Below are 113,635 nucleotides of genomic sequence, written 5' to 3' on the forward strand. Positions count from 1 at the left end.
CACGGCGACGTGTGGAGCTGAATGATACTAATCGGTCGAGGCTTTGATCTAGTCTAACGGTTTGAGTGAATTGATGAGTCTTCAGTTTTCAGGGAACAACCCTGAAATGGATTGACACGCCCTCGGGGCGATGTTAATATTCTTTTGTCTGGTGGCGATAGCGAAGCGGCCACACCCGTTCCCATGCCGAACACGGAAGTTAAGCGCTTCAGCGCCGAAAGTAGTTGGGGGTCTCCCCCTGTGAGGATAGGACGTTGCCAGGCCAACGCGAAGGACGATCAAGCATCCGCTTGGTCGTTCTTTTTTTCATGAAAGTGTTGACAAATGGGATATATAATGCTAATATAATAATTGTCTAGTGGCGATAGCGAAGTGGTCACACCCGTTCCCATGCCGAACACGGAAGTTAAGTACTTCAGCGCCGAAAGTAGTTGGGGGTCTCCCCCTGTGAGGATAGGACGTTGCTAGGCCAACGCGAAGGACGATCAAGCAGATGCTTGGTCGTCCTTTTTTGTCGTTTCCTTTGAAACTTTTCATCTAATCTTCTCGTATGAAGAGACAGAAGAGGGGGAGTCAAGTATGCAAATCCGTGAAGCGACAGTCTCAGACTACAAGGCGTTCACTGAGGTTTCACGAGCGAGTTTTAAACAAGAGGCAGATCGTCTCCGATTACCATATCGGGACTTAAATATTGAACCGCCGGGTTATGATGACGAGGCGATGAGCCTGTATTTGATTGAACAATTGATGTGCTATGTCATCGAACATGAAGGACAAGTCGTCGGGGGAGCCGTCGTGACGTTGACAGGGAAAGATTACGGACGGATTGACCGCATCTTTATTCATCCATACAGACAAGGTAAAGGGATTGGAAAACGGGCACTACAGTCAATCGAGAAGCTTCATCCGACTGTACGAATTTGGGAGTTGGAGACATCAGCAGCCCAACCCTACAATGTGGCATTTTATCGGGCAGTCGGTTACCAATCCGTCTTCGAATCAAGCGAAGAGGTCTGTTTCGTCAAACGAGTAAAGCAACCCGTAGATGAAGCAATCACATTGCGATATGAAGAGCGCTCGATCAAAGGTGCCCAAGCGTATGGAATGGATGCGAGTCAAATCGCCATCACGAATAGTAACGTCTCAGAACTACGGGCCAGCAATTGTAATTTCACGAGGAGCCAATTCCGCAATATTAACTTCAGAGAAACCGAGTTCGACGACTTGAACCTTTCCGGCTCACAATATCGATTCGTCACCATGTACGAGTCAGGACGGCCGACGACGTTTTTCCATACAAACCTGACGAACACGATTATGAAAAACTGTCGGCTTGATGGGGTCCAGATCGAGGATTCATCGATTGACGGCTTAACGATTGATGGGGTACACGTCAAAGACCTGTTAGAACATTATCGAAAAGAAACTGGAGGAATAAAACGTTATGAGTGATCTCTACCAAACCCAACACGACTTACAACAACAGATGGCAGAACGGGACCGACTCGCCCGGAAATTAAAAACACTCGACAAGCAAATTGCCGAACATGAAGCTGTACGAAAGCAACTTCTCAATTCGTTTACGAAAGAACAGCGCGATGTCTATGACTTGGATTCATTCTCGCTCGTCAACGCATGGCGTAAACTCAGGGGAACATTCAACGAACAAAAAACGATTGAATTAGAAGAGGCGGCCCGGGCCGAACTGAAGTTACGAGAACACGAGGCAATGGTCGATGAGTTAGGGCTTGAACGTCGTGATTTATATGAAACCTTTGAGACGTATAACGGGATTGACGCAGAGTGGGAAGCGTTCGTAAAAGAGAAAGAAGCCCACTTGAAGCAGGATCCTGAAGTTAAGGAAACACTATATCGGCTCACGAAGCAGCAAGTGGAAACGAATGAGGTGCTCATTGAGTATAAAGAAGCCATTAGTGCTGGACATACAGCGCGGACTGCCATTTCAAGAACACTTAAACATCTCGACAGTGCAAAAGGTTGGTCGACGTATGATACGTTCTTTGGAGGGGGCTTGATTGCGACAGCGATGAAACATGATGCCATCGATGCCTCGGAGCGGAAGATGCACGAACTTCAAGCCGCACTTGAGCGATTCTCGCGGGAGTTGGCTGATGTGAAAGGCGTCGTCAGCGGTTTACAGATTGAACGCGGGTCACTAATCCAGTTCGCTGACTATTTTCTCGACGACATCTTCTCGGAATGGACGATGCATGGACGAATCAACGATTCACTGGATAAAGTGAACGGGCTCGATCGTGAAATCGCTAAACTGATCGAGAAAATGACAAGAGAAGTCGAACGTTTGGAGCGACAACTCGAAGAAATAGAAGCGAAACGAAAACAGCTCATCCTTACGCGGTGAGCTGTTTAGTCATTCTGGTCGTTTCAACCAATGGCGCAACCCTTTCCCGGCATGGGGACCTGCCGTGTAACGCGGGATGACATGCAAGTGCGCGTGGGGCACGGTCTGGTTTGAAGCAATTCCGACGTTCCAACCAAGCGTATAGCCGTCAGGGCCATACGTCTCTTCGAGGAACACCTTCGCTTCGTGGAGCAGTGTGTATGTGTCATGCCATTCGAAAGGTGTGAGATCGAACGTCGTCGCTCGGTGTTGTTTCGGCACGATGACGCCTGAACCGACGAGCACGTCCTGTTCACGATCATGCATTAAAAAGTAGCATGTCTCGTTCTCGGCAACGATTCGTTGGGATGGATCAAGCTGTGGATGACAAAATGGACAAGTGGACATTGGATTGGTACACTTCCTTTCTATATGAAGTGCACCAAAAGGGGGATTCAAATGAATGATTTGATCGATTATATCGTCGACGAAGTCGGGCAAGAAAGACATACGGTCATCGGGATTTCGGGACACGGAGGTGCCGGCAAGACGACGTTCGCTGATGCTTTACGTGCGCGCCTCGGAGACGTGAACTACATCAATACCGACCCATATATCACGGACTCGATGTTACGAAAGAGTGCCATGCTCGATTACACGGTCGACGGACAGGCACATCATTATAAGATGACAGCCTGTCATCCGTCCGCGCACCATCTGTTATCTCTAGAGCGTGACGTCCGCATGGTACGTGAAGGCATCGGCTTTTATACGATCGACGTCCCGTATCTCGAACGGACTTGGATCGATCCAGCAAAACGAATCACTATTATTGAAGGGATGAGTGTCGCCTTCCTCGAACCTCACTATTTCGATGTATCGGTCTATTTGTATACGGATAGCGACACTGAGTTCGCCCGTCGTTCTGTCCGGGACATCCAAGAGCGTGGGATGGACCTGGGCTACTTGAAAGCCTCGCACGCCGAGCGTCGGTTTCAATATGAACTGTTCATGCATCCGCATCGTGAGAAGTTCCAGACGGTCGTCTCGACAAGCGATAATGTTTGGACGATTGAGCGGAGCCCACAAAAAAACCGCTCATCATGAGCGGTGGCTGCGTAACGTTTCTTGGATCCCGAGCCCGAGCCGATCTTGTTCGCGCTCGAGTTGGTCCCACGTGAGCGAGCGATGGCGCAACGTGACGTCGTTCGCAATCGACTCGAGTGTGCGCTGCTTCTCGATGTTGTCGAGCCAGTAATAGACGTCGACCCCATCCTCATCGATACGCCAGAACGATTTGACGACTTCGAACTCGTCGGCCCAGTCGCCGACCGGCTTAAACCCATACTTCTCGACGAATGGATACGGCCGTTCTTCTCCGAGCGGGTCGATGACGTTGCGGACGAACATGAGCTCGAGGCCTGCATGTTCGGTCGCCTCTAACAAGCGTTTCAAAGCGGGGAGCGGTTCGACTTCGACATTCTCGACAACATCGAACCAAACCCGTTTGCCGTCCGTGTCCCAGACGGTCGCTTCCACACTATACGGAGCGCCCGCTGTCGACGGGGCATACATCGTTAAATCAAACGTGAACGGGATATGCTCTTCAGCACCTGGTTCGAGGACGACCGATAGAGGGATTGGGACTTCTTGAAGATCGGCCTCGCGGTTGAACTCATTCCCTTCGAGCGTGATGTCTTTAAAGGTCGTCAAAAAGTTAAGCGTCAACTCCTGCAGTCGCACGACATGTGAAGTGGTGTTCGACACGCGTAACGTTCCATGGACGGTTTCGTTCGGGAGAAACGGTACGGTGTGAAAATAGACGGATGCATCCAGTTCGGAAAAGAACCATTTTTTAAAGCGATTACCCCATTTCGACATGACGGTCGCGCCCCTTTTCTCTAGTAAGTTACACTCCTTATCATGTTCCCGATTCCAATTCTCAAAAAACATTTAGAAAAAGGTTGCATTTTATAACTACTTCACTTATTATAGAGGATGTCGAAACAATTCAAACCATCGCGGGGTGGAGCAGTCTGGTAGCTCGTCGGGCTCATAACCCGAAGGTCGTCGGTTCAAATCCGGCCCCCGCAACCAATTTTTATTTAATTTCATATGTCGTCGCGGGGTGGAGCAGTCTGGTAGCTCGTCGGGCTCATAACCCGAAGGTCGTTGGTTCAAATCCAGCCCCCGCAACCAATTTTTTAAATGAGATAGCGAAACGATGACGTTTCGTGTTTTTTTTTGCGCAAAATTGAGTGTACAATGAGTACGTATCGCTAGAACCACTAAAGGAGAAACATCATGTATACATTGATTACCCATTCTGCGGCCGAAACGCAGGCGGTGGCAGAAAAACTCGCCACGCTCGTCAAAGCCGGAACGGTCATAACGTTGGACGGCGACCTCGGTGCCGGCAAGACGACGTTCACCCAAGGCTTTGGTAAAGGCCTCGGCGTCACGCGTAACGTCAACAGCCCGACGTTCACCATCATGAAACAATACCAAGGGCGCTTGCCGCTCTATCATATGGACGTCTATCGTCTCGAAGACACGGGGGACGATATCGGCCTCGAGGAATACATCAACGGTGATGGTGTCGCCATCGTCGAATGGTCGAACTTGATCGAGTCGTCACTTCCGACGGAACGGCTCGCCATCACAATCGAGCGAGTCGGGGACGAGGAACGTCAACTGACGTTCGCGCCCGTCGGCGACACGTACGATGCACTCGTGAAGGAGGTGCTCGCATGAAACAACTCATGATTGACACGTCGACGACACGTCTGTCTGTCGCCTTGAGTGAGCACGGACAGATTCAAGCCGAGGCGACGGTCATGGTCTCGAAAAATCATGCCGTCACGCTCATGCCGATGATCGAACAATTGATGAATGCGGTCAAATGGACACCGACCGAACTCGAACGCATCGTCGTGACGACAGGTCCTGGATCTTATACGGGGATTCGCATCGGTGTCACGACAGCGAAGACGCTCGCCTACACGCTTCAAATCCCGCTCGTCGGGGTCTCGGCGCTCCGTCTTATGGCGGCGGCCCCGAACACGGAGCTCCCAATCGTCTCGCTTATCGATGCCCGCCGAGGGAATGCCTATATCGGGCATTATCAACAGAACGAGGCCGTCACACCCGACCGTCACGCATCGGTCGCCGCTTGGCTTGAAGCCAATATCAGCGGACCGTTCGTCGTCGTCGGCGACGTGGAGCCGTTCCGTGACGCACTCGCGTCTTACGACTATACCGAAGCACCGGCCGCGCATAGTTACGGCCGTGCGAGCGATCTCGTCGCCTTAGGTGAGGCCACGAATGATGTCCATGCGTTTGAGCCCGAGTATCTTCGTCTCGCTGAGGCGGAAGCGAAATGGCTCGAGGGACAAAACAATGGCTGATATTAAAATCCGGCGCATGACATGGCTCGACGTCGAAGAAGTGACCAAAGTCGAGGAGGCCTCGTTCGCTATTCCGTGGACGAAAGAAGCGTTCATGAACGAGATGCTCCGCAATGACCAAGCGATCTATTTCGTCGCTGTGCATGAACGACGCGTGGTCGGCTTCGTCGGGGTTTGGCAAATCGTAGACGAGGGGCACATCACGAACATCGCCGTCTTACCGGAATATCGTGGGCAAGGCATCGGCAATCTGCTGTTGACGCAACTCGTTGAATTTGCCCGCTCGAAGTCACTCGCGGCGCTCACGCTCGAAGTGCGCGTCTCGAACATCGGCGCCCAAAAGCTGTACGAACAGTTCGGTTTCGAAAATGCCGGACGCCGGAAACGATATTATCAAGACAATAATGAAGACGCCTATATTTACTGGGCGAAGTTAGGAAGTGAAACAGATGGACACATCGCTCATCCTCGCGATTGAGTCGAGTTGTGATGAGACGTCGGTCGCGCTCGTGCGTGACGGTAAGACGCTTTTATCGAACGTCGTCTCGTCGCAGATTGAAAGTCATAAACGGTTTGGCGGGGTTGTGCCCGAGGTCGCCTCGCGCCACCACGTCGAACGGATCACCTACGTCATCGATGACGCCCTCAGTGAAGCGGGTGTGACGATGCAAGACGTCGACGCCGTCGCGGTCACGCAAGGACCAGGTCTTGTCGGGGCACTCCTCGTCGGAATCAGTGCGGCCAAAGCGCTCGCTTTCGCCCATAGCAAACCGCTCATCGGCGTGCATCATATCGCCGGACACATTTATGCGAACGAACTCGTCGAAGAGATGGAGTTCCCGCTCGTCTGTCTCGTCGTCTCGGGCGGACACACGGAGCTCGTCTATATGCCCGAACACGGTGTGTTCGAAGTCATTGGGGAGACACGTGACGATGCAGCCGGAGAAGCATATGACAAAGTCGCACGGACGCTCAGTCTTCCTTACCCAGGTGGACCTGCCATCGACCGTCTCGCAGCCGATGGGGAAGACACGTACAAGTTCCCACGGGTTCGGCTTGAAGCGGGACGTTTCGATTTCAGCTTCAGCGGGCTCAAGTCGTCGGTCATCAACGCCGTCCACAACGCTGAACAGCGCGGGGAGACGGTCATCCCTGAAAACTTGGCGGCCAGTTTCCAAGCGAGTGTCGTCGAAGTGCTCGTCGAGAAAGCGATTCGTGCCGTGAAAGAAAAAGGAGCGAAGCAATTGCTCGTCGCAGGTGGCGTCGCAGCCAACCGTGGACTCCGCGCTGCACTCAAAGAAGCGACGGACCGCGAAGGCATCCGCCTCGTCATCCCACCACTTGATCTATGCGGAGACAACGCCGGTATGATTGGAGTCGCGGCACATCACGCGTATGTGCGCGGAAAGCGCGATACACTGGCGATGAATGCGGTTCCTGGGTTATCCTTAGAAGAGAGCATGACAGTCTAGGGGGAAAATATACAGATGATGAAACGCATAATCATTGGAGGTCTCGTCGTACTGCTCGTCGTCGCGACGTTTTTGCAAGTACGGGAAATCATCCGCGCTTATAATATCGCCTATCAAGAAGAAATCGTTCCGGAAGCGACACGCGTCCGGTCGCTCACGGGAGCGGAATCGCTCGAAGGCATCGGCCGGGTCACGGGTGAGAACACGCTCGTCGAGACGTTGTACGGCTATAAGAGCCTAGACGACCAAGACATCGAAAGCGTCATCGTCGTCGACCGCAACCTCGGCGTTCAGCCGAAAGCGAGCGATGCGTATTATCAAATCGCACCGGGACGAGAAGCGACTGAAGAAGAGGCGGCGAAGTTCGAGGACATCGTCAACGAGTTTGACGAAGAGCAATTGTTCGCCCAAGTCATCTCGACGCATGAGGCAAAATATGTGACGAACGACGAAGAGGCGCTCACATTCTACAAAGTGTTCGTCCGTGACGTCGATACGAACGAGTACGTGTTTTTTATCACGGAAGACGGCATCAAGCTCGACTTCCACACGCGCGGTTTCCAACCGTTGCGTTATTTCTAAACGTAAAACAGGGAAGCTGACCTCCACAATGGAGTGCGGCTTCCCTGTTTTTATACTTCTGGATGATGTTTCTTTTGTTTATACCACATATTCACTCGGCTCACGACATAGACGATCAAGGCGAGCACCCACATGAGGAGCGTCGACTGATAGAAGTGGCCCCATACCGAGCCGGGCGTGTAAAAGCTGTGCACGGTCACATCGACCGGCCAGACGACGAGGCGGATAAAGAGCGTGCTCATGAGCAGACCGCTCAACAAGCTGATGACAATCCCGCTCCACGTCTGGATGATGAAGCCGATGACGACCGGCAGGAAATAAAACAGGAACGACGGGACGACGGTCGGTTCCCCACGAATCAGTTCGGATACGTACTCCGTCCCGGTCGGCACGATGTAGGCGAGACCAGTCAGGAAGGCGTGCATCCACTCGATTCGCATCGCACGGAATCGCATCATGAATGGAGCTCCTCCCATTCTGCATACAGCGCCGTGATCGATTCTTTCGTCGCATCGGACTCGGTCGACAGTTCCTGTGCCCGAGCGAAGTCGTTGAAGACGTCCGGTTCACACAACAGCTGCTCGATTTCCTCGAGCCGGGCCTCGTGTTGCTCAATCGTGAGCTCGATCTCCTCGATCCGTTGTTTCATCCGGCGCTCCTCGCGTTGCTGTTCCTTGTCGGCGCGCTGTTTCTTGACGATGACTTGTTTCGTCTCTTCACGAGCGAGTCGGGCCAGTTCTTCGAGTTCTTCTTTCTTCTCGACGTAGTACGAGTAATCACCGAGGTATTCGTCGATGCCGTTCGGCGTGATCTCCAAGACGCGCGTCGCGAGCCGGTCGATGAAGTAACGGTCGTGGGAGACGAACAAGATCGTGCCCGGGTAGTCGACGAGGGCGTTCTCGAGAATCATCTTCGAGTCGAGGTCCAAGTGGTTCGTCGGCTCATCCAAGATGAGCAAGTTCGGCTGCTCGAGCTTCAGTTTCGCGAGCGTCAAGCGGGCCCGCTCTCCACCCGACAGTTCATGGACGCGCTTCATCACGTCGTCACCACTGAACAGGAACTGACCAAGCAGGCTGCGGACTTCTTGTTCGCGCATGAGCGGCCAGTCGTTCCAAATCTCGTCGATGACGCGGTTGGCATCCGACAAGTTCTGTTGTTCCTGGTCGTAGTAGCCGATCTCGACGCCGGTGCCGTAGCGGATGTCACCGGTGAGCGTCGGCTGTTGTTTCGTCAACACTTTCAAGAGCGTCGATTTGCCGACTCCGTTCGGACCGACGAGGGCGACCGATTCGCCGCGTTGCAGCTGAAAGCGGAGATGCTGGGCGATCGGCTCCTCATAGCCGATGGCGAGGTCGCTGCCGCTCAACACGTCGTTCCCGCTTTGGCGTTTGATTGAGAACGAGAGGACGGCACTGCGCTCGTCACCGTCCGGCGCTTCCATCCGATCGACTTTCTCGAGACGTTTGCGGACGCTCTGGGCCCGTTTCGTCGTCGTCGCCCGGGCGATGTTGCGCTGGATGAAGTCCTGCATCTTGGCGATCTCTTCTTGTTGGGATTCGAACTGCTTCTTCTCTTGCTCATAGATCGCGGCCTTCTGCTCGAGATACTTCGTATAGTTGCCGACGAAACGACGGCTCCGGTGGCGAGAAAGCTCATAGACGACCGAGACGACGCGGTCGAGGAAGTAGCGGTCGTGGGAGACGATCAAGACGGCGCCTTTATAACCGCTCAAATACTTCTCGAGCCAGCCGAGCGTCTCGATGTCCAAATGGTTCGTCGGCTCATCCAAGATGAGCAGGTCTGGACTTTGAAGCAGCATCTTCGCCAGGGCGAGGCGGGTCCGTTGTCCACCGGAGAGCGTATCGATGCGGCGCTCGAAGTCGTCCGGATAGAAGCGCATCCCGTGAAGGACGGAGCGGATCGTCGCCTCGTATTGATAGCCGCCGCGGTCTTTGAACGTATGCTGTTCTTCATCGTAAGACGACAACAGGCGCTCATAGGCGGCCGGGTCGTTCAAGATGCGCTCAGATCCCATGTCTTGTTCCATGCGGCGCAGCGTTTTTTCCTGTTCAATTAAATCGGTGAAGACGGTGAGCATCTCGTTCCAAATCGTCTCGTTCGATTCAAGTCCTGAATCTTGGGCCAGATAGCCGATCGTCACATCTTTTGGCTTCATGATATCGCCTGAGTCATAGTTGTATTCCCCGGCGATGACTTTGAGCAGTGTCGACTTGCCGGCGCCGTTCCGGCCGACGAGGGCGACGCGTTCGCCTTCTTGGATTTCGAGTTTGACGTTCTCTAAAATCGGCTCGACGCCGAATGATTTCGATAAGTTATTGACTTGCAGTAGGATCAAGTGAAAAAACCCCTTTCTCTCTATTTAGTATACTGTATTTTTTAGTCTTTTCAGGTATATTCGTTGAGTGGTTATGTGAATTCGTTTACAATCAAGGTGTATGAAATTAGATTCGTTTGAAACGCGTCGTAAAAAGGAGGCTCTTTCCGTTGAGTCAAAACGAACCAAAGATTCCGCAAGCGACAGCCAAACGGTTGCCACTATACTATCGGTTTATCCAAAGCCTGCATTCATCAGGAAAACAGCGTGTCTCTTCTGCTGAACTGAGTGAGGCGGTCAAGGTCGATTCGGCCACGATCCGTCGCGATTTCTCGTACTTCGGTGCGCTCGGTAAAAAGGGATATGGCTATAACGTACAGTATCTGTTAGACTTTTTCCGTAAGACACTGAATCAGGACGAGATTACGAACGTCGCCTTGGTCGGGGTTGGTCATCTCGGGACAGCTTTCGTCAACTATAACTTCCTTAAAAACAATAACACACATATCGTCGTCGGGTTCGACGCAGACGAGACAAAAGTCGGCACGACGATGTCCGGTGTCCCGATTCATCACGTCGATGAGATGGAACAGATTATGAAGCAAAACAAGATTGACGTCGCGATTTTGACGGTGCCGTCTGCCTATGCACAGCCTGTCGCGGATGACTTGGTCCGCTTCGGCATCAAAGGCATCTTGAACTTTACACCGGCCAGGCTTACTGTGCCGGATACGGTCCGCGTCCATCATATCGACTTGTCGATCGAACTCCAGTCGCTCATTTACTTTATGCAACACTATCCATCTGCTGAGGGGGTCCATCAATAATGGAATTACTATTATCGTCACTCGTCGTCGGTATTCCAGGCGGAGCAAGTCTGTTTGTCATCGCGATTATCGCGCTCATCATCTTCGGGCCGAAGAAATTGCCTGAGTTCGGCCGTGCCGCCGGACAGACGCTCCGTGAGTTCAAAAATGCCACGAGTGGCATGATGAACGAGCATGACGAGAAAGACAAGAAAGAAATTGAGAAGAAAGAGCAGTAAGCGATGAGCCATCAACCTGATCAAGAACGGGCACTGTCCGACCACTTGACAGAGCTGCGGAGACGACTGATGCTGTCGGCATTTGTCGTCTTTGCCTTCTTTTTGATTGCTTTGCCGAGTGTCAAATATGTGCTCGCCTATCTCCAGGCCGACCTCGTCGAACGAGGCCTTGAATTGAACGCCTTTGGGGTCGCGGACCCGCTCATGATTTACTTGAACTTGGCGCTCGTCATCGGTCTCGTCGCGGCTGGTCCGTTTCTACTGTATCAACTGTGGGCGTTTGTCGCACCTGGTCTGCATCCGAACGAGCGGAAAGCGACGCTCGCCTATATTCCGATCATCTTTATCTTGTTCCTCGTCGGTTTGGCGTTTGCCTACTATTGGTTGTTCCCGCTCGTCCTCGATATCTCGACGGACCTCGGGCAAGACCTTGGTCTGACGCAAATCATCGGGGCGTCGAACTACTTCACGTTCTTGCTGCAACTGACCATCCCATTCGGACTGTTATTCCAGTTACCGGTCGTGACGATGTTCTTGACGCGCATCGGTGTCGTGACGCCGTACTTCCTGTCATCGATTCGGAAGTACGCCTACTTCGCCTTGTTCGTCGTCGCGGCCTTCATTACGCCGCCGGATTTGACGTCGCACCTCATGGTGTCACTGCCGCTCTTCTTCTTGTATGAGATTAGCTTGTCGATCTCACGCATCACGTACCGGGGCGTGCTCCGACGTGAGAAAGAGGCGATGGTGAAAGAACAGATGGATTTGATGAAACAAATGAATGAGAAGTAAACACCATGTCATGCGACGTGGTGTTTTTTTGATTTTAGGGCTATTCAATTTTGAAAAAACAACTTAAAATTAGGAGGGTTAAATCAAAAAATGGATTATTTTTGAAAGTTATACATTCATAAACAGAAATGAGGAGACTGATGAAGAAGTGGTTATGGAGCATGCTCGTGGTGCTCGTCATGATGGTGGCACCGGGAGTCGAAGTTCGAGCAGAAGACTATGCCAAACCGGAAATCATTCCGGCAGGAGAAGTCGTAGGAGATAGTGGGTATGTGTGGCGTTCGGGAGATCCGGAGACGCTTGTTCACATTGAGACCGGTGAGGAATATACGTTACCGATTCGCGTGTCTGCTGCTTATAATATGTATGCCATCGGAGACGGCCGATTTATGTTAAAAGGATGGCCGGAGTGGGTGATGTGGGATATACGTACGAATGAAGCGACGACATTCCCAATCGAAGCAGGAAGTGAGAATCGACTCGTGTCAACGAATGTAACAACAGGAATGATGTTATGGGCTGATGACGAAAAGTATATTATCACATCGATGTCAGGTGATATTCTCGGATCGCTCACGAAAGGCAGCGATCCGGTATACAGTCTGCTCGATGACGGGAACGTCCTCGCATTCGCCGACGGTCAAGTGACGAAGCGGACGGTGACAGGAGAAGTGCTTGAGACAATCAGTTCCTATTCAGGACAGGTGCGGTGGGCCCGTCACATGAAAGAAGCGAATCAATGGTTCGTGATCAAAAGTGATGACTCGGAGCACATGTTTATTTTCGATTTGGCGACGAAACGATGGATTGAGAAAGATGCGCCAAACGTAAGTAATCTTACGTGGAAAGACGGCACCTACTACTTCATGACGCGAGAAATGTATACGACATTCTATGTCAGTTATAACGTCAGCACGAATGAGTGGAAAGAGGCACCGATTGATGACGCTGACATTCGACAACACGGTCCGTGGTACGTGTTTGGTATGAAGAAGACGGAAGTGTACACGCCGGAGTCTTTATGGAAAGCGCCATGGCAATTGAATGTCAATGTGCCGAAAACGACGAATCGCTATGAGGTAGGTCGTCCATATGACGTCAACGGAACGGCCACGCTCGTTGATGGTACGGCCTTACCGATTCCAGCGACTGAGCTGACGGCACGTTTAGCCTATCAAGACGACCCGTTCGTTTGGGAGCAAGGGAAACTGACGTTACAGACGAATGAGTCGTATGACATGATTTTTAAGTGGAACGATTTTGAGCGCCGGTTAGACTTATGGGCATCGAACTATGTGCCACTCACACTCGACCCGCCAACCGGTGTCTTAGGTCCGATTAGCGGGAAGACGACACCGAACACGCCGGTGTTTGTCAGTGTGACGAAAAACTTGTATCAATCGAACTCATCGGATTCATTGTTGAACTATCAATCTGCGACGATCCAATCGGATGAGTCCGGGCGCTATACGTGGCAACCGGCGCGGTGGTTCACACCTGGATCGCGTGTGACTGTGAAAATCGGTAGTGGGTCAGGTGTTTACGCCGATCCGATTGAACTTCAGACGGTCAAAGAAAGTGACGATACTTCATCAAATGGTATCTCGGTTCTGACGAAAACGGTCACTTCAGGTGTCACATTGAAAACGACGCCGAACGCCGCAGTGGATGTGTTGATTCGCAGTGGGAAATACTACGAAATTTCGAATGAGCAGGCAGATGAAGACGGACTCATTTCGATTAAAGAGTTTAATACGATGCCTGTAGACATCGGAACAAAAGTCTACTTCAAATTAAAAGAGGCACCCGCTTCGGCGTTCCGGCTCACAACCGTGGAGACAAGAGTGGAACCGCCTGTCTTTTCGTGGACTCGGACACCGTTAATGTATGACAAATCCATCAACATCACATCGAGTACCGATCAGGCCTATCGCATCTATCGAAACGGTACACATGTGGCGACAACACGCGTCATGCCGTACACGTTCGAGACGCCATTAAAAGAAGGGGATGTCATTCTCGTCACACGTTCGAGCGGCGATGCGACGTATGAACTCACAAAGACGGTCCGTGCGTTCACTCCGACGCTCAGTGTGACGGACACGTTGATGACGAAGACACAAGCGACACTCTCAATCAAAAAGACGAGCACGGCGACAGTGCGCTTCTATGTAAATGACAAACTCGTCTCGGCCAAACGCCTATCGACGACACGTTACACCGTCCCCGCCAAACCGGGGGATCGCGTTCGCGTCAAAGCATCGGTCGGCTCGAAATCGCGTGACGTCTCGATTCAGTTGCCGAAAACGTCGCTGTCGACGCTCTCGATTAATGATGAGAAGTCACTCTGGGTCGGGTACGTGATCCCGAATAGCACGGTCACGTTGAAGAACGGTTCGAAAGTATTGGCTACTGCAAAGGCGAGCAGCACCGGACGTGTGACGCTCCGCTTCACGAGGCAACCGGTCAATGCGACGCTCTCGTTGACGAGCCAAAGCGGGACGTTCCGACATGCGCAGACGGTGAAGGTGACGACTGGACCGACACCGACGCTCGCGCCGACGATTCCATCGAGCGCATCGAAGACACTGAAGGCGACATCGAACGTCGCGTATGGCACATTGACGCTCACGCGGGGGTCGACGGTCCTCGCGAAGAAGACGGTGACGGCCACGTCGACAACGCTCAGTTTCACCCCACAAAAGAAAGGAACGAAATTGACACTCCGTCTCGTGACGCCAAAAGGCCGAAGCGTGACGAAGACGATTTACGTTCGTTAACAAAAAAGCCATTCGCGATGATGCGGATGGCTTTTTTTAGAGATAGGGAACGAGGGAAAGCCGTGATACGATGAAACCAATCAAACATAGGTCAGGGGGAGAAACGATGGCTTGGGAGTACTACGGGGATGAACTCATCATCATCGGCGTGTTGACGACAATTTTGTTGATTGCCGTGCTGAACTTTTTGAAATCGCGATTCAAGCGGAGACTCGTCTTCTCGTTGACGTTGCTCCTCGTGGGATACATATCGTGTATCATCGGACTCGTCTTCGTCCGCGGTTGGGACGCGCTGGGCTGGATTTTGATTGGCATTAGTCTGTATGTAATCGGTCTCCTCACCTATATCGGCGTCGTTATCTATCACTGGGTCAAAGGACGACGCACCACAAACTCATAAGTGAACCGTTCCGGTTGCGGGACGGTTTTTTTGTTGTCACACATGGAGTTCAAACTTTAGACATAATTACGTGAAAAAGTGAGCAAAAGGATTGTCAAACCTTCTTGTGAAATAGTACACTAAGTTCAGAAAGTAAATGTGATATTTATCACAAACACTAACTTGCCTAACACTCAAAGGAGAGACAACCATATGAAAATCGCAGTCATCGGATGTACACACGCAGGAACAGCAGCAGTCAAAGGATTACTCGCCAAGCACGACAATCTCGACATCACGGTGTATGAGCGCAACGACAACGTCAGCTTCCTCTCGTGTGGGATCGCCCTCCACGTCGGTGGTGTCGTCAAACGTGCGGAAGAGCTCTTCTACGCGTCACCGACCGAACTCGAAGAACTCGGCGCGACGATGCGCATGAAGCACGACGTGTTGAACATCGACACGGAAGCGAAGACGGTCCATGCGAAAAACCTCGACACGGGAGAAGACGTCTATGACACGTTCGACCGTTTGATCGTCACAACTGGTTCATGGCCGATCGTCCCGACGCTCCCTGGCATCGAGATGACTGGGATTGAGCTCTGCAAAAACTATGGCCACGCCCAACGCATCATCGAGCGGGCGAAAGATGCGACGAACATCGCCGTCATCGGTGCCGGCTATATCGGTGTCGAGCTCGTCGAAGCGTTCGAAGTGTACGGTAAACACGTCACGTTCATCGATAGTGCCGACCGCATCTTGAACAAGTACCTCGACAAGTCGTTCACGGATCAACTTGAAGCGGACATGACGTCACGTGGCATCGACCTCGAGCTCGGCCAGACGGTCGAAGCGTTCCGCGGGACAGATGGAAACGTCACGCACGTCGTGACCGATAAAGGTGAGTTCGAGGCTGACCTCGTCATCCTCTGTGTCGGCTTCCGCCCGAACACGGGACTCCTTCAAGGCCAAGTCGACATGCTCGGCAACGGCGCCATCATCGTCGACGAGTATATGCGCACGAGCAACCCGGACGTCTTCGCGGCTGGTGACAGCTGTGCCGTCTATTACAACCCGGCGCGCACACATGCCTACATCCCGCTCGCGACGAACGCCGTCCGCATGGGAACGCTCGTCGCTGAGAACTTGATTGCACCGCGTGTCCGTTATCAAGGGACGCAAGGAACGTCAGGTCTTCGCCTGTATGATTGGAATATCGCCTCGTCAGGTCTCACAGAAGAAGCGGCCGCCTTGTTCGGCCTCGACGTCGAGAGTGTCGTGATTGAAGATGCGTACCGTCCGGAGTTCATGCCGACGGCTGAACCGGTTCAGTTCAAACTCGTCTATGAAGTCGGCACGCATCGCGTCGTCGGTGGACAAGTCCTCTCAAAAGCGGACATGACGCAAGCGGTCAACACGTTGTCGCTCGCCATCCAAAACGAGATGACGGTCGAAGAGCTCGCCTATGTCGACTTCTTCTTCCAACCTCACTACAACAAGCCATGGCACTTCATCAACAGCGGGGCGCTCGCGGCGATGAAAGACAAAGTCAACGCATAAAAAAACTCGGGAGCCGCGGCTTCCGAGTTTTTTATAGATAGCGTGGAGCGTCCTTCATCGAGTTGGCGAGGATCATATAGATGAGAAAGTTCCCCGGTACGATCAGGAAGAGCAGACGAACGCCGAGCGGGGACAAGTCAAAGTATTCAGCGATGCCGCCGTAGACACCGAAGAGTGAGCGGTTCGTGGCAGATTTGCGAAGCGGACGGGACATAAGTGTAGCTCCTATCTCAGTTGTGATATGAAAATTTTACCATATAAACCTACTGGAAATGTATAGGTTCCACAGGTTTTTTTTCGTCTGAAGCCGGGGAAGGGGTAAGAGAAAGCTGATGTGTCACCTGGTCCTGTCAAAGGAGGAGCCAATATGGCCAAGAAGGAAAAACAACCGTACCATATCGTCACGTTCACGTTTCCAGAGGAGTCGATCTCGTATCAAGCATTCAGCAAGTTGAAGAAGTACCACGCCGAAGGACTCGTCGGGTTCGAACAACTCGTCGTCATCAAGCGTGAAGATAACGGGGCCTTCTCGTTCGAGGACGCCGTCCAACTGACGCCGACGAACAAGTCGACGAAAGGTGCCTTGATCGGGATGGCCGTCGGGATTCTCGGCGGACCGTTCGGGATTCTATTCGGCACGCTCACGGGAGGACTCATCGGAGGAACGAAAGATTTGAAACACGTCCAGAGCATTCAAGAGACGTTCAAGCGGACGGTCGGAAATATCGAGCCTGGACAGACCGGGGTGATGGCGATTGGGGAAGAGTTCGATCACTCGGTGCTCGATGGACTGGCGGCTGAACTTGGCGGCACGGTGACACGGACGGACGAAGAACTGTGAAGGGGAGTCGAACTATATGAAGATTGGTATTTTAGGGGCCGGAAAAGTCGGGCGGACGCTCGGACGCAAATTCGAGGACGTCGGCTATGACGTGTTGTACGGGACACGGTCAGAACGGGAAGGGACGATGTCGCTCCAAGAAGTGGCATCGAATGCGCAAATCTTGTTATTGACGACACCGTTCGCGGCGGCCGTCGATTTGATTCAATCGCTTCGGGACTTGGACGATAAGATCGTCATCGACGTGACGAATCCAATCGCCAAAGAGTTTGACGCGATCGAGCGACCGGAAGGGAAATCAGGGGCCGAGCATCTGCAGGAACTCGCACCGCACGTCCGCATCGTCAAGGCGTTCAACCAGACCGGCGTCGAGAACTTGGAGAATCCGAACATGTCGATGATGTTCATCGCCGGAGACGAGCAAGAATCGGTCCGGGCCGTCCAAGACCTTGCCTCGAAGATTGGTTTCGACGCCCATACGCTCCGTCACTTGAAGCTGGCGCGAGAGCTCGAGTCGCTCGCGTGGCTATGGATTCATTACGCGACGAAAGAACGGAAGCATCGGAACTTCGCGTTCTACTTGAAAGAGAATAGCTTCTAACAGAAAAGACGGTCACGCGTTGGCGTGACCGTCTGGTCGTTAAAAGGCAGCTTGACGCTCAGAGCGAGTCTTCAACGACTCGATTGTCTCGCGTTCGATGGCTTCGACTTCGCGCTGTTGCCAGCCTGGCATGAGGAACGCGTCGACGAGCGCCCAAATGCCGGCGACGAACAGCCCGATAAAACCAATCAATACAACCGTAAGGACGATTGAACCGACCGTGAGAGCAAGCATCGCGAGGGCGCTACCGGTTTTCTTGAAGTAGAAGCGGTGAGCACCAAATCCGCCGAGGAAAAACCAAAGCAAGTACGCGACGACGAGATTGCGTTTCTTTTTCTCGACTTCGCTGTTGACGAGGAGCATTTCCTCCGTCGATAAATCGGTACGTGAATAATTCATGATAGGATGTGCCTTCTTTCCGAGAATTGATATAATGAATGCAGACTTTATTGTACCGGGAAACGGATGAATTCCCATGATTTTCTATTTATTTTTTTTGGAAGTGAGGAATGAACCAATGGGCTTTGCGATTGTGACGTTCATCGTCGCGTTTATTCACGTCATCGCGGGAGCGGTCGTGTTACATAAATATCCACAATATAAGTCGATCGCCATCAGTGTGATCGTACTCGGTTTCTTATATGGTGTGTTGACGGTCGGGTTTATTGTGTTATGAAAAAATCACTGTGGCCCCGTGCATCACTCAAGCAAAGGGATAAACTGAAGCTCGGAATGTTCGCCATGCTCGGGTTTGTGATTGGGGATATTTGGTTTGGCGAGGTGCCGGATACGACCGTCATGATGTCTGCGCTGTTCTTTTATGCGTGGCGTCGAGACATAGCGTTTGCCCACGATGAAAAAGTCGGTCAAGCCATTGGACGTGAGGCGAATGAGCTCGCTTTACGTATCATCATCGTCACTTTGGTCATTGCTTCCTTCGTGTCGTTCTTCGTCGACACAATGAGTTATCCGCTTGAATCATTTGTATATTTTACCTTGGCGTTCGTATTCGGATTGAAAGGAATCGGACTTTGGTTTTTCATGCCGGAAACAGCGGTCGAGACCGAACTGAATTAATATGAAGAACGATGTGGCACACGCCTCATCGTTTTTTCTTATGGTTGATGTCAGTTGAAAACGTGAATAGGACAAAGAGTGCTGTTATTGTCTGCATTGGATTGGAAGGAGTCTTATTATGTGTACAGCAATCACGTACGCTCCGCACGCCCACTACTTCGGCAGAAACTTAGACTTGAACGTGTCCTATCACGAGCAAGTGACGATCACGCCCCGACACTATCCGTTCAACTTCAGACGGATGGGCGAGAATGCGAACCATTACGCGATGATCGGGATGGCGACCGTCGTGGAAGACTATCCACTCTATTACGAGGCGACGAACGAGAAAGGGCTCAGCATGGCGGGGTTGAACTTCCCGGGGAATGCCGTGTTCAAGCCGGAAGTCGACGGACAAGACAACGTCTCCCCGTTCGAGTTCATCCCGTGGATCCTCGGCCAGTGTGCGACAATCGAGGAAGTGAAAGAGCGATTGGCGACGATTCATCTGATCAATCTCAATTTCAGCGACGCGCTCCCGCTTCACCCGCTGCACTGGATGATCGCCGACAAGGATACCTCGATCGTCGTCGAGCCGATGACGGACGGGTTGCGCGTGTACGACAATCCAGTCGGCGTCTTGACGAACAATCCGTCATTCGAGTATCAGCTGTTCAATCTGAACGATTATCGGCACGTCTCGACGAAACTGCCGGCCAATACGTTCGCGCCGACATTGAACCTCGATGCCTATTGTCTCGGATTAGGCGGGCAAGGCTTGCCGGGTGATTTATCGTCGACATCACGATTCGTCCGGGCAACGTTCGCTACATTTAACTCGGTCTGCGAACCGACCGAGGTGTCCGCGGTCGGGCAATTTTTCAAGCTGTTGGATACGGTGATGCAAACACGTGGCTTGAACGAGGCCGAGGACGGGACGTATGAGTACACCATCTATTCCTCGTGCTGTAACGTCGATGATGGTATCTATTACTATCGGACGTATGACAACAACCAAATCACGGCCGTGTCACTGTTCCATGAACCGTTAGACAGTGAGCAATTGATTACGTATCCTCTACAACACCACCAACAGATTCATTACGAGAATTGAGAACAGCCCTCTTCGCGCGAAGGGGGCTGTGTGTTACAGTGTGTCGTTATAGAGAGGGGCCTCATCGTCCGTGCTGATGACTTTCAAATGACGTTCGTCTTTCACATAGACGCTCTTATAAGCGACGCGTTCACCTTCATAGAACAAGATGACGCGGTTGCCGTCGTTGTCCGTCTCGACTTTCGGTTCATACTGCGCAATCTCAATCGTCTCTTCGAGCACGCCATACTCTTCGTATGTAGACAGGTCGTCTTCGTTTGAGCAGGCGACGAGAAACAAGGAAGCGACCAGCACGAGAAATGCTTTCTTCATCGTATCTCTCCTTATTTGATAGTTAACCTATCAAATATAACGCAGATTGATATCTTTTTCAAAAATGATCCTACACAAACGGTCCCTCACATGTGAGAGGCCGTTTTGACTTAGGACGCTTTTTGATTCAAGGCCAACGTTTCTTTCATATAGATACCTGTATACACCAAGAAGCAGCCGACACAGACGACCAAACCGATATAGACGCTCATCATGAACGGGGAGAGGAGCGAGCCGATGAGAATCGTCGAGCGCGACATGAAGTCGGCACCGGCGAACGATGTCCCTGCGAACGCCGAGTAGGCACCGCGCTGATCTTCTGGCATCATGTTCGCTTTCTCCGTGTTCAGGACAGGTGAGTAGAGCAACTCACCGAACGTTGCGAGAATCATGAACCCAAGCAAGAGCGTCATCGAGTTCGCGCTCGTGATGACGGCGTAGCCAATCATGTACAGCAACAACCCGCCGAGCAACGCCTGTTTGTTGGAGAAGCGGGACGCGAGGCGTTGAATCATGAACGTCAACGCGACGACGATGAGCGTGTTCTCGATTTGGATGAGGCTGAACATCCGCACCCCGTTGATTGCCCAATCGTTGATGGACATCGGCTCGAACGAATCGGCGAGCCGGACGGCGACGTAGCTCCCCATCGAAAACTCGGCGGCGAGAATACACATCGTGCCGAAGACGACTTTGACGAACGGACGATCACGCCAAGCGATTTGATAGCTTTGAAAGATATCGACGAAGACGAGTTTCAGTCGCTGCGACGTCCACGTCCGCTTCGTATCTTCGAGGAAAATCGCATAGGCGATTGGAAGCGTCGACGACGTCACGGTCAAAATCCAAAACAGTAACAGCTGATTGCTGACGTAGAGCCAACCGCCGATGGCTGTTCCGATTGCAATCGATAAGTTGATTAACCAATAGTCGAGCGCATAGACGGCTTTCCGGTTCTCAGGCGTCGTCGCATCGATGATGATGGCACTCATGGCAGGACGTCCGAGGTTGCTCGTCACCGTGAAAATCGTATATGCAACCATGAAGACGATCATCTGGTCTATCATGAGGCAGAGCGTCATCGTGAGGAACATACCGGCCGTGATGCTCGACGTGAGGACGAGCAGCTGTTTGCGGGAGAAGCGGTCGGCGAGATAGCCGCCCAACAACCCGATGACATAGCCGAGACAGACGAGTGTGATTAAGAAGACACCGGCGATTAACTCGTTGAACGCTTTGACGAACAACAGCGCCATGAACGGCATGATGGCGAATGAGACGGAGCGATTGAAAAATGATGTGATGAGTCGAACTTTAATCGGACGAGGTATTTCTTTCCATTTCATATTGTCACCTTCCATTCTGTACCTGTATCATAAACAAGACAACAGAACTTGAAAATGGACGAATCGAGGGGATGATGTCCACTTTTGATGAGGGGGAATGGGCATGGATGCCTACTTATTTAGTTTGTGGAAGCAATGTCGGGACGGGCATTACACGATTGCGGACATGGCGGACGCCATCCATTTAAGTGCCAAACAGACGAGACGGCACTTGCTTCGCTGGCAAGAGGAAGGTTGGCTCACCTATACGAGCGGGCTCGGACGTGGCAACGTCAGCCAACTCGTCTGGTTGCGTCATGTGGAGAGCGAGTTGGCCGAACAATTATTGAAGCGGATGGAGACCGAATCGATCGAGGCCGTGACGAACCAGCTCGAGTGGGACTGGTCACCGGCGCAGGCCGGGCGCTTCATGCGTCAGCTCGAAAAGAAGTTCGGCTACGTCCAGACATCGAGTGACGCCCTCATCATTCCACGGCGGCGCAACTTTCTGACGACGCACCCGCTCGAGGCGGCCGATATTCATAGCGCGCATCTCGTCCAAAACGTGTTCAATCGACTGTTTACGATTGACGCCTCGGGACAGGTGACGGGTGAGTTGGCGCATCACTATGAGTGGCAAGGAGACACACTCGTGCTGTTTCTGCGAAAGGGAGTCCGCTTCCACGACGGCTCGCTCATGACGAGTAAAGACGTGACAAAAAGCTTGCGGGCGCTCTTCCAGTCGCCGGCTTATCGGGAGACGTATCGTTACGTGCGGCATGTCGCCTCGAATGGTCCATACCGAGTCGATGTGACGCTCGATCGTCGTCGCAACTCGTTCGTGCCACGCCTGTCGATGATTCACACGAGCATCGCTAAAGACACGATTGGGACGGGACCGTTCCTGTTGGAGCGGCATGACGCCGAGAAGACGGTGCTCGCGGCGTTCGAGAACTATTTTGGCGTCCGGTCGCTGCTCGATCGTGTTGAATTTTTACAGGTGCCTGACGGCTACGATCCGACGTACCGTATCTCATCGCGAGACTCCGAGGAGACAGGCTACATCTCGACACCGTCAGGCTTCACGCTCGTCTTCTTGAACGCTCAGCCGGGCGGGGTGTTCGAGCGGGACGAGGCGAGGCATTACATCCACCGACTCATTGCAGAGATTCGACCGGATGTCAGGTCGCTCGACAATCGAAAAATCCCGAACGACCGCGGCTTCCTCGGCGATGCGAGCGAGACGTATCAACTTCCGGATGGGCCCGTAGTGACGTTCGACCGTCCGATTCGCATCAAACAGACAGACTTCACGTCGACGGTGTCGATGTGGATTGCCGACATGTTGACGCGGCACGGGATTGCCTACGAATGGGTGCCGGTCAGTTTTAAGGACACGATTCATGACACGACGTATTTTGACCGGGTCGATATGCTCGTCCACGGCGAGATTTACGAGCGCAACACGTCGCTCGGGTTCGAACAATTTTTGACGAGTGATTACTCGCCGCCGCGTCGACTCTTGCGTCATATCGACGGGATGACGGAGCGGGTACGCCAGTATGATGAGCTGCCGTTTGAAGACTGGTTGCCGCTCCATCAGCAAATCGAGCGGGAGTTGAAAGAAGGATCATATTTCATTCCGCTCTATAACGAGGAGCGGACGATCCCGTTCCCGGTCGAGTTGAAGGATGTCTGTATCGACATCTTTGGGTATTTTGATTTTGCGAAGTTATGGATTCCATCGTAAAGAAAGAGGGAGAAAAATGAAGCTGACCCGAAACTGGTTTATCGTGTTATTGATAGGATGGCCTGTCTTGTTCGGTCTGGGGTTTTGGAACGGTGAAGTGGTGTGGATCGCTGCGACTGGATTCGGCGTCACGTTATCGGCTTACTATGAACAGCAATTGAGCAAACTCGACAAAGAAACGAATGTGACGATTCGTGCCGCCGTCAACCAGTCACTCGTGACATGGTTCGGTATGGGCCTCATGCTCATGTTTATCATCGCCGTCTTTTTCTTTGATGAGCCACGCGTGCCGTTGCTGGATACGATTTATCTCGTTCTAGGTATCGGATTGACGCTGAACGGATTGTTCATCCGAAGCGCGTATCGAGACGAGCTGAGTGATACGTCCAACGTGATTCGACACTAAAAAAGACCAAGCTGCGCGCTTGGTCTTTTCGTTATGCCGATTTATCGTTGTTCTCTTTTTTCGCTTTCCGGGCGAGCGTTAAAATCTGATACACCTTGAAGAAGTCATACGCGGCTACGGCGATGATGAAGTACGTCCAGAAGCTGAAGCCGTACTCTTGTACCGAGTAGTAGGCGAGGACGGTGAACAGAATCCCGAATGAGAGACTGAACAAAAACATAACTTTTAAGTGTCGCGGCATCAATGCCACCTCATTTCTACATTAAGAATAATACGACCATGACGAGCGCGTTGTTGAACGCGTGAATCGCGATTGGCACGATCAAGCGACGCGTCTTGGCATAAGCGACGGTGAAGGCGAAGCTCATCGCCACGTAAACGAGAATCTTGTTGTCGCCGTGGATGAGCGCGAACAAGAGCGAGCTGACCGCGAAGGCGATCCAGAACCCGAAGCGGGCACTCAAGTTGCCGAACAAGATGTGACGGAACAGAATCTCTTCCATAATCGGTCCGAGCAAGACGACTGAGAGCGTCATGACCGGGACGAGTCGGACGATGTCCGCGATTTGCTCGGTGTTCTGGGAGCCCATGACGTCACCGGAGATCCACGTCTCAATCAAGTTAGCGACGATGACGAGCCCGTACTGCATGAGGATCCCGAGTCCGATCCATTTGACCGTGTCGTTCAGATTTGATTGGATGCCTTGCTGTTTATATAGCTTCAAGTCGGGCCAAAGCAAGAAGACCGAGATGATGATCGTCAAGCTGAACCCGATGGCGAACCAGAGCCCGGTCGACGTTGGCGTGATCCATTCCGGACGCACACCGCTAATCAATACCGGAAAGAATTGAACAAACGCGTATAGCAGAATCGGGATGATATGCCGAATCCGAATGTTAGGCGCCATCGAAAAACGGGTATTTATCGATTGGTTTGAGTTTAGTGTAGCCAATTCAACACGTCCTTATTCCTAAGAGTCAACGTTCCTTTTGACCATTGTATCAAATAAGGTCTCTTGACCGCGAGTGGGAGCATTTTTTCGATGTTCCCGCTTGCATTTTCAGGCGTCTCATACTACACTAATCAATGTTAGCACTCCTTTTTGATGAGTGCTAAAACTTACGATTCAACGATACATCATTCATATTCGGAGGAGGTTTTTTCTATGTTAAAACCACTAGGCGATCGCGTCATCATCGAAGTCGTGGAGAAAGAAGAAAAGACGATCGGAGGCATCGTGCTTCCTGACACGGCGAAAGAGAAGCCGCAACAAGGACGCGTCCTCGCAGTCGGTACAGGCCGCGTCACGGACCAAGGTGAGCGGATCGCGCTCGACGTCAAAGAAAATGATTTGGTCATCTACTCGAAATACGCGGGTACCGAAGTGAAGCATGAAGGCAAAGAATACTTAATCGTTCGAGAGAGCGACATTCTCGCAATCGTAGGCTAAGACTCACCATTCTTCAAAAACTTTTCTAGGGGGAAATGAACAATGGCAAAAGAAATCAAATTCTCAGAAGACGCACGTCACGCGATGCTTCGCGGTGTCGACGCACTCGCTGACGCGGTAAAAGTCACAATCGGACCGAAAGGACGCAACGTCGTCCTCGAGAAGAAGTTCGGCTCACCGCTCATCACGAATGACGGCGTGACCATCGCGAAAGAAATCGAACTCGAAGACCACTTCGAAAACATGGGCGCGAAGCTCGTTGCCGAAGTCGCCTCGAAGACGAACGAAGTCGCAGGGGACGGTACGACGACAGCGACAGTCCTCGCTCAAGCGATGATTCGTGAAGGTTTGAAGAACGTGACAGCGGGCGCGAACCCGATGATTCTCCGTAAAGGAATCGACAAAGCGGTTCGTCGTTCACTCGAAGAGCTCAAGCTCATCTCGAAACCGATCGAGTCGAAAGAAGCGATCGCCCAAGTTGCGGCCATCTCGGCAGCGGACGAAGAAGTCGGCGAGTTGATCGCGGAAGCGATGGAACGCGTCGGAAACGACGGCGTCATCACGATCGAAGAGTCACGCGGCTTCACGACTGAACTCGACGTCGTCGAAGGGATGCAGTTCGACCGTGGTTACTTGTCACCATACATGATCTCAGACTCAGACAAGATGGAAGCGGTGCTCGACAACCCGTTCATCTTGATCACCGATAAGAAAATCTCGAACATTCAAGAAATCATCCCAGTGCTCGAGCAAGTCGTGCAACAAGGGAAACCGATCCTCATCGTTGCGGAAGACATCGAAGGCGATGCGCTCGCGACACTCGTCTTGAACAAACTCCGTGGTACGTTCAACGCGGTCGCGGTCAAGGCACCAGGCTTCGGCGATCGTCGTAAAGCGATGCTCGAAGACCTCGCGACGCTCACAGGCGGCCAAGTCATCACCGAAGACCTCGGCCTCGAGCTCAAGTCGGCATCACTCCAACAGCTCGGACGCGCATCGAAAGTCGTCGTCACGAAAGACACGACAACGATCGTCGAAGGTGCTGGAGACGAAGCCACGATCAAAGCACGCGTTCAAACGATTCGCAACCAAATCGAAGAGACATCGTCTGACTTCGACCGTGAGAAACTCCAAGAGCGTCTCGCGAAACTCGCAGGCGGCGTAGCCGTCGTCAAAGTCGGCGCAGCGACAGAGACAGAGCTGAAAGAACGTAAGCTCCGCATCGAAGACGCGCTCAACGCGACACGCGCAGCCGTCGAAGAAGGCATCGTCGCAGGTGGGGGTACAGCCTTCATCAACGTCATCCCAGCGGTTCGTGCGTTGCTTGCAGAAGTGACAGCGGATGAAGCGACAGGTGTCAAACTCGTCCTTCGTGCCCTCGAAGCACCGGTCCGTCAAATCGCGGAAAACGCGGGTGAAGAAGGTTCGGTCATCGTCGAGAAACTTAAGAACGAATCAGTCGGCATTGGCTACAACGCCGCAACTGGCGAGTACGTCGACATGATTGCACACGGTATCGTCGATCCGGCGAAAGTGACGCGCTCAGCGCTTCAAAACGCAGCATCAGTATCAGCCATGTTCCTCACAACGGAAGCGGTCATCGCAGACAAGCCAGAACCAGCAGGCGCTGGCGGCGGCATGCCTGACATGGGCGGCATGGGTGGAATGGGCGGAATGATGTAAGTCATACGCTCAATTAGAAACCATTCATCAGCGAAAGCTGGTGGGTGGTTTTTTGTATAGATTTTAAAAAAGATGGTTGTTAAAAATGGAACCTGAGTAGTGGTATTGACGTACATTTAGGTAGAGAATGGGGGTTGGTATTGTGGCACCACGTTGTACGAATTGTCACTACAAATGGAGAATAAAAGAAGTTTTAGCACTCGGTTTTTCTAGGAACGGAAAAGACTGCCCAAATTGTGGTCAAAAACAATTCATTTCTGCTGAAACTCAAAGTTTTTTGACCTTGGGATACTTAAGCCTCGTATTCGTTCCGTTTATCCTACTTTGGATTAAATTAAGTGATCACGATGAGAACGCAAGCAGATGATTAAATTCCTAGGGTTATGCTTATCCATTAGTTTAGCGTATTGGGCCATCGATTATGGGATTCACGATGAGGGGTTAGGGTTTCGTAGAAAGGTGCCGTTGTTTACTGTGCTGCCGTCATGTTTTTTATACGTAGTTCTTTATGGAATGGATTTAAAAGAACGCTTCAAAAAAAGCGACGAGTAACATCGTCGCTTTTTAGTCTGTCTGTTTCCGGTTATACATCACAATACTTCCTACGAATACAACAAGCGCCCAAGCCGATAGAATCACAAGCTCCAACCATGTAGCACCAAGGCCAGCCCCCGCCTCGATTTGATGCGCGAGGTCGATCAAGACGATGTTCGGCAAGTACTCGAGGAGACCGATGATAGAGAAACGATCCTCGTACACCAACAGCATCGGTGAGAACGAGAAGAAGAAAAACGCCGGCATGACGATGAGCGAGGCTTCCATGACCGTCTTCGTCATCAATCCGAGAATCGTCCCAATCCCGATATAAAAGAACGTCGAGACGATCAATGCGAGTGAGATGACGAGTAGGTTCGCAGGACTGTATCCCATGATGAAGGAGCACGCTGCAATCAAAACGAGCGTCGTCACAAACGTGAGCGCACTCTTCCCGAGCAAGATGTCGAGCGTACTCGCCGGTGACAGCATCAGCCCGCGGAGCGTGTTCTTCTCTTTCTCTTCGGCAATCAAGGCACACTGGACGAATGTCGCGACGAGGCTGAACGTGATGTTGATGACGAAGTATGTCACGTCGATGCCTCCTCCGCCGAGCTGTGAATAGAAGACGGCGAAGAACAGCGGCATGATCAACGTCGAGGAGACGAATAAGTTCCGCGACAAGTCTTTGTAGTCTTTCTGAAAAATGGCGAGTGCCCGTTTCATTGAAAATGTCATGATAATTTCCTCCCCGTCACTTCGATAAAGATATCCCCGAGCGTCGGCTCGTTCGAATGGATGGCCGCGATGTTTTGATCACGCATCTGTTCATGAAGCCAGTCCGCCCCATCTTTTCCTTGCTTCAATTCAACCGTTTCCCCGTCATGAAGTTCGACACGCATCGAGCCGTTCGCATAGTTCCGGCGCAATCGTTTCGGGGCGTCGAGAAGTTGAATCTCCCCTAGATGTAAGAAGGCGACGCGGTCGCACAGTTCCTCGGCCTCGTTCATGTCATGCGTCGTCAAGAAGATGGTCGTCCCTTTTGCCTTCAACCGTTCGATGCCTTTATAGATGTGGCGCGAGTTGACCGGATCGAGTGCGGACGTCGGCTCATCTAAAAACAATAGCTCCGGTTCATGTAACAACGCCCGGGCCAGTGTCACCCGTTGCAGCATCCCGCGTGATAAGGCGGAGATGCGTTTTTTGCGTTCCCCGGCCAAGTTCACCGTTTGCAGTACCTCATCAATTCGGGTGCGTGGTTCGTCGTATAGGTCGCAATAGAGTTGCAAGTTTTCTTCGATGGAGAGACGCGTGTATAGGCCGCTGTTGTCGGTCAATATACCAATCCGCTTCCGATACTGTTCTTGTTTCAACTCCAAGACCGGGACGCCGAATACGGTCGCGTCACCTGACGTCTGAGCGAGTTGGGACGTCAAGATTTTGATAGTTGTCGTCTTTCCCGATCCACTCGGTCCAAGAAAGCCGAACACTTCTCCCTTGCCGACAGAAAACGTCACGTCGCGTAACGCCTCTTCATTGCCGAATAGCTTTTTTAATCCGTTCACTTGAATGATTGAGTCCATTCTCGTTCCTCCTCGTCGATGTCGTCTTGCTTGCTTTTATCATATCGAGAGGAAGAGGAGAGCGCATTAGAATGGCGATAAATGGCGCTTTTCGAGGAACGAGTGGAGCGAATGAGGCGGTGAATGGAGCCTATTTCAGCCCGATCATCGTCTTCAATTCGGTCATTTTCGTCTTCGAGAGCGGGATGGTCGTCTTCGCTGAATCATCGAGCACGAGGCTGAAACTGTTCTTTGTATAGGTGATCACTTCCCGCACCCGTTGAAGGTTGACGATGTACGACCGATGGCAGCGGAAGAAGCCGTATGGGGTCAGACGTGTCTCGAGTTCGTTCATCGTGAAGACGCTCGGGAACTGCTCGGACTGACTGTGCAATACGGATTGTCCGTCCTGACTCTCGATGTAGTCGATTTCCGGCGGATCGAGCAAGACGATTTTCTCGTTCACTTTCGTTGGAATCTTCTCGAAGCGGACGTGTATCACCTCTGGCGTGACGTCTTCGTTCGTATCCGGTTCATCCGGTTCTACGTCGAGTAGGCGCAAGTGTCGGTGGTCGATCCGATAGACGGTCGACGTGACGAACAGGGCGCTTTCCATGTTGCTCGTCAGAAGCAGGATGGCTTTTTGTTGTTGCTTCAGTTGCAGCAAGACGGTCGCGAACAAGTGCCGTGTCTCTTGGTCGACGTTTTGATCCGGTTCTTCAAGCACATAGATGTCCCGATTATGTAAGAGCAGGGCCGCGTATTGGACGCGCCGGACGAGCGACAAGTTGAGCCGGTTCAATCGTTTGTTCCGATATGGGGTGAGTTGAACGTTTTGCAAGATGGTATCCAGTGATTCCGTCGATGCGTAAAGCGTATGCGTGAAACGCAAATATTCCTCGACCGTCAGCCGGTCGTATAAGCCGTCACGGATGGAGAAGACCGAGAGCGTACGATTCGCTGTATCGATGGTCCCGGAGTAGGTCGCATGCTTGTCGGTCAATAGCGCGAACAATATTTCCCGGGAAGTGACGCCGCAGTGGATGGCTGCGACTTCACCCGGATTGATGGTGAACGAGATATGTTCAAGGATGAGCGTGTCTTGTTGGCGAACAGAGACGTTGTCGAACGTAAGCACCGAATCCCTCCCTTTTTAGTTGGAGTATACCATTGATTCAGGAAAGACTTGAGTAATGAATTGGAATAAGTCTATGCTAAACTGGAGATAATTTGAAATTAGATGAGGGTGTGTCAGTGAAGATGATTGAGGTCATTCCGTTAGATTTTGATAAAACGAGTATAGATGAGATTGACCGGACAGCCGATTATTTGAACTATCCGGTGATTTATATTTTGAACGGACAGAAGGAAGCGTATATTGGGGAAACGGTGCATTTCCAAAAACGCATGAAACAACATCTGAAGCTGAAACAAGCTGATCGGAAAAATGTAGACCAAATCAATCTCGTGAAGCATGAGACGTTCAATCGGTCGGCGACGTTCCATCTTGAGACGAAGTTGATCAACTACTTTTTAGGGGACGAGAAGTACACCTTACAAAACAAAAGCAAGACGGCGAGCGACTTCACACACAATTATTACAATAAATCGTTCTACGACAATGAGCTGTTTCCTGAGTTATGGGGTGCGCTACATAAGAACGGGCTCGTCGAAAACGACCTGCACGCCATCGAGAACAAAGACATCTTCAAATTGTCACCGTTCAAAGAACTATCTGTTGAACAGATGGACTTGAAAGAGCGTGTGCTTGAGTTCTGTGAGACACGGATTGCGAAGTCCAAGCCCGAAGACACGTATGGAGATTTATACGTCATCGAAGGTGAGGCAGGCGTCGGCAAAAGCGTCGTGCTCAGTTCTATCTTCAATACCATTCAGGCGCGGACGAACGAGGCGGGTTCGAATCTGTATCAGACGGAGAACTATCTGGTCGTCAACCATGAAGAGATGCTGAAGACGTATAAAGGGATTGCCAAACAAGTCAAACACTTGAAGGCTGTCAATTTCGTCAAACCGACGCCGCTCCTCAACAAGTTACAAGATAAAAAAGTGGATATTATCTTGGTCGACGAGGCGCACCTCCTGTTGACGAAATCAGATGCGTACAACAATTTTCGAGCAGATAATCACCTCGAGGAGTTGATGAAACGTGCGAAGATTGTCATTGTCATCTTTGACCAAGACCAAGTGTTAAAGCTGAAGAGCCGGTGGGACCAAAGTGTATTAAAGAGATATAAACAAAAAGCGAAGTGTTTGAAAACATATAAACTGACGAATCAGTTTCGGATGCAGGCGGATGAGGATGTCATCGATTGGATCAACGCTTTTAAAGCTAAGCAGATACAGGCATTCCCGTCGTCTACAGACTATGATTTGCGCGTGTTTGAAACGTTGGAAGAGATGCATCAAATGATTATCGAACAAGATCAGAAACATGGACTCAGTCGAGTCGTGTCGACGTTTGATTATCTTCATAAAAAGGATGGAGAAACGTATTACGTCTATGAGTCGAACGGGGAGTATAAGATGCCGTGGAATACGACGGGCGGCAAGACGACGTGGGCCGAGAAGTCAGAGACGATTGCTGAGGCCGGGTCGATCTATACGATCCAAGGTTTTGATTTGAACTACGTCGGCGTCGTGCTCGGTCCTTCGGTAACGTACGATGAGACAAAGGATTGCTTGGTGATTGACACGAATCTTTATAAAGATACAGGAGCTTATGCTGGGATTGACGGTGTCAAGGATGTCGAGCTGGCGAAAGAACAGATTGTCTTGAACTCGATTAATGTGTTGATGAAGCGAGGCGTCCGAGGACTTTATTTGTATGCGAGCAATCAAGCGTTGCGAGATAAGCTGTTACACATTCAAAGAGAGAAGGTACAGATATGAACGAAGTACAACGACTGATGGACAAAGTGATTGAATTCCGTGACGAGCGCGATTGGGCGTTCCACCATAACCCGAAAGATTTGGCGTTGTCGTTATCGCTCGAGGCGAGCGAATTGTTGGAGTTGTTCCAATGGGTGTCGAGCGAAGAAGCGCTCGAGACGAAACACGTCGAGATGAAAGAAGAGCTCGCGGATGTCCTCATCTACGCGCTGACGTTTGCTCATGCGGCAGGGATCGATGTGTCGCAAGCGATTGAAGAGAAGCTCGAGAAAAATGCGGTGAAGTACCCGAGTCCGAACGCCTAAGTTGCAATCGACCGATTAACCCTGACCATTATTTTCACTACGTTTTGATATGAAATCGGATAAAGTGGTGAAAGAATAAGTCTGGAGAGGGTTAATGAATATGGGCATCTATTACACGTATCAGCATGAAGACGCTTGGAAAGTAGCATTGGAGCGAGGGTATCTACAAGGTGATCCTCACTACGCCTTGTTCAATGACGAAGGATTCGATTTTTTTAAACCGGCCTATGACTGGATGGTCGAACAATATGAGCAGCGAATTGGAATTTCGCTGAACGGGAACTATCCGGTCTGGTGTTGGGACGAGTTTCCTGACTTAAGTATCGGTGGACATATTGGACAAGGAAACAAAGGTGTGGTGTTGACGGTTGAATTACCGGATGATCAAGTATTGGCTTCGGAAATTTCATTTTGGGATTTTGTTCTACACAACTCTACTTTATTTGATACAGCCGAAGCATTCGACACCGAGGAAGAATCCACTCCAGCGTATACGCGAAAGTCTTGGGAGAAACTCTTTGACCAGAAGTGGTGCGAAAAGATGGCAGTCAATCGGTCGATAGCGGCACCTAGCTATCAATACGTGATTCATCGCATCGAGTTGCATCAAGTAAGGACCGTCACGCCGTTCCAAGACTTGAGTGACAGTTGGTTGGACCGGATTCGAGGATTGGGATGGCGTCTCGGCTATCGACTGGGTTTGAAGAAGTCGATACCGTTCCAGTGGCGAGACCAAACTGGGTTGAAAGAAATTAGTTGAACAAAAGGAGTCTGGTTCTATGACGCAGCGCGAACGGTTCAATCATTTGTTTGAGAGCGGCAAGCGCTCGACCCGTCAGGCAATCATTCTGTTTGCACTGATTACAGGAATCAGTGTGACCTTGATGATGATTGGCGAACGTCGTCTCGCTGAATTCATTTGGTTCCTTCTAGTGTTTCCATCTGTCGGTCTCGTGAAAATAGGGGCTCGGACGAACACATTGCTGCGCTTCAACCAGTCCGCCGAGTATAAGCGGCTTGTGCGTCTCGAATGGTGGACAGCATTTGGACTGATTGGAGCATATGTTGTATTGATCTTGACGCTACTGCTCAATCCGGAACTAATCAGTGTGACGGTTGTCGCAACCGGTATTTATGGAATCGGAATCATTGCGTCGTCTCGGCTTGATCAAAGACTTGGCAAAGTTGATCCGGAGCACGTGACGTACAAAGTGTATGCCCGAGGGAAAGTCGGTTTCTTTTTAAAATAAATGCAGTCAAAAAGGAGTAGCGCGCGCTACTCCTTTTCGTTTACGCGATCGACCAATTGTTTCGCTTCAAGCAGCGACAGGTCATATGTCTCACGCAAGAATTTAACGGTCGGAATCACGCCAATCGTATCGATTTTTTCTTTAATCGACGCATGAAACTCAGCATCTTGAACGATTGGTTCGGTATGGAGTTGTTTTCGTTTCAATGCACTCATGTCCTTTGCTTGTTGCGCAATGATATTGATCAAGAAGGCGTTCAAAATCAATGAGGCAGTCAACATGATCGTGTTCCAATCCATTCAACCACTCCTTTCGACTTAATCATCGATGATATCGAAACTGTAAGCATTGGTGAGCGGGTTATGGATGATCAACTCATAACTGAGCTGTTGTTCGTCCGCTTTATCGATCAACAGATTGATTTCCGACATATTGAATACGCGTTGGCAGGTAACAGTCGTAACGAGTAACAGACCACAGATGATGGCTGTGAGGACGAGACGTTTCGTCCAAATCGTGAGTGATGTCGACATTAAGGGCGTACCTCTATTTTTTCTTCGATTCGCTCGAGGCGCTCCACTAAGACGTCGAACTGTTGTTGCTGATGAGCCGCGGTTTGACGTTCCAATTCGAGTCGCGCGTCAGCTCGTTTCTCATAGCGACCGATAAATCGAACAATCATCACGATGACCGCGATGAGTAACGCGAGTGGGACAATTATTGCCAATAAACTAAATAGTAAGGTGATTAAAACATTCATCCTCTTTCCTCCTTTATGTAATTCATACGGCTAGTATACTTCCAAATTCAGACAAACCCAAACGATTCCAACAATGGATAAGGAAACGGCAGGTCAGTTATGCTAAAGATATTAACAAGAAAAAGGAGTATACCTATGGCAATTTACTATACATATCAACATGCGGGTGCGTGGGAAGCCGCAAACGAGCGAGGTTATTTGTTTGGTGATCCGGCCTACGGCATTTTTCAAGACGAGGACTACGCGTATCATCAGCCTGCCTACGACTGGCTCGCAGAACAATATGAACAGCGGACAGGGGTCTCGCTTCATGGAAACTATCCAGTTTGGTTGAGCCAAACACGGCCAGAAGTCGCACGGGGCGGTTACTTGGAACCTGGAGAACCGGGCGTTGTGCTGACGGTTGAGTTACCTGACTCACACGTGCTCGAAGTCGAGGCCGGTTATTGGATGTTTGCGTTGAACCGGTACTTTCTCTCGTTTGAAGACAGGGAAGTTATAGACGAGGAAGAGTTAAAAAAATCTTGGGAGAAGATGTTCGACCGCGACTGGTGCGAATCGATTGTCGATGAGTATCCGGAGACTAACACAAAGTATCACTATCTAGTTGCCCGGATTGATCTCGGGCAAGTGCTCGATGTGACGACGTTTGTCGAGGAAGGGGCAGCACTATGAACATCGCTATTATCGGAGCTGGCGTGAGCGGGTTATATGCCGCGTCGCTCCTCACTGAAAAAGGCTATGACGTCACCATCTTCGAGGCGCGCGACCGCATCGGGGGACGTGTGTTGAGCCATGACGGGTTCGACCTCGGCCCGACCTGGTATTGGCCAGAGACGGAGACGACAATCACGCAACTGATCGAACGACTCGGTCTCCCGACGTTCTCTCAACACACGACCGGGGATTTGATGCTCGAGCGCCAGTTCGGTGTCATCGAACGCCATACGCTCCCGCCAGGTCATATTGTTCCATCGATGCGACTCGTCGGGGGCATGGCCAGCTTGACGACGGCGCTCGCTTCGACACTACCGGCAGGGACAATTCAACTCGAGTCGACCATCACCTCAATTCAACAGGCGGAAGACGAGATATTGGTCGAGCTCGAAGGCGGACAGACAACAGCGTTCGAACACGTCATCCTAGCCATCCCACCCCGGCTCATCTCACGCATCTCGTTTCACCCGGAACTGTCTGAAACGACGAAGTCGAAGCTGGCAAACACTACGACCTGGATGGCTGGACAGGCGAAAGTACTCGCCGTGTATGACCGCCCGTTTTGGCGAGACAATGGTCGATCCGGTCAAGGGATAAGTTGGGCCGGCGTGTTGCAGGAGATCCATGATGCTTCGCAGCCGGGTGGACTTGCGGCGTTATTCGGCTTCTTCCGGTTGTCTGCTGCCGAACGCTCGGTACTCGACCGAGACGAGCTGAATCGTCGCGTCATCGATCAACTCGTGCGACTGTTCGGGGAAGAAGCGCGCCAACCGCGTGACGTGTTATACGTCGATTGGTCGAGTGACCGGCATACGGCCACGGTCCAAGACGGGGAACCGTTGACCGATTTTCCGGTCTATCAGCCGATCGCGCTCGATCCAACCTGGGAAGGACGACTCTCACTCGCTGGGACGGAGACGGACTCCTTGTTCGGTGGCCATATCGAAGGCGCGCTCCGTGCAGCGGAACGTGTCGTCGAGCAACTCTAACCAAAAATGCGTATCATCCCAAGCCAGGGACGATACGCATTTTTCATTTGAATTTTTTGATCATCAGCGCCAGCGAACGATTGATCATCGTCATCTCGTCATCTTCGAGCACGGAGAACATCTCTTCGGCGAGCCGTTCCTCGATCGCATCGATTTGTTTCGAATATTCCATACCGATTGGGCCGAGACGGATGAAACTCTCACGTAAGTTGTCCGGGTTCTTCTCTTTTTGGACGAACTCACGTTGTTCGAGCACTTTGAGCACTTGGCTGACCGCACTTTTCGAGATATTCATCTTTGTGGCAATCTCGGTCGTCGTCCATGTATCTTGTCGTTTGAACAGGAGTAACATCTGTTCTTGCTGGTAACTGAGTTCGAATTCATTCAACTCGGTAAAATATTTAGTGAACAACAAGTCGAGCTCGTCAATTTGACGGTACATCTCGATGACTTGCTGTTTGCGTGTGTCATTCAATCGTCGTTCTCCTTTCATCGCGTGTCACGGAACGTCTGGCTCCGCACGTATAACACGATACTGCATACTAACCCGATTATACCAAACGAGATGAGTAACGTTTGAATCGGTACGGCCAAGGCGACCAGAATCGATAGGACGGCGAACGCAATCGGCTCTAACCCGGATGCGGCGAGCGCCATGATGCTCATGACGCGTCCGATTTTGTCGTGATCACTATGTTCTTGCATGAGTGTGACCGTCGGCAAATAGACGAGCATCAACATGAAACCGCTCGCGGCCGCAGCCAAAGCGAGAAGCGTGATGGATTGCGCCTGCGTATAGAGGAAGAAGGCCCCAAGCGTCAAAAACAGGACGCGGAAGACGAAGCGTCCACGGTGGACCGAGCGGAACAACAGGACGAGAAAACTTGCGGCGAACGTCCCGACAGCAAGCCCACCTTCAATCAGACTCAAGTCAAACGCATTGCCGCCCCGTTCACCGACGAGAATCGGGATGCTCATGATGAGCGGTCCCATGACGAACAAGTTGACGATGGCGATCGACAGCGTTCCACTCCGTAAAATCGGTGTGCTCGAGACGTAACGGATGCCCTCTTTCAAGTCAAAGATGACATGACCGAGCGACATGGCACGGGCGAGAGGGATCGAGTCACGAATCAAGCGCGGCATAATCAAGATAGCTGCGATGAAAATCAAGACGGCCGCCGTCCCAAAGCTGAGCCCGAAGCCGCCCCATGTGAGTAAGGCACCGGCGAGGAACGGGCCGAACACGAACATGAGCTCGAGCGTCCCTTGGAAGAGCGAGTTGGCACGCTGCAACTCTTCTTGTTTGACGAGCGACGGAATCAAGGAAGACAACGCCGGATAGGACATACCGTCAAGTAGTCCAAACACAATGGAAATCATGACCAAAGCGAACACCGAATACGCGTCCGCGAGATGGAGCGCCACGACCGCAACCATAAGAAGACCTTGCCCGAGGTTCGTCAAAAACAAGAGGCGACTCTTTTGGAACCGGTCGGCGAATACGCCGCCGAACACCATCATTACGACACGCGGTAACGAGACGGCGGTCATGATAATCCCGAGAAGGGCCGGTTGCTTCAGTACATCGATCGTGAGCCACGATACGCTCAAGAAGAAAATCGAGAAGCCGAGCGTGAGCGTCATGCCGGATAACCACGTGAACACGAAGCGTGGATTTTGTAGCAAATTCATAAAGAAAACCTCAGTCTTTCTACCTTTTAATATAGTTAAGTTAACTAAACAATATAGTGAAGTGACTGGTTCGTCAAGCGAGGAGGCTACTACAAGACAATTGTAAAAAAACGGAACTTTTTTTCTGGTGGAATCGTATAGTGGGATAAGAGGTGAAGAAGATGAATAAACATCAGCGTTTGAAGCAAATGGTTACCGCAAATCGGAGATGGCTTCTCGTCAGGCTCGGTTTTGCGATTCCGGTTGGAGTATTGCTTTTTTTCTTTCTGCAAACTGAGACACGATCGCTCATGTACGGAAGTTTGATGGTGGTGTCGCTGTTGGCTTACGGCGTGATGATTGGGCGGGAAAGTCGATTCATGAGCAGTTTCACAGACCACATTCGAGCGAAGCGGATCATCCACATTCAATATGTGTTCGACTATATGATGGTTGTCTTCAGCTGTTTGTTTTTCCCGTTGCTCTTGAAGCTCGAAACAATCAGTTGGGTCCCATTTTTCATCTTCTCCCTTGCAGCGTTGGCGCTGGTAATTGTCGAACGGCTGCTTGATGAGAAAGTAAAGCGGATCGATCCCCAGCAACCGAGGCGTCGCGACGTCAAACGGGAAAGCTTTTAAGGGGGGGATTCGATGACCAAACAAGAACGCATCAATCTGATTTATAAAACCAATATAAAGACGGCTGTTCTTCAAAGTCTGCTCACGTTTCCGATGGTGTTTTGTCTCGTCGGATTGATTCAGTCGGATTCATGGAACGGTTGGTACGTGGCCGGCGTACTCGTCTGTCTCTTGCTGCTGGGAGGAATTTTCTCCAAGGCGAACCGAGTCGAGACCGAGTTGACCGAACGAGAGGATGCCAAAACCATCATCGCCCGTCGGAACGGATTTGTCTTTGCGCTGTTCGTCGTATTCATTTTATCGTTTGCGCTGACGCTTAACCTCGGTTGGATGTACGCCTGGATATTAGCTGTGGCAGTTGGTGTACTATACGGTGGCTACCGCTTGATTCGAAAACAAGACGAGCGATTGAGTGACATCGATCCGGAGCATCCAAAGCTTAAAGAGATTCGACTCGACAACGTCAGAGACTGAGGAGGTACTCGATGAACAGGGAAGCCCGGACTGAAGCTTTGTTACAAATCAATACGACGTATCGTCGTTTTATGATTGGGAGCAGTGTCGTCATCTTTGTGAGCGCACTCTATTTCATGATGCATACGACTTATTCTGGCGTGATTGCGGTGGTCAGTCTCATCCCGACGTTGTTTTTCGAATGGAAACAAACCGTCCTCTATCTTCGGTTTAATGATGACTGGACGTATCGCCGTCTCATTAAGCTACAGTTTTCTTTACTCGTTTTCACGTTCATCTTATTGTTCAGTCTGATCGCACTGTTTTTAACGGGACAGATCCATCCGGACGTGTTGATGTGGGCGGTGGCCATCGGGGCACCACCTTCAGTCTTGTTACCGCTGTGGATCGATCGAAAACTGCTCAAACTCGACCCGGAACACGTCACGTCGAACATGCTGGCCAAAGCCAATCGCGAGAAGCTGAAGCGTCGGCTTGATGGAATCAATGATTAGAAAAGGAATGGAATCGTATGACGAAACAACAACGGATTGACGAAATGAATCGATACCGTGAGCAAAGGAAGCGGCGACGAGACGTGATGTTCGCTCCTGTCCCTGGACTATTGTTTGTCACGTTGCTCGCGGATCATATTTGGTGGGTTGGCTTAGGGTTGATGGGGTTGTTCGCCAGCGGTTCAATCGTGTATTTGCTGAAAGAAGGGGAGGCGTTTGCTCGTCTATCCGATCAAAGCGGAGCACAAATGGCGACGCGGAACGTCTACCGGATTTTAAGCGGATGGTACGTCTTCATCGTCGGTAGCGTGGCGAGTTATAAACTGGTGGCCCCTTGGTGGACGTGGGTTCTCGTCATTGGGATTGCCTTCCTGTTGCCGCTTCTGTATAAACGCTTCAATGAAACTGTTCAAAGCGCAGATGCAGCTCAACCGGTCCGCTCTGAATTGGCAACGGCGAGTGGATTGCTATGAAGATGTTGACGAAACAGGAACGAATCGAGCGTTTGCTCGCACATGAGGATGCGACGTGGCACTGGCGCTACTGGGGCCTCTTCTTTAACCTCATCGTCGTCGCGTTCATCTCTTATCAGACATCGATTTACTTACCGTTGATCGTGTTCGCGCTGTACTTGCCGCAACTATGCGTCGAATGGAGGAAGACAAAACTATTGCTGACATTTAATCCAGATCCTCGCTATCGGCGCTGGATTTATAGTGATTTCATCGTCGAATGGTTCATCTTTTTGCTTTTCCTGTGTCTGTTCGCTTGCTATCACACCGGTTTCATCACGATTTGGACACTTGGACCCACCTTGGTGATTGGTGTGATTGGTGGGGTGCTGTTCTCGCATATAATCAATCGAGCTATTCTTGATTTTGACATAGAGCATGTAACCTCTAAATCATTTAATAAAGCCAAAGTGCGACGAAATAAAGCCGGGAAAATGAGTCATTGACATAAGTCAGGGCTCATTTTTTTATGGAACGATTCGGGGCAACGGGAATCTAAAGTATATTCAGTTCGAAATGGTTGAGTGAGGTGTATTTCAATCTGAAGATGATAATTTGCAGTAAATTAATACTTTTTATAGAAACGTTTCGATTAACCATTGCATCTCTTTTTGTAAGCGCTTATACTTTTGGTATACACAGGTGAAACGTTTCGATTTACAAATCATAGATAAAGGCGGGATGGAATGAGAGCGACACAATTAGTGCAGGAGATGACAGTGGCTGAAAAAGTGGGACAGCTTGTTCAGACACTGCCCTCCATTTTTTCGGATGATGAGCAAGATGTGATCACCGGACCGATCGCGGAGTTGTTGAAAGAAGACGGCATCACCGATGAGAATCGGTGGAACATCGGATCGGTCATCGGGATCAGCAACGCGAAACAAGCGCAAAAGTTGCAGGAAAGTTACTTGCGACATAATCGACTCGGCATCCCGCTCTTGTTCATGGCGGACATCATCCACGGTCACCGGACGATTTTTCCGGTCCCGCTCGCGATGGCCTGTTCTTGGGATCTTGCTGAAGTCGAACGAATGGCACGCACTTCGTCTATCGAAGCGACGGCATCCGGTCTACACGTCACGTTCTCTCCGATGGCTGACTTGTCACGCGACCCGCGATGGGGACGTGTCATGGAATCGACCGGAGAAGACGTGTGGTTGAACGGTGAGATGGCGGCGGCGTTCGTCCGTGGTTATCAGTCGGACGATTTGACGAGAGACGATACGTTGGCTGCCTGCGTCAAGCACTTCGCGGCTTATGGCGCGCCGGAAGGAGGACGCGACTACAATACGGTCGATGTATCTGACCGCGAGCTGCGTGAGTTCCATTTGCCGGCCTATAAACGAGCCCTTGAAGAGGGGGCGAAGATGGTAATGACGAGTTTCAATGTCGTCCATGGTGTTCCGGCCACGGCTAGTGAATATCTCATGCGGGATATCCTCCGCAGTGACTGGGGCTTCGAAGGTGTATTGATCTCGGACTGGACGGCAATCAAAGAACTCATCCATCATGGCGTCGCCGAGACGCTGAAGGATGCGGGAGAACTCGCACTCCGAGCTGGCGTTGATATCGATATGATGTCGGGCGCATACACGAATCATCTTGAAGCGATGCTTGCAAATGGGGTAGATGAGGCTTTACTGGATGAGGCGGTCTTGCGGATCTTGACGCTAAAAGAAGAGTTGGGTTTATTCGACAACCCTTACCGAGGGATTGATCAAGCGAAAGAGACAACGCTCCACCTTTCAGATGGGCATCGAAATCAGGCGCGTTGTCTGGCAGAAAAGAGTGCGGTCCTTTTGAAAAATGATGGTGTCCTTCCGTTACAAAAGCATCGTGTCGCGCTCATCGGACCATTTGTCGACTCGAACGACGTGCTTGGCCCGTGGGCCGGATATGGGAAAAGAGAAGAGGCCGTGACGTTGCGGCAAGCATTTGACCGGGCTGAAATTCCTTATGTGTTTGCGGAAGGATCGACCGTCGAAAAAGAAATTGATTGGACGGAGGCTTGCCGCATCGCAGAACAGTCGGATGTCGTCATCCTGGCGCTTGGCGAAGCCTCGTGGATGAGCGGTGAAGCCGGCAGCCGTACGGACATTCGTCTTCCGAAGACACAGCGCGAAGGGCTTAAGCGTCTAAAGGCACTCGGGAAACCAGTCGTGACGATTTTATTCAATGGCCGTCCGCTCGATCTTCGCGACGTCGTCGAACATTCGGATGCGGTGCTCGAGGCCTGGTATCCGGGCACTGAAGCTGGTTCGGCGCTTGTGAACTTATTATACGGGCAAGTCAGTCCGTCGGGGAAACTGACGATGTCGTTTCCTTATAACGTCGGCCAAGTACCGATCCGCTACGACTCGTTGCGGACAGGGCGTCCGTCAGACATCGAACACGCTGATCCACGCTACACGAGCAAGTATCTCGACGCACCGAACGAGCCGCTCTTCCCGTTCGGATATGGCATGACATACACAACGTTTAGCTACAACGATTTCATCGTCAAAGACGTGACAGGCGGCATCGTCGAGGCGACTGTCGTCATTCGAAATGATGGGGCGACGACGGCAGATGAAATTGTCCAATGGTATATCCAAGACAACATAGCCAAAGTCTCACGGCCGGTCAAACAATTGAAAGGGTACGAGAAAGTGACCCTCAAAGCCGGCGAATCCGTGACGGTGACGTTCACCGTTGAAGGAGATATGCTCCACTATCTTCAGCCGAACGGTTCGTTTGACGCCGATCCGGGAACGTTTACGCTCTTTGTGGGCCCGAACAGCCGTGACGTATTGGCAAAATCTTTTGAACTAAAAACAAAAACGAGGTGTACGACGTGAATGTATTAACCGAACAGACAACCCTAACATGCGGAGACGTGAGCCTTTCGCTCACTCCGATGGGAGACATCCGCCAATTGAAAACCGGACCGATCATGGTCAATCAGTTAATCCATCATCCATTCGACGGCTCGATGGCAAACCTTTATGTCCGACATGAGGGCGGAGTTGCCCGGCCGTTGCTGGGACTGCATTCACCTAGTGATTTAGAGGCCTCGGGTCAGGAAATCGTTTGGTCAGGACACTATCCGGAGTTTGCTTATGAAGTACGAGGGACGATCAGCGACCACGGCGTTCGCTTTGACGCTACATTCAAAGGGACAGGTCAATTCGACGTCACATACGTCCAAGATCTCGGACTCGCTGATGAAGGCGGTGTTCGCACGAACGAGGCTTACATGGCGCAGTATATCGACTATATGAAGACGGATACGGCGCTGATGGCGCGCCAAAATCAAAAGCAGTCGACCGGGTTCCCAGCGATTCGAATGACATCGTCCCGAGCTATCGCAGAATATGCGACGGATGGTTTTGACGTGTATGGCACATCCTATAAATTGACCGGGCGAGCCGTAGGACTAGACGGTGCACTGCCTTCCCGTGTCTATCAATATGAGTTCGCCTTGCCGACACTTCGGACTGAACCGTTAGACATGGGGACGGACCGAGAAATCGCATTCGAATTGTCATTGGTTCAAAATCATCCGGAAGCGCTGACAGAGCAATCGATCAAGCATTTCGCAACGATTGAAGCGGGAGCACCCGTCGAACAAACGGTACGTCCTCGTCCGTATCTTCGCCAATCGTTCCAATCAATCAGTGGCGGTGGGCTCGCGATGAGCGAAATCGAGCGCCTCTATCCGGTGCGACGACTCGAAGAGACAGAGGGTGGACAGCTCTTGTCCTTCTTCACAGAAGAGGGTTCGCACGTCGTCTTAGCGGCGAAAGAGCATCTCGTTGAGCGGAGTCACGGCAACATCTTATTGAACGCCGGGAGTCTGATGCCGGACGAGTCGAAGCTCGCCACGACCGTATTCATGAACGGTGTCTTCAACTCACATATTGTTTACGGCAATACAAACTTCAACAAATGGACGACTAACGTCCGAAATCCACTCAATGTCCCGAAAACATCGGGACAACGCATCTATGTCGAGATGGACGGGGCATACCATTTGCTGACGATGCCGAGCCTGTTCGAGATGCGTCTGAACGAGGCCGTATGGCGCTACGATTTGGACGGGGAGACGATTATCGTCCGTACGTCCATCGCCTCAGGTGCTCCTGTCATCAAGACGACCGTCGAATCGTCGCAACCGCGACGGTTCGTCATGAGTCACCAGGTCGCGATGAACACGCAAGAGTACGTCGTTCCGTTCCGTATGGAGCAGACGGACAACCGGCTCCTATTCAAGGCGGACGAAACGGCAGACAGCGCCGGTATACGACCTGATTTGACATATGCAATCGAGAGCAATCAGCCGTTTGAGCTCCTCAAAACGTCGGATTGGTTCGACCAACCGTTCGAGGACGATCTTGTTTGGATGTCATACGAACCAAGCGAGCGCGTGACGGTGCATCTTGGTTTGGCGAATCACAGCCCGTTTGAGCTAGACGAAAAGCAGGAGCGGAATGCTTACCGAATGTGGATGGATAGCTATATGAACGGTTTCACGCTTAAAGGCGAGGCATCTGACATCGAGGCGTTGAATATTCAAGCGCTATGGTACGTCCAAAACATGCGGGTGCACTATCAGTCACCACACGGCCTTGAGCAATACGGTGGAGCTGCCTGGGGTACCCGGGACGTTTCACAAGGGCCGATGGAGTTCTTGCTTGCGACCGGTCATTTTGAAGAGGCGCGAAAACTCTTGCTTGTGATTTTCAGCCATCAATTTAAGGACGGAGATTGGCCGCAATGGTTCATGTTCGATGAATATGCGGGTATCCAACAAGAGGATAGCCATGGTGATGTCATCGTTTGGCCGCTCAAGGCATTGTCGGATTACTTGGCCCGAACTGAGGACGTGACATGTCTAGACGAAATAATTCCGTTCCGCGACCGTGACGGAAAGACAGAAGCGGACGCTTCACTGTATTCGCACGTGGAACGAGCACTTGGATTCATTGAAGATCACTTTGTCGAAGGTTCTGTCTTCTCAGCCTACGGTGGAGGAGACTGGGACGACACGCTCCAACCAGCCGATGAAGATTTGAAACGTCACCTCATCAGTTCATGGACGGTCACATTGACGTACCAAGCGTTCCGTCAGTTGCACGAACAGTTGCCAGCGTCACATTTGGCAGATCGCTTAGGCGAGTTGAGCCAAGCAATTCGGAAGCAGTTCACAGACGAGATGATTCGGGACGGGGTTATCGCAGGATTCTTAAAAGAAGTTGATGGACGCTTCGAGACGATGCTTCATCCGTCCGACAAGACGCTGCCAATGCGCTACCGCTTGTTGCCAATGACGCGCAGTGTCATCGCTGAACTTGTCGATCAAGACCAGATGACACGCAACTTTGATTTGATTGCCACGCATTTGACGTTCCCGGACGGAGTCCGTCTCATGAACCGACCTGCCGAGTACCGGGGCGGAGTCAGCCGTCACTTTATGCGGGCCGAACAGGCAGCGAACTTTGGTCGTGAAATCGGGCTGCAGTACGTGCATGCTCACATCCGCTACATTGAGGCGCTGGCGAAGGCGGGGCTACGCGAGAAGATTCGTCCGGCTTTCAATATGATCAACCCGGTCCGGATGGACGAAGTGAAGAATGCCGCACCGAGACAACGAAACGCCTACTTCAGTAGTTCGGACGGAGATTTCGCTGACCGCTATGCGGCGGAGTCACAGTTCGGCCGCTTGAAAGATGGAACGGTACCCGTGAAAGCGGGATGGCGCATTTATTCGAGTGGACCGGGAATCTGGTTCAACCAATTTGTCTCGAACTACCTGGGGATTCGTCTCGGGACCACCCATGTCGAGTTCGATCCGATCGTGGATGCGGACACATATGTGCAGATCCGCCTGTTCGGTACGGAGACGATGGTCCAGTTCCGTACGGGTGAGCCGAGTATTACGCTGAATGGTCAGAGGTTGAACGGTCACACCCTAACGAATCCATATCGCGAAGCAGGACAGCGTGTCGAAAAAGATGAATTTTTGCGCTACGCCAAGGAAAAGAATGAGTTAGTGATTACGGTGAAGGGGTGACGAATTCGTCACCCTTTTCTTAATAGGAGGACCATATGGACGCAAAACAAGTGAGCACGGTCTATCAAGTATATCCAAAAAGTTTTCAAGACAGCGACGGCGATGGGGTCGGTGATTTACAAGGAGTGATCAGTCGCCTCGACTATTTAAGCTGGCTCGGGGTAGAGATGATTTGGTTGAATCCGGTTTACGTCTCGCCCGGTTACGATAATGGCTATGACGTCGCAGACTATACACGAATCGATTCTCTGTTCGGGTCGATGGATGATATGGACGAGTTGATTCATGAAGCACGTGGCAGAGGAATCGGCATCATGATGGACATCGTCGCCAACCACACGTCGCATCAGCATGAGTGGTTCCTTCAATCCGAACGTGACCCGGAAGGAGCGTTCGGTAATTTCTACATTTGGTGTGATACGCCGAATGAATGGAGCTCGTTCTTCGGGGGCGGGACGTGGACGTACTCACCGATCCGGGGCCAGTACTACTTCCATGCATTCGCTCCGGAACAACCAGATTTGAATTGGGGGAACGAGCAAGTACGTAAGGAGATGGCGGCAGTCTTAGCGTTTTGGGTCGAGCGCGGGGTGACTGGTTTTCGGTTTGATGTCATTGATTTGATTGGCAAAGACGTCAATCGAAAGCAATGGCTCGACTTTCCGTTGATGCGCCGTTACTTGAAAGATTTAGTGGCGCAAGTTGACACCTCTTCCTTGTTGCTTGTCGGGGAAGCTGGAGGATTGACTCCGAACGAAATTCTAACTTTGCAACGGGACGGTTCGCTCGACGTCGTCTTCAATTTTGAAGTATGTGCCCTCGATGAGCAGGCAGGACAAGGCAAATGGAAGCTCGCTCCGTTCGAGCCGTCGAGGCTAAAAACCACGCTCGATACGTGGCAACGAGCGTTTGCGGTGGAAGGACGCAATAGCCTGTTTTGGAATAACCATGACCAGCCGCGTGTCATTTCACGATGGTATGACGATGACGAGCGGGCTGCGAAGATGCTCGCGGTCCTCCTATACGGATTAAAAGGAATCCCATTTCTGTATCAAGGAGAAGAGGTCGGGATGACGAACGGTATGATTGCGACAGAGGAGTATCAAGACATCGAGACGCTAAATTATTTGCGGGCGGGTGGAACGCTTGATGCCGTTCGCATGAAAGGACGTGACCATGCCCGGATTCCGATGGCATGGGGCGAAGGGACGGACTCGTTCAGCACGGGAACACCGTGGCTTCGATCAGCTCACGACGAAGCAGGCAGGGACGTCGCGACGATGCGTTCAGATGAAACGAGTCTGCTTCATCTGTACCGAGAATTGATTGCGCTACGCCGGACAAATCGACTGCTTCGAGACGGAGCTTATGAACTCGTACCGACCGAGGAGCGGCTATATGTGTACCGCCGCATCATCGATGGGGAGCCTCCACTTCTTGTCGTCGCAAATTTGTCTCAAGATACGCTGCCGATGCCCAGTGGTTGCGGGGAACGTTTGGTTTCGACAGAGCAGGTTGAGGCGCCAATGCTACGGCCGTATGAAGCGTTCATATGTTATAATTTTTGACAGAAGGAAGTGAGGAAATGGCAGGAATTAAAGACATCGCAAAAGAGGCTGGCGTTTCGATATCGACCGTCTCATATGCGCTAAACGGCAGTCCGAAAGTGACAGAAAAGACGAGGCAACGCATCATTAAAATCGCCGAAGAGTTGAACTACGTGCCGAACGCCGCGGCGAGGACGCTAAAAACGAGAAAGACACATATTATCGGAGCGTTTTTAGGCGATTATTCCGGGTCGTTCTATGGAGAGTTATTAAAAGGCATCAACCAAGAGCTGTCTGATACTGGCTATGAGTTGATTGTTTGTAACGGTCCCGAATCACATCGTCTGATGACCGAACGCATGGTGGATGGGGCGCTCATCTTAGGGCATCGATTCACCCAAGAACAGATTTTAGAGTTCGCGGACCGAGGGCACCCGCTGACGATGCTCGACCGTGAGATTGAGCATCCGAACATCAGTTGTGTGTTGCTCGATAATCAGATTGGGATGAATCAAGAGATGGACGCCATCTTAGAGACCAACCCTGGACAAATCCATCTTGTGAACGGACCGGTCGGCAATCATGATGCTGTCGAACGACGGAAAGTTGTCGTTGATCGCGCGAACGCGGCTGGGGTAACCGTCCGGGAATGGACCGGTGAATTCACGAAACGGTCAGGCATTCGGGCAGCGAGTGACTTACTTGAAGTGCTCGAAGAAGGGGACGCCATCATGTGTTTAAATGATGACATGGCGCTCGGGGTTTATGACGTCTTGCAAAACTCTTCTTTCAGAATCGGGGAAGACATTTCGCTCGTTGGCTTTGATAAACTCGAGATTACAAACTATACGCAGCCTCGGATCGCAAGTGTCAGCTATTCGAAGCCTGACTGGGGCAAGAAGGCGGCTCGCGCGTTACTCCAACTGATTGAAGAGAAAGAAAATTCGAAAGAGACGATCCCTTCAAAGTTCATGAAAGACGCCTCGATTCGAAAAAAAAATAATAAAAGATAAAATACGTATTGTAAGCGGATACATTGTGAACTATAATGTTTATAGAAACGTTTAACCTGTTGATTTGCAGTAAAACCTTTGTATAAACATTATTTTTTTACATGATAATCGAAACGTTTCGATTATCGAGAAACGGAGGAATTCAGATGAAGAAATTAGGGTTAGCAGCGGTAGCGGGCACGGTAATCATTTCAGGTCTATTGGCGGGATGTTCTTCTGGATCGAGCGGCGATGACGCAAATACCATCACAGTTTGGGCGATGGGTGAAGAAGGAAAAGCTTTGCCGAAACTAGCAGAACAATATGAAAAAGAAAACGAAGGCGTCAACGTCAAAGTACAAGCAATCCCTTGGGATACAGCGCATGATAAACTGTTGACTGCGGTCGCTTCGAAAAATGGTCCAGATGTCGTTCAAATGGGAACGTCTTGGATGCCTGAATTCGTAGAGGCGGGAGCACTCGCGAATATGAAAGATTTCGTAAAAGATTACCCGGAACTTGATCCATCAAACTTTTATGAAGGATCGGTTGAAACGGTTCAATTCGAGGACGGTCTTTACGGGGCACCTTGGTATGTCGACACACGTGTTCTTTATTATCGGAAAGACGCACTTGAAAAAGTAGGTTATCCAGAAGCGCCAAAAACGTGGGATGAATTAGAAGACGCTTCGAAAAAACTTGCGGCTCGTGACGGGGAAGACATGTACGGGATTACGTTGGACACGAACGACCAAATGCTATCGTTCATGTTCGCTCGTCAAAACGGTTCAGAGCTGTTAACAGAAAATCAAGAGCCGCTCTTTGATCAACCAGAATTCATCGAAAGCGCAGAATATTTAACAAACTACTTCACAGAAGGATATGCACCAATCGATTTAGGGCTTGATGTTGTGCAGGCGTTCGGGGCAGAAGAACCGAACGTGCCGATGTTCATCAGTGGACCATGGATGATTAACATTATCAATGATCAAATGCCTGACATTGAAGAGAAGTGGGGTACAGCCGTTCTTCCAGCGAAAGAAAATAATATCTCGTTCCTTGGAGGATCGAACTTAAGTATTTTTGAAAGCAGTGAGAAGAAAGACGAAGCCGCGAAGTTTATCGCATATATGAGTAAACCAGAAACACAGACAGAGTGGATGGAGATGACGAAGTCACTTCCATCGACAAAAGCGACATGGGCAGAGAACGAAACGCTCAAAAACGATGAGAAACTCAAAACATTCGGTGAGCAGATGGAAGCGGCAGAGCCGATGCCGATGATGACAACGTGGGAAAAAGTAGCGCAAACATATTTGCAGAGCTTTGAGAAAATGTATCGCGGTGCGGCTACTGTAGAAGATGAAGTTAAGGTGTTCCAAGAAAAAGCGAAGTCGATTTTAAAATAAACGGAGGGGTACACCCCCTCTCGTTTAATTAAAGGAGAACCTTATGAAACAATTTCTTAATGATCGAGCGCCATACTTGCTCGTCGCGCCGACCGTTCTCTTGTTACTCATGTTCTCGATCATGCCGTTATTCATCGCTTTTTTCATGAGTTTTACAGACATGGATTTGGCGGGAATTGCGAACTGGGCAAACATTGAATGGATCGGACTCACCAACTACATTGAAATCTTCAAAGATGAAGTGTTCATCCAAGCGTTATTGAACACGATCGTTTATGTCGTTATTGGGGTACCGATTGTGATCGGTCTTTCGCTCGCGATTGCGATGGCAATCAATTTCGGGACTGGCAAAGTCTTCGAATGGTTCCGTGTCGTCTTTTATATGCCGTCGATCACGAACGTTGTAGCGGTCGCGGTCGTTTGGGGATTCTTGTTTAATCCGCAGTATGGTCTCTTCAATTTCCTGTTAAATACAATCGGCCTTCCAGATGTCCCGTGGCTACAAGATCCGTTTATCGCTAAATTATCGTTGATCATGCTTGCCGTATGGCGTGCGGTCGGAATCAATATGATTATTTTCTTGGCAGCTCTTCAAGGGATTCCACGCACGTACTATGAAGCGGCAGCGTTAGATGGGGCAAGTACGTTCCAGCAAATGTTCAAGATTACAATTCCGTTGCTCCGATATGCGATTTTCTTCGTAACGGTGACAACTTTGATTGGATGGATTCAGTTCTTCGAAGAACCGCTCATCATGACCGAGGGGGGACCACTCAATTCGACGACGTCACTCGCGTTGTTTATATACAACAACGGTTTCCAGCTTAGTAACTTCGGTTATGCGGCTGCCGGGTCGGTCGTGTTGTTCATTCTGATCATTACGGTGACACTCATTCAGTTCCGTCTTCAAAAGAACGAAAACAACTATTAAGGAGGGGCATTCATGATTCCAAATGAAAAACCGGTAGCCGTGAATGTGAAGCGGGAGAAATTCTCGCCACTTCCCGACTTAAACCATAAACGAAAAGCCAAACTCTCGCAGTTGCTGGTCGCGCTTGTTTTGACCGTCCTCGGTATCGCTTTTATGTTGCCGTTCTTCTGGATGGTGATCTCGTCCTTTAAGACGGATGCGGAAATCTTGTCGCTACCGCTGACGATCCTACCGGAAAATGTGACGTTCGAACATTACATCGATTTATTCGTGAATTTAAACTTTTTAACGTATTTGAAGAACACGTTGTTGATTGTACTCGCATCATTTTTCGGTTTATTGCTCACAGCAATGGCCGGTTATGCGTTTGCGAAGCATAAGTTTAAGGGGAGTAACATCTTGTTCGTCGGTGTCTTGGCGACAATGATGATTCCAGGACAGGTTACGATGATTCCCGTTTATTTGATGCTCAATCAAATGGGTCTGACGAACACCATGATGGGGATTGTCCTCCCCGGTCTCGTTGGTGCGTTCGGGGTATTCTTGTTCCGTCAGTTCATGACGACGATTCCAGAGGAAATGCTGGAAGCGGCTCGCTTGGATGGAGCGAGTGAGTTTCGAATTTTCTTCTCAATCGTCTTGCCGATGTCAAAACCGATTTTGGCGGTACAAGGGATTTTGACTTTCATCGGTGCTTGGAACAGCTTCTTATGGCCGCTTATTATTGCCAATGATGAAGCTCTTTACACACTGTCAGTTGGATTAGCGCTTCTACAGGGGCAACATGGTGGAAACTACGCCTTACAGATGGCTGGGGCCACATTCATGGTTGTGCCGATTATCATTATCTTTATGATTTTCCAAAAGCATATCATCGAAGGATACAATATATCTGGAATGAAGTGAACCTTACGCCATGTAAGGTTCTTTTTTTATACTCAGGACATCGGTCCTTTATGCTAAAGTGTGTGAGGGGTAAGCTTAACACGTACACAGTATATAGAGAGAATCGAGGAAGAGAAAATGTTAGCCATTGTAATTGGACTCGTCATCGGGATTTTGTTACCGATGCAGACGAGCGTGAACTCGCGTCTGCGCACCATCGTCGGGTCACCATTTGTTGCGTCGTTCCTGTCGTTCGCAATCGGGACGACTTTTTTAACACTTACGTTACTGCTCACCGGGCAGTCGTTCGGGATTGAATCATCCATTTCCCAAGGAGAACCGCTTTGGATGTGGTCGGGTGGTTTGTTAGGGGTCATCTTTTTAACGGGGAACATCTTGTTGTTCCCAAGGCTCGGCAGTGTCCAGACCGTCATCATGCCGATCTTCGGACAGATTTTGATGGGACTGTTGATTGATCACTTCGGGTGGTTCAACTCAGCCGTCAACGTCCTCACGCCGTGGCGTGTATTCGGGGCTTTGCTCGTGTTGCTCGGCGTCGTCGGGACGGTCGCGCTAACGGACTGGATTAATCGTCGTCGCGGCAAACTCGTCGCCTCGTCGCAGACGGGAACCGGCAATTTGAACGCCTGGCGCCTCGTCGGAATCGGGACCGGGATGATGAGCGCGACACAGACGGCCATCAACGGTTATTTGGGAACGGTGCTCGAATCGGCCTTGAAAGGGGCCCTCGTTTCGTTCGTTGTCGGGACGGTCACGTTACTGCTCATCTTGATCGTCTTGCGGCCGAGCGTCGAATGGCGCGGACTACGCGGTCAGCCGTGGTGGATTTGGCTCGGTGGGATCATCGGGGCACTGTTCATCGGTGGGAACGTCTTAATCGTACCAATGGTCGGGACCGGAATCACTGTCGTCATCGTCATTGTCGGCTTGCTGTGTGGGAGCCTGCTCATCGACCGCTTCGGTTGGTTCGGTGCCGCGAAGAACCCGGTCACCGGGATTCAACTCGTCAGTTTACTCGTCATGGTCATCGGGATCATGCTGATTCGTTTGTCATAAGGGAGGAGAGACATCATGCGCGGAGTACTGTTCGCCATCAGTGGCGGCTTCTTTTTGACGCTACAGAGCGTCGCCAACGCTCGCATCAGTTCGAGTATCGGGACGTGGCAAGCTGCGACGTTGACGCAATTGACAGGTTTCCTTGTCGCGCTCGTCATCATGCTTCTCGTCCGCGACCGGACGTACGTCCACATGCGCCGCGTCGAGCCGCTTTATTTGTCAGGGGGCGCGTTCGCTGCGTTCATCTTGTTCAGCAATATGACGGCCGTGCATGAGCTCGGCGTCACGTTGACGATTTCATTGTTTCTCATCGCCCAGCTTGCCCTCGCGCTCGTCATTGACTGGCGCGGCTGGTTCGGGATGTTGCGCCGTGACTTGAATCGGACGCAACTGCTCGGGGTCGTCATGATGATCGTCGGGATTCTCGTATTGAAAGGATGACGTGCGATGGAACAGATTGACCGTTATATGAAGCGGTATGGGTTGGATGAGGTGCTCCCATTAGCGATTCGACCTCAACTTAAGCTCGTCCGTTACGCGACAGGGGAGGCGATTTGCACCCAAGGCGCTAAGGCCGAGCAGCTCCACTTTCTCGTCAGTGGAAAGATTCGGGTGGCCCACACGTCAGCGACCGGGAAGCGGCTCGTCTTGTCGTTCAAATATCCGCTCGATTTGATTGGCGACATCGAGTACGTCCGACGTACACCTTTCTTGAACACGGTCGAGGCGGTCACGCCGGTCGAGATGATCGTCGTCCGCTTCGACGACCTCGCGCATCATGCCAAGGAGGACGTCACGTGGCTGCACTATTTGCTGGAAGGGATCACGAAGAAGTTCGAGATGAAGTCGCAGTCGATGAGTTTCAACTTGTTTTATCCGGTCGATGTGCGGCTCGCGAGCTATCTGTTGTCGATGACACCGGAAGAGGCGAGCCTCGGGTCGACCGTGGACGAGTTGACCGACATCGCCGATTTGATTGGGACGAGCTATCGCCACGTCAACCGAACGCTTAAACGGTTCGTGGAACAGGGATTGATTGAACGGGATCGTCGATCGATTGCCATCATTGATCGCGCCGGGCTGATTGCCGTTGCTGGGGAGAGTATTTATGAATGAGGAGGACACGGTATGGCACTTGGAATGATGCTCGCGGTCATGGGCGGCATGCTCGTCTGTGTGCAAAACACGTTCAACGCCAAAGTGAAAGAACAGGTCGGGGCGTGGGCGACGACAACGCTCGTGCTCGCCCTCGGTTTCTTGGCGTCGCTACTCGTCGGATTGATCAGTGAGGGAATGGGTCTGTTCGACGTCACGGGAATGGAGACGTGGTACTGGTTCAGCGGCATCATCGGGGTCGGTGTCGTCATGAGCGTGACGCAAGGCGTCCAACAGCTCGGGCCGAGCCATGCCATCTCGATCGTCATGGTGTCACAAATCCTGTTCGCGCTCCTCTGGGATACGCTCGGCTGGTTCGGTCTCGAAGCCATCCCGTTCACGTGGAAGACAGCGCTTGGCATCGTGTTGATTGTCGGCGGGGTGCTGTTGTTCCAGTTGAGTGGGAAAAAAGAGACGGTCCACCAAAAAGCAAAGCAAGTCGTCTAAAACGATTTCCGACAAGTTGAACAAGTTTGCCCGTGTTCCTGCCGTTTGACGACGGTTTGGCAATGCGGGCATTTTGTTGTGAGCGAGGCGCGTGGTTGGACGGGTGAACGGTCTCCGAACGATGACGGATAGATGGTATAGGAACGAGTCACAATGAAGCCGACGATGCCGAGTAGGATGGCTAAAATAAGAATATCCATCGAAATACCTCCTAATTATTGGTATGCTATTCGTATATACGGTGAACGGTCCGAATTGGTTTCAAGGAGGAACAGATTATGGTGACACGAGAAGAACGAATCGAGCAGTTATATATGCTTCCCAAAAAAGGTGCATTTAACTTGTTATGGGCCGCCGCGGCAGGGTTAGGACTGGGGTGGTGGATCTATACCAATGCATCATTGCCAATGCTTGCGATGCTCGTCTTTTTGATGATGACGGCTGTCCCGCTCAGTCGCGTAGCGTGGCAGAAGACGCGTGTATCCGTGACGTTCAATGAAAATCGATCCTACCAACGATTGATCCGGGCGAAAGGCGTCATCGCGATTGCGATGTTATGGGTCATGCTCGGTTTGATGGGCGGGTATGTATCAGGATACTTCGCATTGCCGGTATTCAGTGGACTGTCAGCGATGTTGATTGCAGGCATGTTGGTGGTTGAGACATGGCTCGATACCCGCTTGCTTCGGATCGATCACGAGCATGTCACGGATAGCTTGATTGGATTTACAAAACGTGAGCGGATGAAACGGAAATGGGAGAACGAATGATGGTCGAGCATAAAAATCGCTTGCTTCAATTGATGCGGTTTGAACAAGTCTCGATTCGTTTATTTGGTCTACTGGTCGCCATCATCATCTTGACCTTCTACTATCTGCATAGTCGTTACACCTTAACGAACATGCAGGTGTTCGCAGCCTTTTTAATCATTTACGCATCACTGATTTTATGGGGCTGGTTGCGGATGAAGCTATTGCTCCGCTTTAGTTCGGATGAGCTGTATCGCCGATATGTTCGAATCAACTTTTTATTCATCTTCATGACGGTCATCGGGCTCGCTATATTTATTTGGGGTACAGTCATTCAAAACTTTCAACACGTCACGTATTCACTGCTTGGTACGCTAATCGTCTTGCCTTGTCTTTATTTTGAATGGTGGGTGAATGAGCGACTCAAAAAGATTGATCCAGAACATGTGACGAATCAAGACATTCGCCAATACAGACGATTGAAGAAAGCAGGGGAACAATGATCATTTGGAATGATACACCGGACGACCCGAACCGGTTGCCCGCATTAACGGATGACGTGTTGACTGAAGTGGAGACGCGACTCGGAGTGAAACTGCCGATTGATTATCTCGAGGCGATTCGTATCCAGAACGGGGGATATGTCGAACAGCGCGACTTGCCGATTATATGGAATGGGCAAGGTGACATTGCTCTCGTTGATTCAATTGCTGGGGTCGGTTTAAATAAAGGGCTGATTGAATCGAAGGCCTTGTTGACGGAGTGGGGTGTCGAGGATGACCGATTGATTGCGTTCGCCGGTGATGGACATTTCTTCCTCGTGTTCGATTACCGAGAGGGGTCAGAGCCAAACATTGCTTACATCGATACGGACACCGAACAAATCGATATCTTATTCGATACGTTTAGTCAATTTAGCGAAGCGCTCACGACGGTCGATATGGAAGTGGATGCAGAAATTTTCCCAGAACCGATCACTGAAATGAAACAAGGGGAGGCGCTCCTGAACGATGCGCGACGCCTACTCTATAGCGATCATCTAGAAGACAAAAGGATTGGTGCGGTTCTTTGGTTCAATGGCTTGGATTCACTTGAAGCGGACGAACTCGTTCGTGAGCTGTTGACCTGGATGGATGACGAGACGTTGCGAGAGACGGCGACCAGCGTCATTCAAGAAATCATCATTCGACGGAAGCCTTTAGATCAACAACTGTTCGAAGTATTTTTTGAGACGCTCCACAGGCAAGATGACGCCTATAGTAAACAACGCTACGAAGAGACGATGTACATTCTCGATAACGATATTCGAGTCGAGTGAAACGATTTGCCGTTTCCTTTCGTAAAAGAAGGTAACGAGATTTGATTAGGGGGATTGGATGGTTGACCATAACATAAGACTTGAACGCATGATGGAGAACGATCGAAAGCGACAAAAACAAATGTTGTACCCGACGATAGGAATCATCGCACTGTTCATCATCTATTTTTGGGCGACGGACGTCCTCTTGCTATTGCCAATCATCTTGGTCGGACAGCTGCCCGTGCTGTATAAAGGGTGGCACCGGATGAAGTTGCTGCTCACCTTCAACGACGACGCTCGCTACCAACAGAAAGTACGGTCCGAGTTCGGCTTGGCCGTCGGGAACATTGTGTTTCTCGTGCTGTTGATCGCGAGCTCGATGCTCGGATGGATCACGCTACTCACGCTCGTCATCGTCGTTATTGTCGGTCTGATCACGTTCCTAGCGCTTGGGATTCGCATCGACCGTGAGTTGAAAACGATTGACCCGGAGCATGTGACCGCGACGGAACTCGGCAAGGCGCAACTCGAGCACGAAAAACGAAAGTCATCATGATGGGAGTACCTAACTATGGTTAATAAAAATGAACGGCTGAAACAAATGGTCGAGAACGACCGGAAGGTGAACCGGACGGCGCTCTTGCTCACGTTCGCAATTTTAGGGATCGCCTTTTACTTTATCTTTACTCAAGACATCACCCTCGCGACGTTCGCCGTCATCATCATGGCGACGCAATTGCCGAGCCTCTATCGGGCGTGGCATCGCATGAACTTATTGCTTACGTTTAATGGTGAGGCGCGCTATCAAAAGTTCGTGCGACTCGAGTTCGGTATCGTGCTTGCGAACGTCATCTTGCTTGGGGTCTTCATCGCCATCGCTTGGGCGATTGAAGGGTCACTCGTCATCTTCGCAATCATGCTGCTCACTCTGTTCATCCCGTTCATCTTCTTATCGGTATGGGTGAACCGGAAAATCGAGTTGATTGACCCGGAGCACGTGACGAATCATGAGCTGCGGACGGCGCATCGGGATGCGTCTAAAGATCGGTTCAAGTAAACCGAAGGGACGTGCAGATGAATGAGGAGACGAAGGGTAGTCTTTTTTCTGATTGTTGGGCTCTTATTTTTAAATGCATGTAGCGAAGATGGTCATGAGCTAATCGTCGAGACGTATGTAGATGAGAGTATGTCCGTCTTTTCAGGTGAACCGTTCACAGACGAAGCTGAGATTGCACGATTCCTTGAACTGATTGAAACGAGTTCCTTGTCTGAAGCGGAAGTCATGGGCATACCAGACTACGTCGTCACAATAAGCAATCGGTCTGAGTCGACAGTGGAGGCGATGGTGAACGTCTGGATTGGGGAGAACGATGAGATTCGGTTCACTCGTGGGATGGAAGGGACCGACGTATTTGAAGTCGATTCGATGTACACCGAAAATGTGAACGAGCTCCTGGATGTAAATAACTTTTGAATGAAGAGGATGAATAAGATGGATATGCGAGTGTTTGACATGCTCTGGTCGCTTGGTACCTTTGCTGTCATGTTAGGCGGAGTCATTCTTGTATTGAAGCTGATTATCGGAAAATCGAGTTCAGGCAACTAAAAGAAGCATCTGACGTCGTGTCAGATGCTTTTTCTTATGAAAACATGCCCACCAATATCCCGCAGATGACCATGCCAATCGTATAGAACTTGAAGCGGTGTCGTTCCCAAAATGAATCGGTCATCGTGTCACCGCCACATCATTCGTCGTTCCTTCGACCATCGCGACGAACGCCTCGTCCGGGTCGGTCGTCCCGGAGGCGCGCAACCAGTCTTGGAAGTCGCCTTCGTATAACACACGTCCCGCGTGGAGGAAGATGACATGTGCGTCAAATTGCGAGAGGTCATGTAGCTGATGCGTCGAGATGAGGCACGTCCGTCCCTCTTGGACGAGACGGTGCAACCGCCGCATGATGTGGATCCGTGATGCCGGGTCGACCCCGCTCGTCGGTTCATCGAACAGATAGAGGGAGCGCTTGACCGAGGCGAGCAACGTCACGAACAACCATTTCCGCTCCCCAACAGACATTTTCCCGAGTTTCATCTTCCATAAGTGTTCGAACAGCTCTTGCTCTCGAGCGGTCGAGAGTCCGTTCACATACGACTCGAGTTTTTTGAAATCGGGACGTTTGGATAACCGTCCGATAAAGTAGGCGAGGTCTTTTCCGGTCAACTCATGATGGTTATACATGAGTTGTGTCAAATACAACATGTCCGCCGTCGGGACGAGTGCGAGTGATTCTTTGTCGACTGAAAGTGTCCCGGTCATACAATCAAAGAGTGTCGTCTTCCCGGCACCGTTTTGTCCGATCAAGACATTCAGCTTATTCGGTTGCAGTGTGAACGAGACACCGTCGAGCACAGGACGCGTCGCTTTCGGATAGTGATAAGTAAGTTGGTGTACGTGCATAAGAACCTCCTAGCGTGTGATGAGTGAGACGAGACTGAAGCGTTTCAACGCAATCGCACCGATGATGAAGTAACCGAGTACGGAAAGGAATGTCGCCCATACTCCAAACGAGAGTTCGACTTGAGTAGTCAGGTGCAGCAATCCGAGCGCGAATTCATGGAGCGCGTAGAACGGGTTGAGGAAGCTGAACCATTGATCAGGTGAGTTGATTGCCAATAAAAAGAGCGGAAACATCAGAATGTTCGCGAACGTCCCGAGACTCGATACTTTCACTGGAAGTGCCGTGATGGCGACACTAGCAACCGCGAACGGGATACTCCCGATCAATACGAGTAGAGACGTTGCAATCAACTTGAACGAGAAGAACCCGTGTACGAGTGTGACGACCGTTGTGAATAAAAGCAGGCTGATGGAGGCGAATAATAGCTGTGCTAAGATGACGGCGATGACATACGTCAGTTTGTTCCCGGAAATCATCACGTACGTTTTCATCAGTCCATATTCGCGCATTCGAGCGAGTTCTATACCGACACCGTTCACATATGTAGCAAGAATAATATACACCCAGAAATAAGAGAGCCCTGGGTAGTATTCCGCTGTCGTCGCTTGGCGGATATCTGAAAACGACTGCGTCAAGGCGATAATGAGTGGAATCCCGAGCGTCCAGATGAATGGAATTTTATCGGTGACGACAACTTTGGCATACATAAAGAAATAACTTGTGATTTGATGCATCCTGTTCCTCCGCTTGGTTTGATTGTTGTATCGTAGCACAATATACGGAAGATGATTGGAAAAAGTTTCAAAAAAAATAATCCCTCACATCGAATGAGGGATTGAAGAAAATCATTTCACTTTGTCACGTTTCGCAATCTTATCACTCACTTGCTGGCCACTCAGTGTCACCATCGGCATGCCGCCGCCGGGATTGACCGTGCCGCCGACGAAGTAGAGGTTGTCGTACAGCTCGCTCTGCTTCTTGTGCTTAAAGCCGCCGTTCTGTTTCTTATCGGCGACGGTCCCATAAATCGCGCCCCGGTCCGAGCCGTACGTGCGCTCGATATCATGCGGCGTCCAGACGTCGCGCGTCACCGTATGTTCCCGCAGGCCGTCCAAGCCCATCCGCTCGAGCTTATCGAGGACTCGCTCTTCGAATGCGGCGTACTGTTCAGGAGTGAACGGCTCGTCTTGGATGTACGGGATGTGCGGTAAGATTTTAATGTTCTCGTGCCCGGGCGGTGCTTGTGTCGGGTCGGTCTTATTGACGTTCACCAAGTAAATCGTCGGGTCGTCCGGCAACTGATGCTGCTCGAAAATCTTATCCATCTGTTCATGCAAGTTCTCCGAGAAGAAGAAGTTGTGGTGGCCGAGGGCCGGGTACTCTTTGTTCACCCCGAGGTGGAGCACGAAACCGGAACTGGCCGGTTCATACTTTTCGACGAGCTTGTCGACGTACTGTTCATCCGCCTCGACCATCTTTTGATAGAACGGGATGACTTCCATGTTGGAGACGAAATAGTCGGCCGAGCGTAGCCGTCCATCCTCGAGCTCGATCGCCGTCAGTTGACCGTTCAACGTATGGGCCCGGACGACGCCTTGACCGGTATGGAGCTTCACACCAATCTCTTCAGCGAGTTTCGTCAATCCTTCCGCTAGTTTATGCGTCCCGCCTTCGACGTACCAGCAGCCTTGCGCGTGTTGCATGTAAATCATCATGTTAAGGACGGCCGGTGCGCTATATGGGGATGAGCCGACATACTTCACGTAATACGACAGCATCGTCCGCAAATGCGGGTTGCTGATTCGTTTGGCAATCCCATCGTACATCGTCGACGTCAAATCGAAGCCGAACAACGTCGAGAAAAGTCCGGTCTGTGCCACCGCTTCGCGCGGCGACTCGAACCCTTCCTTCAAATAACTCTTCTCCGTCGTCTTGTAGATGCGCTCGGCATACTTCAACAGTTCGCGATACTCACGCATGTCTTTCCGCGACAGCATCGGGTTAGCGCGCTCCATCATATCCAAGTCGTGATACAAATCGAGCACCGTTCCGTCCGGGAAGAACGAGCGCCACTCGAGGTCGAGCCGCTTGGTTGGCACATAGTCTTCCATCCGCTTACCGCTGCCTGCGAACAGTTTCTCGAAAATCTGCGGCATCGTTAAAATTGAGGGGCCGAGATCGAAGCCGAACCCGTCCTGTTCAAGCCGATTCACTTTCCCGCCGATGTGGTCGTTCTTTTCGTACAAGGAGACGTCATACCCTTTTTGAGCGAGCGAGATGGCCGCTGATATCCCTCCGAGACCTCCCCCGATCACAATCACAGACTTGTTCACGTTTTGCATAGACGAGCCGCCCTTCTTTCGCCAGTTAATTTTTATGAAACAAAGACATTCTTCTCCGTATACATACCCATTTGAGAAGTATTTTATCCAAATATTAACGTACAGGAGGGAACGGTAAAAGTTTCAATGTGCACGGAGACCACCCGCGACGAGCGGCCCTTCGAATGTGATCGTATAGATGATGCGGGCAATGTCCTCGGCCGTGTCGGGCCGATCGCTATAGAGCCATTCGTAAATGACACCCATATGGGCCGACGAGATGTAAGACACTAAATAATCGGCCGGCACGAGCGCCTTCGTCTCGTCGAACAAGACCGTCGGGGAACGATGGAACAGCGCCGCATGCATGTACGACCGGAGCCGGGCCTGGAACTGCGGGTCCCCGTTCGGTCTGAGGAGCGGTTTCATCAAGATTTTATTGTCTTCGATGAAACGGATGAACGGGACGAGCAGTTGATAGGATGATTCGCCGCGCTCTTCACCGAAGACGTGAGGGAGGTTTTTGACGAGTTTAAGTTCGGCCTCATGGAAAATCGCTTCAATCGACTTCTCCATCAAGTCGAACTTATCCACATAGTGACTGTAGAACGTCCCACGGTTGATGCCGGCCCGTTCGGTGATCGCTTTCACGGTGACCGCTTCGAATCCATGCTCTTCAATCAACTCGAGGAAGGCGCTTTTAATCAATTGTTTCGTTCGTGTGATGCGTAAATCTTCATGTCCCATCTGAATATTCTCCTTTATCCAACACTTGAGTGAAAACTGTCTGATAACCGACACGATGGCCGATATTGCCGATTGTTGGGCTGTCGACTGAGGTCTATACTGAACCTATAAACCAACACGGTGTCTATTAATTCAGTGTACTCGAACAAGGCATCGAAAAGGAGAATGAATATGGATATTCAACTGAACGACATCAGTAAATCGTTCGGTGACCAATTGGCCATCGACCATGTCGGCTTTACCATCAACTCAGGCGATATTTGTTGCTTGCTCGGCCCGTCCGGTTCGGGGAAGACGACGCTCATTCGGCTGATGATCGGTGCCTTGGCCGCGGACAAAGGTTCGATTCGCATCGGCGAAACAAAGATGCCGAACATGGGCATGCTCCACAATATCGGCTTCATGCCCCAGAACGACGGATTGTATGACGACTTGTCGGCCGAGGCGAACTTGGAGTTTTTTGGCTCGATCTATAAACTCGGTAAAACGAAGCTCCAACAACGCATCACGGAAGTGCTCACGCTCGTCGATTTGACGGACGACCGCAAAAAGCTCGTCCGGAACTTCTCGGGCGGGATGAAAAAACGGCTCTCGCTTGCGATCGCGATCCTCCATCAACCGGACGTTTTATTTTTAGACGAGCCGACGGTCGGGATCGACCCGATCTTGCGCCGGCAGATTTGGGATCAGTTTCAAGCGATTCGGGCGAACGGGACGACGATCATCGTCTCGACGCACGTCATGGACGAGGTACTCGAGTGTGACCGGGCCGCGCTCATCTATAACGGCCGTTTAATCGCTTACGATACCGTCCCGCATCTGTTAGACCAGACGGAGAACGGTCGTGTCGAGGAACTGTTCCTCATTGCCGGTCGAGAAGGAGGGACGGATCATGCGTAACTTGGCGAAACGCGTCATTTTTCAGACGCTCAACGATAAGCGGAGTGTCGCCTTGATTTTGATCGCACCACTCTTGATTTTGACGCTCGTTTACTTCCTCCTCGGTGACTCGGATTACGTGCCGGTCGTCGTGCTTGATGAGAACGCACAAACGCAACTCGTCGAGGCGTTCGAAGCCGAGACGCTCGACGTCCGGTTGGACACGGTCGACGACCCGTTCGGGTACTTGGAAGACAATAAGGAAGTCGATGCGATCTTTGAAGCGACGCAGGAAGGGACGACAATCACGCTCCGAGAACCGTCGACGAAGTCGTCGAAGGCGGTGCGAGAGATTCAAACGGCGCTGTCGGCGTTGAATCCAGCGGCTGATATCGAGATGAACTATGTATACGGGGAAGAAGGCCAATCGACGTTCGACTCGTTCGGCTACGTGTTCTTGTCACTGTTCTCGTTCTTCTTCGTCTTCATCCTATCGGCGATGGCGCTCGTCAAAGAGCGGAGCGGCGGCACGCTCGAACGATTGCTCATGACACCGATCAAACGCGGACAGGTCATTCTAGGGTATACGCTCGGCTACGGCGTGTTTGCGATCGTTCAGTCCGTCTTCATCGTTCTCTATACGATTTACGTGCTCGGGCTGACATCGCTCGGCAATATCGGTTGGGTGTTTCTCGTGATGATCCTCATGGCCGGAACGGCCGTCTTGTTCGGCGCGACGATTTCGGTGTTCGCCCGTTCAGAGCTCCAAGTTGTCCAGATGATCCCGTTCACGATCATCCCGCAAGTGTTCTTCTCAGGGTTAATCCCGCTCGACTTGATTCCATACGGCCTCGGCAACTTGAGCTATGTCATGCCAATCTTTTACGGGGCGACGGCGATTAAAGAAGTGATGGTGTACGGTAGTGGATTTGCCGGCATTTGGGGCTACGTGCTCGGTTTGATCGTTTACGCCGGTGTGCTCTACTTGTTGAATATGCGTGCGCTTGGAAAGTATCGGGGGCATTGATGTCACAATGACAAAACCGACTCGTGGTTAGCGAGTCGGTTTTCGTTTATTTATAGGGTGCTTGCTTTTTGACCGATGTATTGCAAGACCGCCGATTCGCCGTTATGGAGCGCGCCTTCATATCGTTCCACGGTCCCGTCGAAAAAGTGAATCGTCTTGAATGAGTTCATTAGTGTGGAGAAGTCAGCGGGCGTATAAAGCAGTTCTTTTTGTTTCGGACCGCCCGTCCCGTAATCGAGTTGCGCCTCACTGTAGACTTCCGTCACAAAATAACCACCTGGTTTTAAGGCCCGCTAGACGCCGTCCAAGACGGATTTTTTCACGTTGTCGGGGAAATGTCCGTAAATACAGACGATGGCGTCATAGGTGTCTATCGGCCAATCGGCCTCAGCCAAATCGACGAGACGAGTATGAAGAGTGACCCCGCGACGTTCCGCTAACCGGTTTGCTTTGTCGAGACCGACTTGCGAATAGTCCCACATTTCCACATTGACTCCTTGTTCCGCGAGCCAAACCGCGTTTCGACCTTCCCCTTCGGCGATCGCGAGCACGCGCATCCCTCGTTTGAGCAGATGTGCCTGTTGCTTCACAAAGGCATTCGGGGCTTCCCCATATACATACTCATCCGTATTGAACCGCTTGTCCCATGTTGACATGCTCTGTTCCTCCTTAACGGACGTAGAGCTTATACGTCCTCAAGTTTGTTCTTTCAGTTTACATGAAAAAAGCATCCGGGCAGATGCCCCGAATGCTTTTTAACGTTTAAGTAGTAAAGCGACGCCCGTCACGAGAAGTGCGAGTCCGCTAAACAATCGTATTTGGTTGCAAGTCACTATCCTTCACCCCTACATTCAATATCTTCCTCTAATCAGAATAATCTAAATCCTTAAAAAAGGGAACAAAAACCAGTTTCCTTACGTAAGATAGAAGTGAGGTGATTACGAATGGAGAAACAAGCACGGATCCGGACGATTCAACTGTATCAAAAAAGATGGATGCCCTTGCACGTATCGGTCGTCATCGCGGTCGGGGTCTCATTTGCGTTATTGGTCATGAACGAGTTTCAAACGGGTTATGGAATCGCCTTCTTAGCGGCGCTCGTTGTGTTGATCTATCTGGAGTGGCGCGAGAGCCGATTCATGCAACGGTTGACGGACGAACGGACCGTTCAGAAGTTCATTCGTCGCACGTACGTTGGTCGCAATGCCGTCTCGTTGTTCGGGGCGATTGGATTCTACTTCTTATTTAAGAACGACATGCAGTCAAACTTGCTCTTGTGGCTCGTCATTTTCTTTGGTGCGATTGCTGCCCAGGCAGCCACGACGATCCATTACGAGCGGAAGATTCGACAGATTGACCTGGAGCATCCGAGTCGGCATGATTTGAGTTTCGCTAAATGATTAGATAAATAGTTAGTATGTGGAACTGGATCTTTAGGGATCAGTGCAAGTATAAAAGCGGCGAAAGCTGCTTTTTTTTTACACCCAATAAGAAAAAGTAACCACCTGAAGTAAAATAATGTAATAAAATGAAGGTGAAAACACCTATTTTGTGGAATGTTTTTAGAGGTTAGGGAGGGATAGAATTGTGCAATATATCGCTCATATACGCGCTGAAGATGGAGAAATTCAGTCCGTTCGTCAACATTTATTAGACACGAAATTATTAGCAGAGAAATGGGGAGACCCGCTTGGAATCTCAAAAGTTTGTGGTCTTGCAGCTTTGCTACACGATATGGGCAAGTATAGTGAGGCATTTCAACATTACATACGTCGAGCTGTTTCAGGAGAAAAGGTGAGGCGAGGCGAAGTGGATCATGCTACAGCGGGCGGACGTTTATTGTTCGAAACGTTAAAAAGAAAAATGCCTGAACAGTTATTGGGAGAAATCGTGAGTAACGCGATCATATCGCATCACGGAAACCTCCATGATTATATTCAAGGTGAAGACTCGCCCTTTCTACGACGAGTTGAATTGAAAGTATTAGATGAATACGAAGTATGTAAAAAGCGATTCTTTGATGAAGTAATATCAGAACCAGACTTTATAAATTATGCGGAAGCGGCTTCTCAACAATTGATGAGTTATTTGGAACGAATCGGGCAGACGTTAGTAAACTCCACTTTTCTTACAAAATTAGTCTTCAGCATTTTGATCGATGCAGATCGAACAAATACAAGACAGTTTGAAGAGAAGGGGGGCGACTCCAGTTTAGTTGCTGATTTACAAGTGCTAAAAGAAAATTTAGAACGACATTTATCCTCTTTGAAAGACAATCGTTCAACTGTTTCCACGATAAATGTTCTTCGGCAGCAAATGTCTGAGCAGTGCATGCAGTATGCTGAACGACCGAGCGGAGTTTATACACTTTCGATTCCGACAGGTGGGGGCAAGACGTTGGCAAGTCTACGCTATGCTCTACACCACGCTTCTCATCATCAGAAAAAAAGAATTATTTATGTTGTACCTTTTACGACAATTATTGAGCAAAACGCTCAAGTCGCGAGAGCAGTTTTAAACACTGAAGAAATCGTCGAGCACCATTCTAATGTCATTCAATTAGATGATGCTTCGGAAGATGAAATGAGTTTACAGGCAAAATTGAATTTAGCGAAAGACAATTGGGACGCCCCCATCATTTTTACGACCATGGTTCAATATTTGAATACGTTCTATGCGAAGGGAAATCGCAATACACGTCGTCTTCATCATTTAAGTGAAGCGGTCGTCATTTTTGATGAAGTGCAAAAAGTTCCTACCAAATGCGTATCGCTATTCAATGAATCGCTTAATTTCTTAAAAGACGGACTAAGTTCAAGTGTGATTCTATGCACGGCTACGCAACCCGCACTAGATTTTGTTAAACATCGGTTAACGAGTGATGGAGAAATGATTCAAGAGTTACCGACCGTCATTGAAGCGTTTAAACGGACTGAAATTGAAGTTGTTCCAGACGGATTTGATACACATCGACTCGACTTATTCGTGCGAGACAAAGCCAATGTCCATCAAAGCGTTTTAATCATTTTAAACACAAAGACAGTTGTACGTAAGTTATACGAATCCTTGAAACCCTCGTTTTCTGAAGACGAAGTATATCACTTGAGTACTTCCATGTGTCCGGCACATCGCAAAATCATTTTGCAAAAAATTAATCAACGACTCAAAAGTGGTGAACGAGTCATTTGCATAAGCACTCAGCTAATTGAAGCGGGTGTAGATGTGAGTTTCCAATGTGTCATTCGCTCGTTCGCGGGACTCGACTCAATCGCTCAGGCCGCCGGACGTTGCAACCGACATGGGGAAGTCGATAAGCGAACCGTTTATTTGATTGATCATGTTGAGGAAAGTGTCTCCAAATTAACGGACATTGCAAAAGGACAGGAGATTGTTAAACGATTGGTTGTCGATTTGGAGCGAGATTCGAACGCTTATGGCGGAGAGTTGCTATCCCAGCTTGCGATGCAGCGATATTTTCAAGAGTTTTACCAACTTCGCGAAGTTGATTTAGATTATCCAATAAAAGGTTCTACTTCTGAATCACTTGCGCCCATGCTGTTTAAAGGAGTTACAAATCAACATCAAGTGAGTGACACTCCTTTACTGTTGGTCGCTCGTCATCGAACGGTTGCTGACAACTTTCACGTAATCGATCAGCAAACAGACGACGTGCTCGCCCCTTATGGAGATAAGGGAGAAGAATTGATTGCACTCTTGAATGGCGACATCAATTGGGAAGATGCGCGGAAGTGGTTAAAGGAATCTCAACAATACACGATCAGTATTTATAACCATGAACGACAAGCACTTGAGCAAAGTGGGGGGATTGTTTCTTTGCTGGATGGTCGATTGCTCGCATTGCAACCAACCGCATACGATGAACAGTACGGGCTAAATCTTTCTCAAGATTCTGAGATGCAAAATTTATTCATGTGATGAAAGGAGACCCTTATGCGAAATACGATTGAATTTAAAGTTTATGGGGATTACGCCTTGTTTACGGATCCATTAACTAAACTAGGTGGCGAGAAAATGTCCTATCAAATCCCAACGTATCAGGCCATGAAAGGGATTGTCGAATCGATTTACTGGAAGCCGACGATTGTCATGGTCGTCGATGCGATTCGGATTATGAAGCCGATTAAAATGGAGTCAAAGGGGATGCGGCCAATTGAGTATAGTGGTGGGAATTCTCTAGCGCACTACACGTATTTGCGGGACGTGTGCTATCACGTTCGAGCGCATTTCGAATTCAATCCACACCGTCCTGATTTAGCGTTTGATCGAAATGAAGGAAAGCATTATGCCATTCTGAAACGTTCGCTGGAAGCGGGTGGTCGAAGAGATATTTTCCTGGGGGCAAGAGAATGCCAAGCATACGTAGAGCCCATTGAATTTGATCAAGGAGAAGGTTTTTACGATGGAGTGGATCTTCATTTCGGAACCATGGTTCACGGATTCAATTATCCCGACGAGACAGGGGGTAATGAACTTGCCGTTCGTTTGTGGCATCCAGTGATGAAAAATGGGGTGATCACTTTCACAAGACCAGAAGACTGTTCACTTGTCCAACCGATTAAAAAAATGCAAGCAAAAATATTTACAGCAAATGATATTGAACCAGTAGATTTGTTGCATGAACAACTATAGGAGGTGATGGCATGAGCGTTTGGCAACAGCTATACGAGACATACAATCAACATCTCGATGAAGTAGGTAAATCAGAAAGTCGTTGGGAAGGAAAGACGTTCACGTTGCTTCCGATTTCTCATACGACACAAACAGCTCACATAACTGTCAACATAACCCCAAATGGCGAATTCCACACGGCTGAAGTGATTGAGAAGGGGGACGGAAATACATTAATTCCAAGCACCGAAGATTCATCTAGTCGAGCAGGGAGTGTGATAGCCCCGTATCCGTTACATGACAAATTACCTTATGTGGCTGGAGATTATGAAGCATTTGGCGGAGTGTATAAAAAAGACAATGCGCACCAAGTGTACATTGATAACCTAAAAAAATGGTCTGAATCCTCTCATGGATTTGATCGGTTGAAGAGTATCTATACGTACTTACAAAAGGGACGACTCATTGAAGATTTAGTAAACGAGAAAGTACTTTTTACAGAGACTGATGGCACGTTGAAATGGACGTGGAAGGATAAAGAAGACAAGCCACAAATCTACTCCATAGTTACCGGTGGAATGGAAGGAGCGTTTATACGCTTTCATGTTCATTCATCAGAACAGCTTTATAAAGAGCCATGGCAAGATTCAGAGTTTTATCAATCTTTTGTCGCTTACTATGCTGAACAAGCAGGGGACTCTACATTATGTTTTGTAACGGGAGAACAAAAAGTTGGTTCTACCAAACATGCGAATAAAATTCGTAATGCTGGAGATAAAGCAAAGCTCATCTCAGCGAATGATAGTAGTGGGTTCACGTATCGTGGCCGCTTTGATAAAGCCTCTGAAGCAGCGACGATTAGTTACGAAGTATCGCAAAAAGCACACAATGCACTTAAGTGGCTTATTCAAAGACAAGGGAAACTGATTGATCAACGTGTCTTTCTTGTTTGGGGGAGTCGAGTCACTGAGATGCCGAGTGCAGTTGATTCGACTTTTTCACTTGCTGCGTTGTTTAACGATGTGGAGGAGAAAGAAGTATTCGATACGAACCGAGACGGTGCACGAGCATTTTCTGACGCACTTATCGGTTATAAAAGAAAATTACCTCAACAAACAGTGAACATATTAATACTGGACGCGGCAACGACAGGACGCTTAGCGATTTTGTACTATCGTTCATTCGATCAAGTACAATACTTTAATCGACTCGAATCCTGGCACATCGAACATTCGTGGGAATATGTTTACTTTGATCGTGAGAAAAAACGTCGAGTTTTCACCGGTGCGCCATCTTTGCACGATATCGCAACGGCGTCCTACGGTCCGCGTGCTAACGAAAAACTAATAAAGGCCACTGTGGAAAGACTGATTCCGTGTGTAGTGGACGGGCGTGTCGTACCAGATGATGTTCGCCGTAGTTTAATTCAACGAGCATCGAATCCGGTGGGGATAGAAGCATGGGAGTGGGAGAAAACGTTACAAATCGCCTGTGGAATGATTAACAAGAAAGAAGGGATGAATGTGGCATTAGATTCAAATTTAAAAGATCGAGATTATTTATTTGGACGATTATTAGCACTTGCTGACTATTTGGAGCGGAAAGCATTAGGTAAAGAAAATCGTTCAACCAACGCGATTCGTTACATGAACGCATTTTCTCAAAATCCTGCACGGACATGGATGACGATTCAAAGTGCACTTCAACCATATCAAGCGAAACTTGGTGGGAAAGTGACTTACATTAACAAATTGATTGACGAGGTAGGATCACAACTTGATCCGAGTGATTTTACGAACAAACCGTTATCTGGTAAGTACCTTTTAGGTTTTTATAGTCAGCGACATGATTTGTACTAAAAACGTGAAGAAGTCAACTTATCTAATGAGGAGAGTGTTGAAGCATGAACATACTAGAACACAAAATCGATTTTACCGTCATTCTGTCTGTTTCTAAAGCAAACCCGAACGGAGATCCGCTCAACGGTAACCGGCCTCGACAAAACTATGATGGCTATGGCGAGATTTCTGACGTCGCCATTAAACGTAAGATTCGGAACCGTCTCCAAGATATGGGCGAGTCTATTTTTGTACAATCGAATGATCGTCGTTCAGATAGTTATGAAAGTCTACGAGATCGCGCTGAAGGAAATGAAGAATTGAAGAAGCTGATGAAGGGCAAAGGGATGGGAAATCAATTTGCACAAGAAGCGTGTGCAGCATGGATGGACGTCCGTTCGTTTGGTCAGGTGTTCGCTTTCAAAGGGGAGAAATCTGGAGTGTCCATTGGTGTGCGTGGCCCTGTCTCCATACACACGGCAACGAGTGTGGCCCCAATCGATGTTACGAGTATGCAAATCACGAAAAGTGTGAACTCTGAGAGCGGCAAAGAACGTGGCTCTGATACGATGGGAATGAAACATCGCGTCGATCATGGAGTCTATGTATTAAACGGAAGTATTAATACTCAACTTGCTGAAAAAACGAATTTCACGAAAGAAGATGCAGAAAAATTAAAACAGGTACTGGTTACACTGTTTGAAAATGATGCTTCTTCTGCTCGTCCTGAAGGAAGTATGGAAGTGCGTAAAGTCTATTGGTGGGAGCATAGTTCGAAATTAGGACAGTACTCATCGGCGAAAGTGCACCGTTCCATTTCGGTAAAATCGATGACAGATGAGCCAAAAGACTTTTCGGATTATGAAATTCATGTTGCTCCACTTGATGGCCTAGAGCCTGAAGTTTTGGATGGATTATAAACAAGACGATTCCTATTTGTTGTTGTCAGGTATTCAACACTTTCAATTTTGTCCACGACAGTGGGCGCTCATTCACATCGAACAACAATGGGAAGAAAACTCTCGAACCGTTGAAGGGCAACACTTGCACAAAAAAGCGGATGATCCGTATGCACGTGAAAAGCGGAAAAATAAATTGATGGTTCGCGGGATGGCAATCAAGTCAGAAACGTTAAACATCAGTGGACAATGTGATGTTGTTGAATTTATCGAGGATCCAACTGGGGTTTCTTTATATGGGAGTCCTAGTCTGTATCGTCCGATTCCCATCGAGTACAAGCGTGGGAAACCGAAAGTAGGAAAAGAAGATGAGCTTCAGTTAGCTGCACAGGCGATTTGTCTTGAAGAAATGTTCTTATGTCAAATTACTGAGGGTTATTTGTACTACAACGAAACGAAGCATCGTCATCTTGTACTATTGTCAGATGCATTAAAACAAGAAGTAAGAGCAATCGTGACAAAAATGAACAGCTATTATCATCGACGATACACCCCGAAAGTAAAAACCGGACCACATTGTAAAAGTTGTTCACTCCAAAATATCTGCTTGCCAGAATTGATGGTGCGAGAAAGTGTCAGTGTATATATGGAGAGGAGACTTCGGGAGTGAAAAAGATGTTGAATACGCTATTCGTGAACCAGTCGGATGCATACCTTGCTCTTGATGGCGGGAATATAGTCGTAAAGAAAGAGGACGAAATTTTAGGACGAGTGCCTCTCCTTAATCTCGAAGGAATCGTTACGTTCGGATATACCGGTGCCAGTCCAGCATTAATGGGATATTGCGCTGAAAACAATGTTCCTTTGACATTTATGACGCAAAACGGTCGATTTTTAGCACGCGTTATTGGCGAAAGTAAAGGTAATGTCGTGTTGCGTAAAACTCAATATCGCCACTCTGACTGTGAAATCCAATCGTCGCGACTTGCAAGGAACTTCATTCTTGGCAAAGTATACAATCAAAAATGGATGCTTGAACGAACGACTCGAGACTATCCGATGCGAATTGATGTCGCGCGTTTCAAAGAGACATCACAATATTTTTCAAGAAAGCTAATCGAAATTCGGGAATGCGAAGATTTGGAGAGGTTACGAGGACTTGAAGGAAAAGTAGCGGTTCACTACAATCAACTATTTGACGATATGATTCTTCAACAAAAAGAAGATTTCATGTTTAAAGGACGTTCGAGAAGACCACCTCTTGATCGCGTGAATGCAATGTTGTCATTCGCTTATAGCTTGTTAGCAAGAGATACTGGCGCGGCACTCGAAGCAGTCGGACTCGATGCGTACGTAGGATTTTTGCATCGTGAACGTCCAGGACGGATTTCGCTGGCGCTTGATTTGATGGAAGAGCTTCGCGGAATTTATGCAGATCGATTCGTACTTTCGCTAATCAATATGAAAGTCATTCAAGCGAAGCATTTTATTCAAAAGGAGAACGGGGCTGTACTCATGACGGAAGAAGGACGTAAAGTTTTTCTCTCTTCCTGGCAGAAGAAAAAGCAGGAGATGATTCAGCATCCTTACTTAAAAGAAAAAATGATGTGGGGACTCGTGCCTTACGCACAAGCGTTGCTCTTGGCCAGGCATTTGCGTGGTGACTTAGAAGAATATCCAACTTTCCTATACAAGTGAGGGATGTATGTGCTCGTTTTAGTGACGTATGATGTGAATACCATTTCACCTGGAGGCACGAAACGGCTTAGACAAGTTGCGAAAATTTGTCAGCAATACGGTCAGCGCGTACAGAACAGTGTGTTTGAATGCATCGTTGATCAAACTGAATTTACAGCGTTAAAGCTGAAGTTAAAAGATATTGTTGATGCGGATAAAGACAGTCTCCGATTTTATCGTTTAGGTAATCAACATGCCACAAAAGTGGAGCATTATGGAGCAAAAGAATCTTTAGATTTGGAAGGACCTCTCATTTTTTAAAGGGGAAGTTGTTTTTAGTGAGTGCGAACATGTAGCGCACAGTATTTTCTAGAAAGGTTCGCACCATTTTTTCAGCATATTCCTAGACGAGAGACTAATAATTTTTAAGGATTGAATCCTAAAAAGGATAATATTGTTTCTTGTATTTATTTTTAGTCGGTTTTTTATTTGGAATCGGCTATCGCACCTCACGTAGGTGCGTGGATTGAAATTTTGTATTCGATGGACCTCAACCGATGCAATACAATCGCACCTCACGTAGGTGCGTGGATTGAAATTATTACAACAAGAATTTGAAGACGATCGTCCGCATCGCACCTCACGTAGGTGCGTGGATTGAAATAACGTCGTCCCTTTTTTGCAATATAAGGATGATATCGCACCTCACGTAGGTGCGTGGATTGAAATAAGGGGGTCCACATCTGGGAACTCGGTGACCGCATCGCACCTCACGTAGGTGCGTGGATTGAAATGTCAACTGGACGAACGCCGTGACGTATGACCGCATCGCACCTCACGTAGGTGCGTGGATTGAAATAGATTACGGCAAGTATCGAAATGTTATGGAACCCATCGCACCTCACGTAGGTGCGTGGATTGAAATACGGAACTCGTCGAAATGTACCTGGTCCCGTTCGATCGCACCTCACGTAGGTGCGTGGATTGAAATAAAAATATGGGCGACGGCATTTCCAAAACGTGGAAATCGCACCTCACGTAGGTGCGTGGATTGAAATAATGACGAGCGGGTGAACACGTTGATCGCCGTTATCGCACCTCACGTAGGTGCGTGGATTGAAATTTCGAATAGGCGGTGGCGTACTCAATATCGTTATCGCACCTCACGTAGGTGCGTGGATTGAAATCAGATCGAGACTGCCGTCGAACGTAGCGCATTGAATCGCACCTCACGTAGGTGCGTGGATTGAAATCCATGTATCAAAAAGTTGTGGAAAAATGGGGAACATCGCACCTCACGTAGGTGCGTGGATTGAAATTCGTAAAATTTGATGCAATACACGTTGTACTCGCATCGCACCTCACGTAGGTGCGTGGATTGAAATATAAACCCCTTTCGTGTTCGGGTCCGTCCGACCCCATCGCACCTCACGTAGGTGCGTGGATTGAAATGAGTAATGCCATTACATCAACATCGTACACGTTAAATCGCACCTCACGTAGGTGCGTGGATTGAAATTGATTTGTCTTGCCACGTTTGATCCTCTCCCCGATCGCACCTCACGTAGGTGCGTGGATTGAAATCCTAAAGCTACGATCGAAAAGATAACCGATCCTATCGCACCTCACGTAGGTGCGTGGATTGAAATATCCCCGCATACGGATTGACCTTGACGGGGTTCATCGCACCTCACGTAGGTGCGTGGATTGAAATTACGCCCGTTGATAACGTCGGGGCATATCTGATATCGCACCTCACGTAGGTGCGTGGATTGAAATACTAACGGCTACGAAAGTGAATATCTCGGGAAAAATCGCACCTCACGTAGGTGCGTGGATTGAAATTTGTAAACAATCAAATCATTATAACCAGACGCAGGAATCGCACCTCACGTAGGTGCGTGGATTGAAATACCAAGAGATGAAGTGATCGTTGTAAAAAATCCATCGCACCTCACGTAGGTGCGTGGATTGAAATCATACGATCCGAGGGATAAGTGAAACCCCAATCAATCGCACCTCACGTAGGTGCGTGGATTGAAATAATATTTACATGATCTTGTTCAACGAATCCTGCATCGCACCTCACGTAGGTGCGTGGATTGAAATCTCGATTCGGAAGTATGCATTTGGAAAGACGCCGATCGCACCTCACGTAGGTGCGTGGATTGAAATTTCCATGATTAAACCTCGACGAATCCGTTAATCTTATCGCACCTCACGTAGGTGCGTGGATTGAAATCTCATCCCTGCCGAAAACAAACTCGCCGTCTCGATCGCACCTCACGTAGGTGCGTGGATTGAAATGTCGGCGATGTCGTTGTCCGAGTGGTAATCCATCATCGCACCTCACGTAGGTGCGTGGATTGAAATACAACTGACGTTCATGACGTTGTACGTGTAATTATCGCACCTCACGTAGGTGCGTGGATTGAAATTTGTCGTTGTTCTTGATGACGCCGAGCGTTCCGATCGCACCTCACGTAGGTGCGTGGATTGAAATCTTCAATGGTCAGCGGAACGAAACAACGAATTCATCGCACCTCACGTAGGTGCGTGGATTGAAATTACAAAGTCGAGGACGGCAAGCGCAAGCGATTCAATCGCACCTCACGTAGGTGCGTGGATTGAAATAACGAGGAAAGCGTGAAAGAAAATGAGACGAAAATCGCACCTCACGTAGGTGCGTGGATTGAAATGAATATGAGGTCGCCGAAAGCACACGGGTAGCCGATCGCACCTCACGTAGGTGCGTGGATTGAAATATATATCCGCCGACGAGTTCCGTTTCCAGGACGTATCGCACCTCACGTAGGTGCGTGGATTGAAATAATTGGCAAGAACGCATCGAGGAACGTGAACGCCATCGCACCTCACGTAGGTGCGTGGATTGAAATTTCCACTGTGCTGATGTGTTATACGGGATGATTGATCGCACCTCACGTAGGTGCGTGGATTGAAATAACATGGACAAGGTGGGGGATGCCGTCAAAGAACATCGCACCTCACGTAGGTGCGTGGATTGAAATATGAATTTGACGCCGAGATGACAGGGATGCCCGAATCGCACCTCACGTAGGTGCGTGGATTGAAATAATGTGTAAGTGGAACCACCGCTCGATGTCGGTAATCGCACCTCACGTAGGTGCGTGGATTGAAATACCGCCCAGGCGCAAGGATTTCGGGAAACCGTCAAATCGCACCTCACGTAGGTGCGTGGATTGAAATCTTTATTCGCGCCCATACTTGCGAGGCATAGGCGATCGCACCTCACGTAGGTGCGTGGATTGAAATTTCGAGCAGGACGACCGTCCCGTCTTGCGTCTTGCATCGCACCTCACGTAGGTGCGTGGATTGAAATCAGTAATAAGGGGGCCGCAGCTTAATAGCCGTGATCGCACCTAATATAGGTGCGAGGATTGAAATTAGGTTAATATTTCGTTTTTGCCATTGTTTCAACTAATGACGAATTTTATTAAAGTGTAAGAAGGAAAAAAAGTAGTGGTTGTCGCAATGTTGAAAGTTTAAAGAGGGGAGTTCATTTCCTGATACAGGTAATGAACTCCCCTCTTTTTATCTTTAGATTAATAAATTAATTCGCTTTTTTGAGTTCTGCTGTCTCTTCTTTGAAATCAAGTTTTTTCACGTCAACTCGTTTCACGAAGAAGGCGAGAACGAGCGCGAGTAGGTTCATTCCAAGTGCCACGTAGAACGAATACTGAATCCCTGACAGTAACGCTTGTTGCGTCAACGCACCCATCGTACTCTCGGTGAGTGTCGCTGGGTCGACGCCGGTCATGAGCGACTCGGCCTCTGTCTTCGTGACCGAGTTCATGATTGTGACGAGGACTGCTGTCCCGATCGCACCGGATACTTGTTGGGCCGTGTTGTTGATGGCCGTTCCGTGCGGGTTGAGGCTTGTCGGCAACTGGTTGAGACCGTTAGTCATGATCGGCATCATGACCATTGACATCCCGAACATGCGAAGCGTGTACGTCGTCACGATGTACGTGTACGTCGAATCGAGTTGGACGTTGGCGAGCATGTACGTTGAGATCGCTGTAATCGTGAGACCAGTGATCGAGAGCAACTTCGGTCCGAACTTATCGAACAGTTTCCCTGTGATTGGGGACATGATCCCCATGATGATCGCACCCGGTAACAACATGAGCCCAGAGTCGAGCGGCGAGATGCCACGGACACTCTGTACGTAGGCCGGTGTCAAAATCATTCCGGAGAACATGGCGACGGCGTTGACAATCGCGATGATTGAAGCGAGCGCGAACATCGGGTATTTGTATGCTCGTAAGTCGAGGAGCGGCTTCTCCATGTTGAGCTGACGAATGACGAAGGCAATTAACGCGACGAACCCGACAATCATCGTCGTCAAGACGATTGGGTTATCCCAGCCATCTGAACTCGCTGAGCTGACACCGTACAAGACGCCACCGAACCCGAGCGTCGATAAGACGAGTGACAAGTAATCGAGCGATTGCTCTTTATTTTGGACCATGACGTTCTCGGCTTTCCAGACGGCGAGACCGAGACCGATGATGGCGAGCGGGAGAATCATCTCGAACAAGACGCGCCAGTCGTAGTATTCGACGATGTAGCCCGAGAGTGTCGGACCGATCGCTGGTGCTGAAATCATGACGAGACCGAAAATGCCCATCGCCGTTCCGCGTTTTTCACGCGGGAAACTGACGAGCATGACGTTCATCAAGAGCGGTCCCATCGTCGACGCCCCGACCGCTTGAATCATCCGACCGGCGAGTAAGACACCGAAGTTCGGAGAGAAAGCGGCGATGGCCGTCCCGAGCGCGAAAATCGCCATCGACGTGATGAAGAGACCACGGTTCGAGAACCGGGTGATCAAGTAGGCCGATGCTGGGACGAGCACGCCTGTGACGAGCATAAATCCTGTCGCGAGCCATTGGACTGTCGAGTAGTCAGCAATCTCCAAATCGACCATGATCGATGGGAGCGCGACGTTAAGTAAAGAGTTGTTGAGGAAGGCGATGAACGCCCCGACAAAGAGGACCGCGAGCATGAGATACGGCGGTTTCTTTTGGAATTCTGGTTTCATACAAGTTGCTCCTTTATGTTCTGAATAGTTATATACTAGTAAGTGTCGATGTAGTGATTTTATACCCAGCGTACAAATAAATCAACCATTTTGTACTGTCGGTTCAAAATGGTATACTTAAGCCAGAAACCAGACAGAACGGAGCAATCAATATATGAAGGATAAGAAACGAAAAGTTGCTGACGTCGCCATGGCTTTGTTCATTGAGAACGGAGTGCAGCAGACGTCGGTCCAAGAAATCATCGAACGGGCCAATATCTCAAAAGGCACGTTCTATAACTACTTCGCCTCGAAGACGGACTGTGTCGCCAACATTCTCGAGAACTTGCGCTATGACGCTGGACAACGCCGGATTGAGATGCAGATGGGACGTGACAAACGCGACAAGGACGTCTTTATCGAGCAGATTTCGATTCTCATTCAATTGAACGAGGAGCGGAACCTCCACGCCTTGTTCGAGTCGATTATGTCAGCGAATGAGCCTGAATTGAAAAAACTCGTCCTACAACACCGCGTCTATGAGATCGAGTGGCTCGCCATGCGCCTGACAGAAATTATCGGGGAAGAGATTCGCCCGTATTCGGTCGAGTTGACAGTACTCTTCAACGGGATGTTGCAACATATCCTGTTCACACTCCGCATCACGAACACAGCCTACTCGATTCAGCGATTGATTCGTAATTTGTACGCCTACGTCGAGTTGATGGCGGCGCGTATGGTCGACACCGGAGAACATATCTTGAACCCGGTCACTGTCGATCAAATGCGGGGGACGACGGATAAGAACCTCGTCACGAAAGATGAGTTGATTGGGATGGCAGCGCGCATCCATGAGCACGTGAAGATGACCGAGGAACAAGCCGATTTGTTCGAAGCAATCACGTATGAGCTCCATCAAGACCGGCTCCGGAAAATCGTCCTTGAACAGTTGCTGAAACCGTTCCAACGTTTGTTCAAAGGTGAGACGGGAGAGACGGAAGTTCAAAAGTTCACGAACCTCGTTTGGTTATACACGCGGACACACTAACGACAAAAAGTGATTTTATCCGTTAATATAGAAGAAACACGGTACGAAAATAAATCTCAAAATATTCCACGAAAAAGAATTGATTCCTACAAATTCATGCGCTACAATCAAATTACCGAAAGCGCTTTCGGGAAGAGGAGAATGACATGGGCACGATTTATGATTTAGCTAAAAAAACCGGCTTTTCGATTACGACGGTCTCCAAAGCGTTGAACAACTATAAGGACGTCAGCGAAAAGACGAGAGCCAAAATATTACAAGCAGCGGCTGAGATGGACTATCTGCCGAACGCACACGCCCAGTCGTTATCGACGAAAAAATCGTGGGCGATCGGGGTCATGTTCTCAGAAGCGAACGAAGTCGGAATGAAACATCCATTTTTTAACGGCATCATTGAAAGTTTCCGTCACGCGACCGAGGAACACGGCTACGATTTAATCTTCGCCTCTCGAAACCTTCGCAACCGTGACATGAGTTATCTCGAACATTTCAAACATCGAGCAGTCGACGGTATCGTCGTTATTTGTTCGGACCGGATGGACGAGCAAGTGCAAGAGCTCATGCAAAGCGATATCCCGATCGTCGTGGTCGATATGGACAGCGCCAACTGTAGCGTCGTCTATTCGGACAACACGGAAGGTGCCCGCATGGCTGTGAACTACTTGTACGAGTTAGGACATCGCCATATCGCGCATATCGCCGGAGATTCGTCGATTGACGCCGGTGCGGCCCGGGTGAAAGGGTATGAGCTTGCGATGCACGCACTCGACTTACCGATTCAACCAGGTTACTTGGTCAACGCCGGGTTCTTCTCGGTCGAAGAAGGCAAGCAGGCGATGGAGAAGTTATTACAACTGCCGGCATCGCCGACAGCAGTCTTCGTCGCAGGCGATCAAATGGCCATCGGGGCAATCGAAGCCGTCCATGAACACGGTCTCCGGGTCCCGGAAGACATCTCGATTATCGGCTATGACGACATCGAGATGATCAAATACATCACACCGAAGCTGACGACGATTCGTCAAGATACGGACGAAATCGGAGAAGCGGCGGCCGAGCTGCTCATCGAGCAGATGACAGCCAAAGAACGACGGACTGAACGTCGTGTCATCCCAGTTCGGTTGATTGAACGTGCGTCTTGCGCACCGGTCAAAAAGTAAACAAGTCACGATGATCTTTCGAAGTCGCTCTGTTCGCTTCAGCGGAATGGAGAGAAGAGAGCGATTTCGAAAATCATTCACCCCAAATCGAAACCGCTTTCGATATTTTATTTCAGCATTTTCGAAAGCGCTTTCGACAAATTATTACCTCTTCTTGTAAACGCTTTCTAAAACACTTAAAAGGATGGGTTCACACATGCGTAAAAAATTAGTCAGCTTACTCTCAATCGGTGCACTATCAGTCGGCGTCTTGGGCGCTTGCTCAAACGATGAAGGAACTTCAGGTTCTGAGTCTGGTTCAAAAGATGACGTCCTCAAAGTTTGGTCGTTCACGGACGAATTGAAAGAGCCAATCAAAACATACGAAGAGAAGAACGGCGTCAAAGTTGAATTGACAATCGTTCCAATCGCCGACTATCCGACAAAACTCAAGCCAGCACTCGAAAGCGGTGTTGGGGCACCGGATGTCTTCACAGGCGAGATCGCGTTCCTCAAGCAATGGGTTGACGCAGGCTACTGGGAAAACCTTTCTGATGAGCCGTACAACGTCAATGAAATCTCAGACGACTACATCCCATACGTCTTCGACCTCGGGAAAGACCAAGACGGCAACGTGCGCGCCCTCTCGTGGCAAACGACACCAGGTGGCGTCTACTACAAACGTAGCTTAGCGAAAGAAGTCCTCGGCACAGACGATCCGACTGAAATCGGCAACATGATGAGCTCGATGGACGGCGTCTTCGAAGTCGCTGAGAAAATGAAGCAAAAAGGTTACAAGATGTTCCCAGACGAAGGCGCGATTCGTTGGTTCTCACAAGGCGCGAACCCAGAAGCATGGGTAAACGACAAGAACGAACTCGTGTTGACAGAAGACAAGATCAACTACATGGACTACGCGAAAGAACTTCGTGAGAAACAATACACGGCACTCGCTCCAGAATGGTCACCATCTTGGTTCGAAGGCATGTCGAAGCCGATCAAAGTTAAAGAAGGCGGCAAAGAAACGGAAACAGAAGTGTTCTCTTACGTCCTTCCAACATGGGGTCTTCACAGCGTCTTGAAAGACAGCGCGAAAGACACAGCTGGTGACTGGGCAGTCACGAACGGTCCAAGCCCGTACTTCTGGGGCGGCACATGGCTCGGTGTTTACGAAGGATCGAAAAACAAAGAAGCTGCTTACGATTTCGTGAAGCTCATGACACAAGACGAAGAGTTCTTGACTGGCTGGGCTGAAGAGACAGGCGACGTCCTCGCTTACAAACCAGTTACCGACAAAATCAAAGACGACTTCAGCGATGAGTTCCTCGGCGGACAGAACAACTACGAGTTCTTCCTTGACCAAGCGGATGAAATCACACCAGGGATCGTCACGAAATATGACCAACAGCTCGACACGCTCTACGGCGCTTCAGTCCTTCAATATGTAGAAGGTAAGAAGTCGAAAGAAGAAGCGATCGAAGAGTTCAAGAAACAAGCGAAAAACGCTTACCCAGACATTACAGTTGACTGAGGCCAGCTAACCCGTGGGGGGACTTCCCCCCTTAAGGGTTGCTAGGGAAGGAGTAACACGACGTGAAAAAACTAGACCGCTATGGCTATGCCTTTATTGCCCCGTTTTGGGTCGTCTTTTTGACATTCAGTATTTATCCGGTCTTCTTGACCCTGTACTACAGTTTCACCAACTATACCGGCAGCCAAGGAGAAGAGGTCGTCGGCTTTGCGAACTACGCGCGCCTGTTGACTGACACATACTTCATCGAGGCGTTCGTCAATACGATCAAGATTTGGGGAGTAAACTTTGCCTTACAGATCGGTCTTGCACTGCTTTTGGCACTCCTGTTCTCAGATCTTCGTCTAAAACTGAAGGGCCTCGCGTTCTTCCGTTCGTTCTTCTATCTGCCTAACTTGATCACGATCAGTTCGGTCGCGCTCTTGTTCGGAATCTTGCTCGACTGGCAGCACGGTTCACTCAACATGATCCTCTTGAAACTTGGGATCATCTCTGACCCGATCAACTGGTTATCGCAACCGGTGACGGCACAACTGTCCGTCTCACTCATTTTGACATGGATGTGGTTCGGTCACTCGTTCATCATCGTCATGGCCGGCGTGTCGGGAATTTCAAAAGACTTTTTCGAAGCAGCCCATATCGATGGCGCGAACCGTTGGCAAATGTTCACGTATGTCACACTGCCACTACTCAAACCGATTCTCTTGTATATCATGATCACGTCACTCATCGGTGGACTCCAATTGTTCGATCTTCCGCTCCTCTTGACGGACGGAATTGGTGCACCGGATGGATCACTGAACACGATGGTCCTTTACTTGTACAACCAAGCATTCAAGTATAACAACTACGGCTATGCGTCAGCGGTCGCTTACGGCTTGTTCTTGATCACGCTCGTCTTCTCGGCGGTCGTCTTCAAAGGCATGTTCCGCAAAGAACGCGCTGCGCAGAAGGGAGCATAAGCAATGGAACAAAATGCAGAATCACGGCGTATGCTCGCCGACAGCGAAGTGCAGCCGCCACGCGAGGAAACACCCCGCCAAGTGGATCCACCGAAGCAAAAGCAAAAGAAAAAATGGCTCAGCCGTGGTGTCATCTACACGGGTTTGATCGTCTTGACGATCGTCTGTTTCATCCCGTTCCTCATGATGCTCGTCAACGCGACACGGACGAACGGAGAAATCATGTCTGGTTTCTCCCTTCTCCCGGGGACGGCACTCGTCGAGAACTATGCAATTTTGAGTGACTACATCAACATCTGGAACGGCTTCAAGAACAGCTTGATCATTGCTGTGCTCGTCACATTGCTCTCTGGTTACTTCTCGGCGATGACGGCGTTCGGTTTCGCCTTCTACGATTTCAAAGGGAAAAATGCGATGTTCATCTTCATGCTTGTCATGATGATGGTACCGGGACAACTCGGACTCATCGGTTTCTACGAGATTTCGAAAACGCTCGGCATTCTCGACTCGTTCATCCCGCTCATCATCCCGTCGATCGCGAGTCCGTTCGTCGTCTTCTTCATCCGGCAGTACACCCAGGCCACGCTGCACGTCAGTATGATTGAAGCGGCCCGGATCGATGGCGCGAGCGAGCTTCGCATCTTCCATACGATTGCACTCCCGATGATGATGCCGGCCGTCGCCACGATGTCGATCTTCACGTTCATCGGCTCATGGAACAACTACTTGATGCCGCTCGTGCTCTTGTTCTCACCAGAGAAGTACACGTTGCCGGTCCTCATGGGCTTCTTGAAAGGTTCGCAAGTCGCCGAGAACCTCGGTGCCCTGTACCTCGGTATCGCCATCTCGGTCGTGCCGATCATGATCGCCTTCTTGTTCATGTCGAAATACATCGTCAGCAGTATCTCGGCTGGTGCGGTCAAAGAATAATAGAGAAAAGAGGAACACACTATGCAATTCAATAAAGACTTCGTCTTCGGGACCGCGACTTCGTCGTATCAGATTGAAGGCGCGCATAACGAAGACGGGCGCACCCCGTCGATTTGGGACATGTTCTGCGACATCGACGGACGCGTGTTCGAGAAGCATAACGGTGACGTCGCGTGCGATCACTACCACCGCTTCGAGGAAGACATCCAGCACATCAAACGGCTCGGTGTCGACACGTACCGCTTCTCGATCGCATGGCCGCGCATCTTCCCGGCGAAAGGTGAGTTCAACCCGGCTGGGATGGCGTTCTACAAGACGCTCGCGACACGCCTCCGTGAGGAAGGCATCAAGCCGGCCGTCACGCTCTACCACTGGGATCTCCCGATGTGGGCACATGAAGAAGGTGGCTGGGTGAACCGCGACTCGGTCGACTGGTTCATCGACTACGCCAAAGTATGTTTCGATGAGCTCGACGGCATCGTCGACTCATGGATCACGCACAACGAGCCATGGTGTGCCGGCTTCCTCGGCTATCACGTCGGTGTCCACGCTCCAGGACATCGCGACATGAACGAAGCGGTTCGCGCCGTGCACCATATGCTCCTCTCGCACGGAAAAGCGGTCGAACTGTTGAAACAAGAGTTGAAGTCGACGACACCAATCGGCATCACGCTCAACTTGTCACCGGTTTACGCCAAGACGGACTCGGTGAACGACCGACTCGCACAAAACAACTCGGACGGTTACTCGAATCGCTGGTTCCTCGATCCAGTGTTCAAAGGTCAGTATCCGGTCGACATGATGAACTTGTTCGCGAAATATGTTCATACGTACGACTTCATCAAACCAGGTGACATGGAGACGATCTCGACAGAGTGCGACTTCTTCGGCATCAACTTCTACAGCCGCGGACTCGTTGAGTTCAGCGCGGCGAACGACTTCATGACGGTGGCTGCGTACTCCGATTACGACAAGACGGGCATGGGCTGGGATATCGCCCCGAACGAATTCAAAGACCTGATCCGTCGCTTACGTAACGAGTACACAGACCTTCCAATCATCATCACAGAGAACGGCGCGGCTTACGACGACGTGCTTGAGAACGGCGAAGTCCATGACGATAAACGCATCGACTACGTCAAAAAGCACCTCACAGCCGTATCCGACTTGAACGACGAAGGCATGAACATCGCCGGATATTACCTCTGGTCGCTCATGGACAACTTCGAATGGAGCTTCGGTTATGAGAAACGCTTCGGTATCCTCTACATCGACTTCGACACGCAAGAGCGCGTCTGGAAAGACAGCGCGAAATGGTACGCCGGCGTCATCGGCGACCATAAAGCCAAACACGCGGATAGCGTCGAGGCGTAAGATGGATCCATCCCTGCCGCTACAGGGATGGATTTTTTGTGTGGAACGTATTCGGTCAGGGAACGTATAGAAGAGGACAACAAATGAAAGGGGCCGTTCAAATGAAACGCGAGTATGCGACGTACGAAGTGACAGGGTATGACGACAAAGGCAAAATCAAGTTCATCCACTTGAAGGAAGGCGAGTTCGTCTTACCGGTCGAAATCATAGGGGACGACTTGACGAAAATCAAGAAGATGATGGAACTCAATCCAGGAGTGACGGTCATCGTCCATGCGGCTGTGGATCAGAAACGGATGCGTCTACAGGAAATTGATGGATATTCACTTCGAAAACAATGATAGGATAAAAGAGAATATTACAGAGGGGGAGTCTGATGAAGACTAATGAAAGAGCTATACTTGAAGCCTGGCATTTGATTGAAACGTTAGGTCCACATCGAGTAGCTGGAATAAATGAAGAATGGAAAGCATATAAATTCAAGAATGGTGTTGCGAGAGTAAAAACTTCCGAGGTTTTTATAAATGACAAAAGGCTTGAGGAGCCTTGTGGAACGATTGAGGTAAAAATAGGCACATTTCAGCATATATACTACCTTGAATGTTTTGAACAGTATAGATTAGTTGAAGCGCTTCGAAAAATATTTGATGTTAGTGATGAAGTCATAAATAAGAGTGAGCAAAAGATAGCAAGTTTTTCTTTTGCAATCGATCAGCAAGGGAAGTATGTACAAAAGTCTATTTTTGCACCACCGCTAATGTACATGTTGAGACAATTGGAGACGGCTCGAAACATCGACTATTCAAAGTTTGATGAGAACTATAAGAGAAGTTTAGATTCTTTAGAAATGAAGGCACAAGAATTTTTAGCCAATGGAGTAGATTCGAAAGCATTAGAAAAATTAGCGAATGAGTTTGAACGACATTTTTTTCGAATGGACGGCAAATTAAGAACTTTTCGAGAATTGCAACTTTCATCGGAATCCGAGCAAAACAATAGCCTTCCGCTACATAGTTTTTATACGAATGATTTACAAAGTATCTTAGCTAAGGGTCTCAATCAGACGCTTGAGGCTTATTTAATGAATGTGACACCAGAGAATCGATTACATATTGATGAAAACCGCAAATATATCGAAACCATATTGCAGCCAAATCGACTACCGAACGGACGATGGCCTTCACCTGTAGAGCATCGGTTATCTTTAATGCAACAAGTAGCTGTGAATCAATTTTTTAATGAGAACAATGTTATCAGTTCCGTAAATGGTCCGCCGGGCACCGGTAAAACTACTTTATTAAAAGACGTTTTTGCTGAGATTGTGGTGCAACGGGCAGAGGTGATTTCCACCCTAGCTCATCCTTCCGAGATGTTTATAGAAAAGTTTGAACCATTCAAGTTGAAGGACAGTCCTCTCCCTTATAACGTTGGTAAATTAAATCCTTTATTAAGTCGATTCAGCATGGTCGTAGCCTCAAGCAATAATGCGGCTGTCGAGAATATCTCTAAAGATTTACCGAAAGAAAAAGAAGTCATTCGTAGAAAAAGTAATTCGACTTATGATCGGTTATACGCTGAAGAAGCTTCATCTTTAAATCTATTTACACAAGTTGCGGAAAACTTAATTGGAAAAGATGACAAGGCGTGGGGATTGTTTTCTGCTTCGCTTGGAAAAACGACTAATATAAATAAATTTTCTGAACAACTCTTCAATCCATCGAAGGAAGATTCATTTATTAATGAATTAAAAAGGCTCTCTACTACGACGACTCTAGATGACTGGAAGTCAGCAGTTAGAGAATTTAATGAAGTATTCTCTCACGTCAATGCAATAAAACAATCTCTTCAAGTATTATACGAAGCGAATAAAAAAATCACAAAGGTCACTGAAGAACTGACAATCATCGCTCGGGAGAAGCGTGATTTACAGGACCGGGTAGAGACGCTACAAGAGAGCATCGATAGATTATGGAAACGAAAAGAAATCACGGAACAGCAACTTGGCCTTTTACCTAAAACAACATGGTGGCAACGGATATTTAATAAACAAGAAGATGAACAGTCGATTCGTTTAAAAAAAGAGCTTACCGAATTATTGGAGCAATGGAAAGAAAGTGAACAGAAGGCTACGATGATTAGAGAAGATATAAAAGCATTAAATCGAAAACAACATAAGAATGAGGTTGAAGTGCAAGAATATGAGGCGTTAGTGAGTCGATACGAATCAGAGAATCTATGTATTCCAAATAACACATACTGGAACGATGATGAGAAGAGTTATGCATTTCGTCAAATTCACACGCCTTGGCTTACAGATACGTTAAATTTTCAACGCGGACTCTTGTTTTTAAAGGCGATGAAGTTACAGAACGTAACGCTTGCTCTTAACAACTCTAAAGTTCGAACGGCCACTCGATTATTGCGTAATCGTCAATCATTAGACCTAAGCATTCAAACGCATCGTGAGATTTTCGAAGAGATGTGGAAAACGCTCCATATGATTACGCCAGTGATTAGTACGACGTTCGCCAGTTTTAGTACGATGTATAAAGAAATCGATCAAAATTTTATAGACTACTTATTTATCGATGAAGCAGGACAGGCGAGTCCTCAACAAGCAGCAGGTTCCTTATGGAGATCGAAGCGAGTGCTTGTAGTCGGAGACCCTTTACAAATTGAACCGGTTGTAACTACTGATTCGACAATCTTGCATGATGTGAGGTCGTTCTTTGACGTTTCATCAGAGTATGTAGATGTAAACGCTTCTGTGCAAGCCTTATCGGATCAGTCTAATCCAAAAGGGATGTTAACAGAGCAAAACCAATGGATGGGTATTCCGCTTTGGGTTCATCGGAGATGCGAAGAACCCATGTTCTCAATATCAAATGAAATAGCTTATGAGAATAAAATGGTTCTAGCAAATGGTGGGGGATCGTCTCGTACACTTAATTCACAATGGTTCGATTGTAAGGGGACTGCGACAAATAGACATTATATTGAGGCACAAGGGAGGATGCTGGCTGACTTAATTCTGAGTCGAAAAACTGAAGAAGGTCTTCCAGATATATACGTAATCACGCCATTCACTGCTGTGAAACAAGGGTTAATCAAAACGCTAGGAAAAAACCGAGATGCATTTTCCTACGATTGGTTGAAAGAACGAGTAGGAACAGTTCATACCTTCCAAGGAAAAGAGGCGGACATCGTCTACTTTGTAGTAGGAACGGATACTAATAGTGACGGCGCAGCGAATTGGTCATGTTCGAAACCTAACTTGATTAATGTAGCGGCGACGCGAGCAAAAAAAGAATTCCATGTGATCGGTGACTACGAAAGACTAGCTTCAAAACCTTACTACTCCACGATTGCGAAGCACGCGAATGTGAAGTTTAATGTTGAGTCTAGTATTAATTCATAAGTATAATAAATAGTTTTTTAAGAAACAGCTGACTGTCGCGTGTGATAACCGGCTACGAACAGAAAGACGACTCCTAATACGAACGGGATGACAGATTCTAGGGCGATGCCGGCTAGGAAAGAGGCGCTCATAAGGGAACAAAAAGCGACGGTATAGTTTCGTTTCATCTATGTACCAACTCTCATAATTATTTCCCTAAATATAACAGCCCTTCTCATCGCTGAGAAGGGCTGTCGTTTTTTGCTTAGGCTGACGCTTTGTCTGCGTCTTCTTGTGCTTTCAACTCTTCACCATACGACACGCGGTCTTGCATACGGACGAACGGGAGGTAGACGGCTACGGCCATAGCGATGGTTACAATTTGTAAGAGCGCTGCACGCCATCCGCCGATCAAGAAACCAGAGATGACCGGTGGTGTCGTCCAAGGCACTTGAAGCGCGTTGAACGGGTCGACCCAGCCCCAAAGGATTGAGAAGTACACCATGAACGAAGCAATCGCTGGAACGATGACGAATGGTACGAACATGATCGGGTTGAACACGATCGGCATCCCGAAGATGACCGGCTCGTTGATGTTGAAGAGACTTGGTGCGAGTGAGAGCTTACCGAGCTGCTTCAAGTGAGCCGAACGGGCGACGATGAGTGTCGCGATGATGAAACCGATTGTGATTCCTGATCCACCGAGCTTCGTGAAGACGTCGAGGAACTGGATTGTAACGATTTTCGCGTTCTCACCGGCAACGAGTGTTTCACCTGAATCAAGGATTGCTTGGTTTTGAAGCGCGTTCGCTGTAAGGAGTGGTCCCATGATACCCATGATGATCGCAGCTCCGTGAATTCCACACCACCACATGACTGACATGAGCACCATGATGATAACGGCTCCGGCAAGTGTGTCGGTCAAGTTTTGAAGTGGTGCTTGAAGCACGTCATAGACGACTTCAGTGAACGTACGATCTGCAACCGCTTGGAAAGTCGCGAATGTCGCAACCGCAAGTGTGATAATCGCAAGACCAGGGACAAGTGCTGAGAATGAGTTCGATACGCCCGGTGGAACACCGTCAGGCATTTTGATGCTGATGCCGCGTTTGATGAACTGCGAATAAATAAATCCAACGACCAATCCGACGACGATGGCAGCGAGGACACCTTGTCCGCCTGTCCATACTTTCGGGATGACTCCGCCGACTGTTTCTCCACCTTCAGAGAGGACAGACGCTTGCGTGATGATCAAGAACGAGATGATTCCGAGAATACCAGCTGGTACGCCTTCAATCTTTTCATTTTTCACGTACGAGTAAGCGATTCCGAATACACCGATCAAGGCGAGAATGTCAAACGTCGCACCGACGACTTGCGTGAGCGGGAGCGTCCAATCGGCTCCGAACAGACCTGACATGAATCCGGCCCAGCCTGGAATCGGGAGCGCGAGGATGAGCAAGAACAATGACCCGATGATCGTCATCGGCATCGTCAGGATGAACCCGTCCTTAATAGCAAGGACGGGCTTGGCGTTCGCGAAACGAACGAACCCTGGCGTGAATTTTTCAAATACGGTTTCTAAGCGGCTCATGGGGAACCTCCTTATAGGTTTTCAGCGCGAGTAGCGATAATGTCTTTGTACCAGTAGAACGATTTTTTCTTTTTACGAGCAAGTCCGTTGGCGTGGTCCACGTAGATGAAGCCATATTGCTTCTTATATCCGTTGAGCCAGCTGAGGAGATCGATGGCCGACCAAGCGTAGTAACCTGCGACGTTGACACCCTGTTCGACAGCGTGTTTCACGGCGCGGATATGACCTTCGATGTATTCGATGCGAGCGTCGTCGACGATTTCTCCGTCCACGATCGGGTCGACATCACCGAGACCGTTCTCTGTGATGTAGATTTTCACATCGCCGTAACGATCTTTGAGCATGTGCATGCCGTCAAGGAACGCTTCCGGTGAAATTTCCCAAGCCCATTTCGTGTAGACCTTGTCATCCATCATGACCGTCTTATAGACGCCATCGAATGAAGGGTTACCCGGACGGCCTGTCGAGTTCTCGCGGCCACCGGCCATGACGAGCGTCGAGTCATTCTTCATGACGCGTTGCGGGCTGTAGTAGTTGAGGCCGATGAAGTCGTTCATCGAAGCCGTGCGCTTCAAGAGGTCGAGCTCTTCGTCTGTCATTTCAGGGAGAAGGCCTTGCTCCTCGAGTCCTTTCACGACGTATGCTGGATATTCACCTTTCAAGATCGGGTCATAGAACCAGTGCGTCGAGTAGGCATTCGCGTGCATTTCAGCGAATTTGTTCTCTTCGGCGTCATCGATGCTGAAAGCCGGGTTGAACACGTGTGTGATTCCGATTTCGCCAACGTACCCGTTCTGTTTGAACAACTCGACGGCACGAGCGTGAGCGACGAAGACGTGGTGCGTCGTTTGGAAGTATCCTTTGACGTCGCCTTCGATGCCGGGCGGGTGTGCCCCAGTCAAGTAGCCGAGCGAGCAGAAGATGACCGCTTCGTTGAACGTGATCCAGTGACGGACGCGGTCGCCGAACGATTGGAAGCAAGTATCGGCGAAACGGACGAATGCGTCAACCGTCTCTGGGTTTTTCCAGCCGCCTTTTTCTTCAAGCGCTTGCGGTAGGTCCCAATGGTAGAGTGTCACGAACGGGACGATGTTGTGCTTCAAGCACTCATCGATCAAGTTGTTGTAAAACTCGAGTCCTTTTTCGTTCACTTCACCTGTGCCGTTCGGGAAGACGCGCGGCCATGAGATTGAGAAGCGATATGATTCGAGTCCCATCTCCGCCATGAGCGCGATGTCTTCTTTATAACGGTGGTAATGGTCGACTGCGACGTCGCCGTTTGTATCTTCAAATGTTTTCCCAGGAATTTTCGAGAAGACGTCCCAGTTCGAGAGTCCTTTCCCGTCCTCGTTCCATGCGCCCTCGACTTGGTAAGAAGCCGATGCGGCGCCGAACAAGAAATTGTTTGGCATTTTCAAAGTGGTCACCTCAGTTTATTTATTCGCGAGTTTCAATGCGTGGTCTAATACTTTCGTTCCGTTCATCATGCCGTAGTCGACAGTGTTGATGACATCGATTGGAACGCCCTTCGGCTCACAGATTTGTTTGCCTTTCGAGAGCAAGTATTTAACTTGTGGTCCGAGAAGCGCGACGTCGAGGTTGTCCACGTACGTTTCCATTTCTGATTCTGGGTAAGCAGCGATTTCAGCATCGATGCCTCGCTCAGCGGCAACCGCTTTCATTTTTTCTACTAACATACTTGTTGACATACCTGCTGCACAGAAGAGTCCGATTTTCATCATTTTTGATCCATTCCTTTCAATTGGTTGATTTCGTTTTGCATGTTCATCATATAGCCGAGCATCTCTTTTACGAGGATCGTGTTCATCAAGTGATCTTGTGCGTGCACCATGAGAACGCCGACCGTAGCCGTTTTCCCTTGTGCCTCGAGTGTGACGAATTTCGTCTGGATAGCGTGTGCTTCTTTCAATGTCGCGTCACCAGCTTTTACTGCCTCAGCCGCTTCATCTGCTTTGCCTTCTTGCATCAACAGCATTGCATGATGGTAGCTCGCTTTGGCGTCGCCTGAAAGGGCGATTAAACCGAAGATATCTTCGGGAGTAATTTCGATTGTTTCAGAAACCATAGTATCTCTCCTTTTTGTATGGATAACCAAAATTCATAGGTACAAATTCTACAAGTTGATAGTAGCACGATACCGCTTACATGTAAACCCTTTCTTTTCGTCCGAAATGTGAACATAAAAAAACGCACACGAGAACAATCTCTCGAGCGCGTTTAGGACTTGATGTTAGAGACTTTGAGCATCTTAACATGGCGGAAATGATGTGTCGAGCGCGATACGTCGAAGATTTGACCGTTCGTCAAATAGACGGTGTTGTCGACGAGGAGGGCCGGGTCGTTCTCTTTCAGTCCGAGCAGTGCCGCGTCTTCCGCGTTCAAAAAGTCGGCGTAAATGACACGGTCGGCAAAACCGATGGCGAGCTTCTGGTCGTTGCGGAAGTAGTTGTAGATCGACTTCTCGGTGATGTTCCGGTCGAGATAGACGACGAGGTCTTTTCGGAAATACGAGTCCTCGACCGAAAACGGATGGTCATCGACGAGCCGGAGACGTTTGACGTAGTAGACGGGCGTCCCGACGTTGCACTTCATCCGTTCGGCCACTTCATCGTTCGCTGTCGTCAATTCGAAATCAAGGACGCGCGTCTCGACTTTCCGTCCACTGAAGTCGCTCGTGAGACCTTGCAACTTCTCGAGGTTCACGTAATCGCTCATATAATGGTCACGGACGAAGACGCCGCTCCCTTGGACTTGATAGACGTACCCTTTATTGACGAGAATCTCGATCGCTTTTCGAATCGTGTTGCGGCTGACGCCATACTTGTTGGCGTACTCGTCCTCGGTGAGGAGCTTGTTCGTATGTTGATAGACATGATTCATAATGTCTGTCTCAATCTGTTCGGCGACTTGTTTATACTTTGGAGCCATCAGGGGTCTGCACCTTTCACATGAAAATTTGTAGGTATGAATACGCTATCAGTATATCAGAAATTGAATCAGGGTGGCGGACAATCCTTTAGCAATTGTTGAAAAAAGTCGAACGATTGTACAGAGAATCATTGAAATCTGCGAAACGAATTCAAAAGGGTTTCGTATAAAAATAGAGAAGAGTGAGGAGGAGAAGACAATGGCACAATCAGTTCGGATGGAACGGGAACGAGAATGGAAGCAACGACATACACGTATCGGTTACGCCCTATTGGCGGTCATCATTCTGGCATTCGCTTTGATGTTTTTTGAACGGGCAACGTGGGTCACCGTCCCGCTCGGCCTTGTCGGCATCGCCCTGCTCATCTCGGACGTGGCGAAATATCGGATGAGACGGATGTATCTATTCGACTCCGTAGCCCGGAAATTGCTCCGCTGGCAACTACTGTATGACTTGGTGAATACGACCGTACTCATGATTATGGTGGGTGGGTTATTGATCTTTAGTCAAGACAACATCTATTGGGGATTCGCCGTTCTGATTTGGGGAACATTCGCCGAAGTCGTGTCGCGTCGCTTGAACCGGGCGCTACAAGCACATGATCCAATCTTACGAGCCCTCGAACTAGAGGAAGCGCGATGAGGGAACGAGTCGAGCAGGAACGGGTGTGGTTTCGTTCGTTCCATCAACTCATCTTTGGGATTGTCGGTGTATTCTTGATTGTCGTCCTTCCAGTTATAGCATGGACGGATCATCTGTTTTGGGGAATTGTCTATACCGGACTAGCGCTCGTCCCCGTCAATGTCATGTATATTCGACGGTCCCGGATGCGGCGGACATTGAATCCACAATTGACGCATCGCTATCGCCAACAATTAAGAAGTGACTGCTTCAATACGATTGCCTTCTTTATCGCTTTAAATGTTGGTGAGTTGTTTGAGTCGAACGTTCTGTATCTAGGTGGGCTGCTCATGCTCGTAGTAGCAGGGTTGTTGACGATACGAATCGAAAAGCGGATGAAAGAAGAGGATGTGTGGCTTCCTATATATGAACAGCTTAAGGGGTGAGCGGATGGAATATTCTATTCAAAAAGAAGTCCAATCGATTAAACGAATCCAACGCTATGGGGGCGCGGTCCTTGGCATCTACGTTCTATTAATGATTGTTGCGCTTCTATTCGAAAAGATGTTATTGATTCCTTTAATGTGGACCGTCGCTGTGTTCCTTATTTTCATGGGGCATAAACAATACCGTCTCCTTCGCTATGTCTCGACGCACTCAAAAAGCTTACAGTGGCTAAAGGTCGAATATGCGGACACGTGGATTAGCGCGCTGTTGATGGGCACGTTTATGACGGCGTTATTAACAATGGAGTCGCTTGGAATTGGGATTGGATTTCTATTTGGGATTTGGGGGTTAACTGCAAATCATCGGAAACGACTCATTGAACGTCAGTTGAAAAAGCATGATCCTCATGCACCGACGTATGAAGAATTGATCGAAAGGATGAGTTGAATGGAACTGTCACCACAATCAAAACAACAGATTGATACGATTCTTCGATTTGAGAAGTGGACGAGTTGGGGTTTCGGTATAACTGTCTTCTCAGCGGTCGTTGGGATGTTAATTTACGCATCGTACTGGGACATGCCCGAGTCATTTATCCTTGTGCTCTTAGTGTCGGTTTTCGCTCTGATGATTAGCATCGAAACGACTCGATTTCTCATGTGGCGTCGGTTCGTGAAAAATGGACAGGCACGGAAATTGCTTACGCTCCGGTATACGATTTATTTGATTGGGGTTAGCGCAATCGGATACTACGGGATTGTCGTATTCTATGAGACGCCACAACCGCAATCATTTCAGGCGTTCTTGTTGTCGCAAGCCTTTTTCTGGGGAGCTGCCTTTTTCGGGAAATGGCTCGATCGCATCATCCAAAAGCATGACGGTCATTATTTGACGGGGGAGGATTTAAAACTGATTCGGGAAGCGCGCGACATCGAGAAGGAGCAAGGTCATGGATAAACGGAGCCAAATGCGTGAATTGACGGCGTTCGACCAGAGAAAGCATTCCACACAAGTGTTCTTGTCAGCGGTGTTGGCCGCACTTCTATTTTTCTCATTAGAGTATAATTGGCTATCACCCATGACGGTCATATTTCTCAGCATCGCAGCGGGTCTTCCCGATTTTCGCAAGATGTGGCAACGCGAGAACATTAAAAAACAATTTTTGAAGTCGGATGCAGCAAAGCGGCTCATCCATCTTAACTCCATCTTTGGGCTCGTGACGCTACCCTTCTTCCTAGTGTGGATTTACGCATTGCTCACGGATTGGATTTCACTTCAAGCGTTTGCTTTGATTGGGCTAGGAGCTTACATGCTCGCCATTCTTGAGCATCGTCTGTATGAGCGGCATATGGCTCAGCTCGACGAACACTACGTCACGGAAGCCGAATTGCGAGAAGAACAAAAGTGGGGGAGCGCTTAGGCGCTTCCTCTTATATGTTAAGGAGGATAATGATGAATCGGAAAGTATGGATCATTTCAGGTCCGGCTGGTGTCGGGAAATCGACGACGGCGAGATGGCTCGCTCAAAGCATGGAGAAGAGTGCATACGTGTCGGGGGATGACATCAGTCATATGGCAGTCTCTGGTCGTGAAAGGCCTTGGGAATCAGAGCGGGCAAACGATTTGGTTTGGAAGAATATCGTCGCGTTGACTGATAATTTTCTTGAGGCGGGGTATGACGTCGTCGTGGACTGGGTCGCTTTTTGGCAAGACGTGAAGCGCTACACGGTTCACTGGATTGAACAAGGTGTCGAAGTACGCTACGTCATCTTATGGGCGGAGCAAGACGTTCACATCCAACGCGATCAGCATAGGCCGAGCGATGCGCAGATGGGGGAGCGGGTCATCATATTGCGGAACGAGTTTCTAAGCTCGGGTGCACCGGATCGTTACTATTTAGACAACACGGTCGGTGAGTTGAGCGAAACGATTCAACAGCTTCAAGAAAGCGAACAATTCGTGCTGACAGATTTGCAACAGAGTGGAGCCAGTACATGAGGATTGCGACGTTCAACCTCTGGAACAATCCGACATTATGGTCGGAGCGGATCGAGTCCATCTGTGCCACAGTGAAGATGATTGACGCCGATGTGCTGGCGTTTCAAGAAGTCAAAACGCATGTGGAAGGGGAGCAAGGCATCAGTGTGGCCGAGCAGATCGCCAACGAAACGGGCTATCCGTTTTGCGTATTTCTCGCCTATCCGGACTCACCCGATGAAGGGCTCGCTGTCTTAAGTAATATTCCGCTCGATACGAATGATGCGATTTGGCACCACGAGGTAGAAGAAGCGAACTACTGTGCGATGCGGGTGACGTTTCAAGCAGGAGGTCACGCGTTCGGATTGACGAACGTCCATCTGAATTGGAGGTCGCCGGTCATTCGGGAAGCGCAAGTGCAGGCGGTCCGCGATTGGATTGGTGAGGGAGAACGTTACGAGCTGCTATGTGGGGACTTCAATGACAATCCACAGTCGGAGATTTATCGTGATTTGACCGCAAATCGTTGGATCGATGTCGCCATATGTGATCGTGGTGGGGATGAGCCGACGCTGGATTATGGACACAATCCGTATTTGAAGCAGGATTCTTTGCAGAAACAACCAACACGCTACGATTGGATGTTATTGCGTCACGACGAAGGGAACGTCCCGCTCATCTCGAGCGTGGACGTGTTTGGGAAGACTCCTGTCACGAATGCTGGAGTGTTGCCGAGTGATCATTATGGGGTCCTACTCGACCTCGACACAATTTAAAAACGGGGGAGCGCTTGAGCGCTGCCCCGTTTTCATTTGAACGTTCGGATGATGAAGTAGAGGCAGATGAGGAACGGAATCAAGAAGAAACTCCCAATCCACTCGCCTTGTCCGAATAGAAGCCAAGCGAAGAGCTGAAACGATAAGACACCGCCGGCAGCAAGTCCGGCAAAGCGATACGCTTTCGGACGAAGCGACGGGTCGTCCCACCATTCTTTAAAGAACGGGAAGCTGAACAAGAGTGCGAGCGCCAAGAAAAAGGCGGCTGGAAACACGAGAAAATCGCCAAGTTCACTCTGTCCTTCAATTTGCAGCCATTTGGATGCGGTTGATAAGATGATGCCGATGACGAGAAAGACGATATTCATGGCCATTCCTCCACTTCATCTAATAGATACCTTTATCATGCCCGAACGAGGTCGATGGGACAAGCCTGTAAAAGAAGTGGCTTTTTAGTGAAAGTGGTGACTTTTGCATGAACAGTAAAAAAGTATTGAAGCGCGTTGTGACAAAATCGCTATTCGTTTACATCTAGAACCGCTAGCATGAAAGGGTATCTGGAGAAACGGCCAGCTATGAAGGAAAAGCGCCAGAACTCTGCGGAGTTGACGAGGTGGGGGTAATCGATGTTTCGGCGGATGCCTCCTAGTCGTCTGTCACGACTACAAGTGTTCTTTTAAAACGTTCGGGTGACCGGACGGACAACGAGGAACACGTTGACAGCACTCAAAAAAGCCCGTTTCCTTTTTCGAGAAATCGAATCGATAAGGAGAATTGTTATGTGTGGAATTGTAGGAATGATTGGTCAAGTCGGAACGAAAGAGATTTTATTAAAAGGGTTGGAGAAGCTCGAGTATCGAGGCTACGACTCAGCCGGAATCGCGCTCGTCGGTGATGATGTCCATGTGTTCAAAGAAGTCGGCCGCATCGCCGCACTTCGTGACATCGTACCGGTCGAAGCGGAAGGCGCCATCGGGATTGGCCATACACGATGGGCGACACACGGCGTGCCGAGCGTCCCGAACGCCCACCCGCACCAGAGCACGACGGGCCGCTTCACGCTCGTCCACAACGGTGTCATCGAGAACGATGAACAGATCAAGGCGACGCTCGACGTGCCGTTTCTCTCGGAGACGGACACGGAAGTTATCGTCCAGTTGATGGAGAAGAACTTCGTCGTGCTAAATGACGTCGAGTCGGCGTTCCGCAAGACGTTGGCTGAGCTCCACGGCTCGTACGCGATCGCGATGATCGACTCGGAGGACAAAGAACGCCTCTATATCGGCAAGAACAAGTCACCGCTCCTCGTCGGACTCGGCGACGGCACGTTCAACGTCGTGGCGTCTGACGCGATGGCGATGCTCCAAGTGACGGACCAGTACCTCGAGCTCCACGACGGCGAGATCGTCATCTTGACGCGCGAATCGGCGACGATCAAGACACTCGACGGCGACGTCCTCGAACGTGCCCCGTACACGGCCGAGATCGATGCGTCAGACATCGAGAAAGGCACGTACGCGCACTACATGTTGAAAGAGATGGACGAGCAACCGGCCGTCATCCGCAACATCATCCAGCACTACCAGAACGACGCCGGTGACATCGAGCTCACGGAAGGCGTGCGCTCGCTCGTCTCGGAAGCGGACCGCATCTATATCGTCGCCTGTGGCACGAGTTATAACGCTGGGCTCGTCGGAAAAGACATCCTTGAGCGAATTGCCGGCATCCCGACCGAGGTCCACGTCTCGTCAGAGTTTGGCTACAATATGCCGCTCTTAAGTTCACGTCCGCTCTTCGTCTTCTTGTCACAGTCTGGAGAGACGGCCGACAGCCGGGCCGTCCTCGTCGAAGTGAAGAAGCGCGGCTACAAGGCACTCACGATGACGAACGTGCCAGGATCGACGCTCTCGCGTGAAGCGAACGAAACGATGCTCCTCCACGCCGGCCCGGAAATTGCGGTCGCGTCGACGAAAGCGTACACGGCCCAAATCGCCGTGCTCGCGATTCTCGCCTACGACATCGCTCGCGCGAACGGGAAAGAGTTGCCGTTCGAGTTGATGCCGGAACTCGCGCGTGTCGCGACGATCATGGACTCGATCATGTCGCAAAAAGAACTGTTTGAAGATTTGTCGGACCGTTACTTGAAGACGACGCCGAACACGTTCTTCATCGGACGCGGACTCGATGCATCGGTCTGTCTCGAAGGCGCGCTCAAAGTAAAAGAGATCTCGTATATCCAAGCGGAAGGGTATCCGGGTGGCGAACTCAAGCACGGTTCGATCGCCTTGATTGAAGATGGCACACCGGTCATCGCACTCATCTCGCAACCGAAGACGAACTTGAACATCCGCGGCAACGTCAAAGAAGTCGTCGCCCGTGGTGCGAACGCGTGTATCATCTCGATGCAAGGCGTCGAGCATGAGAACGATGAGTTCATCTTGCCGCACGTCGAACCGATTCTCACCCCGCTCATCACGGTGTTACCAGTTCAACTCATGGCGTATTATGCCGCGCTCGCACGTGGCTGTGACGTCGATAAGCCGCGTAACTTGGCGAAATCGGTGACGGTTGAATAAATGTATGATTGTAAAAGCACCGTTTTTTTAAGTGAACATAATGTTGTTTAAAATTATTGGCTTCGCCATTTAACAAACCATCTATACTATAGAATAAATGTAGACCAAGTAATGTTTCAGTTGAGTCGGAACATTACTTGGTCGTTTTTATCTACTGAAATTCGCTGGGAACCCTTGTTTTAAGTGATTTGAACTGTAAACAGAAAAGACTGTAGATAGCTAGTTAACCTACAGCCTAAAAATATTTTTCTTTATTATGCCTTTTTATACAGTTAAAATTACATAAAAAGACTAATAATTTAATATAAGGAAGTGGAAGTATGAGAATTAATGAATTTATAGCTAGTTTTGAAAATCATCCAGTACTTTTCGTAGGGACGGGTATGAGTCTAAGATACTTAGAAAATGCATTTACTTGGGATGGACTACTTTCATATATTTCTAATGAATTAAAAGGTAATGATGAGTTTTATTATGATTTAAAATATAAATATCAGATTGATGGTGAGTATGATTATCCTAGAATTGCAGGGGAGCTTGAAGTTGAATTTCATTCAATTTTACAAAATGACCGAAACGGTAAATTTAAATATATAAACGATATCTTTTATGAAAATATGTCTAAAGATATTAACATAAGTCGATTTAAAATTTTCATTACAGAGCTACTTAAAAGTTATTCTGTAAAGGAAGATAAAAAAGCTGAAGTGGCTGAATTACAAAAGGTAAGAAAAAATATTGGGTCTATCATTACAACTAACTATGACACGTTCATTGAAGATGTATTTGAATTTAAGTCTTTAATTGGTAATGAAATCTTATTAAGTAACCCGTATGGTTCATCTTATAAAATACATGGGTGTATACAGCATCCCGATAAGATAATAATTACAGAACTTGACTATACAAATTTTGAAGATAAATATGAGTTAATTAGAGCACAATTACTCTCTTTGTTTATTCACAATCCTATTATCTTTTTAGGTTATAATTTAGGGGATAAAAACATAAAAAGCATCCTTAAAACAATATTCACTTATGTAGATCCCTCTTCAGAAACAGCCGAAAAAATTAGAAGTAATTTTCTTTTGGTGGAATATGATGAGAACTCTGAAAACTTAGAAGTGGTTGAACACGATATTGATATAGACGGAATGTCTACTATTAGAATTAATAAAATTAAGACTGATAATTTTAGTGAAATATACAAGCACTTAGGAACACTAAGTCTCCCCGTATCTGCTATGGATATCAGAAAAGTCCAAAATGTAGTTAAAGAAATATATGCTGGTGGGAATATTAAAGTAAGTATCACTGAAGATATAGAAAGCCTGAAAAATGGAGAAAAAGTATTAGCCATTGGTTCAACAAAAACTATAAAGTATGAATACCATACTGCCGAAGAGATGATGATTAATTATTTTAGACTAATTGAAGAATCAAATCATCAATTACTGAAATTGATTGAGAAACACAGAATACAAAAAAATCAGTTCTTCCCTATATTTGGCTTCTATCAGGTTCAACCAGACATTTCAAATTTTGAAAAGCTAAAGGACATACAGCTAATAAAAATAGATACATTAAAGAGTGTCAATGATTTAGCAACAAACCACTTTAGCATAGAAGGAATTAATAATGATGAAAATGTCTCTGCATCTAGAAAAACTATCGCTATAGTAAAAGGCATTCTTTCTGGAAGGATACAGTTAGAGGAGGCTGAAAAATATTTAAAAGAGTATCCTGATAAGCGGAAGACGGATTATAAAAAACTTCTATGCGTATATGACTATAAAAAATATTATCAGCACTAACTTTCAAATGAAAATTAGATAATTAATCAAGCTAAAAACAACGCAGTATTCAATAATTCGCCGAAAATGTTGAATAAAGTGTAGATTTTAAAATTACTTTATCGTTAAATTTTTGCACAAGAAAGGTTTAAATATTAAAATTCAAACAAGCATACCCTCGTTCTTACTTAGAACGGGGGTATGCTTGTTTGATGGTTCTTATATCAAATGACCTACCTGTTATTTTATACTTTCATCTGTCAGGTGCTTTTTACTGCTTGCCGATATCTTTGCCAACAAGCAAAATAGTAGGTGAAGTAAGCGGTTGCATCGTATGGTTAGATAAAGATAAGCGATGAAAGAAGGTCTGACATGAACGTATATATTGCCTGTCCATGCGGGTTCGTCACGAGCGCGATGGCGGCGAAGCTGTTTGCTGAAGCGTGTTCGGGAAAATTATCGTGTGTGATTCAACACGGCACGTATCAAGACATCCCGGAAGACGTGGATTGGATTATCTATCAAGCCGGGACTGAGACGGTCAATCATCCGACCGCGCACGTTCGCTCGGTCAGACACATGTTATCGCTCACGGAATATCGACAACTCGTCGAGGAATGGGTGAATGGATATGAAACATGAGTGGAGCGCCCGGGAGCGCTCGATTTTACTACATCTATTGGCAACGGAGACCTCGACACCGCTCGCGGAGATCGCGCAAGCAGTCAATTTGTCTGAGCGGACGATTCAACGGGAGCGTCAACTGCTCGAGGGCATCTTGCGTGAGTTCGAGTTAGAACTCGCTTGGCAGCGCGGGCACGGCCTCAGTCTCATCGGTCGTTCCGATGCGAAGCAACAGTTGCGCGAAGACTTGATTTTGTCGGCCGAGGCGATTCCGACGGCGGAGGACCGCATCTTCGAACTCGCCTGGCGGCTTCTGTTTGAAAAAGACACGCTCAAGCTGCAGGCGGTCGCGAAACAGATGCACGTCTCCCCGAGCACGCTCACACAAGACTTGGAGAAACTCGATCGTTGGTTCGATGAGTACCACCTCGAAGTCGAACGGAAGAAAGGGGTCGGGGCCAGAGTGCTCGGCCTCGAAGCCGAGAAGCGGAAGCTGATGATCAATGCGCTGCTCGCTCATTGGGACACGCTCGCGTTCTATCGCTTCGTCCGCGGGGAAGATGACTACATCCCGACCTTTTTGAAGACCGTCCCGTGTGACGTCATGCTCGAGGCGCTTCGTGACGGTTATGACTATTTGAAGGAACATCCGTATGAGCGGATGGACGATCGGACCATCATGCGGGTGACGTTCGCCTATGGCGTGCAACAAGCCCGTCTGGACGCCGGCTTCTTCCTCGAGATGTATACGAAAGGCCGCTCCGACGAGTACTTGAAAGTCGCGTCTGATATGGAGACGGCCCTCGGGACGCCGTTCTCGATGGCGGAGCGGGTCTGGTTCGCTGAAGAAGCGAACCGGCTCCGGTCGTTGAAGGAACAGATGAAAGAAGATGAGGAAGAACGTTGGGTCATGCAGATCCGCGTCCATAAGCTCATCCATCACGTTTCACTGATCCACGGATTCGCCTTCACGGACGACGCCGCGCTCGAAAAAGGACTGCTGGCCCATATCTTATCGAGTATGAACACCCACGCCCTTCCGGATACGGACACGGTCCGTCCGCACATCGACCGTGACTATCCACATTTACGCTCGGCGATTCAACAGGCGGCCGATATCGTCTTCGGGACAAACACGTTCACGGAAGAGGAGACGGTGTTTTGGGCGATGCATTTCGCCGCCGCGCTCGTCAAACCGGTCCGGCGCCGGGAATATCGAGCCCTTGTCGTCTGTTCGGCCGGTCTCGGCTCCTCGAAGATGCTCGTCAACCGGGTCAAACAAGAGTTTCCAGAGATGCAGGACGTCGTCAACTCGTCGTTGTTCGGTCTCGAACAGCATCGACTCGACGACTATGACGTCATCTTGTCGACCGTGCCGTTGCCGCCGCTATCAGTGCCGACGCTCATCGTCAACCCGCTGTTGACGAACGAAGAAGTGCAACGCGTCCGCCACTTGCTGTTATCGCTCCCACAGTCGTTCCAAACGAAAGAGAAGAGCCACTCGACGATGCTCGACTTCAATGAACTCGGTGCCCTCGTCGAGACGTTCGAACGGATGGACCGGCAGTTCGATCTCGTCACGCTCGATAATAGCGACCGACTTGAAGACATCTTGCTCGATATCGGGACGCATCTAGAAGAACGCGGACTTGTCCAAAGCGGCATCCAGTTATCGGCCCAACTGCTCCGGCGTCACGAAGTGGCCGGGCTCGGGATTCCGGGAACGAAACTGGCCTTGTTCCATGGGCGTCACGCCTCGATCGAACGGGCGAGCGTATTCGCTTTCGACTTGAATCAATCGATCCCGCTCCTCATGATGGACCAATCGACCGAACCGGTATCGCGTCTGCTCGTCCTGCTCGCACCGGAAGAGGCAGCGGACGTCGAACTCCAGTTCCTCAGTGCCGTCAGCGGATCATTGATTGAGAGCGAACAACATATGAACTTATACAGTAACGGTTCAAAGAAAGAACTGCGTCTCTTGCTTCATGAATGTATGAAGAAAATGATTCAAGACACGCTGCACGAGAAATGACCCGCCGTGGTCATTTTTTTATTTGGCACAGAATGTTGCCAAAGTGTGAACTGGATTGAATTGAGAAAGCGCTTACGCTGAGACTACAATACGAGTGTAGAGCACAAACCGGTTAGCTACACTACAACAATCTACCTTTCACAATAATCGACTGGAGGTTTTATACATGGCGAATGCGCAAACTGGCTCGGGCGGGGTTCGAGTCAAAGTACAACGGTTCGGGAGTTTCCTGAGCGGAATGGTCATGCCAAACATCGGCGCCTTCATCGCCTGGGGGATCATCACCGCCCTCTTCATTCCAACGGGCTGGTGGCCGAATGAAAAATTAGCAGAACTCGTCGGTCCGACAATCACGTATCTGTTACCGCTCTTAATCGGGTTCACCGGCGGTAAGTTAATTCATGACGTACGAGGCGGAGTCGTCGGGGTACTCGCCACGATGGGGGTCATCGTCGGGACGGACATTCCGATGTTCCTCGGTGCGATGATCATGGGTCCACTCGGTGGATATGTCATTAAACAGTTTGACCGTCTCATCGAAGGTAAAGTCAAAGCTGGATTTGAAATGCTCGTCAACAACTTCTCGGTCGGTATCATCGGTGGTCTTCTCATGATCGGTGGCTTCGAAGTGTTCGGGCCAATCATGAGCGGCCTCGATAAAGTCATGGCGGCCGGTGTCGACTGGATTGTCGGCGCGAAATTGTTACCGATCGCAAGTTTGTTCATCGAACCGGCGAAAATCTTGTTCTTGAACAACGCAATCAACCACGGGATTTTGAGCCCGCTCGGTGTCGACCAAGTGGCAGACGCCGGGAAGTCAGTCTTGTTCTTACTTGAAGCAAACCCAGGACCAGGTCTTGGCTTACTGCTCGCTTACATGGTGTTCGCCAAAGGCGCGGCTAAACGTACAGCACCAGGAGCTGCCATCATTCACTTCCTCGGTGGGATTCACGAGATTTACTTCCCATACGTCTTGATGAAACCGATTTTGATTCTTGCGATGATCGCCGGGGGCGCTACAGGCGTCTTCACATTCGTCTTATTCGATGTCGGTCTCGTCGCACCAGCGTCACCAGGTAGTATCTTCGCGATTCTCGCGATGGCGTCACGCGGTTCTTACGTTGGATTGATTGCGGGGATTCTCTTGTCCGCAGCGGTCACGTTCGCTGTGGCGAGCGTCATCTTGAAATCAAGCGCAGCTGAAGAAGTGTCACTCGAAGAAGCGACACAAAACGTCAGCGCGATGAAAGGCAAGCAGTCGTATGCGTCGGCTCTCGTCCACGACCGTCTCGATAAAGTCGATCACATCATCTTCGCTTGCGACGCCGGGATGGGTTCAAGTGCCATGGGCGCCTCGGTACTTCGCAACAAAGTGAACAAAGCGAACTTGCCAATCAAAGTCACGAACACGTCAATCAGTCAGTTGCCGAAAGACGCTCAATTCATCATCACCCATGAGGATTTGACGGACCGGGCCGAGGCACAAGTGCCGGATGCGATTCACCGTTCGGTCACGAACTTTTTGAACGCAGACTACTACGATCAATTGATTGAAGAAATCAAAGCAGAACGCAGCAAAATCTCATAACACAACAGACAGAGACAAAGGCTTAAGGTATAGGAGGAACTAAAATGCCATTCATTCAGACAGAGATGATTCGACTCAACCAATCGTTCAACACGTCGGCCGAAGCGATCGACGCAGCCGGTGAAGTGTTAGAAGCAGCCGGATGCGTGTCTCCGGCTTACGTCCAAGCGATGCATGCACGTCAAGCGCTATCAAGCGTTTATATCGGGAACCAAGTCGCGATTCCGCACGGGACTGAGGAAGCGAAATCCGCCGTTCAAAAGACGGGGATTTCCATCCTTCAAGTGCCGGCCGGCGTCGATTTCGGTGGCCAGACGGCGAAACTCGTCATCGGGATTGCCGGTGTGGATGATGAACATTTGGAACTCCTGTCCCAAATCGCAGTCATCTGTTCAGATGAGGATAACGTCGAGCGTCTTGTACAGGCGAAGACGAAAGAAGAGATTTTGTCGTTATTCATGGAAGAGGTGGCGTAATGAAAGCCGTACATTTTGGGGCAGGGAACATCGGACGTGGGTTTATCGGATTGTTGCTCAATCAGAGCGGCTACGAGGTCACGTTCGTCGATATCAATGATACCGTCATCCAGGCGTTAGAAGACAAACGGTTCTATGAAGTCGGATTTGCCGAAGAAGGCGTCGACAACGTCGTCGTCGATCGGGTCCGCGGCGTCAACAGTTTGACCGACCCGGAACGCGTCATCGCCCTCATCGCCGAGGCCGATCTCGTCACGACCGCCGTCGGACCGACGCTGCTACAGAGAGTCGCGCCCCTCATCAGCGAAGGGCTTCGTGACCGCGAGACGTCGGCACCGGTTTATGTGATTGCTTGCGAGAACATGATCGGTGGTAGCGCATCACTTCATCAAGCGATCGAAGCGTCAGGTGGTACCGGGACGGCCAATGCCTCGTTCCCGAATGCGGCCGTCGACCGGATTGTTCCGCTGCAGCAACACGCAGACCCGCTATTCGTCGAGGTCGAGACATTCTACGAATGGGTCATCGAGACGAAAGGATTGGCCGAGCGGCCCCCGCTTCAAGGTGTGACGTGGGTCGACGAGATTGGGCCATACATCGAGCGGAAGCTGTTCACGGTCAATACCGGTCACGCCATCGCGTCGTACATCGGTTCCTTGTTCGGGAAAGCGACAATCGACGAAGCGCTGAAAGACCGCCGTGTCCGTCAAGTCGTACAAGGTGCCTTGTATGAGACTGGTTGGCTCCTCCTCGAGAAGTACGGGTTCGAGGCGAAAGAACATAGCCAATACATTCAAAAGATCATCAAGCGGTTCGAGAATCCGAAGTTGAAAGATGAAGTCTCACGCGTCGCCCGCTCACCGATCCGCAAGCTCGGACCGAGTGACCGGCTCGTCAAACCGGCCCGCGAACTCATCGACAACGGCATCGAACCGAACGAATTGGCCTACGGGATCGCGGCTGCCTTAACCTATTACAACCCTGAGGATTCAGAATCTTCTGAACTTTATGTGTCCATCGAAGAAGATGGCATCGTCTCGACGGTGGAAAAATATCTTCAATTGCATGAGGACGATACGCTGACGAAGCTGATCCTCGAACAATATCACTTGATTCGCGAACAAGAAAAAGCGCAAGTCTCGTAAATCGAATCTCCTATGCCCGAGCGGCATGGGAGATTTTTCGCATACAAAAAGACTGCAGCGCAGGGCTGCAGTCTCCTCAAGCTCGGGTCTTCCCGAACTCAATATAAGTGGTGACCGATTTGACGTGCTTCACGACGTCCTTCTCACGAAGGGGACGACTGAAGTAATAACCTTGAACGTAATCACACTGTTCGTTCAGCAACCATTCGAGTTGATCTGACGTCTCGACGCCTTCCATGAGCACTTTCATATTAAGGTTATGGCCGAGCTGGATCATCGAACGGACGATGGCTTCCTGGTTCCGGTCGGTGAACAAGTTGACGATGAACGACCGGTCAATTTTCAACACTTGGACCGGGAGCTCCCGCAATTGACGGAACGACGAGTAGCCGGTCCCGAAATCGTCGAGCGAGATCAAGATGCCGAACTGATGGAGCTGGGCAAGTTTCTCCCGTGTCGACGCCTCGTATGACAGCATCGACGACTCCGTCACTTCCAATTCGAGGAACATCGGGTCCATCCCGGTCTCATCCAAGATGGCTTTGAGTGACTCGACGAAATCTTCACGTGCGAATTGGAGCGGCGAGACGTTGACCGAAAGGGTGAATGGTTTCACACCAGACTTCTTCCAGCGCACCCAGGCTCGGCAAGACTCACGCATGACCCAACTGCCAATCGGATGGATGAGGCCCGTGTTTTCTGCGATTGGAATGAAGTCGGTCGGTGACACGTGACCGAGCTCGCGGTTGTTCCAACGAAGCAGCGCCTCAACGCCTTCGAGCCGGTTTTGCGTCAGCGACACTTTCGGTTGATACACGAGTGTGAACTCGTTCCGGTCGAGCGCGTGCGTGAGCGCCTTCTCGATCTCGACGGTACGAAGGATTTGGTGCTTCGACTCGTCTTCGAACTCTTTAATTTGATTCTTTCCGGTCCGTTTCGATTCGTGGACGGCGAGGCGGGCGTATTGAACGAGCTCCTCGGCCGATGTCGTGTCTTTCGGATAATGGCTAACTCCGGCACTCATCGTCAGTTCGACGGTCGTGCCGTCGATATCGAACGGCTGAGAGATGGCTTTGATGCATTTCTCTGCCTTCTGTTTGGCAAGCGTGCTCCGCTTGTCGAACAACAAGATGATGAACTCGGATGACCCGACGCGTGTCAATATGTCGTCCGGGTGAATCGTCACTTGCAGACGTTCGGCGATTTGCATCGTCAATTCATCCGAACCATGATGACCGAGCATATCGCTCAAGAACCGCCAACGATCGATGTCGATGTAGAGACAAGCGACCGGGTCCTCGATTTGAATATGTTCGGCGAGAATACGTTCGAGCTTGTGCCGGTTCGGCAAATCCGTGAGCGTGTCGTGATACGCCATATGTTCGACGAGACGCTGTGAGGCGATTGTTTCTGAGACGTCACGGAGGAACCAAAGCATCTGGTCCATCGTTTCGCCTTTGAGTGGGTAACTCGTCACTTCGATCGTTCGGTCATCGATGTCGACGCGCCGTGGTTCATAAAACGGTTGATTGATTGTGAGCGACGGATGATAGTCTTGGAAAAAAGCATCTTCCTCGATTTCGTCAAACAAGCGATAGAACGCCGTGTTCGCATATTGGATCATTCCATCTTTCGTCGTCGTGACGACGGCATCCGTCGTCGACTCAAGAATCGTCGCTTGAATGAACTCTCGTTTGCGAAGGTGACGATCGAGCGTGAGCGACAGGAAGAAAATGGCGAACAAAATCACTGTGATTGCCGTGACGAGCCATGCGAGTAACGACGGTTCAATCGCATTGGCGAACGGAGAATCCATCTCGACGAACGTGAACGACGCGGCTAGCATCCCGACGAAGTGCATGCCGAAGATGGCGATGCCCATCAGCAACGAGAAGAATACTTTCAATTCGAGATCGATCTTTTGCTTGGCGTACTTCGAGAAGAAACCAATCCAGAGAGCGACGAGCGAGGCGCCAATCGCAATCAGAATCGATAACGCCGCAAGCCATGGATTATACGAAGTCACTACACCTTGCAGGGCAGCCATGCCGACATAATGCATGCTCGCGATACTGCCGCCCATCACAACCCCGGCACCGATCAAAGCGGGGCGGGTCGTGCGACGCGAGACAATCAAGAAGCCGAAAATACAGCCGGCCATGGCGATGATGACGGAAAATAGGACGAGCGGGATCGAATACGTGACCGGTCGCAACGCCTCATGCGCGAGCATGGCGATAAAATGCATCGACCAGATCCCGAGCCCGAGCGTCGCACCTCCAGCTAAGATCCACACGTTTTGGACGGAACGGTTCGCTGAATTGACACGCCGTGCCAGCTCGATGGCGGCGTATGCAGAAACGGCGGCGATAATATAAGACAGAATCACAAGAAAAACATTATGACTCATCGAGTGTTCGACTACTGGTTCCATGTGTACCTCGCTAAGGAATGTATTTTTTATAGTAATTCTAATTATACCCCGCAAAACAAAAGCCCACCTATCATTTTGCTTCACTTGTTGAAAATATTTTTTGCGTGAAATAGGGAAGCCAGGCAGAAAGCGGGTAAACTACGTGTAGAAGGAGGGGGACGCGTTGATTCCGACCAAAAAAGAAATCATTCTGTTTCTCCTCATCGCGTTCGGGTTCTCATGGCTGGCGTGGTGGGGGCTGTATATGTGGACCGGATTACCGATCCAGGTGATTGTCGTGATTGGGGCATTCGGTCCAAGCCTGGCGGGGAGCTATATGGCGTTCCGAGAGAATGGCTGGTTAGGAGTGAAGACGCTTTGGAAGCGAGGGTTTGAGTGGAAGATGTCCGTTCGCTATTACGCGTTCGGCCTCTTGTTCCTGCCTATGTTGTTCTTGATTGCTTATTGGTGGTCTGATGCCGATAGCGCGTCGTTACTGGAACGTCCATGGCTCGTTGTTCCTTATTTCCTCTACATGTTGTTCCTTGGGGGAACAATCCAAGAAGAGTACGGTTGGCGCGGATATTTGCTTGATGCGTTTCAACTGAAAGTCACGCCCGTCAAGGCGAGCCTGTTCGTCGGCGTCATCTGGTCGGGTTGGCATATTCCGCTCTTCTTCATGGAGGGGACGGGGCAGTCATTGATCCCGTTTTGGGCGTATGGTTCGGCGATTCTGGCGTTCACGTTTATCATTTCGTGGCTCTATAACGTCACGACGATGAACTTATGGTCCGTGTTCCTATTGCACACGATGTTCAACGTCTCGTTCACGCTCGTTCCGTTAATTGAGCCAGGCGCGTTCCCGATTGGATTTCTTCACTTGACGCTGTTACTCCTTACGACCGCGATCATCCTCGTCTGGCAGACACACGGTCATCTCGGTTATGATCACCTCGAGCAACTCGAAGCGGTCGAAGGATCGCATCAAGCGAACGTTACACCCCATCAGGACGCGGGTAAAGACTAGCACGTACAATTCAGGACTAGAGGGAAGTGGAGACATTGAACTTTCGCCCGCTTGACCGCGAAGACGTCAAACCGCTCCAACGACTGTTCATGGAGAGTCTGAGTGACTTGATTCGGCGAGAACAGTTCGAGGATGCCGATCTATTGGATGAAGAAGTAGAGCGATTGAACACGACCGTTCAGGACAGTTTCGAGGACGAGTCCGTTCAAATTTTCGTTGTCGTAAAAGACGACGTCATCGTGGGCACAGCGGCGATTTTACCTCCCAATGACATCATTACTGCCCATATCGACGTCGAACCGAACACGCCAGAAGTCGGTTGCATGTATGTGTCGCCTACGTCCCAACGTCAAGGGGTAGGTCACTTCTTGATTGAGAACATCAAACGACAATTGTCAGCGAACGGACAGACGGCGTTTTACTTGGATGCTGGCTTCCCGACGTCTCAAGCCTATTGGGAAAAGCGGCTCGGGCCGCCGACGTTGACGCTTGACCATTACTGGGGACCTGGCGCACCGCATAAGATTTGGCGTTGCACGACTACAGAAAAAGAGACCTGATTCGCATATGCGGTCAGGTCTCTTGCTTATTTATAAGTGCTCATGAATTGATGAATCCCAGAAGCGGTGGCGTCTGCCATCCGTTGCCGGTAAGTGGTGCTCGTCAAATGCGAGCGGTCGTTCGCGTTGCTGATGAACCCGTATTCGACGAGTGTCGAAGGGACGCTGTTCTTTCCGACGACGTAAACGTTTTGATACTTCACGCCACGGTTACGGATTGTCGGGATACGGGCACCGAGTTCACGGTTGATGGCCGCTCCTAGACTCCGGCTAGCCGAGATGTATGGGTTCGTCGTATAGCTTTCTCCGGTCGGCACGAGTACTTCATGACCGTGGTAAGACGTATTCATCGAAGAGTTGTTGTGAATGCTGACAAAGGCGCTGCCTTTATACGACTTCGTCAATTCGACGCGTTGTGCGAGCGACAAGTAGACATCGTTCGTGCGTGTCATCCGTGCGTTATAGCCATATGTATTCGAGAGCGTACTCGCGAGACGTGCGGCAATATCGAACGCAATCACTTTTTCGTAAGATGAGCCGTAGACAGCTCCAGGATCGTTTCCACCGTGTCCGGCATCAATCACAATCGTACGTCCCGTACCCGTGGACGTCGTCGGTGTCGTCGTCGTTGAAACCTTTACGTATTGGGAAGACACATATCCAGTCTTGCCACCGTAGCTGACTTTGTACCAGGAACCATAAGTGCCGAGATGAGTGACAGCTTTGCCGCTTGGGATTGTCACGAGAACGGTAGCGGATGTAGAGGCGCTCTGGCGTAGGTTCAGGTTGACGGTAGTCGTGTAGGTTTTTGTGGAACTAGTCGTTGTCGTGCTAGTCGTTGAAACCTTTACGTACTGGGAAGAAACGTATCCAGTCTTGCCACCGTAGCTGACTTTGTACCAAGAACCGTAAGTACCGAGATAAGTGACAGCTTTGCCGCTTGGGATTGTCACGAGAATTGTAGCAGATGTGGATGCGCTCTTACGTAAGTTCAGGTTAGCAGTGGTAGTATATGTTGAGGCAGCTTCGACTTGGCCTATTTCGAAGTACTGTGATGTCAAATCAGATGGAATGGCAACCAGTCCTCCTAAAACGATAGACGAGCTAAGTAATAGTTTAAGATTCCAAGATGGTTTCGATATGTTCAAACAATATCCGCTCCTTTAATTGAGAATATGAAATGAAATTTTTTATCATGTCTCCGTTATTATATAAGGAAACAAGAAAAAAATGGAGGTTAATATGTAAATTGCTTTACTTTTTTTGAAATTTATAAAAAAAGTAAAGTAGAAATGAAAAAGAGACGCTAGTAGGCGTCTCTTTTTCAGATTAAGTAAGGCGAGGGAAGTCATCTACAAAGTTGGGAGCAGGGGCTTCCACTTTTGTCAATCTTGGCATCTCATCATAAAAACTTTGAACTGGAGCCTCGATTTTAGTTAAACGCGGCATATCATCGACTAAGGGTTTAACCGAACTTCCCAGCAAAAGGACAGCAGCCATCACAAATAACAAACCAGTAACTTTTTTCATGCTAGATCCCTCCAAATATAGTAGTGTGTATAAAATGATATTACTTGTAAATTGTAAAAATTACAATAAATAGTCAGAGGCGGGAGTGTCTAGTAAGCTGTAAATTGTTTCGGATTGTTGATAAATTCGGGATTCGAGATTACCTATATAGTTGCTCGGGATATCTGGAGCATGTAAAGTGATCTTATTTGACTCCTCTGTGCTAGATGAACATAGAACGGGAACATGGGCCTCTTGACTCAACAAAGTACTACAAAGAGGTGTAAATTTATCTTCAAATAGTTGGAGCGGCTCAGGTTTCCAACAAATTGAAGTCTCGGGAAGGATATACAAAATATGCCCTTCTCGTAATAATTTGAGACAGTGATGGAAAACGCTTTGGAAATCACGTTCTACATTAATATACTCGATGTCGTCAGCGTGTTTCTCGTAGACGGTTTTTGAACTGCGTTTTAAAATAGAAAGAGAAAGTTCAGGCCCTACAATGTATAGCTTTTTGTAAGAACGGTTCTCTCTGAGAACTTTACAAATCAGCTTAGGCAAGGTTTGATAGTAGTCAATTTGAAATGCATTTAGAATAAAAGCCTTCGGAGATTGCAACATTTGGGTTAAGTGCTCTAGTCCATCAAATTGACTATAATCAGTTGAAGCATAGCCTGCAGTAAAAACAGGTGTTGACTTAGACTGGAAATAAATTTTAGGTTTAAGATAATCTTCTGCAAGCAAAAAGTTCAATTTACCCATCTGTCTTATTCACCTCCAAAATGAAATTTTTTTAAATGTGGTAAAACTGAATAGATGTACCTATGAAAAAAGTGAAAGCATTACTTCTGTAGTTAAATTTTATCATGTAAGTTGTATCTATTGGACTGCTTATGGTTGGGAAAATGGAGCGGTTTTTGTATCGAATTATTGATTATTTTAATCGGATTTTCCTGATTATCACTAAAAATCTATTGGATGTC

122 protein-coding genes, 2 tRNA genes, 2 rRNA genes, 1 pseudogene and 1 CRISPR repeat array are annotated in these 113,635 nt (G+C 49.5%); of the genes and pseudogenes, 90 read left to right on the forward strand and 37 right to left on the reverse strand.

The features are described 5' to 3' along the window. Nucleotides 1-147: 147 nt before the first annotated feature. From rrf (KNP75_RS13795) to KNP75_RS13810, 4 genes are all read left to right on the forward strand, one after another. Nucleotides 148-263, forward strand: a 5S ribosomal RNA gene (gene rrf, locus KNP75_RS13795). A 91-nt stretch (nt 264-354) separates the two neighbouring features. Further along, nucleotides 355-470: ribosomal RNA gene (gene rrf, locus KNP75_RS13800) — 5S ribosomal RNA — on the forward strand. 109 nt (nt 471-579) lie between these two features. Next, the gene (locus tag KNP75_RS13805; protein WP_215190661.1) at nt 580-1,452 is read left to right on the forward strand and encodes a GNAT family N-acetyltransferase; all 873 of its coding nucleotides are present in this window, start codon (nt 580-582) and stop codon (nt 1,450-1,452) included. Continuing rightward, on the forward strand, nt 1,445-2,383 hold the full coding sequence (locus KNP75_RS13810; protein ID WP_128124353.1) for a coiled-coil domain-containing protein: 939 nt from the start codon (nt 1,445-1,447) through the stop codon (nt 2,381-2,383). Before KNP75_RS13805 ends, KNP75_RS13810 begins: the two co-directional genes overlap by 8 nt. 9 nt (nt 2,384-2,392) lie before the next feature. On the opposite strand, the gene KNP75_RS13815 is transcribed toward KNP75_RS13810, so the two are convergent. Further along, nucleotides 2,393-2,770 (reverse strand): HIT family protein, encoded by a 378-nt coding sequence (locus KNP75_RS13815; protein WP_215190662.1) that lies wholly within the window; start codon nt 2,768-2,770, stop codon nt 2,393-2,395. A gap of 51 nt (nt 2,771-2,821) precedes the next feature. Between KNP75_RS13815 and KNP75_RS13820 the strand changes: the two genes are divergently transcribed. Then, nucleotides 2,822-3,469, forward strand: a complete 648-nt coding sequence (locus KNP75_RS13820) for a uridine kinase family protein (RefSeq protein WP_215190663.1) — start codon at nt 2,822-2,824, stop codon at nt 3,467-3,469. On the opposite strand, the gene KNP75_RS13825 is transcribed toward KNP75_RS13820, so the two are convergent. Next, nucleotides 3,464-4,243: a sporulation protein gene (locus tag KNP75_RS13825; RefSeq protein WP_034781398.1), complete on the reverse strand. Its 780-nt coding sequence runs from the start codon at nt 4,241-4,243 to the stop codon at nt 3,464-3,466. The two genes, KNP75_RS13820 and KNP75_RS13825, sit on opposite strands and share 6 nt — an antisense overlap. A gap of 139 nt (nt 4,244-4,382) precedes the next feature. On the opposite strand from KNP75_RS13825, the gene KNP75_RS13830 reads away from it, so the two are divergent. The 7 genes from KNP75_RS13830 to KNP75_RS13860 all read left to right on the forward strand — a co-directional run bounded on the left by KNP75_RS13830 (nt 4,383) and on the right by KNP75_RS13860 (nt 7,823). Then, nucleotides 4,383-4,459 (forward strand) — tRNA-Met (locus KNP75_RS13830). 25 nt (nt 4,460-4,484) lie between these two features. Next, nucleotides 4,485-4,561, forward strand: a tRNA-Met gene (locus KNP75_RS13835). A gap of 105 nt (nt 4,562-4,666) precedes the next feature. Continuing rightward, nucleotides 4,667-5,116: a tRNA (adenosine(37)-N6)-threonylcarbamoyltransferase complex ATPase subunit type 1 TsaE gene (tsaE, locus tag KNP75_RS13840; protein WP_034781401.1), complete on the forward strand. Its 450-nt coding sequence runs from the start codon at nt 4,667-4,669 to the stop codon at nt 5,114-5,116. Beyond that, nucleotides 5,113-5,769, forward strand: a complete 657-nt coding sequence (gene tsaB / locus KNP75_RS13845) for a tRNA (adenosine(37)-N6)-threonylcarbamoyltransferase complex dimerization subunit type 1 TsaB (protein WP_034781404.1) — start codon at nt 5,113-5,115, stop codon at nt 5,767-5,769. Before tsaE ends, tsaB begins: the two co-directional genes overlap by 4 nt. Next, on the forward strand, nt 5,762-6,247 hold the full coding sequence (rimI, locus tag KNP75_RS13850) for a ribosomal protein S18-alanine N-acetyltransferase (RefSeq protein ID WP_021065388.1): 486 nt from the start codon (nt 5,762-5,764) through the stop codon (nt 6,245-6,247). Before tsaB ends, rimI begins: the two co-directional genes overlap by 8 nt. Next, entirely contained in the window at nt 6,219-7,241 is a 1,023-nt protein-coding gene (tsaD, locus tag KNP75_RS13855; protein ID WP_215190664.1) for a tRNA (adenosine(37)-N6)-threonylcarbamoyltransferase complex transferase subunit TsaD, read from the forward strand. The genes rimI and tsaD overlap by 29 nt, the downstream gene beginning before the upstream one ends. A 15-nt stretch (nt 7,242-7,256) precedes the next feature. Next, complete coding sequence (locus KNP75_RS13860) at nt 7,257-7,823, forward strand: hypothetical protein (RefSeq protein ID WP_034781407.1); 567 nt, start codon at nt 7,257-7,259, stop codon at nt 7,821-7,823. Nucleotides 7,824-7,873: 50 nt separating this feature from the next. On the opposite strand, the gene KNP75_RS13865 is transcribed toward KNP75_RS13860, so the two are convergent. Both KNP75_RS13865 and KNP75_RS13870 read right to left on the reverse strand, forming a co-directional pair. Continuing rightward, entirely contained in the window at nt 7,874-8,281 is a 408-nt protein-coding gene (locus KNP75_RS13865) for a hypothetical protein (RefSeq protein WP_034781408.1), read from the reverse strand. Next, nucleotides 8,278-10,179: an ABC-F family ATP-binding cassette domain-containing protein gene (locus tag KNP75_RS13870; protein WP_215190665.1), complete on the reverse strand. Its 1,902-nt coding sequence runs from the start codon at nt 10,177-10,179 to the stop codon at nt 8,278-8,280. Before KNP75_RS13870 ends, KNP75_RS13865 begins: the two co-directional genes overlap by 4 nt. 149 nt (nt 10,180-10,328) lie before the next feature. On the opposite strand from KNP75_RS13870, the gene KNP75_RS13875 reads away from it, so the two are divergent. The 6 genes from KNP75_RS13875 (at nt 10,329) to KNP75_RS13900 (ending at nt 16,714) form a co-directional block, all read left to right on the forward strand. Next, complete coding sequence (locus tag KNP75_RS13875) at nt 10,329-10,985, forward strand: redox-sensing transcriptional repressor Rex (protein WP_029596207.1); 657 nt, start codon at nt 10,329-10,331, stop codon at nt 10,983-10,985. After that, nucleotides 10,985-11,203 (forward strand): twin-arginine translocase TatA/TatE family subunit, encoded by a 219-nt coding sequence (locus tag KNP75_RS13880; RefSeq protein ID WP_034781411.1) that lies wholly within the window; start codon nt 10,985-10,987, stop codon nt 11,201-11,203. The genes KNP75_RS13875 and KNP75_RS13880 overlap by 1 nt, the downstream gene beginning before the upstream one ends. Before the next feature lie 3 nt (nt 11,204-11,206). Further along, nucleotides 11,207-11,995 (forward strand): twin-arginine translocase subunit TatC, encoded by a 789-nt coding sequence (tatC, locus tag KNP75_RS13885; protein WP_034781413.1) that lies wholly within the window; start codon nt 11,207-11,209, stop codon nt 11,993-11,995. A gap of 140 nt (nt 11,996-12,135) precedes the next feature. Then, nucleotides 12,136-14,775, forward strand: coding sequence for a hypothetical protein (locus KNP75_RS13890; RefSeq protein ID WP_215190666.1), 2,640 nt, complete (start codon nt 12,136-12,138; stop codon nt 14,773-14,775). Between the two features lie 106 nt (nt 14,776-14,881). Beyond that, nucleotides 14,882-15,175: a YesK family protein gene (locus KNP75_RS13895; protein WP_214797762.1), complete on the forward strand. Its 294-nt coding sequence runs from the start codon at nt 14,882-14,884 to the stop codon at nt 15,173-15,175. A gap of 192 nt (nt 15,176-15,367) precedes the next feature. Continuing rightward, the gene (locus KNP75_RS13900) at nt 15,368-16,714 is read left to right on the forward strand and encodes an FAD-dependent oxidoreductase (protein ID WP_214797763.1); all 1,347 of its coding nucleotides are present in this window, start codon (nt 15,368-15,370) and stop codon (nt 16,712-16,714) included. Between the two features lie 31 nt (nt 16,715-16,745). On the opposite strand, the gene KNP75_RS13905 is transcribed toward KNP75_RS13900, so the two are convergent. Further along, nucleotides 16,746-16,928: a PspC domain-containing protein gene (locus KNP75_RS13905; protein ID WP_215190667.1), complete on the reverse strand. Its 183-nt coding sequence runs from the start codon at nt 16,926-16,928 to the stop codon at nt 16,746-16,748. Between the two features lie 153 nt (nt 16,929-17,081). Here KNP75_RS13905 and KNP75_RS13910 point away from each other — a divergent pair, with 153 nt between their 5' ends. Continuing rightward, nucleotides 17,082-17,555: a hypothetical protein gene (locus KNP75_RS13910; protein ID WP_034781420.1), complete on the forward strand. Its 474-nt coding sequence runs from the start codon at nt 17,082-17,084 to the stop codon at nt 17,553-17,555. Between the two features lie 16 nt (nt 17,556-17,571). Next, nucleotides 17,572-18,156 (forward strand): NADPH-dependent F420 reductase, encoded by a 585-nt coding sequence (locus KNP75_RS13915; RefSeq protein WP_021065376.1) that lies wholly within the window; start codon nt 17,572-17,574, stop codon nt 18,154-18,156. Between the two features lie 39 nt (nt 18,157-18,195). Here KNP75_RS13915 and KNP75_RS13920 read toward each other — a convergent pair whose 3' ends face one another. Further along, a complete protein-coding gene (locus KNP75_RS13920; protein WP_034781421.1) occupies nt 18,196-18,555 on the reverse strand; it encodes a TM2 domain-containing protein in 360 nt (119 codons plus the stop codon). Between the two features lie 118 nt (nt 18,556-18,673). Here KNP75_RS13920 and KNP75_RS13925 point away from each other — a divergent pair, with 118 nt between their 5' ends. The 3 genes from KNP75_RS13925 (at nt 18,674) to bsh (ending at nt 20,326) form a co-directional block, all read left to right on the forward strand. Then, nucleotides 18,674-18,832, forward strand: coding sequence for a hypothetical protein (locus tag KNP75_RS13925; RefSeq protein WP_029596201.1), 159 nt, complete (start codon nt 18,674-18,676; stop codon nt 18,830-18,832). After that, a complete protein-coding gene (locus KNP75_RS13930) occupies nt 18,829-19,233 on the forward strand; it encodes a hypothetical protein (protein WP_215190668.1) in 405 nt (134 codons plus the stop codon). Before KNP75_RS13925 ends, KNP75_RS13930 begins: the two co-directional genes overlap by 4 nt. A gap of 118 nt (nt 19,234-19,351) precedes the next feature. After that, nucleotides 19,352-20,326, forward strand: a complete 975-nt coding sequence (gene bsh, locus KNP75_RS13935; RefSeq protein WP_215190669.1) for a choloylglycine hydrolase — start codon at nt 19,352-19,354, stop codon at nt 20,324-20,326. A gap of 33 nt (nt 20,327-20,359) precedes the next feature. Here the strand turns inward: bsh and KNP75_RS13940 are convergent, their stop codons facing one another. Together KNP75_RS13940 and KNP75_RS13945 are read right to left on the reverse strand one after the other, a co-directional pair. Continuing rightward, the gene (locus KNP75_RS13940) at nt 20,360-20,638 is read right to left on the reverse strand and encodes a hypothetical protein (protein ID WP_215190670.1); all 279 of its coding nucleotides are present in this window, start codon (nt 20,636-20,638) and stop codon (nt 20,360-20,362) included. A gap of 110 nt (nt 20,639-20,748) precedes the next feature. Beyond that, nucleotides 20,749-21,984 carry an MDR family MFS transporter gene (locus KNP75_RS13945; RefSeq protein ID WP_215190671.1) on the reverse strand — a complete coding sequence of 412 codons (1,236 nt, stop codon included), beginning with the start codon at nt 21,982-21,984 and terminating at the stop codon, nt 20,749-20,751. A 103-nt stretch (nt 21,985-22,087) separates the two neighbouring features. Between KNP75_RS13945 and KNP75_RS13950 the strand changes: the two genes are divergently transcribed. Next, entirely contained in the window at nt 22,088-23,713 is a 1,626-nt protein-coding gene (locus KNP75_RS13950; protein ID WP_215190672.1) for an ABC transporter substrate-binding protein, read from the forward strand. Between the two features lie 16 nt (nt 23,714-23,729). Beyond that, on the forward strand, nt 23,730-24,119 hold the full coding sequence (locus KNP75_RS13955; RefSeq protein WP_215190673.1) for a hypothetical protein: 390 nt from the start codon (nt 23,730-23,732) through the stop codon (nt 24,117-24,119). A gap of 31 nt (nt 24,120-24,150) precedes the next feature. Here KNP75_RS13955 and KNP75_RS13960 read toward each other — a convergent pair whose 3' ends face one another. Next, nucleotides 24,151-24,360, reverse strand: a complete 210-nt coding sequence (locus KNP75_RS13960; protein WP_131472784.1) for a YdiK family protein — start codon at nt 24,358-24,360, stop codon at nt 24,151-24,153. 16 nt (nt 24,361-24,376) lie between these two features. Beyond that, the gene (locus KNP75_RS13965) at nt 24,377-25,072 is read right to left on the reverse strand and encodes a CPBP family intramembrane glutamic endopeptidase (protein ID WP_251128373.1); all 696 of its coding nucleotides are present in this window, start codon (nt 25,070-25,072) and stop codon (nt 24,377-24,379) included. 213 nt (nt 25,073-25,285) lie between these two features. On the opposite strand from KNP75_RS13965, the gene groES reads away from it, so the two are divergent. The 3 genes from groES (at nt 25,286) to KNP75_RS13980 (ending at nt 27,620) form a co-directional block, all read left to right on the forward strand. Continuing rightward, entirely contained in the window at nt 25,286-25,570 is a 285-nt protein-coding gene (gene groES, locus KNP75_RS13970; RefSeq protein WP_021065365.1) for a co-chaperone GroES, read from the forward strand. 42 nt (nt 25,571-25,612) lie between these two features. After that, on the forward strand, nt 25,613-27,253 hold the full coding sequence (gene groL / locus KNP75_RS13975) for a chaperonin GroEL (RefSeq protein WP_021065364.1): 1,641 nt from the start codon (nt 25,613-25,615) through the stop codon (nt 27,251-27,253). A gap of 127 nt (nt 27,254-27,380) precedes the next feature. Then, nucleotides 27,381-27,620, forward strand: coding sequence for a TIGR04104 family putative zinc finger protein (locus tag KNP75_RS13980; RefSeq protein ID WP_084592986.1), 240 nt, complete (start codon nt 27,381-27,383; stop codon nt 27,618-27,620). Nucleotides 27,621-27,817: 197 nt separating this feature from the next. Here the strand turns inward: KNP75_RS13980 and KNP75_RS13985 are convergent, their stop codons facing one another. From KNP75_RS13985 to KNP75_RS15850, 3 genes are all read right to left on the reverse strand, one after another. Continuing rightward, nucleotides 27,818-28,525: an ABC transporter permease gene (locus tag KNP75_RS13985; RefSeq protein ID WP_034781430.1), complete on the reverse strand. Its 708-nt coding sequence runs from the start codon at nt 28,523-28,525 to the stop codon at nt 27,818-27,820. Then, on the reverse strand, nt 28,522-29,370 hold the full coding sequence (locus KNP75_RS13990; RefSeq protein ID WP_215190674.1) for an ABC transporter ATP-binding protein: 849 nt from the start codon (nt 29,368-29,370) through the stop codon (nt 28,522-28,524). Before KNP75_RS13990 ends, KNP75_RS13985 begins: the two co-directional genes overlap by 4 nt. Nucleotides 29,371-29,500: 130 nt before the next feature. After that, a complete protein-coding gene (locus KNP75_RS15850; protein ID WP_215190675.1) occupies nt 29,501-30,487 on the reverse strand; it encodes a LytTR family transcriptional regulator DNA-binding domain-containing protein in 987 nt (328 codons plus the stop codon). Between the two features lie 122 nt (nt 30,488-30,609). Between KNP75_RS15850 and KNP75_RS14000 the strand changes: the two genes are divergently transcribed. The 4 genes from KNP75_RS14000 to KNP75_RS14015 all read left to right on the forward strand — a co-directional run bounded on the left by KNP75_RS14000 (nt 30,610) and on the right by KNP75_RS14015 (nt 33,814). Beyond that, the gene (locus KNP75_RS14000; protein ID WP_215190739.1) at nt 30,610-32,259 is read left to right on the forward strand and encodes a DUF2075 domain-containing protein; all 1,650 of its coding nucleotides are present in this window, start codon (nt 30,610-30,612) and stop codon (nt 32,257-32,259) included. Next, nucleotides 32,256-32,564, forward strand: coding sequence for a nucleotide pyrophosphohydrolase (locus KNP75_RS14005; protein ID WP_034781437.1), 309 nt, complete (start codon nt 32,256-32,258; stop codon nt 32,562-32,564). Before KNP75_RS14000 ends, KNP75_RS14005 begins: the two co-directional genes overlap by 4 nt. A gap of 94 nt (nt 32,565-32,658) precedes the next feature. Beyond that, nucleotides 32,659-33,324, forward strand: a complete 666-nt coding sequence (locus KNP75_RS14010; RefSeq protein WP_215190676.1) for a DUF3841 domain-containing protein — start codon at nt 32,659-32,661, stop codon at nt 33,322-33,324. A gap of 19 nt (nt 33,325-33,343) precedes the next feature. Further along, nucleotides 33,344-33,814, forward strand: a complete 471-nt coding sequence (locus KNP75_RS14015; protein ID WP_215190677.1) for a hypothetical protein — start codon at nt 33,344-33,346, stop codon at nt 33,812-33,814. A 26-nt stretch (nt 33,815-33,840) separates the two neighbouring features. Here the strand turns inward: KNP75_RS14015 and KNP75_RS14020 are convergent, their stop codons facing one another. From KNP75_RS14020 to KNP75_RS14030, 3 genes are read right to left on the reverse strand one after another with little or no spacing between them, the layout of a single operon-like run. After that, a complete protein-coding gene (locus KNP75_RS14020) occupies nt 33,841-34,113 on the reverse strand; it encodes a hypothetical protein (protein ID WP_214754634.1) in 273 nt (90 codons plus the stop codon). Nucleotides 34,114-34,131: 18 nt separating this feature from the next. After that, complete coding sequence (locus KNP75_RS14025) at nt 34,132-34,347, reverse strand: hypothetical protein (RefSeq protein ID WP_215190678.1); 216 nt, start codon at nt 34,345-34,347, stop codon at nt 34,132-34,134. Continuing rightward, nucleotides 34,347-34,574: a hypothetical protein gene (locus KNP75_RS14030; RefSeq protein WP_215190679.1), complete on the reverse strand. Its 228-nt coding sequence runs from the start codon at nt 34,572-34,574 to the stop codon at nt 34,347-34,349. Before KNP75_RS14030 ends, KNP75_RS14025 begins: the two co-directional genes overlap by 1 nt. Before the next feature lie 135 nt (nt 34,575-34,709). On the opposite strand from KNP75_RS14030, the gene KNP75_RS14035 reads away from it, so the two are divergent. Together KNP75_RS14035 and KNP75_RS14040 are read left to right on the forward strand one after the other, a co-directional pair. Further along, nucleotides 34,710-35,249, forward strand: coding sequence for a DUF3841 domain-containing protein (locus tag KNP75_RS14035; protein ID WP_215190680.1), 540 nt, complete (start codon nt 34,710-34,712; stop codon nt 35,247-35,249). After that, nucleotides 35,246-36,280 carry a flavin monoamine oxidase family protein gene (locus KNP75_RS14040; RefSeq protein WP_215190681.1) on the forward strand — a complete coding sequence of 345 codons (1,035 nt, stop codon included), beginning with the start codon at nt 35,246-35,248 and terminating at the stop codon, nt 36,278-36,280. Before KNP75_RS14035 ends, KNP75_RS14040 begins: the two co-directional genes overlap by 4 nt. A 43-nt stretch (nt 36,281-36,323) precedes the next feature. Here the strand turns inward: KNP75_RS14040 and KNP75_RS14045 are convergent, their stop codons facing one another. Both KNP75_RS14045 and KNP75_RS14050 read right to left on the reverse strand, forming a co-directional pair. After that, nucleotides 36,324-36,755, reverse strand: coding sequence for a MarR family winged helix-turn-helix transcriptional regulator (locus KNP75_RS14045; RefSeq protein ID WP_232819589.1), 432 nt, complete (start codon nt 36,753-36,755; stop codon nt 36,324-36,326). A 14-nt stretch (nt 36,756-36,769) separates the two neighbouring features. After that, complete coding sequence (locus tag KNP75_RS14050) at nt 36,770-37,975, reverse strand: MFS transporter (protein WP_215190682.1); 1,206 nt, start codon at nt 37,973-37,975, stop codon at nt 36,770-36,772. A 161-nt stretch (nt 37,976-38,136) separates the two neighbouring features. Here KNP75_RS14050 and KNP75_RS14055 point away from each other — a divergent pair, with 161 nt between their 5' ends. The 16 genes from KNP75_RS14055 (at nt 38,137) to KNP75_RS14130 (ending at nt 54,570) form a co-directional block, all read left to right on the forward strand. Beyond that, nucleotides 38,137-38,592 (forward strand): hypothetical protein, encoded by a 456-nt coding sequence (locus KNP75_RS14055; RefSeq protein WP_215190683.1) that lies wholly within the window; start codon nt 38,137-38,139, stop codon nt 38,590-38,592. A gap of 12 nt (nt 38,593-38,604) precedes the next feature. Beyond that, nucleotides 38,605-39,066 carry a hypothetical protein gene (locus KNP75_RS14060; protein ID WP_215190684.1) on the forward strand — a complete coding sequence of 154 codons (462 nt, stop codon included), beginning with the start codon at nt 38,605-38,607 and terminating at the stop codon, nt 39,064-39,066. 11 nt (nt 39,067-39,077) lie between these two features. After that, nucleotides 39,078-39,560 carry a hypothetical protein gene (locus KNP75_RS14065; RefSeq protein WP_214764543.1) on the forward strand — a complete coding sequence of 161 codons (483 nt, stop codon included), beginning with the start codon at nt 39,078-39,080 and terminating at the stop codon, nt 39,558-39,560. A gap of 17 nt (nt 39,561-39,577) precedes the next feature. Next, a complete protein-coding gene (locus KNP75_RS14070) occupies nt 39,578-40,033 on the forward strand; it encodes a hypothetical protein (protein ID WP_215190685.1) in 456 nt (151 codons plus the stop codon). Then, a complete protein-coding gene (locus tag KNP75_RS14075) occupies nt 40,030-40,518 on the forward strand; it encodes a hypothetical protein (protein WP_215190686.1) in 489 nt (162 codons plus the stop codon). The genes KNP75_RS14070 and KNP75_RS14075 overlap by 4 nt, the downstream gene beginning before the upstream one ends. A gap of 267 nt (nt 40,519-40,785) precedes the next feature. Continuing rightward, complete coding sequence (locus KNP75_RS14080; RefSeq protein WP_215190740.1) at nt 40,786-42,912, forward strand: glycoside hydrolase family 3 N-terminal domain-containing protein; 2,127 nt, start codon at nt 40,786-40,788, stop codon at nt 42,910-42,912. After that, complete coding sequence (locus tag KNP75_RS15855) at nt 42,909-46,127, forward strand: GH36-type glycosyl hydrolase domain-containing protein (RefSeq protein ID WP_215190687.1); 3,219 nt, start codon at nt 42,909-42,911, stop codon at nt 46,125-46,127. Before KNP75_RS14080 ends, KNP75_RS15855 begins: the two co-directional genes overlap by 4 nt. A 35-nt stretch (nt 46,128-46,162) precedes the next feature. Next, complete coding sequence (locus KNP75_RS14090) at nt 46,163-47,695, forward strand: alpha-glucosidase (RefSeq protein ID WP_215190688.1); 1,533 nt, start codon at nt 46,163-46,165, stop codon at nt 47,693-47,695. Nucleotides 47,696-47,712: 17 nt separating this feature from the next. After that, nucleotides 47,713-48,687, forward strand: a complete 975-nt coding sequence (locus KNP75_RS14095) for a LacI family DNA-binding transcriptional regulator (protein WP_034781484.1) — start codon at nt 47,713-47,715, stop codon at nt 48,685-48,687. A gap of 146 nt (nt 48,688-48,833) precedes the next feature. Next, a complete protein-coding gene (locus KNP75_RS14100; RefSeq protein ID WP_034781487.1) occupies nt 48,834-50,075 on the forward strand; it encodes a sugar ABC transporter substrate-binding protein in 1,242 nt (413 codons plus the stop codon). A 43-nt stretch (nt 50,076-50,118) separates the two neighbouring features. After that, nucleotides 50,119-51,006: a carbohydrate ABC transporter permease gene (locus tag KNP75_RS14105; RefSeq protein WP_034781489.1), complete on the forward strand. Its 888-nt coding sequence runs from the start codon at nt 50,119-50,121 to the stop codon at nt 51,004-51,006. Nucleotides 51,007-51,018: 12 nt separating this feature from the next. Continuing rightward, nucleotides 51,019-51,912, forward strand: coding sequence for a carbohydrate ABC transporter permease (locus KNP75_RS14110; protein ID WP_251128374.1), 894 nt, complete (start codon nt 51,019-51,021; stop codon nt 51,910-51,912). Nucleotides 51,913-52,029: 117 nt separating this feature from the next. Then, complete coding sequence (locus tag KNP75_RS14115; protein ID WP_215190689.1) at nt 52,030-52,968, forward strand: DMT family transporter; 939 nt, start codon at nt 52,030-52,032, stop codon at nt 52,966-52,968. Nucleotides 52,969-52,983: 15 nt separating this feature from the next. Continuing rightward, entirely contained in the window at nt 52,984-53,409 is a 426-nt protein-coding gene (locus KNP75_RS14120) for a DMT family transporter (RefSeq protein WP_021065339.1), read from the forward strand. A gap of 6 nt (nt 53,410-53,415) precedes the next feature. Continuing rightward, entirely contained in the window at nt 53,416-54,084 is a 669-nt protein-coding gene (locus tag KNP75_RS14125) for a Crp/Fnr family transcriptional regulator (RefSeq protein WP_215190690.1), read from the forward strand. Nucleotides 54,085-54,096: 12 nt separating this feature from the next. Beyond that, entirely contained in the window at nt 54,097-54,570 is a 474-nt protein-coding gene (locus tag KNP75_RS14130; protein WP_215190691.1) for a DMT family transporter, read from the forward strand. On the opposite strand, the gene KNP75_RS14135 is transcribed toward KNP75_RS14130, so the two are convergent. Beyond that, complete coding sequence (locus tag KNP75_RS14135; protein WP_215190692.1) at nt 54,567-54,770, reverse strand: hypothetical protein; 204 nt, start codon at nt 54,768-54,770, stop codon at nt 54,567-54,569. The genes KNP75_RS14130 and KNP75_RS14135 overlap by 4 nt on opposite strands. 78 nt (nt 54,771-54,848) lie before the next feature. Here KNP75_RS14135 and KNP75_RS14140 point away from each other — a divergent pair, with 78 nt between their 5' ends. From KNP75_RS14140 to KNP75_RS14165, 6 genes are all read left to right on the forward strand, one after another. Continuing rightward, nucleotides 54,849-55,340, forward strand: coding sequence for a hypothetical protein (locus KNP75_RS14140; RefSeq protein WP_215190693.1), 492 nt, complete (start codon nt 54,849-54,851; stop codon nt 55,338-55,340). Further along, a complete protein-coding gene (locus KNP75_RS14145; protein ID WP_215190694.1) occupies nt 55,325-55,822 on the forward strand; it encodes a hypothetical protein in 498 nt (165 codons plus the stop codon). The genes KNP75_RS14140 and KNP75_RS14145 overlap by 16 nt, the downstream gene beginning before the upstream one ends. After that, nucleotides 55,819-56,637: an SMI1/KNR4 family protein gene (locus KNP75_RS14150; protein WP_215190695.1), complete on the forward strand. Its 819-nt coding sequence runs from the start codon at nt 55,819-55,821 to the stop codon at nt 56,635-56,637. The genes KNP75_RS14145 and KNP75_RS14150 overlap by 4 nt, the downstream gene beginning before the upstream one ends. Nucleotides 56,638-56,695: 58 nt before the next feature. Beyond that, the gene (locus KNP75_RS14155; protein ID WP_114166604.1) at nt 56,696-57,175 is read left to right on the forward strand and encodes a hypothetical protein; all 480 of its coding nucleotides are present in this window, start codon (nt 56,696-56,698) and stop codon (nt 57,173-57,175) included. Between the two features lie 15 nt (nt 57,176-57,190). Further along, nucleotides 57,191-57,676, forward strand: coding sequence for a hypothetical protein (locus KNP75_RS14160; RefSeq protein WP_215190696.1), 486 nt, complete (start codon nt 57,191-57,193; stop codon nt 57,674-57,676). Nucleotides 57,677-57,805: 129 nt separating this feature from the next. Next, nucleotides 57,806-58,093, forward strand: a complete 288-nt coding sequence (locus tag KNP75_RS14165) for a hypothetical protein (protein ID WP_215190697.1) — start codon at nt 57,806-57,808, stop codon at nt 58,091-58,093. 252 nt (nt 58,094-58,345) lie between these two features. On the opposite strand, the gene KNP75_RS14170 is transcribed toward KNP75_RS14165, so the two are convergent. From KNP75_RS14170 to KNP75_RS14185, 4 genes are all read right to left on the reverse strand, one after another. Next, on the reverse strand, nt 58,346-59,074 hold the full coding sequence (locus KNP75_RS14170; protein ID WP_215190698.1) for an AAA family ATPase: 729 nt from the start codon (nt 59,072-59,074) through the stop codon (nt 58,346-58,348). A gap of 9 nt (nt 59,075-59,083) precedes the next feature. Continuing rightward, complete coding sequence (locus tag KNP75_RS14175; protein ID WP_034781519.1) at nt 59,084-59,809, reverse strand: hypothetical protein; 726 nt, start codon at nt 59,807-59,809, stop codon at nt 59,084-59,086. 111 nt (nt 59,810-59,920) lie between these two features. Further along, nucleotides 59,921-61,417 carry a phytoene desaturase family protein gene (locus KNP75_RS14180; protein ID WP_215190699.1) on the reverse strand — a complete coding sequence of 499 codons (1,497 nt, stop codon included), beginning with the start codon at nt 61,415-61,417 and terminating at the stop codon, nt 59,921-59,923. Nucleotides 61,418-61,540: 123 nt separating this feature from the next. After that, entirely contained in the window at nt 61,541-62,143 is a 603-nt protein-coding gene (locus KNP75_RS14185; RefSeq protein ID WP_215190700.1) for a TetR/AcrR family transcriptional regulator, read from the reverse strand. Between the two features lie 171 nt (nt 62,144-62,314). On the opposite strand from KNP75_RS14185, the gene KNP75_RS14190 reads away from it, so the two are divergent. Both KNP75_RS14190 and KNP75_RS14195 read left to right on the forward strand, forming a co-directional pair. Then, nucleotides 62,315-63,043: an ABC transporter ATP-binding protein gene (locus KNP75_RS14190; RefSeq protein WP_215190701.1), complete on the forward strand. Its 729-nt coding sequence runs from the start codon at nt 62,315-62,317 to the stop codon at nt 63,041-63,043. Then, complete coding sequence (locus tag KNP75_RS14195) at nt 63,036-64,049, forward strand: ABC transporter permease (protein WP_215190702.1); 1,014 nt, start codon at nt 63,036-63,038, stop codon at nt 64,047-64,049. The genes KNP75_RS14190 and KNP75_RS14195 overlap by 8 nt, the downstream gene beginning before the upstream one ends. Before the next feature lie 50 nt (nt 64,050-64,099). On the opposite strand, the gene KNP75_RS15860 is transcribed toward KNP75_RS14195, so the two are convergent. Continuing rightward, nucleotides 64,100-64,315 carry a hypothetical protein gene (locus tag KNP75_RS15860; protein WP_353049038.1) on the reverse strand — a complete coding sequence of 72 codons (216 nt, stop codon included), beginning with the start codon at nt 64,313-64,315 and terminating at the stop codon, nt 64,100-64,102. Nucleotides 64,316-64,342: 27 nt separating this feature from the next. Continuing rightward, complete coding sequence (locus KNP75_RS15865) at nt 64,343-64,705, reverse strand: SAM-dependent methyltransferase (protein WP_353049039.1); 363 nt, start codon at nt 64,703-64,705, stop codon at nt 64,343-64,345. 288 nt (nt 64,706-64,993) lie between these two features. On the opposite strand from KNP75_RS15865, the gene KNP75_RS14205 reads away from it, so the two are divergent. From KNP75_RS14205 to cas2, 8 genes are all read left to right on the forward strand, one after another. Next, nucleotides 64,994-65,449, forward strand: a complete 456-nt coding sequence (locus tag KNP75_RS14205; RefSeq protein WP_215190703.1) for a hypothetical protein — start codon at nt 64,994-64,996, stop codon at nt 65,447-65,449. A 187-nt stretch (nt 65,450-65,636) separates the two neighbouring features. Then, the gene (gene cas3, locus KNP75_RS14210) at nt 65,637-67,985 is read left to right on the forward strand and encodes a CRISPR-associated helicase Cas3' (RefSeq protein ID WP_215190704.1); all 2,349 of its coding nucleotides are present in this window, start codon (nt 65,637-65,639) and stop codon (nt 67,983-67,985) included. A 15-nt stretch (nt 67,986-68,000) separates the two neighbouring features. Next, nucleotides 68,001-68,699, forward strand: coding sequence for a type I-C CRISPR-associated protein Cas5c (gene cas5c, locus KNP75_RS14215; protein WP_215190705.1), 699 nt, complete (start codon nt 68,001-68,003; stop codon nt 68,697-68,699). An 11-nt stretch (nt 68,700-68,710) separates the two neighbouring features. Then, nucleotides 68,711-70,537 (forward strand): type I-C CRISPR-associated protein Cas8c/Csd1, encoded by a 1,827-nt coding sequence (cas8c, locus tag KNP75_RS14220; protein ID WP_215190706.1) that lies wholly within the window; start codon nt 68,711-68,713, stop codon nt 70,535-70,537. Between the two features lie 44 nt (nt 70,538-70,581). Then, complete coding sequence (cas7c, locus tag KNP75_RS14225; RefSeq protein ID WP_215190707.1) at nt 70,582-71,436, forward strand: type I-C CRISPR-associated protein Cas7/Csd2; 855 nt, start codon at nt 70,582-70,584, stop codon at nt 71,434-71,436. Further along, complete coding sequence (gene cas4, locus KNP75_RS14230) at nt 71,426-72,085, forward strand: CRISPR-associated protein Cas4 (protein WP_215190708.1); 660 nt, start codon at nt 71,426-71,428, stop codon at nt 72,083-72,085. Before cas7c ends, cas4 begins: the two co-directional genes overlap by 11 nt. Continuing rightward, nucleotides 72,082-73,113: a type I-C CRISPR-associated endonuclease Cas1c gene (cas1c, locus tag KNP75_RS14235; RefSeq protein ID WP_215190709.1), complete on the forward strand. Its 1,032-nt coding sequence runs from the start codon at nt 72,082-72,084 to the stop codon at nt 73,111-73,113. Before cas4 ends, cas1c begins: the two co-directional genes overlap by 4 nt. Nucleotides 73,114-73,122: 9 nt before the next feature. Beyond that, entirely contained in the window at nt 73,123-73,413 is a 291-nt protein-coding gene (gene cas2 / locus KNP75_RS14240; protein ID WP_215190710.1) for a CRISPR-associated endonuclease Cas2, read from the forward strand. 180 nt (nt 73,414-73,593) lie between these two features. Continuing rightward, nucleotides 73,594-76,518: a CRISPR direct-repeat array (repeat unit 32 nt; unit sequence ATCGCACCTCACGTAGGTGCGTGGATTGAAAT). Between the two features lie 166 nt (nt 76,519-76,684). Here cas2 and KNP75_RS14245 read toward each other — a convergent pair. Then, on the reverse strand, nt 76,685-78,178 hold the full coding sequence (locus tag KNP75_RS14245) for an MDR family MFS transporter (RefSeq protein WP_215190711.1): 1,494 nt from the start codon (nt 78,176-78,178) through the stop codon (nt 76,685-76,687). 154 nt (nt 78,179-78,332) lie between these two features. On the opposite strand from KNP75_RS14245, the gene KNP75_RS14250 reads away from it, so the two are divergent. The 8 genes from KNP75_RS14250 (at nt 78,333) to KNP75_RS14285 (ending at nt 88,559) form a co-directional block, all read left to right on the forward strand. Next, nucleotides 78,333-79,205 carry a TetR/AcrR family transcriptional regulator gene (locus KNP75_RS14250; RefSeq protein WP_131472853.1) on the forward strand — a complete coding sequence of 291 codons (873 nt, stop codon included), beginning with the start codon at nt 78,333-78,335 and terminating at the stop codon, nt 79,203-79,205. A gap of 146 nt (nt 79,206-79,351) precedes the next feature. Beyond that, the gene (locus tag KNP75_RS14255) at nt 79,352-80,365 is read left to right on the forward strand and encodes a LacI family DNA-binding transcriptional regulator (protein ID WP_215190712.1); all 1,014 of its coding nucleotides are present in this window, start codon (nt 79,352-79,354) and stop codon (nt 80,363-80,365) included. A gap of 196 nt (nt 80,366-80,561) precedes the next feature. Next, nucleotides 80,562-81,875 carry an ABC transporter substrate-binding protein gene (locus KNP75_RS14260; RefSeq protein WP_034781540.1) on the forward strand — a complete coding sequence of 438 codons (1,314 nt, stop codon included), beginning with the start codon at nt 80,562-80,564 and terminating at the stop codon, nt 81,873-81,875. Between the two features lie 62 nt (nt 81,876-81,937). Next, nucleotides 81,938-82,837, forward strand: a complete 900-nt coding sequence (locus KNP75_RS14265) for a carbohydrate ABC transporter permease (protein ID WP_034781543.1) — start codon at nt 81,938-81,940, stop codon at nt 82,835-82,837. 3 nt (nt 82,838-82,840) lie between these two features. Continuing rightward, nucleotides 82,841-83,767 (forward strand): carbohydrate ABC transporter permease, encoded by a 927-nt coding sequence (locus KNP75_RS14270; RefSeq protein WP_200881514.1) that lies wholly within the window; start codon nt 82,841-82,843, stop codon nt 83,765-83,767. 21 nt (nt 83,768-83,788) lie between these two features. Continuing rightward, the gene (locus KNP75_RS14275; RefSeq protein WP_215190713.1) at nt 83,789-85,141 is read left to right on the forward strand and encodes a GH1 family beta-glucosidase; all 1,353 of its coding nucleotides are present in this window, start codon (nt 83,789-83,791) and stop codon (nt 85,139-85,141) included. A gap of 101 nt (nt 85,142-85,242) precedes the next feature. Continuing rightward, on the forward strand, nt 85,243-85,482 hold the full coding sequence (locus KNP75_RS14280; RefSeq protein ID WP_215190714.1) for a hypothetical protein: 240 nt from the start codon (nt 85,243-85,245) through the stop codon (nt 85,480-85,482). 35 nt (nt 85,483-85,517) lie between these two features. After that, nucleotides 85,518-88,559 carry a DEAD/DEAH box helicase gene (locus KNP75_RS14285; protein WP_215190715.1) on the forward strand — a complete coding sequence of 1,014 codons (3,042 nt, stop codon included), beginning with the start codon at nt 85,518-85,520 and terminating at the stop codon, nt 88,557-88,559. Nucleotides 88,560-88,803: 244 nt separating this feature from the next. Here KNP75_RS14285 and KNP75_RS14290 read toward each other — a convergent pair whose 3' ends face one another. The 5 genes from KNP75_RS14290 to KNP75_RS14310 all read right to left on the reverse strand — a co-directional run bounded on the left by KNP75_RS14290 (nt 88,804) and on the right by KNP75_RS14310 (nt 93,081). Continuing rightward, the gene (locus tag KNP75_RS14290; RefSeq protein ID WP_215190716.1) at nt 88,804-90,132 is read right to left on the reverse strand and encodes a PTS sugar transporter subunit IIC; all 1,329 of its coding nucleotides are present in this window, start codon (nt 90,130-90,132) and stop codon (nt 88,804-88,806) included. Nucleotides 90,133-90,143: 11 nt separating this feature from the next. Continuing rightward, complete coding sequence (locus KNP75_RS14295) at nt 90,144-91,550, reverse strand: GH1 family beta-glucosidase (RefSeq protein WP_215190717.1); 1,407 nt, start codon at nt 91,548-91,550, stop codon at nt 90,144-90,146. A 15-nt stretch (nt 91,551-91,565) separates the two neighbouring features. After that, entirely contained in the window at nt 91,566-91,874 is a 309-nt protein-coding gene (locus KNP75_RS14300) for a PTS sugar transporter subunit IIB (RefSeq protein WP_034781560.1), read from the reverse strand. Then, nucleotides 91,871-92,218, reverse strand: a complete 348-nt coding sequence (locus KNP75_RS14305) for a PTS lactose/cellobiose transporter subunit IIA (RefSeq protein ID WP_034781561.1) — start codon at nt 92,216-92,218, stop codon at nt 91,871-91,873. The genes KNP75_RS14300 and KNP75_RS14305 overlap by 4 nt, the downstream gene beginning before the upstream one ends. Before the next feature lie 152 nt (nt 92,219-92,370). Beyond that, nucleotides 92,371-93,081, reverse strand: a complete 711-nt coding sequence (locus tag KNP75_RS14310; RefSeq protein ID WP_215190718.1) for a GntR family transcriptional regulator — start codon at nt 93,079-93,081, stop codon at nt 92,371-92,373. A gap of 199 nt (nt 93,082-93,280) precedes the next feature. Between KNP75_RS14310 and KNP75_RS14315 the strand changes: the two genes are divergently transcribed. From KNP75_RS14315 to KNP75_RS14345, 7 genes are read left to right on the forward strand one after another with little or no spacing between them, the layout of a single operon-like run. After that, nucleotides 93,281-93,724 (forward strand): hypothetical protein, encoded by a 444-nt coding sequence (locus tag KNP75_RS14315; RefSeq protein ID WP_215190719.1) that lies wholly within the window; start codon nt 93,281-93,283, stop codon nt 93,722-93,724. Further along, nucleotides 93,721-94,149 (forward strand): hypothetical protein, encoded by a 429-nt coding sequence (locus tag KNP75_RS14320; RefSeq protein ID WP_215190720.1) that lies wholly within the window; start codon nt 93,721-93,723, stop codon nt 94,147-94,149. Before KNP75_RS14315 ends, KNP75_RS14320 begins: the two co-directional genes overlap by 4 nt. A gap of 4 nt (nt 94,150-94,153) precedes the next feature. Beyond that, complete coding sequence (locus tag KNP75_RS14325; RefSeq protein WP_215190721.1) at nt 94,154-94,597, forward strand: hypothetical protein; 444 nt, start codon at nt 94,154-94,156, stop codon at nt 94,595-94,597. Continuing rightward, nucleotides 94,598-95,107 carry a hypothetical protein gene (locus KNP75_RS14330; protein ID WP_021065296.1) on the forward strand — a complete coding sequence of 170 codons (510 nt, stop codon included), beginning with the start codon at nt 94,598-94,600 and terminating at the stop codon, nt 95,105-95,107. Beyond that, nucleotides 95,100-95,570 carry a hypothetical protein gene (locus KNP75_RS14335; protein ID WP_021065295.1) on the forward strand — a complete coding sequence of 157 codons (471 nt, stop codon included), beginning with the start codon at nt 95,100-95,102 and terminating at the stop codon, nt 95,568-95,570. Before KNP75_RS14330 ends, KNP75_RS14335 begins: the two co-directional genes overlap by 8 nt. Nucleotides 95,571-95,602: 32 nt before the next feature. Then, nucleotides 95,603-96,148 carry a P-loop nucleotide/nucleoside kinase family protein gene (locus KNP75_RS14340; RefSeq protein ID WP_215190722.1) on the forward strand — a complete coding sequence of 182 codons (546 nt, stop codon included), beginning with the start codon at nt 95,603-95,605 and terminating at the stop codon, nt 96,146-96,148. Then, nucleotides 96,145-96,903 carry an endonuclease/exonuclease/phosphatase family protein gene (locus KNP75_RS14345; RefSeq protein ID WP_215190723.1) on the forward strand — a complete coding sequence of 253 codons (759 nt, stop codon included), beginning with the start codon at nt 96,145-96,147 and terminating at the stop codon, nt 96,901-96,903. Before KNP75_RS14340 ends, KNP75_RS14345 begins: the two co-directional genes overlap by 4 nt. Before the next feature lie 32 nt (nt 96,904-96,935). On the opposite strand, the gene KNP75_RS14350 is transcribed toward KNP75_RS14345, so the two are convergent. After that, nucleotides 96,936-97,271 (reverse strand): hypothetical protein, encoded by a 336-nt coding sequence (locus KNP75_RS14350; RefSeq protein ID WP_034781578.1) that lies wholly within the window; start codon nt 97,269-97,271, stop codon nt 96,936-96,938. 411 nt (nt 97,272-97,682) lie between these two features. Between KNP75_RS14350 and glmS the strand changes: the two genes are divergently transcribed. The 7 genes from glmS to KNP75_RS14385 all read left to right on the forward strand — a co-directional run bounded on the left by glmS (nt 97,683) and on the right by KNP75_RS14385 (nt 107,140). Further along, nucleotides 97,683-99,479 (forward strand): glutamine--fructose-6-phosphate transaminase (isomerizing), encoded by a 1,797-nt coding sequence (gene glmS / locus KNP75_RS14355; RefSeq protein ID WP_215190724.1) that lies wholly within the window; start codon nt 97,683-97,685, stop codon nt 99,477-99,479. Nucleotides 99,480-99,799: 320 nt separating this feature from the next. Beyond that, nucleotides 99,800-101,293: an SIR2 family protein gene (locus tag KNP75_RS14360; RefSeq protein ID WP_215190725.1), complete on the forward strand. Its 1,494-nt coding sequence runs from the start codon at nt 99,800-99,802 to the stop codon at nt 101,291-101,293. Between the two features lie 351 nt (nt 101,294-101,644). Then, nucleotides 101,645-101,914, forward strand: a complete 270-nt coding sequence (locus tag KNP75_RS14365) for a PTS sugar transporter subunit IIB (protein ID WP_215190726.1) — start codon at nt 101,645-101,647, stop codon at nt 101,912-101,914. Further along, a complete protein-coding gene (locus KNP75_RS14370; protein WP_215190727.1) occupies nt 101,904-103,931 on the forward strand; it encodes a BglG family transcription antiterminator in 2,028 nt (675 codons plus the stop codon). Before KNP75_RS14365 ends, KNP75_RS14370 begins: the two co-directional genes overlap by 11 nt. Nucleotides 103,932-104,097: 166 nt before the next feature. Further along, nucleotides 104,098-105,519: a PTS mannitol transporter subunit IIBC gene (locus KNP75_RS14375; protein WP_215190728.1), complete on the forward strand. Its 1,422-nt coding sequence runs from the start codon at nt 104,098-104,100 to the stop codon at nt 105,517-105,519. A 44-nt stretch (nt 105,520-105,563) separates the two neighbouring features. Beyond that, nucleotides 105,564-105,995: a PTS mannitol transporter subunit IIA gene (locus KNP75_RS14380; protein ID WP_052090290.1), complete on the forward strand. Its 432-nt coding sequence runs from the start codon at nt 105,564-105,566 to the stop codon at nt 105,993-105,995. Next, nucleotides 105,995-107,140, forward strand: a complete 1,146-nt coding sequence (locus tag KNP75_RS14385) for a mannitol-1-phosphate 5-dehydrogenase (RefSeq protein ID WP_215190729.1) — start codon at nt 105,995-105,997, stop codon at nt 107,138-107,140. Before KNP75_RS14380 ends, KNP75_RS14385 begins: the two co-directional genes overlap by 1 nt. A gap of 76 nt (nt 107,141-107,216) precedes the next feature. On the opposite strand, the gene KNP75_RS14390 is transcribed toward KNP75_RS14385, so the two are convergent. Continuing rightward, entirely contained in the window at nt 107,217-109,574 is a 2,358-nt protein-coding gene (locus KNP75_RS14390; protein ID WP_251128376.1) for a bifunctional diguanylate cyclase/phosphodiesterase, read from the reverse strand. Nucleotides 109,575-109,737: 163 nt separating this feature from the next. Here KNP75_RS14390 and KNP75_RS14395 point away from each other — a divergent pair, with 163 nt between their 5' ends. After that, nucleotides 109,738-110,580: a CPBP family intramembrane glutamic endopeptidase gene (locus tag KNP75_RS14395; RefSeq protein WP_215190730.1), complete on the forward strand. Its 843-nt coding sequence runs from the start codon at nt 109,738-109,740 to the stop codon at nt 110,578-110,580. 35 nt (nt 110,581-110,615) lie between these two features. Continuing rightward, the gene (locus tag KNP75_RS14400) at nt 110,616-111,140 is read left to right on the forward strand and encodes a GNAT family N-acetyltransferase (RefSeq protein WP_214824529.1); all 525 of its coding nucleotides are present in this window, start codon (nt 110,616-110,618) and stop codon (nt 111,138-111,140) included. 26 nt (nt 111,141-111,166) lie between these two features. On the opposite strand, the gene KNP75_RS15870 is transcribed toward KNP75_RS14400, so the two are convergent. From KNP75_RS15870 to KNP75_RS14415, 4 genes and pseudogenes are all read right to left on the reverse strand, one after another. Next, entirely contained in the window at nt 111,167-111,724 is a 558-nt protein-coding gene (locus KNP75_RS15870) for an N-acetylmuramoyl-L-alanine amidase family protein (protein ID WP_353049040.1), read from the reverse strand. Nucleotides 111,725-111,787: 63 nt separating this feature from the next. Further along, a pseudogene (locus tag KNP75_RS15875) lies at nt 111,788-112,288 on the reverse strand (SH3 domain-containing protein); the annotation flags it as partial. A 181-nt stretch (nt 112,289-112,469) separates the two neighbouring features. Then, entirely contained in the window at nt 112,470-112,670 is a 201-nt protein-coding gene (locus tag KNP75_RS14410; RefSeq protein ID WP_215190732.1) for a hypothetical protein, read from the reverse strand. 60 nt (nt 112,671-112,730) lie between these two features. Continuing rightward, nucleotides 112,731-113,414, reverse strand: coding sequence for a hypothetical protein (locus KNP75_RS14415; protein ID WP_215190733.1), 684 nt, complete (start codon nt 113,412-113,414; stop codon nt 112,731-112,733). Nucleotides 113,415-113,635 lie beyond the last annotated feature (221 nt).

Source organism: Exiguobacterium sp. s6, assembly GCF_018618155.1.
Classification (GTDB): Bacteria; Bacillota; Bacilli; order Exiguobacteriales; family Exiguobacteriaceae; genus Exiguobacterium; species Exiguobacterium mexicanum_A.

Coding starts and splice junctions, on each gene's coding strand:
- KNP75_RS14075 (WP_215190686.1), top strand. CDS start 40,030: ATGAAGATGTTGACGAAACAGGAACGAATCGAGCGTTTGCTCGCACAT.
- KNP75_RS14345 (WP_215190723.1), top strand. CDS start 96,145: ATGAGGATTGCGACGTTCAACCTCTGGAACAATCCGACATTATGGTCG.
- cas8c (WP_215190706.1), top strand. CDS start 68,711: ATGAGCGTTTGGCAACAGCTATACGAGACATACAATCAACATCTCGAT.
- KNP75_RS14315 (WP_215190719.1), top strand. CDS start 93,281: ATGGCACAATCAGTTCGGATGGAACGGGAACGAGAATGGAAGCAACGA.
- KNP75_RS13930 (WP_215190668.1), top strand. CDS start 18,829: ATGAAAAAATCACTGTGGCCCCGTGCATCACTCAAGCAAAGGGATAAA.
- KNP75_RS13895 (WP_214797762.1), top strand. CDS start 14,882: ATGGCTTGGGAGTACTACGGGGATGAACTCATCATCATCGGCGTGTTG.
- KNP75_RS14365 (WP_215190726.1), top strand. CDS start 101,645: ATGAACGTATATATTGCCTGTCCATGCGGGTTCGTCACGAGCGCGATG.
- KNP75_RS14100 (WP_034781487.1), top strand. CDS start 48,834: ATGAAGAAATTAGGGTTAGCAGCGGTAGCGGGCACGGTAATCATTTCA.
- KNP75_RS14000 (WP_215190739.1), top strand. CDS start 30,610: ATGATTGAGGTCATTCCGTTAGATTTTGATAAAACGAGTATAGATGAG.
- KNP75_RS14245 (WP_215190711.1), bottom strand. CDS start 78,178: ATGAAACCAGAATTCCAAAAGAAACCGCCGTATCTCATGCTCGCGGTC.
- KNP75_RS14175 (WP_034781519.1), bottom strand. CDS start 59,809: ATGCATCAAATCACAAGTTATTTCTTTATGTATGCCAAAGTTGTCGTC.
- KNP75_RS14350 (WP_034781578.1), bottom strand. CDS start 97,271: ATGAATATCGTCTTTCTCGTCATCGGCATCATCTTATCAACCGCATCC.
- KNP75_RS14010 (WP_215190676.1), top strand. CDS start 32,659: ATGAATATGGGCATCTATTACACGTATCAGCATGAAGACGCTTGGAAA.
- KNP75_RS14255 (WP_215190712.1), top strand. CDS start 79,352: ATGGGCACGATTTATGATTTAGCTAAAAAAACCGGCTTTTCGATTACG.
- KNP75_RS14135 (WP_215190692.1), bottom strand. CDS start 54,770: ATGGATATTCTTATTTTAGCCATCCTACTCGGCATCGTCGGCTTCATT.
- KNP75_RS14305 (WP_034781561.1), bottom strand. CDS start 92,218: ATGGTTTCTGAAACAATCGAAATTACTCCCGAAGATATCTTCGGTTTA.
- KNP75_RS14145 (WP_215190694.1), top strand. CDS start 55,325: ATGGGAGAACGAATGATGGTCGAGCATAAAAATCGCTTGCTTCAATTG.
- KNP75_RS14370 (WP_215190727.1), top strand. CDS start 101,904: ATGAAACATGAGTGGAGCGCCCGGGAGCGCTCGATTTTACTACATCTA.
- KNP75_RS13915 (WP_021065376.1), top strand. CDS start 17,572: ATGAAGATTGGTATTTTAGGGGCCGGAAAAGTCGGGCGGACGCTCGGA.
- KNP75_RS14375 (WP_215190728.1), top strand. CDS start 104,098: ATGGCGAATGCGCAAACTGGCTCGGGCGGGGTTCGAGTCAAAGTACAA.
- KNP75_RS14185 (WP_215190700.1), bottom strand. CDS start 62,143: ATGGGACATGAAGATTTACGCATCACACGAACGAAACAATTGATTAAA.
- KNP75_RS14090 (WP_215190688.1), top strand. CDS start 46,163: ATGGACGCAAAACAAGTGAGCACGGTCTATCAAGTATATCCAAAAAGT.
- cas7c (WP_215190707.1), top strand. CDS start 70,582: ATGAACATACTAGAACACAAAATCGATTTTACCGTCATTCTGTCTGTT.
- KNP75_RS13805 (WP_215190661.1), top strand. CDS start 580: ATGCAAATCCGTGAAGCGACAGTCTCAGACTACAAGGCGTTCACTGAG.
- KNP75_RS14335 (WP_021065295.1), top strand. CDS start 95,100: ATGGATAAACGGAGCCAAATGCGTGAATTGACGGCGTTCGACCAGAGA.
- KNP75_RS14195 (WP_215190702.1), top strand. CDS start 63,036: ATGCGTAACTTGGCGAAACGCGTCATTTTTCAGACGCTCAACGATAAG.
- rimI (WP_021065388.1), top strand. CDS start 5,762: ATGGCTGATATTAAAATCCGGCGCATGACATGGCTCGACGTCGAAGAA.
- KNP75_RS14160 (WP_215190696.1), top strand. CDS start 57,191: ATGGTTAATAAAAATGAACGGCTGAAACAAATGGTCGAGAACGACCGG.
- glmS (WP_215190724.1), top strand. CDS start 97,683: ATGTGTGGAATTGTAGGAATGATTGGTCAAGTCGGAACGAAAGAGATT.
- KNP75_RS14410 (WP_215190732.1), bottom strand. CDS start 112,670: ATGAAAAAAGTTACTGGTTTGTTATTTGTGATGGCTGCTGTCCTTTTG.
- KNP75_RS13890 (WP_215190666.1), top strand. CDS start 12,136: ATGAAGAAGTGGTTATGGAGCATGCTCGTGGTGCTCGTCATGATGGTG.
- KNP75_RS13900 (WP_214797763.1), top strand. CDS start 15,368: ATGAAAATCGCAGTCATCGGATGTACACACGCAGGAACAGCAGCAGTC.
- KNP75_RS14320 (WP_215190720.1), top strand. CDS start 93,721: ATGAGGGAACGAGTCGAGCAGGAACGGGTGTGGTTTCGTTCGTTCCAT.
- KNP75_RS15865 (WP_353049039.1), bottom strand. CDS start 64,705: ATGTCAACATGGGACAAGCGGTTCAATACGGATGAGTATGTATATGGG.
- KNP75_RS14300 (WP_034781560.1), bottom strand. CDS start 91,874: ATGATGAAAATCGGACTCTTCTGTGCAGCAGGTATGTCAACAAGTATG.
- KNP75_RS14105 (WP_034781489.1), top strand. CDS start 50,119: ATGAAACAATTTCTTAATGATCGAGCGCCATACTTGCTCGTCGCGCCG.
- tatC (WP_034781413.1), top strand. CDS start 11,207: ATGAGCCATCAACCTGATCAAGAACGGGCACTGTCCGACCACTTGACA.
- KNP75_RS14150 (WP_215190695.1), top strand. CDS start 55,819: ATGATCATTTGGAATGATACACCGGACGACCCGAACCGGTTGCCCGCA.
- KNP75_RS14415 (WP_215190733.1), bottom strand. CDS start 113,414: ATGGGTAAATTGAACTTTTTGCTTGCAGAAGATTATCTTAAACCTAAA.
- KNP75_RS14285 (WP_215190715.1), top strand. CDS start 85,518: ATGAAGACTAATGAAAGAGCTATACTTGAAGCCTGGCATTTGATTGAA.
- KNP75_RS14275 (WP_215190713.1), top strand. CDS start 83,789: ATGCAATTCAATAAAGACTTCGTCTTCGGGACCGCGACTTCGTCGTAT.
- KNP75_RS14080 (WP_215190740.1), top strand. CDS start 40,786: ATGACAGTGGCTGAAAAAGTGGGACAGCTTGTTCAGACACTGCCCTCC.
- KNP75_RS14310 (WP_215190718.1), bottom strand. CDS start 93,081: ATGGCTCCAAAGTATAAACAAGTCGCCGAACAGATTGAGACAGACATT.
- KNP75_RS14095 (WP_034781484.1), top strand. CDS start 47,713: ATGGCAGGAATTAAAGACATCGCAAAAGAGGCTGGCGTTTCGATATCG.
- KNP75_RS14120 (WP_021065339.1), top strand. CDS start 52,984: ATGCGCGGAGTACTGTTCGCCATCAGTGGCGGCTTCTTTTTGACGCTA.
- KNP75_RS14155 (WP_114166604.1), top strand. CDS start 56,696: ATGGTTGACCATAACATAAGACTTGAACGCATGATGGAGAACGATCGA.
- KNP75_RS14390 (WP_251128376.1), bottom strand. CDS start 109,574: ATGGAACCAGTAGTCGAACACTCGATGAGTCATAATGTTTTTCTTGTG.
- cas5c (WP_215190705.1), top strand. CDS start 68,001: ATGCGAAATACGATTGAATTTAAAGTTTATGGGGATTACGCCTTGTTT.
- KNP75_RS14005 (WP_034781437.1), top strand. CDS start 32,256: ATGAACGAAGTACAACGACTGATGGACAAAGTGATTGAATTCCGTGAC.
- KNP75_RS14065 (WP_214764543.1), top strand. CDS start 39,078: ATGAACAGGGAAGCCCGGACTGAAGCTTTGTTACAAATCAATACGACG.
- KNP75_RS13905 (WP_215190667.1), bottom strand. CDS start 16,928: ATGTCCCGTCCGCTTCGCAAATCTGCCACGAACCGCTCACTCTTCGGT.
- KNP75_RS13990 (WP_215190674.1), bottom strand. CDS start 29,370: ATGGACTCAATCATTCAAGTGAACGGATTAAAAAAGCTATTCGGCAAT.
- KNP75_RS14125 (WP_215190690.1), top strand. CDS start 53,416: ATGGAACAGATTGACCGTTATATGAAGCGGTATGGGTTGGATGAGGTG.
- KNP75_RS13820 (WP_215190663.1), top strand. CDS start 2,822: ATGAATGATTTGATCGATTATATCGTCGACGAAGTCGGGCAAGAAAGA.
- KNP75_RS13880 (WP_034781411.1), top strand. CDS start 10,985: ATGGAATTACTATTATCGTCACTCGTCGTCGGTATTCCAGGCGGAGCA.
- KNP75_RS14180 (WP_215190699.1), bottom strand. CDS start 61,417: ATGCAAAACGTGAACAAGTCTGTGATTGTGATCGGGGGAGGTCTCGGA.
- KNP75_RS14055 (WP_215190683.1), top strand. CDS start 38,137: ATGAATAAACATCAGCGTTTGAAGCAAATGGTTACCGCAAATCGGAGA.
- KNP75_RS13950 (WP_215190672.1), top strand. CDS start 22,088: ATGGATGCCTACTTATTTAGTTTGTGGAAGCAATGTCGGGACGGGCAT.
- KNP75_RS14020 (WP_214754634.1), bottom strand. CDS start 34,113: ATGGATTGGAACACGATCATGTTGACTGCCTCATTGATTTTGAACGCC.
- KNP75_RS14115 (WP_215190689.1), top strand. CDS start 52,030: ATGTTAGCCATTGTAATTGGACTCGTCATCGGGATTTTGTTACCGATG.
- KNP75_RS13920 (WP_034781421.1), bottom strand. CDS start 18,555: ATGAATTATTCACGTACCGATTTATCGACGGAGGAAATGCTCCTCGTC.
- KNP75_RS14330 (WP_021065296.1), top strand. CDS start 94,598: ATGGAACTGTCACCACAATCAAAACAACAGATTGATACGATTCTTCGA.
- cas4 (WP_215190708.1), top strand. CDS start 71,426: ATGGATTATAAACAAGACGATTCCTATTTGTTGTTGTCAGGTATTCAA.
- KNP75_RS13925 (WP_029596201.1), top strand. CDS start 18,674: ATGGGCTTTGCGATTGTGACGTTCATCGTCGCGTTTATTCACGTCATC.
- KNP75_RS13815 (WP_215190662.1), bottom strand. CDS start 2,770: ATGTCCACTTGTCCATTTTGTCATCCACAGCTTGATCCATCCCAACGA.
- tsaE (WP_034781401.1), top strand. CDS start 4,667: ATGTATACATTGATTACCCATTCTGCGGCCGAAACGCAGGCGGTGGCA.
- KNP75_RS14060 (WP_215190684.1), top strand. CDS start 38,605: ATGACCAAACAAGAACGCATCAATCTGATTTATAAAACCAATATAAAG.
- KNP75_RS13955 (WP_215190673.1), top strand. CDS start 23,730: ATGAAGCTGACCCGAAACTGGTTTATCGTGTTATTGATAGGATGGCCT.
- KNP75_RS14190 (WP_215190701.1), top strand. CDS start 62,315: ATGGATATTCAACTGAACGACATCAGTAAATCGTTCGGTGACCAATTG.
- KNP75_RS14340 (WP_215190722.1), top strand. CDS start 95,603: ATGAATCGGAAAGTATGGATCATTTCAGGTCCGGCTGGTGTCGGGAAA.
- groES (WP_021065365.1), top strand. CDS start 25,286: ATGTTAAAACCACTAGGCGATCGCGTCATCATCGAAGTCGTGGAGAAA.
- KNP75_RS13810 (WP_128124353.1), top strand. CDS start 1,445: ATGAGTGATCTCTACCAAACCCAACACGACTTACAACAACAGATGGCA.
- KNP75_RS14260 (WP_034781540.1), top strand. CDS start 80,562: ATGCGTAAAAAATTAGTCAGCTTACTCTCAATCGGTGCACTATCAGTC.
- KNP75_RS14385 (WP_215190729.1), top strand. CDS start 105,995: ATGAAAGCCGTACATTTTGGGGCAGGGAACATCGGACGTGGGTTTATC.
- KNP75_RS14030 (WP_215190679.1), bottom strand. CDS start 34,574: ATGAATGTTTTAATCACCTTACTATTTAGTTTATTGGCAATAATTGTC.
- KNP75_RS14025 (WP_215190678.1), bottom strand. CDS start 34,347: ATGTCGACATCACTCACGATTTGGACGAAACGTCTCGTCCTCACAGCC.
- KNP75_RS13910 (WP_034781420.1), top strand. CDS start 17,082: ATGGCCAAGAAGGAAAAACAACCGTACCATATCGTCACGTTCACGTTT.
- KNP75_RS14165 (WP_215190697.1), top strand. CDS start 57,806: ATGTCCGTCTTTTCAGGTGAACCGTTCACAGACGAAGCTGAGATTGCA.
- KNP75_RS13980 (WP_084592986.1), top strand. CDS start 27,381: ATGGGGGTTGGTATTGTGGCACCACGTTGTACGAATTGTCACTACAAA.
- KNP75_RS14040 (WP_215190681.1), top strand. CDS start 35,246: ATGAACATCGCTATTATCGGAGCTGGCGTGAGCGGGTTATATGCCGCG.
- KNP75_RS13860 (WP_034781407.1), top strand. CDS start 7,257: ATGATGAAACGCATAATCATTGGAGGTCTCGTCGTACTGCTCGTCGTC.
- KNP75_RS14050 (WP_215190682.1), bottom strand. CDS start 37,975: ATGAATTTGCTACAAAATCCACGCTTCGTGTTCACGTGGTTATCCGGC.
- KNP75_RS13865 (WP_034781408.1), bottom strand. CDS start 8,281: ATGATGCGATTCCGTGCGATGCGAATCGAGTGGATGCACGCCTTCCTG.
- KNP75_RS14325 (WP_215190721.1), top strand. CDS start 94,154: ATGGAATATTCTATTCAAAAAGAAGTCCAATCGATTAAACGAATCCAA.
- KNP75_RS14380 (WP_052090290.1), top strand. CDS start 105,564: ATGCCATTCATTCAGACAGAGATGATTCGACTCAACCAATCGTTCAAC.
- KNP75_RS13940 (WP_215190670.1), bottom strand. CDS start 20,638: ATGAAGAAAGCATTTCTCGTGCTGGTCGCTTCCTTGTTTCTCGTCGCC.
- bsh (WP_215190669.1), top strand. CDS start 19,352: ATGTGTACAGCAATCACGTACGCTCCGCACGCCCACTACTTCGGCAGA.
- groL (WP_021065364.1), top strand. CDS start 25,613: ATGGCAAAAGAAATCAAATTCTCAGAAGACGCACGTCACGCGATGCTT.
- KNP75_RS14110 (WP_251128374.1), top strand. CDS start 51,019: ATGATTCCAAATGAAAAACCGGTAGCCGTGAATGTGAAGCGGGAGAAA.
- KNP75_RS14250 (WP_131472853.1), top strand. CDS start 78,333: ATGAAGGATAAGAAACGAAAAGTTGCTGACGTCGCCATGGCTTTGTTC.
- KNP75_RS13985 (WP_034781430.1), bottom strand. CDS start 28,525: ATGACATTTTCAATGAAACGGGCACTCGCCATTTTTCAGAAAGACTAC.
- KNP75_RS14035 (WP_215190680.1), top strand. CDS start 34,710: ATGGCAATTTACTATACATATCAACATGCGGGTGCGTGGGAAGCCGCA.
- KNP75_RS14170 (WP_215190698.1), bottom strand. CDS start 59,074: ATGCACGTACACCAACTTACTTATCACTATCCGAAAGCGACGCGTCCT.
- KNP75_RS14130 (WP_215190691.1), top strand. CDS start 54,097: ATGGCACTTGGAATGATGCTCGCGGTCATGGGCGGCATGCTCGTCTGT.
- tsaD (WP_215190664.1), top strand. CDS start 6,219: ATGGACACATCGCTCATCCTCGCGATTGAGTCGAGTTGTGATGAGACG.
- KNP75_RS14140 (WP_215190693.1), top strand. CDS start 54,849: ATGGTGACACGAGAAGAACGAATCGAGCAGTTATATATGCTTCCCAAA.
- tsaB (WP_034781404.1), top strand. CDS start 5,113: ATGAAACAACTCATGATTGACACGTCGACGACACGTCTGTCTGTCGCC.
- KNP75_RS14360 (WP_215190725.1), top strand. CDS start 99,800: ATGAGAATTAATGAATTTATAGCTAGTTTTGAAAATCATCCAGTACTT.
- KNP75_RS13825 (WP_034781398.1), bottom strand. CDS start 4,243: ATGTCGAAATGGGGTAATCGCTTTAAAAAATGGTTCTTTTCCGAACTG.
- KNP75_RS13960 (WP_131472784.1), bottom strand. CDS start 24,360: ATGCCGCGACACTTAAAAGTTATGTTTTTGTTCAGTCTCTCATTCGGG.
- KNP75_RS14270 (WP_200881514.1), top strand. CDS start 82,841: ATGGAACAAAATGCAGAATCACGGCGTATGCTCGCCGACAGCGAAGTG.
- KNP75_RS14205 (WP_215190703.1), top strand. CDS start 64,994: ATGGAGAAACAAGCACGGATCCGGACGATTCAACTGTATCAAAAAAGA.
- KNP75_RS14280 (WP_215190714.1), top strand. CDS start 85,243: ATGAAACGCGAGTATGCGACGTACGAAGTGACAGGGTATGACGACAAA.
- KNP75_RS13945 (WP_215190671.1), bottom strand. CDS start 21,984: ATGAAATGGAAAGAAATACCTCGTCCGATTAAAGTTCGACTCATCACA.
- KNP75_RS14015 (WP_215190677.1), top strand. CDS start 33,344: ATGACGCAGCGCGAACGGTTCAATCATTTGTTTGAGAGCGGCAAGCGC.
- KNP75_RS14290 (WP_215190716.1), bottom strand. CDS start 90,132: ATGAGCCGCTTAGAAACCGTATTTGAAAAATTCACGCCAGGGTTCGTT.
- KNP75_RS14070 (WP_215190685.1), top strand. CDS start 39,578: ATGACGAAACAACAACGGATTGACGAAATGAATCGATACCGTGAGCAA.